Source organism: Pseudomonas sp. AB6 (assembly GCF_034314105.1).
Lineage (GTDB): Bacteria > Pseudomonadota > Gammaproteobacteria > Pseudomonadales > Pseudomonadaceae > Aquipseudomonas.
Window position 1 is genome coordinate 2,673,570 of the sequence record NZ_JAVIWJ010000001.1, and the last position, 114,567, is coordinate 2,788,136.

Genomic DNA, 114,567 nt, shown 5'->3' on the forward strand with positions numbered 1-114,567 from the left:
GTTTGCTGCCGGTTACTCTGCGTGCTTTATCGGCGCGTTGAAATTCGTCGCCGGCCAATCCAAAGCTTCAATCCCGGCAGACGCTTCGATCACTGCCCATGTTGGCATAGGTCAGATCCCCGGCGGTTTCGGTCTGGACATCGATCTACACATCAGCCTGCCCGGCCTTGAACAATCCGCTGCACAAACACTGGTTGATGCTGCGCATCTGGTTTGCCCTTACTCAAACGCCACACGTGGCAACGTTGACGTAAGGCTGCACGTAACCGTTTAACGCTTTGGTTTGCATGCAGAACGGCATGAAGAGCAAATAAAAAAACCCGACGCTAAGGTCGGGTTTTTTGCTTGCTACGGTAAAAGACTGCGCTTATTTAGCGCGACCTTTGTACGAACCGCCGTCACGGGTATCAATTTCGATCCTGTCACCGATGTTCACGAAGTCAGCAACGCTCAGCTCAGTGCCGTTTTTCAGCTTGGCTGGCTTCATTACTTTGCCCGACGTGTCGCCACGAGCTGAACCTTCGGTGTAGTCAACTTCTCGGATGATCGTAGTTGGCAACTCAACCGACACCAGGCGATCTTCAAAGAAAATGGCTTCGCAGACGTCAGTCATGCCTTCTTCGATGAACGGAAGAACGGCTTCCAGGTCTTCAGCGTTCAGCTCGTACATAGTGTAATCAGTGGTGTCCATGAACGTGTAGGTGTCACCGCTGATGAATGACAGAGACGCTTCCTTACGGTCCAGGATCACGTCTTCCAGTTTGTCGTCGGCGCTGTATACGATTTCGGTCTTGTAACCGGTCAACAGGTTCTTCAACTTGGTCTTCATGATTGCGCTGTTACGACCAGACTTGGTGAATTCAGCTTTCTGAACCAACCAAGGGTCATTTTCGAGCTTAATCACTGTGCCGGGCTTGAGTTCTTTACCAGTTTTCATTACGAATATCCGAATTTGGATGGATTTACAAAAATCTAGGCCGCGTATCATAGCCAATTTACATAAAACTGTACTAGCGCCGCAGTTAGATCGGCCTGGGAAGCCTGTTCCAGACACCAGTGCTCTGCGTGTTCAGTAACCTCAGGCCAGTGTAGTAGCAGTTCAGACCAGTGCGGCCCCATTTCATTAGCACTGTTCCAGGCCTGCCACACACTCTTTAACGCCTGGCTCGCGCTTGGCGACAGCCCTTTCAGGTAAAGCTCAAGAAAAGCATCAAGCTTGACCCAATGCGCGTCATCGTCCTGTTCATAGATGTGCCAAAGCAACGGTCGACCAGCCCACTGCGCACGGACGAATGAGTCTTCACCGCGCACGGCATTGAAATCGCAGCTCCATAGCAAGCGATCGTAATCGTCTTGTCCAACGAAAGGTAAAATCTGCACCGTTAGGGCGCCGCGCTGTGCCCGTGCCCCCGCGCGGAGGCCATCAACGTCGAGCCACCGTCCTATATCACCCACAATCCGCCCCTCTGGCACCAACAGGCAAGTTGGTCGAATATCTGTAGCCAATGCGTCCAACCAACTAGCCAACCCTGAGTTCTCGTACGCGAACAGCGAAATCAGCCGCGCATTGCTTACGGGTTCTACCCCCAGTCCTTGCAGAAAACCGTACCGCGCCGCTGCATCGAGCTGGAACGCGTCCCGCCGGTCTAGCAGGCCCGCCTCTCGCAATAAGCCCCCGGTGTCTGATCGAAAACCGGGAAAGAAGAAAATCTTACGCAAGCCATTGGGTTGCGGCGACGGCAATGCATGGCAACCGGAGACCCATTCCTCGGCGCTCAAATATTCCAGATTCAACCACAGCGGTGGTCGCGAGCGCTGAGGCATCGCGTCGAAGTAAGCCGGCGGCAGACGGCAGGCAAAGGCTTCAATCACCACGTCCGCTACTTCGGTCGGCTGCCAATCTTTACTCCAGTGACAGATGCTCACCCCATCCTGCCATTGTTGAACCGCCGCTGTATCCGCTCCGGGACACAGACGGGTAAAGGGTTGCAGATCGTCCACCCACAGCCGAACCGCGAAACCGTGCTCAGCCGCCAATTGCCGAGCCAAGCGCCATGTCACGCCGATGTCGCCGTAGTTATCCACAACGCTACAGAAAATATCCCAGGAGGCTCTCATGCCCAGCTCTCTAACCACTAAAGACTATGATTGTCTGCCATAACGGTCTGCAAGCTCCAGCTTCGGGTAGACGCCGTGCGACAATCGTTGGCATCGACCGTCCACGCCAGGAACTCGCAATGCTTACTCATCCGTTGAAACTGATTTTGTGCATCGCGCTGGGCGTTTGGCTCGGGTGTGTCGCTGTAGCGGCGACTGGTATGTTCGCTTACGACTCATTGATCGGCGGCAAGGTCACCGCCGTGAGCGCTGCCGTCAACCAGATTAAGCTCCACATTCCACACAAAGGGTCGGCAGCGTACGAGTCGACCTCCGAACCCGAGCAGGCGCCAGAGCTGGAGTCAAACAACTCGATGTTCGAGAAGTACAAACAGAACCTACAGGACACCCAGGCGCGGCAAGACGATGACCAAGTCCAAACAGCCAGGGAAAAACGCATTAGCGGCCCGAAATGCCAGTTCTGGCAGCAGCAGGACCAGACTGCTCCCAGCGAAAAAACCCGCGCCAACGTCAATCTGTTTTGTGGTTGAGCCCCGATGCCTGAGTCTTACGATAAATACACTGTCCTGCAATTGATCATTGCCAAGCTCAAGATCGATCTGGATGTGCTTCAACGGGCGGCACAGACCGCCTACGAGACGGCAACCCATGAAGAAAACATCGCCGAGAATAAATACGACACTCTGGGTCTAGAGGCGTCGTATTTGGCAACTGGCCAAGCCCGGCGCGTTGAAGAAATCCGTCACTCATTGGGAGCGCTTCAAAACCTCAAGCTGCGGCCGTTCGATAGGCTGCGCGGGATTCAGATCGGAGATTTGGTAAACCTAGAAGCCAACAGGGGCGGCCAGCAGCAGCTGTTCATCGGGCCTGGCGCCGCCGGTCTGAAAATACAGCAGGGCAATAAATCAATTACCGTTATCACCCCCCATGCTCCGTTGGGGAAAAACCTTATCGGCAGGGCACAAGGCGATATTGTGGAAATAGTTATCAACCACGAGCGACAATCGTTTGAAGTGAAAGAAGTACAGTAATCTATTCGTTTGGAGGGTTGATCACCTCAACTTATTCTGGGTAAGGTGACGCAGCATCGCCATCAGTGTCCCTGGACGGATATCTCTAACTGATATCTCCAGGTGCATGGACTCATTAAAAGGAGATTTTTCATGTCGAACGTCGTTAGTTTTCCAGACGCCCATGAACGTGATCGCCTCAAGTCCAATGATCATCCTGGGTTGTTATACCTGAGCAAAAAAGAGCGCCTGCTGATTGAGGAGCTTCGCGTGACCAGCCATGCCGGTCGGCAATACATTTACGAATACGCGCACATTATGCAGGCGTCCAAGCCATTGCATCCTGACTGAAGCACACGCCAGCGTGGGTGCTGCAAACTGACCCTAGAAGTGTTGGAAGGCAACGCCACGGCCCAGGCGGCTTATCGCAAGCTAGGTTTCGCAGGGTATGAACTGGACCCGGAGATGGGCAAGGCGATATTCTGGCAAAAAGTGCTTTAAAGCGCTCAAGGTGAGACGAGATCAAACTGGATCTGTTCGCTTTAGACCTATGCCTAGGCCCGCTCTTGCGGGCCTGAGAGCAATCAACTCTTGATCAAATAGCCACGCCCCTACTCCCCCGCCCGCGCCGCCGCCATCTGGTCGTTGAAGTTCTTGAAGAACTGCTCATAGCCACCATTCACCTCAGCAAAGCGCAATGGTTTGACCCGCTCCACCAGAATCTCATCGGCATCGGGCGAATGCTGGAATATCCCCATGACTTCATCGATAAAATCCTTCAGCGGCATGGCATGGGGATCGTTTGCCTGACGATCGCCCATCAATTCGGTCTGCACATAGGGCGGCACCAGTTCGTGAACGTTTACTGCCGTGTCCTTAAGCTGGTAACGCAGCGACTGGGTGTAGGAATGCACCGCCGCCTTGGTCGCACAATAGCTGGGTGTAAGCGCCAGTGGCACGAAGGCTAGGCCTGACGACACGGTGACAATTGCCGCGTGGGGCTGCTTGAGAAAGTGCGGCAACAGCAGCCCGTCCAGACGAATCGGCCCCAACAGATTAGTGGCGACCGTGGCCTCAAGCTCGGTAGCGCCAGCGCGCAGGGATTCACCGCGCATGATGCCTGCGCAGTGAATCACCGCGTTCAGCTTCGGATAGCTGGCAATCAGTTGCTCAGCGACTCGCTGGGTATCGGCAGAGTCGGTGGTGTCGAGCACTGCGTAGTGCAGGCCCGGATTAGCCTGAACAACTTGCTTGAGTACTGACTCACGGCGCCCGGCAATGATCACTTCATTGCCCAAGGCCAGAAAAGCTTCAGCCAGCGCACGACCAATTCCGCTGCCGCCACCGGTGACCAAAAGGGTATTACCTGTAGTTTGCATAGCTGTCTCCAGTCATGTCGCAAAGATGTTGCGCCCCGTATGGGGCGATTCGATCTACCATAGAGTCAACAGGCGCTGTCGGGAAGTAGGCGCCAAAAAGTGCCGTACTTACCTGCTGGAAACCATAGCCGATGAATGATCCATTGCAACCCGTTAATCGCCCCCCGCAATGGCCCCATGGCAGTGATGCGAGGGACCCGGAACTGGAAACACTGGTGCGGGAAATCATCGGTCGCATTGCTGACAAATGGACAATGTTAGTGATCGAGGCCCTCGCCGAACACGGTTGCCTGCGGTTCACGCAACTTGCAGCAAAGGTCGGGGATGTCAGCCAGAAAATGCTGACCAAAACCGTGCGCCAGATGGAAGCCGATGGGCTGCTCGTGCGAACGGTCTACCCGCAAGTGCCACCCAAGGTTGAATACCGACTGACTGAAATGGGCATGAGCCTGGGTGAGGCATTTTGCGGCGTATGGTTATGGGCTGAGCGGCATCGCCAGAGCATAGAGTCCTCACGAAGAGCCTACCAGGCACAGGTTGATTTACAGGCGGTGCTGAACGGCGCACCGGAGATTTGACCGGCGTTAATTATCAATCTTTCATGCGTGTGAAGTCTGCTCCCGCATCCACACAATCGCGTCTGCCCCGGCAGCCATTCGCATTGGCGAGGTTGGGTCGTTCGCCGCACGCCATACCGCCTCGGCCACGTCCTGAGCTTCAGTGACCAAGGTAGATTGCGACCATTCAGCAAAAACCTGCTGCGCCAGATCGTTGTAGGCCTCTGGAATAGTGCCTTGCATACGAGCCTGGGCATTTTTACCGAAGTCGGTGTCAGGAGCACGGCCCGGCAGCACCAGACGCACCCGAATATTGAACGGCTCAAGCTCCAACGCCAGTGACTCGGTGAACGCATTTACCGCAGCTTTGCTTGCGGTATACACGCTTAGCAACGGCAATGATTTCACCGTTACGGTTGAGGTGACGTTGATAACAACTCCAGTTTTGCGTTGGCGAAACTGCGGGAGCACCGCTTGAGTCACCGCCATGGTTCCAAAGGTGTTGGTTTCAAAGATGTCACGGATCGCTTGCATCGAGCTGCCTTCGAGGGCGCCCAAAAAACCGATACCGGCGTTATTGACCAATACATCGATTGGCCCTGCGGCCTCTATCGCCTGTTGAATACTGTTCGGATCGGTCACGTCCAGAGCAAGCACGCGCAGATGCTCGGATGGCGCAAAGACGCTCGCGTCTGGAGTGCGCATTGTCGCGATGACCTTCCAGTTTCGCTCAAGAAAATATCGGGCGGTGGACAGACCAAAGCCTGAAGAGCATCCAGTAATCAGCACAGTTTGCATGGGTTGTATCCATTGGGTCATTGGAGGAACTATAAAGATAGGCTGTCGTACCCGGATTTTAAATAATCAGCAGTCCGCCTATCTTTCGCAGGAGTCCGAGATGCTAGATCCGCTCGCCGAGGTGGTCACCCTGTTGCAACCAAGCGCCACCATGTCCAAGGTCGTCAGCGGCGCGGGTGCCTGGCGCGTGCGCCGCACAGACACTGGCCAACCCTTTTACTGTGCGATTCTCGCGGGCGGATGCCGGCTGTCAGTGTCAGGACAGTCGCCGATAACCTTGCAGACCAATGACTTTGTGCTGATCCCGGCCGCCTACGATTTCAGCATGACGAGTCTGGAACCGATGACTGACGAAGACGCCGATACCGTGCCTGTTGAAGTGCGCCCACGGGACATTCGTGTCGGTACGCCGGACTCTCCGGCCGATGTTCAATTGCTGATAGGCCACTGTGCATTTGGTTCACCGGATGCTGCGCTGCTGGTGTCACTTCTACCGCAACTGGTGCACATACGCAGTGAGCGCCGACTGGCAATGCTGGTTGAGCTGGTGACCGATGAGGCGCGCGCACAACGACCGGCACGAGACGTGATCCTGGCACATCTGTTGGAGGTGATGTTTATCGAAGCCCTGCGCTCAACCGCGAACGTAGGCACATCGCCCGGCCTGCTGCGTGGCCTCGGCGACGAGCGCCTGGCCGTGGCAATACGTCAAATGCACGAATATCCAAACCGGCCCTGGACGGTGGTGCAACTTGCCAAGGAAGCAGCCCTTTCTCGCTCGACTTTTTTCGAACGCTTCACCCAAGCGTTGGGCATGGCTCCCATGGCTTACCTGCTCGGGTGGCGTATGGCGTTGGCGAAAAACCTGTTGCGTCGTAAAGACGGCAGTATCAACGAGATAGCCCAGCGTGTCGGATACAGTTCAGCGAGTGCTTTCAGCGTTGCGTTTAGCCGCTACACGGGGCTGGCACCTGCACGCTATTCGCGAGAAGCCATCGTAGTTTGAATGGGCAAAGGGCTAACTAATGTATTGCGAGATATCTATATGCACAGCACCGGAACGCTGTCGGGTCTGCCAGCTTGATGCCGTCAAAGTATTCGTGCGTCCAACAGATGCACGCCTACACCGATAAAAATAACGCCGCAAATGCGCTTGATCCGTCCAGCCCAGCGGGCCGCGCGCAGGCGTTTACTGAAGTAATGCGCGGCTGTGCAATAAAGCGAATGCACCACTGTTACCGTACTTGCCATGGTAACGATCATGATCAGAAAAGGACGAGTCATAGCCTGCCCTTTTTCGATGAATTGCGGCAGGAACACACAAAGAAACATCAGCGTATTTGGATTACTCCCTGAGACTAAAAAAGCTTGGCTCGCAATTCTCCATTTCGAGGTGGGGCCGTTTGCCGGAAGTTGGCCGATGGCCTCGGCTGCTGCCACTGGCGCAAACAATTGGCGCACGCCCAGGTAAATAAGCGCCCCGGCTCCTAATACCTTGATCGCCATAAAGGGCATCGGCACCGTCGTCAATATTGTTCCCACCCCCAGTGTCACCGCGCTGGTGAGCAGCATTTGCGCTGTCAGGTTGCCAGCAAGCGTCGCCGCCATCGCGGCAGCCCCGTAACGCAGGGTGTTGCCAACGCTGAGCATAATGTTCGGTCCCGGCGACAGGGTAGTCGCAAGGTAGGTGAGAAAAACATAACCCAATGATGCAGTGCCACGGCTGCCCCACGTTATGCAAGTCTGCGTTGAGAGCGTAGCAGCAGGTGGGACGTCTGTTTTGATGGAGTAATCGACGTACGCCGAACCGGAGTTAGAGGACTGCGCACAGAGGTTGACGGTGCCCGGTCAACGCGACGAAGCAATAAACGGAGCGTATCCCGCGCGTGCAGACCGGATAATCCAGATCCACTCACGGAGCAAGAATTCATGAATACTGCGCACGTTGGCGCCGAATCTCACATTCTTTGTTTAGGAGCTCACGTTTGGGTGGACTGCCTGGGCCAAGGTCTGATCAGCGCATCCGGGATAGCTTCGTGTCCGTTTAAATTTTGGACTCTAAGACAATGACTGACCGTCAAACCATCGTTCCAGACAGTATGAGAATGCTTTGCGATCGTGCTGGTTACGCGCCAGCTGTAAAGGTAGGAAAAACTGTCTACTGCGCTGGTCAAGTAGGCCGGACGCCGGAATTATTAGTTATCGAAGACCCTGAGCAGCAGTTTTTGGCGGCGTGGGACAATCTTCGGCTTGTCTTTTGGCAGCCGGGGGCTGCGAATTTGAAGATGTCGTCGGGATGACGACTTATCACGTGGATATGCACCGCCACATGCCCGTCTTCAGACGCGTGAAGGATGAAGTCTTTCCTAGAAGCACTTGTGCATGGACATGCATAGGCGTCAGTGAGTTGGCTCATCCGGGCCTCCTCGTAGAGATCAAATGCATCGCCGTGCAGCGGTAATTTCTCAAGACCCTTGGCTACGTTAAATTGCCAGGCTTGCTTGAGCCTTTCGAGGTCCAAAAAATTGCGCAGGCATTAATCCGTGAAACAGAGACAGTTGCTCACCAACGTGACGTTCCGGACCTACGTACCCAAAGGACGTGAAACAACGCAATGGGTTTGCCTGCCGTCTGCAAGGTTGATTAATTAATTAGACCAAGCGTTGTCGCTGTCCCACGCTATCTGCATTTCACGCTCTACGCTCGCGGGATTCGCAAACAGGGTTGCAAACAATGCTTTTGAATATTCGTCGGCACACACGTGGGCGGCACCATCCTCAATGCCCTCCAAAAGCCTGTTTGCGACTTCGCTTGGGGCTACTTTCTCAGCGCTGACCTCAGCAGCCATATCAGTATCAATAAACCCGGCGTATACACCGGTGACGACTGTACCCTTGCTACGTAACTGTATACGCATGCCATCGGCAAGTGCCAGTGCCGCGTGCTTGGAAGCGCAATAGGTGGCGTTGAATGGATACGCATACCAACTTACGACCGATAGCATATTGGCAATTGCACCGCCGCCATTGCGGGCAACGGCATAGACTTTCTGCGCACCGGCGCGAAGGAGCGCTTCGGTAATCTCACGGCCCAAGCCGCGGTTAGCGCCTGTGACCAATGCAATGCAACCATCCAGTTTCATTGTAATTTCCTCTGGGTAAAACGACGCTCTCCACAACGCACAGATTCGGTCGATTGCAGCCTTGCATGAGGGGCTGCAATCGATTCAGAGACATTTATTGAAACGTCTGAATAACTTTCCTAATCGATTAGTTACCAGATCACTTTGCATCCCAATCAGGCGCAAACGGAGGCTGGACAAAGCGCTGATCTTTAGCGAGAGATGCGATCGCCTGCCGATCCTCATCGTCCAGTTTCACCGCAAGGGCTTCCAAGTTCGCTTTTTGACTTTCGGCGCGCTGCGCTTTCGGAATTGCGATCACACCGTCTTGATCAAGTAGCCACGCGATGGCGACCTGAGCTGCCGAGACGTCATGCTTAGCGCCTATTTGCATCAACGTCGGATCACTCGCTGCTCTACCCTGAGCCAGAGGCGCGTACGCGACCAATGGAATATTTCTCTCCCTGAGGAAGGTTAAAAGACGAGTCTGATCAAGGAATGGATGGTATTCGACCTGAACCGCTGCAACGGATGCACCCAACTCATCGATCGCTGTACGAAGCATCGGCATATTGAAATTACAAACCCCCAGTTCCCGAATTCGTCCGCTATCACGCAAAGAACCAAGTGTCTTCATCAGGGCAGCCATGTCCATGGATGCCGAAGGCCAATGAACCATGTAAAGATCGACGTATTCCAACCCAAGCTTTGACAGGCTCGTATCGAACGATTTCAACAAAGCGGTTGGCTCGAGCTGGTCGTGCCACACTTTTGTCGTAACAAACAGTTCGCTGCGCGCTATACCTGATGCGGCTAGTGCACGACCTACCGACGCCTCATTGTCGTACATAGCCGCAGTATCAATATGCCGATAACCGACTTCGATAGCACTTTCGACTACCGCTTGGCAGCCGTCACCGGGCATACGGAACGTACCAAAACCTAAACGGGGAATAGTCAAACTTTTAGAGATCAAGCTTTTCATCAAATCACCTTTAATCTATATAATTTAGTGATGAAGACCGTAGCGAATTAATCAATAAGACCAATTTTTTCAAGTTTCCGTAAGTTCAGCCAGACTGCAAAAGCGTTGCCTTCGATATTAGCTTCCGGCACAAATCCCCAATAGCGGCTATCGGCGCTATTGTCGCGGTTATCACCCATTCCGAAGTAGTAGCCTGCGGGAACCTGACAGCTGACCTCTGATGCCCCATAAACGCAGTTTTCTATATGAGGAAATTTCCAGATTGGATAAAAGTTATGGTCGCCTCTTGGATTGACGTAAATATCATGGGTGTGAATAGCCAACGTTTCACTGTATCTGTTGGCGGATAGACCCGCTGGCGTGTCCAGCCGGCCAGGCACCAAGTCGACGGCATTCTTTACGCCATTTACAAAAAGCTGGTTATCCCTATACGCGACGGTGTCACCCGGCAGACCCACGATGCGTTTTATATAGTGTGTACGGGGATCCTGTGGGTAGCGGAAAACAATGACGTCGCCCCGCTCAGGAATGCCATAACTCAATATTTTTGTTCCCATGACAGGGACGCGAAGTCCATAAGCAAACTTGTTCACCAGGATGAAGTCGCCCGATTCCAAGGTCGGCAGCATCGAGTCAGACGGAATCCTGAACGGCTCCACGATGAACGACCGGATAATGAAGACCACCAGGATGACTGCAAACAGACTGAATAAAAATCGCACACCGTACACTGCCCAACTTAACACACGGCCGACCCCGTTATTAGCCGCATCTGATATGACGGCCAGCGCCTCAATACTGGGCATTTTACTAATGACTGCGAACTCAAGAATCTTCGCAATGCCGGTCACCGTCAGCACAGCGCAGAGTACCAACGAAAAATCCAAATCCATCTGACTTCTACCCAATTCGTTAGCCGCGCCGTGCCCGATGAAAGGCAAGCCACGTGAGCTTATTTCGACTGAAAAAGAAGACCTTTAAGAACCGTTTCAAGCGTGGTTTTCCCTTTCATCCGAACATCAGCGCTGCGCTCGAATTCAATCCACCCTTCATTGAAACCGTCTAGCATTTGCATCCTGGGCAACGGATTTAAGGCACCCTGAGCACGAAACATCGGCTCCCAGCTTTCGCGCGGGACTGCTTCAACGGAAATAGTTCTGCCCAGAATCTCACCGAAGACCTTCGCCATGTCGTTTGGCGAGATCCATTGGCCTTCCAGTTCGACTATTCGCGTACCCGTCCATTGCTCTTGAAGCAATCCAGCAGCGACTTCACCGACGTCAGCCGACGCGATCATCGGCACCTGTTTATCGAGCGGATGAAGAAAGCTATTGATCATGTCCTGCTCAAGAACGGATGCGATATCAAACGCCGCATTGTCCATGAACCAGCCCGGACGCAGGAATGTGACCGGCACCGGGAGGATGCTCAGCGCCTTTTCCATTAATGTACGCTGGGTTAGCAAATTGATTTGAGTCGCTTGGGCGCCAATCGTGGATATGCATACCACTTTATCTGGCCGGGCAGAGTCGATTGCCTGTGACACGGCATCAATGACAGAACGCGCCTCCGGAAATCCCGGTGCAGGATCGAACTCGGAGGGCGGAAGAATGAAAACACCACTCGCGCCCTCAAATGCGCGGGTAAGTGCCGGCGCATCATCCATATTGGCAATGACGACCTCACAACCCAGTGCTTCCCAATACGCGCCCTTTGCCGGGTCTCTTACTACCGCGCGAACGGCTTGACGATTATTGAGAAGCGCACGTGCCACTGCGCCGCCGACTTTTCCGGTGATACCTGTGATGACATACATAGTTGTGTTTCCTTTAGGTGTTAGGAGTACATCAAGCCTTATTCAAACCAGCGTAAAGCCCATGCTCGAACTGTCCATAAAGCTTTACTACTGCTGGGTCATAAAACGGCAGCGTCTGGGTAAATATCGCACCGGTCACCTGCTTGACCGGGTCTAGCCAGAAATAACAATTCAGCAACCCGGCCCAACTTCCGCTACCCGCACTTCGACCGTTGGGGCCCGGTTGGCTGTTGATGTCAAAGGACAGCCCCCATTTGTGCGGGGCATCAGGAAATTGATTAAAGCTTTCTGAATACGCAGGTTGTGCTGATTTCATCTCGACCACGTTCAGGTCGCCGATATGGTTGACGAACATCGTCGCGACAGTTTCTGGTTTCAAAAGGGTCGAACCGTTGAACACGCCACCGTGCAGATGCATTTGAAGAAACTTCAAATAGTCCCGAGGTGTGCTGAACAAACCGCCGCCTCCGCTGAAAAACTCAGGACGCTGGGGCATCTCGAACGGGCCCGTCTTCAACGATCCATCCTGCTGGCGCATATGAAGAGTGGGCACCCGATGCTTTTGAGCGCTACTGATAAGAAAGCCCGTATCGGTCATGCCCAGTGGTGAAAAAATGTTTTCCTTGAAGTAGATCTCCAATGACTGGCCACTCACCGCCTCGACCAGTTTCCCAACCCAATCCAGGCTGATGCCGTATTCCCAGCGGTCTCCCGGATCAAACTCCAGTGGCGCCGTGAAGGCGCCATTTTTGGACGTGGCGATATCAGGCATACCCGTAACTTTTTCATATTCGCCCAACGCTTCGCTCCATACGCTGTAGGTAAATCCAGAGGTATGGGTCAAGAGGTGTCGCACGGTGATGGGCCGAACAGCCGCGCGCAATCGAGGCTGTCCCGATGCATCAAACCCTTCAAGCACGTGAGGTGAAGCTAATTCCGGAAGAATTTCGCTTGCTGGTTGGTCAAGCGACATTTTCCCTTGCTCAATCAATTGCATGCACGCGGTTGCAGTGATTGCTTTAGTCATCGACAGCAACCAGAACACCGATTGTGATGAAATCGCCGTTCCCGACTCCAAATTACCGCTGCCGTACGCTTTTTCGTAAACCACACCTCGTTTCGTCGCACCGATCGCCACCACCCCAGCCTCTGTGCCATTTCGAACGGCTGCATCAAGGGCCTGGTCGATGGACGTGAATGAAGCATCCGGCTTGGGTGTAGACCAAGTCGGATGGGTTGATGCCTTGGCCTCGGGTAACCCCGCAAAGGCTGAAGCGACGAGAAGACCCGATGCACCTTTGAGCATGTTCCGGCGAGTGAGATCGTATGACATGAATAAGGACCTGAATTTGAATACAGGGCCAGAGTAGCGACGCTCGATCATTGACAGAATGCCCAATCAGTCACATCTTTAGTGACCTTTACGCACGAGTGGATAACGATATGAGTTTTGACGGTCGCCTGCTTTCCAACATCAGCGTTTTGGCCGCTATCGTCCACAGTGGCAGCTTCGCGCGGGCGGCTGAAGCATTGAGCATGTCGCCCTCTGGCATCAGCCGCGCTGTTGGACGCCTGGAGACAAGCATCGGCGTTCGACTGTTCGATAGAACGACACGGTCAGTGACGCTAACGGACGAAGGACGCATGCTCTACGGAGAGATCAGTCCGTTGTTGGCAGGGATAGGTGATGCGGTCAACTTGACCTCCGGCGCATCCACAGCAGTGCGGGGCCGACTGAGGGTTAACGTTGACACGTACTTTTCCCGCCGGATGATGGCGCCCCACCTGGCCAGGTTCTTGACGCTGTACCCAGAGATTTCCCTTGAACTCCTCGTCCGCGACCAGTTGGGTGATCTGGTCGGCGAAGGATTCGACATTGCGATCCGCTTCGGCCAACCACCGTCGTCTACCTTGATCGCACGCAAATTGCTGGAAACCAGTACGGTCACTGTCGCTTCGCCTGATTACTTGAGTAAACACGGGTCTCCTAAAACACCCTCTGATCTGATTCACCATTCCTGTATTCAGATGAAAAGCACCATGACCGGGTTGCCTATGGAGTGGGAATACACATTGGGCAATACGACGGTACCGATTAAGACCACCAGCAGATTATTGGTCAACGAATCAGGCACTTTGATAGGCGCGTGCCTGGCCGGCGTTGGCATTGCTCGTATCAAGGCCAGTGGAGTGAAAGACCTTATCGTCGATGGTCAGCTTGTTGAATTACTCCAAGGCTGGGCAGGTGAGAAATTTTCTCTATATGCCCTCTATCCTTCACGGCACTTACCGCCCGCCAAGGTCAGAGCGTTCATTGATTTCGTGAGTGAGTTTTTGCAAGAAGATGCGCCTCTTTCAAATTAACTCACTGCGATGACGATAATCGGGCGCCGTATCTGAGTCGGTACTTGTCTATCAGCAGTGTGCCCAAGCCAAGAACCAAAGGCAGAAACGCCAGGCCACAAATAACTTTCCATCCATACCGGTTCAACAGGCCACCCGACGCAAAAGAACCTAAAACCATTGCACCAAACACTACAAAATCGTTGAGCGCCTGAACGCGGCCCATGGCTACAAAAAAACGCTTCACAGTCTGGAGATTCTCTTGTGTGCTCATCGAAATTCCTCCATTTCCTTTACTCAGAAACGTGTCCGATTCAATCGGACACGTTGTAAGCCTGTTGATGAGGACGTCGTTTCGATGACTCAGCCGATATCGACTTTCATGGCGATGTCCCAGGTTCCGGCGCCATTTTTAGCCAATCCGATCATCATCAGACCGAGCCACTCGAGCGTCTGGGCCATCTGCAGGCCGCCGACATCTAACGGACGCAGCCCGAGACTCTCGAGAAAAACCGAGACGCGCGCCTTGGCGTCTGCGTCGTCCGCCGCGATGAACGCATCCAGGCTTTCATCTTTGGCAAGTACGTGGCCAAAGAGGGTATTGAACGCCTTGACGACATGCGCGCTGGCTGGGGCGCCCTTGGCGATCTCCTGCGCGCCGGAACTGCCGTGGGGGTAGCGAGGCCCAAGAGATCGGGAGCGACCGGGTTGGTGATATCGACGATCACCTTACCGTCGAGTGCTTTACCAAAGTCGGCCAGTACCGCCACCGCACTGGTGTAAGGCACGGCGAGAATGACGATGTCGCCCGCAGGAGTGGCGCCGTAAGTCCCTGTGATCGTTCCGGATGCGACCTTATTGGCAAGCGCTTGCGCGTTGGCGGGGTCGCGGCTGATCACCTCGACGGTGTGTCCGGCCTTGGCGATACGGCTGGAAATAGCCGCAGCCATGCCACCCGAGCTAATGATGCTGATCGTGCTCATGTGCAGTCTCCGTTTCTAAATCAGGTATTTCTGTTTTTTCTGGACGGGTTACCCGCCGCCGGGTGCACTGCGAGCCGGCGGGGTGCGTTGAGCTGATTAGTCGGCCGGGAAGTAGTGACCGTTATCAAGATCGGCGAAGAGCCCGGGCTGAGTCGGTTCCCAGCCAAGAAGCCGGCGCGTGATGGTGTTCGATGTCGGGGTGTCCAGCGTGACCAGATTCGCCAAGAACCCGAAGTGGCCAGGCAGCATCAGCACGTCCGCTGGAATTGGCACGGCCGGCAGATTCAACCGGCTAGCAATGGCTTCGGCGATCTGGCGGTACGGGACAGCCTCGTCGGCGATTGCATGCCAGCTTCTGCCCGGTGCGCCTTTCTCCAGCGCCAGGCGAAACACAGCGGCGATGTCCCGAGCATGTACGGCTCCCCAGCGGTTGGTACCTTCCCCAGGATAGCCGACGATCCCCTTTTCCTTAGCCAGCCCGATCAGCAGTGGAAGAAAGCCGGCGTTATCGGTGGAGCTGTGCATAATCTCGGGTATCCGCACGACTGAAGACCGAATGCCCTTTTCGGCAAGACCGATCACCGTGGTTTCCACGATGTTTCGAACCCGCAGGGTATTCTTGTACGGATCGCCGCCGGGTAGGGGCAGATCCTCTTCGGTGGCCGCCCGGCCAAGACCCTCCCACCAAGCGAGCCGACACTTCCAGACACGACCAACGGCTTTCCGCTTCCAGCCAGCGCTTCGCCATAGGCGAGCATGATCGCAAGCTCTGCGGCCGCAACGGCGTTTATCCCGCCAGTTGGAACCAGGTCCTGCCGGTGCGCGACGTGGATGACGCCGTCCGAAGCTGCGGCCGCCTCTTTGAGCCCGTCGAGATCTTCGAGATTGCCGCGACGTACCTTGGCGCCGAGCGCAGCAAACTGCGCCGCGGCCTTATCAGACCGAGCCAGGGCAGTAACCTCATGGCCGGCGGCGATAAGGTCAGAGATGATGTACGGACCGGAGTGACCGGTGCCGCCAGTAACAAAAACGTGCATGTTATTGGGCCTTCTAAGCAGTGTGATAAGAGAGGTAGTGAAGGGTGTGCGCGCAGCCTGGTCAGATGACGCGAACCGCCAAGATGACGATATCCCCGACTGGGGCGGCGCCGAACGTTCCTGTCGTCGCGCCGGCGCCGACCTGCTTGGCCAGTGCCCGCGCCTTGGCGGCGTCACGACTCATAACCTCGACGGTGTGTCCGGCCTTGGCGGCAAGGCCGCCGATCGCTGCGGCCATGCCACCTGAGCCGATGATGCTGATAGTGCTCATGTGCAGTTCCCTTACAGATATGGGGCTGATCATTCATGGGCTGCCGTTGCTATTCGGCGACCACGCTCAACGTAAGCCCATGCTGGCCGACTCACTTGCAAAAAAGAAAGCGATGCACATAAATTTACTTGCGCTATGCAAGCGATGTTAAGATCTAGCCATGAAAACACCATCTAAAGAAGACGTTCGGTCCCATTGCGCAGTGAACTATGGCGTGGAGATTTTCGGCGACCGGTGGTCGCTCTTGATCATTCGCGACATCGTTTTTGTTGGTAAGAAGACGTATGGCCAGTTCCTGAAATCGGAAGAGGGGATCGCGACCAATGTCCTTGCTTCCCGCCTTGCCTTTCTTGAGGAACAAGGAATTCTCTCGAAGGCCCCCAGCCCTGACGACAGGCGCAAGGATTTCTACACGCTGACAGAGAAGGGCCTGGACCTTATTCCCATCGTGCTCAACATCGTCCTTTGGAGCGCGAAGCACGATTCGAAGTCGTACGTACGGGACCTCGAGGAGTTCGTCACTCGCTTAAATCAATGCCCCACGCAGGTCAGCGAAGAGGTGAAGGTGCTGGTCCGCAATGGCGGATGTATGTTTCCCGAGATCAAGGACTGAACCGGACGGTAAGCAAAAAGCAAAAACGAGGTCAGGAACCTCGCAACCGAAATGGTCTTGTCCGAGCCACCCGGTCGACTGGGACTGATAGAAATCAAAACCAGTTGAATAGCGTCTTGCTCGGCGTCCTCGCAGCTGTGCGTGCGCCTTCCAGAGCTCAATGGGGGGGCCAGAACGCTACTACCTTTCCCCAAAGCGGTCGTTGGCGAGGTAGTAACGGGGCGAAAGCGGTCAGCGATGAGTGGCTCCTATCGGCCGATTCTGTTGAAAAAGTCGAAATTTCAGACTGGAACACGTTGAGGTTGGCTGTCTCTTCAGAACCTATTCGCCACGTTGAATGGCTTTTCGGTTCTGCGTTGGCCGTTGCAGCTTGGTTAGTGGGTTGATTTGAGGTTTTTTGCTTACTTCGGGCGCACCTATCCCGTCGTTGGCGGCCCTTGAGAGGTAAGTTTGGCCAGTTTCCGGAGATTCTGTACTGCTGCCGCCATCGTGAATTCATCGTTCGCACCGGTCATGCCGCGTAGTCGCAATCGATCCAGTTTCAGGATTCGTTTGAGGTGAGCGAACAACATCTCGACCTTCTTGCGTTCGTGGCGAGAGCACACGTATTGAGGTGTCTTTGCGATGCGCCGCGCCACATCGCGCGCCGCTTCATGGACGCTGCGTGCGATTTTTCTAAACGAAGTGCTCGGGCAGCAGCGCTCTTTCATTGAGCATTTAGCACAGTCGGTTTGCCGGGATCGAAAGATGATGGTGTCGGCTTTCGTGACATGCGAGCGCTGGTTCTTGAAGGCTCGCCACTCGCTACGCAACGCGTGTCCGGTGGGGCAATGATATTCCTGCGCCTCTTCATTCCATTGAAAGTCGCTGATCGAGAGGCTGTCGTTCTTGCGCTCGGTTTTGTCCCAAACCGGCACATGTGGCTCGATATCTTTTTCGTCGACCATCCAGGCCAGCATCGGTGCGGTTCCATAAGCGGTGTCGCCGATGAGCCGATTCGGCTTGATATCGAACTGTTCTTCGACCCGCTCAATCATGGTCTTGGTGCTCTCGACCTCGGCGGTGCGATGAGCTGGTGTCGGCTCCACATCCATGATCACGCCATGCTCTACATCAATCAGGTAGTTCGTCGAATAAGCAAAGAACGCCGGACCTCCTGGCGCTGCGGTCCAACGTGCAAGTGGATCGGTCAGCGACAGGCGCTTGGGCAGTGCTTCAGCCAAAGCTTCTTCATCCAGCGCTTCCAGGTACTCACGGACGGCGCGGGTACTGAGTGACGGATCGCTCCAGTTGACCTCTTCGTTGCCGGGTACGCCTCTTTGCCGACTGGCATCCGCCTTGATGACGCTGGCGTCCACAGCAAAACCTTCTCCCTTGACCAGACCCGCGTCCATGCAGCGACGTAGCACCTCGTTGAACAGCCATCGGAAAAGCGAGCTGTCGCGAAAACGGCCGTGCCGATTCTTCGAAAAGGTAGAGTGATTGGGGACCTCATCTTCAAGGCTCAACCGACAAAACCAGCGATACGCCAAGTTCAAATGGGTCTCTTCGCACAAGCGCCGCTCCGAGCGAATGCCGTAGCAATAGCCCACAACCAGCATACGAATCATCAGTTCAGGATCAATCGAAGGACGCCCGATTGGGCTGTAGAAATCGGCGAGGTAATGGCGCAGGTCGCTAAGATCGAGACACCGATCAATGTTGCGCAGGAGGTGATTTGGTGGGATGTGATCTTCAATGTTGAACGAGTAAAACAGCCGTTCCTGTCCACTCGATAATTGTCCCATCATGCTGCGAATCCTCCCGCCGACCGATGTCCATATTTTGCCGCAGGCCGAGTTGAAGGTCTACTTTTTCAACAGAATCGGCCACAAGCGGGCGTTCAGTCCAGGTCTTATTTTCGGTCAGTAGTGGACGGCCAACGACTCTGATAAATTGCTACCAATTCACTATATGTTCGAGAACCACGATCAATGAGAGTTATTCGTAGCAAGGATTTCACCGCCACTCGCGCTTGGGGTGCTGACGACATAGCTAACATGGACGGAACCACCGTCCGCCTCCACTGGACCGACCAGCCATACAAGTGGCATATCAATGATGGTGAAGAGGTATTCGCAGTCCTAGACGGCGCGGTAGATATGCATTATCGCGAGTCAGGCATCGAACGCGTCGTGACATTGGTGGTTGGCGACGTGTTTTTCGCAGGGGTTGGATGTGAGCATGTTGCGCATCCTCGTGGAGAAGCGCGGATTCTGGTGATCGAACGTGAGGGCAGCGTTTGAGTTGCTTAGGCTTTCGCTAATCGTTACCAGTGCTCCGACAGATCGTTCAGGATCGATAGCGGCATCGGAGGCAGGCCGCTTTTTCCGATTTCTGCTGGTCGCCAGCGGCAGCTTTGGGTCGAGAGCTGCCGGTAGTGACCGGCTGCACTCGGCCAGAAGCAGCCTGCCTCCGATGATCGCATTCGAGGCTTCTGACGTTCATGGAGAACTGGTTCTGGTTAGAAGCCTCCGGCAGCTATCTGAACCCTTCCACTCTGGCACTAACGACGGCCACTGCCTATAGATCCCTACAGAGGGCCTTCAATGGCTCGTGGCCACAACCGCGATTTCGGGCTCATCTTGATCACGCTAGCTTTCGTCGCCACAAAATTCGCGTATTTGCCATGAACACCACGTGATCCATTTCTGTGAAAAATGTGTATTGTCTATGGACATCGAAGACCTAATTTAAACCCTCACAAATATTCATCCAAATCGATGTCCATGGGTTGACATCTTTCCTTTACATCGATGAATTCTTCGGGTTCTATTTCGTTTCACTTCTGGATACTGCCGAGATTTTCAGTCTCTGAAAGGCTTATTAATCAACCGCATGCTGTCAAACTGGACTGTGTTCAGGCCATGTACAGGGACAATATTCGGCGAACATATCGTGGCTGCTAATGGTCACCTATAGTAATGCAGGGGCCATGAGAGCCCTCTCGTATTCAACCGAACATCAGGAAGTTGTCATGAACCCCGTCACGTCCGAGAATTCTGCAGTCCAACCCGGTACGCCGAAAGAATTGCCAGTGGATCATTTGCGCTTCCATAAGGCTCATGCTCACTTGGCAGCTACATTTGGCAATGACGCCTTTGCGCTAAAGGCTGAGGCATTTGCGCGATTCTTTGGCACACCTACCTTTCTGAGCGCACAAACCCTAATCGTGATTTTGTGGATCGGCGCCAATATCGCCGGGCTGACCCATTTTGATATTTACCCGTTCATTTTGCTCAACCTAGCGTTCAGCTTGCAGGCCGCCTACGCCGCACCCCTGATTTTGCTGGCACAAACCCGCCAAGCTGCACGTGACAAAGCCAATGCGGATGCAGATGCACAACATCGCGAGGCATTGGCCGTCGCCAATGAACAACGGCTGGCCAGCGCAGCGCAAAACTCGGCGTTGCTGCTTGAGCTGCTGGAGCAAAACACGCGCATGACTGAGCTGACAAAAACCCTGACTGAGCGCATCGAAACCCTGACGCTCGATATGCACCAGCATTTTGTTAAAAAACCAGCAGCGCAGTGATTCATTCGAAACCATCTGTAAAAAACCGAAAGCAGGTCTAAGCCGCGGGCGATCTGATTACAGGCCCAGCGCAACTGCCAGCAGAGCATATAGCCCTGCTAAAATTTATATTGCGAGCGTAATAAAATGTATGGATTATATCTGTCATCCCATCAGCCGATGATGCAATGACCGGAGTACCTCTCCATGCAAATCCTCTCTCGCGAAGAAAAAACCGCCCAATGGCTGGCAGAGGAGCACGCCTCCAGGACTCGTCTTGCTAACCCCGGCACCACCAGCCTGGCCGATGTCAGCGCACTGACTCCAGCCGAATTTTTCAACGGTATCGGCAACGGTGAGCTGCCCTGCCCGCCGTTTGGCGAGCTGGTCGATTTCATCCCAATAGAATGGTCGCTCGGGCGTTTTGTTTTTCAAGGCACGCCGAGTGTGCGTCACTACAACCCGCTGGGCACAGTGCATGGCGGGTATGCCGCGACGTTGCTGGACTCGTGCATGGGCTGTGCGATCCATACCCAGTTGAAAAAGGGTCAGGGCTATACCACGCTTGATTTACGCGTGAGTTTTGTTCGTGCAATGGGCAGCCATACCGGCCCGGTTCGAGCTGAAGGCAAAGTCATTCATCTGGGTCGTTCTACCGCGCTAGCCGAAGGGCGTCTGTACGATGTGGATGACAGGTTGTACGCCACCGGCACCACTACCTGCATGATTTTCGACATGACCCAATAACTTTTTGGGTTGCAGATGCCAACAGTTTTAAAGCCAGCTTGTTGACGAGGCGATTTACGGACCACCCGGTAAGGCTTCTCACCGACAAGCTGCGTCTACGGGATTTGTGCGGGGTTAGTCCTGCGCGCCCACTGCACGCAATGCGGCGGCGGCTTGTAGGTTGCCCTGTTGTTCGACGATAGCCAGCGCGCTATTGCCCTTCATATCAAGGTGGTCAGGGTTTGCTCCGATGGCTACTAAACGGGCAATTATGTCCAGCCGCCCGAACAGTGCTGCAAATGACAAAGCCGTCTGACCGCTGTTGTTTACTTGGTCCACCGGGCAAAGCGCCAGCAACTGACTCGCAACCCGCTCCTCGCCTTTGAACAGCGCGCCCATTAACGCGGTATTGCCATTGTGGTCGGCCAAACAAGGATCAGCACCTGCCTGTAAAAGCATAGAGACTTCACCTGACTGGCCATGGTAAGTCGCCAGTATCAGCGCGGTATAGCCCGAGTTACCTTGCAGGTTAACGGGGTAACCGGCGTGCAACAGAGCCTGACTGATGTCCTGACGCCCTGCCCGTGCCGCATCAAACCATTCGGTGTCGTAAGTATGGGGATCAACACGTTTGATGCCTGGCCTGACCTGAAATTGATCGGCGCTTTTCGGTAGCCAAGCATTGGGATATATCACGTGGGCAACGCGGTAGCTGACAATTGCTAGTAGACATAAAACGACGCCTGCCACCGTAAACCAAATGCGCAGCCTGAAATTCATGGGAGATCCTCGTTAAAGAATTCCCCCTGTAAGAGCAAGTTACCTAGGCTGCGATTGTCCTTCAACGCAATGAGCCTTCGGACCTACTAGCCTTCGGTAGCTCTTACAGGGGGTATTTGCTGCCGTCAGTCCTTCAATAAGCCTGCTGCGGTTTTAACCCGACTAACTTCACTGTGGGTGGCTTTGGCCAACCGGGTGCCGTAATCGGCATCGGCCTTGTAGAAATAAGAGAGCATTGCGTACTTATTGCTGTCGTTAGTGACCTTGCTCAAGTCACCGCCCAGTGCGTCGATCAAGTAGCCTTTGTCAGCGTCGGACAGCCCACGGTAGTACTCCCCCGCTTGCGCGAAGTTGTTTGGTTTGTGAATTGCCAATTGTTGTGTGGCACCGCTGAGCGGCGTCGCCGAGTATTTGTATTTAGGGTCTTGAGCAAGCTCATGCACGCCCGATGGTTCAAAGTTGATGTTGCCCTTGCGACCGCTGGCGTTCATTGCGCCATCTTGGCTGTTGTTATTCACAGGGGTCAGCGGACGATTGATCGGCAGTTGCTGATAGTTGGCGCCCAAACGATACATCTGAGTGTCTGCATACGCGAATAAACGGCCTTGCAGCATCCGGTCTTCCGAAGCTTCAATGCCGGGAACCAGGCGCGACGGAGCGAACGCTGATTCTTCTACGGATTCGAAGTAGTTATCAGGCATGCGGTTCAGCGTCATGGTGCCGATTTTCTTTTCGGGTACACCGGTCCAGACCTTAGTGTCATCCAGCGCATCGAAGTTGAATTTACCCAGCTCGCCTGGCGTAAGCACCTGGACGTAAAGATCCCACTTTGGAAAATCGCCTTTATTGATAGCGGCGTATAAGTCGTTGGACATCATGTTCCAGTCGTTGCCTAACGATTTGGCGATGTCATCCGGCTTTAAACCGTGCACGCCTTGCTGGCTTCTCCACGCAAACTTCACGTAGTGCACTTTGCCGTCGGCGTTGACAAACTTAAAGGCATGAACCGCCGATCCGTTCATATGACGATAGGAGTCAGGCATGCCTTCAACCGTGTAAAGACGGGTCAGCATGTGAGTGGCTTCTGGAGTGTGGGCAAAGAAATCAAACGCTAGATCCGGGTCTTGTACTCCGGTCACAGCACTTGGCTTGTTCGCATGAACGAAGTCGGGAAACTTGATCGCATCACGAATAAAGAAGATCGGCCAGTTGATGCCAACCATGTCCCAGTTGCCTTGATCGGTATAGAACTTGACCGCAAAACCCCGAGGGTCGCGGGCCTGCTCAGGCGAGCCGCGATAGCCCATGACAGTACTGAAACGCACAAACACCGGGGTCTTGGTGCCCGGTTTAAATACGTCGGCGACGGTCAGGTCATGAATATCGGTAGACGGCACGAACTCACCGAACGCACCAGTACCACGGGCATGCACCACGCGCTCCGGGATACGTTCGCGGTCAAAGCGCTGAAGCTTTTCGATGAGGGACGCGTCTTGAAGAAGCACCGGGCCCGCAGGGCCTGCGGTTTGTGAATTCTCGTTATCGCCAACTGGCGCACCGGAATCACGGGTCAGTTGCTCAGCTTGAGCAGCGAATGCCTGGCCGCTGACCAAAGTGGCCAATACGGTCAGGCGCAATATTATAGTTTTAGTGGACATCAGGAACTCCAATGGGCAGAAACGTGCTCAAAGGATGGTCACTGTTGCAGGGATGAAACAGCTTCTAGAACTAATCAGTTCGATAGTGAATTTTTATGGCGTCGTATTTTTGGCTAAAACCTATCGGCTCAAATGCGCGTAGCGGCCGATAAAACGCTTACTCAACGGGTAGGCCAAATCACCCTGTTTCGACGTGCCCAAACCCAGCTCAACCAATGACTCTGACAGTTTCACGGCAGCGCTGACGCCCTCGACGACCGGTATTCCAATCGCTTCGCTCAGCACGTGGCGCAGATCTGCCATGCCGCCACATCCCAGCACAATCGCGCCGGCACCGTCTTCATCCCTTAATCGACGCCCCTCGGCAGCAATTCGCTCGATCAGAGCGTCGTTGCAGCTTTCCAACGCTAGCACGGGGATTTCAAGGCAACTGACCGACGTACAAAGGTCGTGCATGCCATACCGTTGCAGCAAATGCTCAGCAATAATCCGCGTCCGGCCCAGGGTGGTGATCACGGCGAAACGCGTAGCGACCAGACTGGCAACATGAAATGCCGCCTCGGCAATGCCGATCACAGGACCAATGGCCAACTCCCGAGCAGCCAATAAGCCGGGGTCGCCGAAACAGGCAATTATATGCGCGTCATAACCTTGAGCCACACCCTTCTGGATTTCTTCGAGCATGCCCACGGCAGCAATCGCCTCATCGAAGTGACCTTCGATCGACTCAGGACCATCTTCGGGGCAGCAAGCAAAAATCTCTGTCCCGGCGCGAGCCACTGCTTGCGCCGCAATGCCAATCTTGTGAGTCATGGCCTGGCTAGTATTGGGGTTAATTACTTGAATACGCATCAACACACCTCATTTTTTGCGCAATTTATTTAATAATTGTATACAACTATAAATCAGCGGTTAAACAGCAATCCAGCGCTAATTGTCCATACCTGGAAAATCCGTTGAAGCTGCACCGCATCTGCGCGGGCGCACCGCGATTGGGCATGGCGCTCACATTCGGATATCTCGCAAAAAAAAACTCCAGTTACCTCCTTGCTGCAGCCCACTGCATGAAAGGCTCAAAAGCTCTTGATCAATGCATTTGGCACATATTGTGCGTACATAATCGTATACAACAATGCCAAGTCTCGTACGCGATGTCAGTGCAGGCAGGCCTACAAGGAGCAACGTGTCATGAGCGAGCAACGTCCGATGGGTTACAGCCCACGCCTCTATAACAAAGATCTCGGTCCAATGCCGCAAACGTGGAATTGGTACAACATATTCGCTTTCTGGATGAGCGATGTGCATAGCGTCGGCGGCTATGTGTTTGCGTCTAGCTTGTTTGCTTTAGGTTTGGCGAGTTGGGAAGTGTTGATCGCGTTGCTGGTGGGCATCTGCATCATTCAGGTCATCGCTAATTTGGTGGCTAAACCTAGCCAGCAAGCGGCAGTACCCTATCCTGTTATCTGCCGAATGGCGTTCGGCGTATTTGGTGCAAACATCCCGGCGGTGATTCGCGGCTTAATTGCTGTGGCTTGGTATGGGATCCAAACCTACCTCGCATCCAGCGCACTGATCATAGTGGTACTGCGATTCTTCCCGCAATTGGCGGCTTACCAGCAGGTGACGTTCGCAGGACTTTCTTACTTGGGATGGTTCGGTTTTCTGACGTTATGGGTTTTGCAGGCGGTAGTGTTCTGGACGGGCATGGATTCGATCCGACGCTTTATCGATTGGGCCGGCCCTGCGGTGTATGCGGTGATGTTATTGCTGGCTGCTTGGATTGTTTGGCGCGCCGGTTGGAGCAACATCAGTTTTGCCTTGGCTGAAAAGCAACTGTCGGGCTGGGAAGCTTTTGGCCAAACAGTGATGGCAACGGCCCTGGTGGTGTCTTACTTCTCAGGCCCGACGCTGAATTTCGGCGACTTCAGCCGTTATGCACGGAGCATGGCGGACGTACGTCGCGGCAACTTCTGGGGTTTGCCGGTTAACTTTTTGGCCTTCTCACTGGTCACTGTGGTGATTGTGTCCGGGACGTTGCCAATCTTTGGGGAAATGATCCACGACCCTATCGCGACCGTCGCCCGCATCGATAACACCACCGCCGTATTGTTAGGCGCCTTCGCCTTTGTCACCGCGACCATTGGCATCAACATCGTCGCCAACTTCGTCTCGCCGGCGTTCGATTTCGCCAACCTGGCACCGAGCAAAATCAGCTGGCGCCTGGGCGGCATGATCGCCGCCGTGCTCTCGGTATTTATCACGCCTTGGAATCTGTTCAATAACCCTGCAGTGATCCACTACACCCTAGACGTGCTGGCTGCCTGCATCGGCCCCTTGTTTGGCATCTTGTTAGTGGACTATTACTTGGTGAAACGTCAGCAGATCGATGTCGACGCGTTGTTCGATGACACACCCGCTGGCCGTTATTGGTACAGAAACGGCTTCAACTGGACAGCTATCAAAGCGCTAGTGGCAGCGGGCCTCATCGGTCTGTGCTTCAGCTTCGTGCCGTGGTTCCAGCCAATCGCCAACTTTGCCTGGTTCACCGGCTGCATACTCGGCGGTGGGTTTTATTACCTACTGGAACAGCGCTCGCCAGCGGTGTTTGCAGCGACGGGTAGCAGAGAGGCAGCGTAGATCGCTGCGCGTCCTTAAGTTCTGTTGACTATCGGGCAACACTCATTTGATCTGACCGACGGCAGGTCGAACCGCAAATGAGTGCTGCCGGGGTATGTGGATCCATGACAAAATTATAGTCAGCATTTTATAGAGCCACGCTCGGGAGCTCCGGCAATGCGTTATTCGGAAGACCATAAAGCTCAAACCCACCAACGAATTATCAACGAGGCGTCAGCGCGCTTTCGCCGCGATGGCATTGGCGCTACCGGTCTACAACCGCTGATGAAGTCCCTGGGGCTGACCCACGGCGGTTTTTATGCACACTTCAAATCCAAAGATGAGCTGGTAGAAAAATCGTTACGTCAGGCAGCCGACAGCCTGTCCGCTCATTGCAATGCATTGTTCGAAAAAGCCGACAACCCGCTGGCGGCTTTTGTTGATCATTACCTGTCAGCGGCACATCGCGCATCTCCCGCAGAAGGTTGCCCGCTACCAACCATGTCGGCTGAGCTAGGCCAGCGCGGTCAAGCCAGCATGATCACCGACGAGGTGATCAGAAACCGCTTGAAATCCATCCAGCGTGGTCTATCCGTCGCTCACACGAATGCGCCAGAACTGAGCACCGTCATGTTATCGGCACTTGTAGGTGCACTGGTGCTGTCGCGCAGCGCACTGGACCCCGAGTTGTCCGACCGGATTCTTGAAGACACTCGTGAGTGGTTGAAGCAGCAGACGAAAAGCTAGAACAATAGGAATGACGCGGCGCGTCTGACGCACAGCTTCCCGAATAGCTTCGGGAAGCTATATCTGCCGCCAATCAATCCTGATAGCGCTTGAACAACACGCTGGCATTGACCCCGCCAAAACCGAACCCGTTAGATAAAGCGTATTCGATCTTCATCGGCCGAGCAGTACCATGGACGATATCCAGTCCCTGCGCCGCTTCGTCGGGGTTTTCAAAGTTAAGAGTGGCAGGCGCGATTTGGTCTCTAATCGCCAGCACCGTGAAGATTGCTTCAATTCCGCCGGCCGCTCCGAGCAAGTGCCCGGTGGCTGATTTGGTCGAACTCACTGCGATTGATTTTTGATCTCCAAACAGCGACTTGATCGCCGCCATCTCGCCTTTATCACCCACGGGCGTGGACGTAGCGTGCGCATTGAGGTGCTGGATCTGGAACGGCTGAATGCCAGCCTGACTTAGGGCTGCTTGCATGGAACGTCGCGCCCCGCTGCCGTCTTCCGGACCCGCAGTGAGGTGATAAGCGTCGGCGCTGGTGCCGTAACCTACCAATTCAACAATAGGTTTTGCCCCGCGTGCCAACGCGTGTTCAAGTGATTCAATCACCAAAATACCCGCGCCCTCCCCCATGACAAATCCATCACGATCACGGTCAAACGGACGCGAAGCCTTTTGCGGTGTGTCATTGAATGCACTGGACAAGGCCCTGGCCGCTGCGAAGCCGCCAAGACTGACTTTATCGATGGCAGCTTCGGCCCCTCCACAGATAGCGATGTCCGCTTCGCCGCAACGAATCAACCGCGCGGCATCGCCAATCGCCTGCACCCCCACAGCGCAGGCAGTTACCGGGGCACCCAACGGACCTTTGAAGCCGTGTTGAATCGACACATGTCCCGCCGCCAGATTTACTAAAAACGACGGGATCGTAAACGGCGACAAACGCCGCGGACCGCGAGCGTCAGTAGTACGTACAGCATCGGCAATAGCACCAAACCCACCGATGCCCGATCCAATAATGGTCGCCGTTCGCTCTTGAGCGTCCGCGGTGTTGGCGACCCAACCGGCTTGAGCCACTGCTTCCTTGGCTGCAACCAGCGCGTACATGATAAAACGGTCCATCTTTTTCTGTTCTTTAGGCGCAACAGCGGTATCTGGATCGAACCCGGCCTCAACATCATCGGCCAATAGCGGAACAACTCCACCGACCTTGCCCGGCAAATCGCCTACAACGTCTTCAGACAACCGAATTAATCCAGATCGACCCGCCAATAAACGCTTCCACACAGCTTCCACGCCGGTGCCCAATGGCGAGACCAGGCCCATACCTGTAACAACAACCCGGCGTTTACTCATGTAATAAACCTCCACGTAAAAGATCTCAAGCCTTGAAACGAGACGCTGCGCTGCTTAAGGACATATTAGGTGTCAGCGCAGCTCGGGCGGTCATAAAGGCATCCCAATCGGCTGCGTTCGGCAACGACGGGATAGTCGCTAATTCACCCTGATCAAAACCGGCCAATGCGGCGTCGACCATTTCACCAACGTCCATCACCCACTCGGCTGGAAACTGGCTCAAATCCATACCGCTGCGATCAAAAATTTCGGTGCGTGTAGCGCCTGGCATGACCGCCTGCACGCGCACGCCCGATTCTTTGAGCTCAGCATTCAATGATTGTGTCAGGCTCAATACATAGGCCTTGGTCGCGGTATAGGTGGCGTTAAACATCTCCGGTGCAAGCGGCACAACCGATGCAATATTGATGATCGAACCACGCCCGGCTCTGGAAAAACCGTCCGCTGCGGCTGACGCCAAGTGGGTCAGCGCGACCACGTTGAGTTGGATCATTCGATCCAGACCACTCAGGTCGGACTCCGCCAGCGTTCCGACCGAGGCCACACCGGCATTGTTAAGCAACAGCGAAATCGACGTATCGGTGCGCAGGCGCTGTTCAACTTTTTGCAGATCAGCTCTGTCGATCAAGTCGGCTTTGAGCACTTCGACCGTTACACCGGTTTCCTCACGCAACCGGATGGCCATGGTCTCCAGGCGCTCCTGATCGCGAGCAACCAATAACAAATCGAAACCGCGCTTGGCCAAACGATCAGCATAAGTGAAGCCAATGCCGGAAGAGGCGCCTGTGATGAGGGCGGTGCCTTTAGGGTTGGAGGTGGTCATAGTGAAGACTCCTGCGGGAAATTAGACGATTTATATTACGATCATAATCAAGCCAGATAATATGATGGCCGCCATGAAGCGTGTCAAGAAGCCCGAGCTGAACGGATATTCGACATAGAAGCATAGACCGTCTGAGCAGCGTCACCAGTGCAGAGCAAATGCGTTATGACAGACAAAAAAATGGCCGGTCGCGATGACCAGCCATTGTGTGAACCTTGATATTTAATTGATGCCCAGCTGCTCACGGTTTTTGTCCAGAATCGCTTTACCGATGCCTTTCACCTCTAGCAGCTCATCGACTGAGGCGAACTCGCCGTTCGCTTCACGGTAAGCGACAATCGCGTTGGCCTTCGCACTGCCGATTCCACTGAGCTCCTTTTGTAGGGTTTCTGCATCTGCGGTGTTGAGATTGATTTTGGCGGAAGGCTCGGCCTGCGTGGCAACGGCATTGACCGACGTCGGCGGCATCGGCGCCGGTTGTGCAACCGGCGCCGCACTGACAGCCACTGAGGCGGTAGTGAAGAATGCAAACAGAATGGATGAGAGAAAAGCACTGCGCATAGGTGACGCTCCATACAGTTAAAGTGAGAAACAGCATTCCGAGGCTGCTTTTCAAAGGTAGTCGAGGGGAGCGGAACGTCAAAAGGGGATGGGTTACCAAATATTAAACAGCCTTGAAATAATTATTCGCTTAGCCGTTTTTGAATATATAACTTGAACTACTGAATTTTAAGGCTAAATTTACGCAGAGCATTACCGTGCGCGATGCCTTATATCTGCGCGAAATCGACCAGAGCGGTAGGGAATTTCTGGAGTCACTATGCTGAATTTTTTTCTGTGGTGGGGCATTATTTCAGTAATAGGAACATTTATTGCGTTAAGCCTGATCCAAAGTGGAAAACGTAATAGTCGTAAAGCGGATGCGGATGCGGATGCCCAGCGCGCCCATGCCGATGCTCAGACGGCACCGATTAAATAGCTGATGGCGATGGTTGTTCCATTCAGCTAGGCATTAGCTGTCATTCGACAATCATCCGTAACAGTATTAAACCTTCGGTATCTTTCTTTGCCTACTGACTCGTGAACTGAACGCCATCAACTCAAGTGGCAATCGATCTATTGGTTAACCGCACGCCAGAAAGAACAGATCATAATTGCCGCTGACCTGCGTAGTCTCGCTGATGGAGAAGATACCCATGCCTCGCTTGCTGTTGACCGGCGCTAACGGCTTCGTTGGTAAGTTTTTAATAGACCGAGCGCGAAGGGCCGGCCACCAGGTTATCGCCCTCACCGGTCACTCACCGCTTGCTGAGATCGCCGCCGATGAGCAGATCACCGCTGACATACGAGATCCCCAAGACCTCGCACGAGCCGTTGCCCAAGCTCAACCTACTCATATCGTACATTTGGCAGCGATTTCCCATGTGCCTACCAGCTTCCGCGAGCCGTTGCGGACTTGGCAGACCAATGTGATGGGCAGCATGAATTTGCTCGAAGCCATCCGATTGCATGTGCCCGACGCGTTCGTCCTATTCGCGAGTTCCTCGGAAGTCTACGGCGCGGCCTTCAAGTCGGGCCAGCCAGTTGACGAACAAACTCGCTGCGAACCACTAAATCCTTACGCGGCGAGTAAGTTGGCCGCAGAAAGCGCATTCCAAGAGTATTTTCGTCAAGGCATCAAAGGCGTAATCGCCCGCCCGTTCAATCACATTGGTGCGCAACAATCGCCAGACTTCGTCACTGCATCCTTTGCTCGACAGATCGCCTTGATCGAATCAGGCCAGCAAGTACCAGTGCTTAAGGTGGGTAATCTCGAAGCAAGCCGAGACTTTCTCGACGTTCAGGATGTCTGTAGCGCCTATCTCGCCGTATTGACGTTAGCCGGCAGCCGCGACTACCCACGCTGCATGAATATAGCCAGTGGACAGCCGCATAAAATTAGCGATGTGTTGGGTTTGTTGCTCTCTTTAAGCACTGCGAAAATCAGGGTTGAAGTTGATTCAGAAAAGCTGCGCCCATCGGACATTCAGATAGCTGCAGGCGACAACCAGCGTCTCAGAGAAGCTACTGGATGGAAACCCGTGATTGCGCTGGAGCAAACCCTGCACGACTTATTGGATTACTGGCGCTTACAGGTAAGTTCGACAACGAACCGTCAGCCCAGAATTAATGCCCGTTAACGCTTTCATTACATTAAAACAACTTGCCGCTTTTAACCCGCTCAATATCCCTTGCTACCATCAATTGACAAAGTGTTTCCAGGCTTGTCGTTGACTTCCAACCCAGAACATCACGGGCTTTCTTCGCTGAACCGACCAATAGTTCGACTTCAGTGGGGCGACGGAACTGAGGGTTAACCCGGACAATAGTCTTGCCGGTAGCGACGTCAATACCGTATTCATTTTCTTGAACACCCTTCCACTCCAAGGTGATATCCACCGCTTTGAACGCAATATTGACGAACTCCCGAACCGTTTCGCTGCGGTTAGTCGCCAACACAAACGAGTCTGCAACGTCAGCTTGAAGCATCCGCCACATGCCTTCGACATACTCCTTGGCAAAACCCCAGTCGCGCTTCGCGTCAAGATTGCCCAGCTCCAGACAGTCGAGCAAGCCTGAAGCTTAGCTTCTATCCCAGCTATATACGGGATAGCTTACCGGTACACATTAAGGTCGCGGTAGGGACGGCAGTTGCCTGCCGCCCCCCGCCCAGATCCGTACGTGCGGAACTACCGCATACGGCTCCTGCCTTGGGTACGTGACGCGAAGCGATCCTCAGGATAAGGATGTGCATTTCTGGGTTTTGGTATGTAGAGGTCGGCAAGGCGTCCGTAGCGTGACCATTGAAGCCGATGACGCTGGCTGCGACGTTTGAGGGCTTGCCGCCATAGACGGCAAACCGCCGAACGAAAACCACCAAGACGTATCAGGTTTCCCGGCACCGCGTGGTAATTGAAGTAGCCCCTGACCACCCGGGTAAGCCACTGACCCACGACTTGAACAGATTCGTGGCGTCGGCGTTTCAGCTCATCCCGAATTGCCAGCAGCGTCGCACGCATTCGCTTCTTGACCGTCAGTCGCAGTATTTGAAAACCACCGCTTCTGTTGGTACTGCAACAGTGCGTGAAGCCCAGGAAGTCAAAGGACTCCGGTTTACCTAACCCTCTCTTTCTGCGATTTCTCTCCGCAAAACGACCAAACTCAATCAGTCGTGTCTTCGAGGCATTGAGAGATAAACCGAAACGGGCCAAGCGTTCCTGCAACTGCACCAGAAACTGATGAGCCTGCCATTGCGTCCTGAAACCCACCACGCTGTCGTCCGCGTAGCGCACAACGATCACATCGCCACGGGCGTGGCGTTGGCGCCACTGCCTTGCCCACAGATCCAGCACGTAGTGAAGATAGATATTCGCCAACAACGGCGATATCACTGCGCCTTGGGGAGTCCCCTTGGTCGCAGCCACCCTACGGCCGTCGTCCATTACGCCTGCCTGAAGCCATTTGCAGATCAGTCCGAGCAGGCGCCGGTCTGCAACCCGGTGTCCCAGAAACATCAGCATCCATTCATGGTCGATCTCATCAAAGAACGACGTAATATCTGCATCCAATATCCAGTTCACCTTCTGGCCTTTCAGCGCGACCGTCAATGCATCCAGCGCATCGTGCTGGCTCCGCCCCGGCCGAAACCCATACGAGAATCCTAGAAAGTCCTCTTCATAGATCGCATTCAGAACGGTAACAACCGCCTGCTGAACGATCTTGTCCTCCAGAGAGGCAATGCCCAATGGGCGCAGTCTACCGTCGGCTTTGGGTATGAAAACCCGCCGCGACGGCGTTGCCCGATAGGCTCCAGTGTGGAGCCTTGCGTGCAAATTGGTCACACGCTGGAGAAGACCTTCCTCATATTCTCGCCACGACATGCCGTCCACGCCCACCGCAGCATCGCGGCGCAGTGCATAGAAGCTCTGCGCCAATAACTGCGGTGTGATGTGGTGCAGCAATGCCGTGAACTGCATGCCCTTTTCCCTTCGGGCTGCTTCACGTACACCTTCAAGTCCCATCGACGCGCAACTAATCCGACTCTGTGTTCGGGGCGCGGGGGACGTGTCGGTGTTTCCCTTGGCTACGTCCCTTTCCTCCACCATCTCCGCAGGGCTCGGCCCTTTGTTCGACGGCTTCTCAGGTACTACGGACGTATCCGACTTCTCAGCGACGTAGACAGCAGGGTTACGGCTTTTGGCCTTTCCTACTCCGCCCGGTGCTTGCGCACCGGGCATCGCTGAGATCTCCCAGTTTCTGTGCGAAGGACTTCCCGACGTGCACAGGGTCTCCGACCGCGCGGGATCAGAGCATGACTGGCGTATAACGCCATGCTCCGTGTTGCCTTCTGCTTCGCTTAACAGCATCGGCATCCCGGACTTGTGATTTCGCGGCTCAATGGCTGGCCCATCGGTTTCCCCTGTCAACGCTTCACCCTGCACCTCACGGTGCAACATGCATGACTCGGGGTCTGGTTGATTCGCCATTTCTTACCAGTATCGAACTTTCATCGACTATCCTCCGCCAGCTTTAACTGGCGCACTAACCGCTCCATAAACCCCACCTAACAAGGGTGGGCTGGATGGGTTACCGTGAAATCGCTGGTGTGCAATTCCATGGCAACAGCGCTTCGAAGTCTTCTACCGTCTGGGCCTGTGGCAACCGCTCAAGTGCGTGGCGCAGCCAGGCATAGGGTTCCTGGCCGTTGGCTTTAGCCGTTTCGACCAGACTGTACAGTTGAGCACTTGCCGTCGCGCCTTTGGGCGTGTCACTGAACAGCCAGTTCTTGCGACCAATCACAAAAGGCCTGATGGCACGCTCTGCTGGGTTATTGTCTATCGGCAAATATCCGGCTTCGGTATAGCGCACCAATTTATGCCAGTTGCTGGCCAGATAGCTGATCGCTTTCCCCAGCGCGTTTTGCGCGGTCACTTGGCGCTTTGTTTTCTCTAGCCATGCGTGTAGCTGCGTCAGCACAGGAAGACTTTGTTCCTGTCGGCTTTTGTAGCGAAGTTCATCGCCGACGTCTTTTAAGTCGCGCTCGATACCGTACAGCTTATTAATCCAGTTCAGTGCCATATCGGCACGACCCGTCTTACCCTTCGGTTGTACTTTTTGTGCTTCCACGAACTTACGCCGGGCATGGGCCCAGCACCCAAGTCGTTCAACTCCAGCTCGCGCACCTAATGCGTTGTAACCGGCATAATCATCGGTCATCAAATAACCCTGATAGCCTTCAAGCAGGCGCGACGGCACCTCTTGCGCACGGCTGGTCGAGTAGTCAAACAGGATGACAGGCTTGTCCGGCGGTCCTCCTGTTTGTACCCACATCCAAGATTGACTGGTCGGCTCCCGACCAGGCTCTTTCATCACCTGTACCCGCGTTTCATCGCAATGAATGACGCGGCTTTCCAACAGCCGGTCGCGCATCAAATTGAGCAGCGGTTGCAGATGTGTGCCGCATTGGATGACCCAGCGGGCCAAAGTCTGACGTGGGATATCAATACCGTGACGACCCAGAACTTTCTCGAAACGATGAAGTGGCAGACCATCAACATACTTAGTGGTCAGCAACATCGCGAGGATACTTGGACTGGCCATACTTTTTTCAATCAGCTGCGCCGGCTTATCAGCCGTCACTGGCGCCGCTTCGCACCCTCGGCAGCCGTACACTTTACGGATGTGTTTGATCACGCGGATTTGCATCGGCACGATCTCCAGCTGCTCGCTGGTCTCTTCACCGATGGCGTGCTTGCGGCAACCGCAAGCACAGGTCAGTTCGTGCTCAGGAAGCTCGTGAATAACTTCGATACGTGGCAGATCAGCGGGAAGAGCCTTGCGCTTTCCACGGCGCTTGATCGGCGCTACGACTTCTTCCTCTGATTCTTCTGCCGCAGGTTCGGCAGCACTTTCAGCCTCATTAAAAAGCGCCAATTGTGGTGTCAGGGCATCAACCGTTTGTTCTGATTTACGTCCGAACAGGCGCTGGCGAAGCAGCGCATTTTCTTCTTCAAGATGAACGACCTTAGACTGCAGCTGAGCAAGCAATTGCTTGAGCACAGTCGGGTCTTCTGGAAGGCTGTTGGGCATGGTAATGTCGGGTAGCCCCAGATCATTACTGATCCGGGGCCCCCTTAGAACCGTACGTGCGAGTTTCCCCGCATACGGCTCAAGCTTACGAAAGCCAGTCTATTACTGGCCGGTCACGCGGAAGGTGGTTTTTGCAAACCGCTATGCTTAAGTGGCTCCTTGAATCCCTGCTTGTGGCACTGTAAGTGGCAGTCGGGATGGAGCAGTACACGGTTATTTAGTTTATCCGGGCCGCCATCCACCCGCCTGACAACGTGGTGATCGTGCCAGCCGGTATCCTTGCTGATGGCATGCCCGCATAAAGCACATTTACCCTGTTGCCGCCTGAAAAGACTCAGTACCTGCCGCCGATACCGGAGCTTATGTAGCATCCGTTGAACCCTTAATGCTTCCCACTTGAACTCCTGTTCTGCATCGTACGGCTGATACGCACCCGGCAAGCGCTTGTGACGAACGATTACGGTATCCGCCAGCATGTATAGCTGGCGAAACTTTACTGTCCCGTCGATCCCCTTTACTGGGTATACAAATGCCCGGTGAATTCCGGAACAGTAATATCGTCGTTTAAGCCAACCAACAGACTTCCTCGGATGCCGACGCTTTGCCCACCTCAAGATCCGCCAGAAGATAAGGTCCAGCTTGTTAAAGGTGGCTTTCGCCACAACCGGGGAGTGATATTGCGCCCACCCTCGCAGCACTGGGTTCAGTCGCCCCATCAGTGCGCCCTGAGTAAGGGTTCCGCTGTTTTTTATAATATCTCGCACTTTCCGATAGAACGTTGAAACATTCTTCTTCGCAGGCTTGATAAACAGCTTTGCCTTTCTGTGCGGCGACTTCGGGACGTACTTCCTAAAATTCCACCCAAGAAAATCAAAGCCTTGATGGATGTGTGCGATGCGCGTTTTTTCTTGCGATAATGCAACCCCTCGTACAGACAGAAATTGCTCTATCCAAGGCTTGATTTCGTTTTCAAGCAACTCTTTCGAGTTTGCCAAAACCACAAAGTCATCTGCATAGCGCACAACCTGAACCTTGGTTTTCTTCGCTTCTATGGTGCCAAAGCGTTTTTTCAAGTGATCTTTCAGCAAAAGCTCCAAACCATTCAAGGTGGCGTTTGCCAGACAGGGAGAGATGATACCGCCCTGTGGCGTGCCTGCCTCCGTAGCAACAAATTGCCCCCGGTCAACAACCCCGGTTTTCAGCCATTTGCGCAGTATCGTCTTATCCATTGGGATATTTTGACAAAGCCAATCATGGCTGATGTTATCGAAAAAACCTTTGATGTCCCCTTCCAGAATCCAGACAGGGGCTACTTGGGCGGCCAGCAAATGAAACAGCTCTACCATTGCGTCGGCCGTCGAGCGATCCGGTCGGAAGCCGTAGCTTCGGGGGTCGCTCTGGCTCTCTACAACAGGTTCAATTGCCAGCAGATGAAGCGCTTGCATGGCCCGATCCAACATCGTGGGAATTCCGAGTGGGCGTTTCTCCTGTTTACCAGGTTTCGGTATCCATACCCGCCTCAACGGTTTAGAACAGTAACCCCGCTTGATCGATAGACACATCACCCCTCGAAGTTTGGCTTGGGGCGTCTCCCACGTTTCGCCATCGCCCCCCCGGCGTCCTGCGACCCCGGTCCTCCGTGACTCGCCGCACAGCTAAGCATCGCCCATGAAACGAGTGAGTCAGCATGCGTTGCAGGCGCTTCACCTTTCGCCAGTCGGCCTTCCTTGTTGCCTGCGCAATTTTCAACTGTGTTTTCCGAACGGAGGTTTGAATTCTGGCCCAATCAAGACCGTACCAATTCATGGCCCCATCCAAGGACGCAGACGTAACCGAAGTCGGTGGTTGCGTATTCATACAGTCCTGCTCGAAGTTAGAAACTGTTTGCACAGGATCTCTTAGCGTGTACCCGTGCCAACTTCATAGTTCGACGGAATCAACAGTTGTATTTGCGCTCGTAAACCAGATGCACGTCAGCCAGGGTTTCCCCTGCCGGTAATGTTGAAACCGGTATGCCATCCGTTACAGACGGTCCTTTGCTTTTTGCATCCTCCTATTCCCCACACTCATCAACGTCCCTTGCGGAAAGTCTGCCGCCGATGTGGCTGGTAAGGCGAGTGGTCGGGATTGCCACGTTCCCTGAATCGCATCAATTCCCCGTTTAGGCTTCGTCTATCCCCCGGCAGCGCTTCTAGTACCGCATCCCATTACATGACAGGAATGGCTGGCTACAATGCCATTTTGGCTGGGGCCGATAATTGCCGTAGGCCCGTCAATCCTTACGAGGGTTCTGTCGACGATTCACATATGTTAGCCATGCGGGTTGGGTCACTAGTCCCCGTACTACCGTGCAATTCGGTTGTGCTGCGCATCCCGTTACCGGGTTGCACTCTCTTGCGGGAGGGACATTGTTGATCGGGCTTCACACCCCAAGATTGGCTCCTGACGCATGCCGATCTAGTGAACTGACGGATACACGTCAGGCTCGTTACTCCAGAAAGCGGAGTTGAGCAATGAGATCCAGAGCTTACGACTCGTGTTTGACTGCTAACCTATTGAAGTTAAACAGTTGAACACGCGATCTCGTGTCGCACCATGCCGTGGATTATACCAACTAAGCGACATATCGCGGCGTCAAAACTTGATGGGGGCGGTTGCGCCAGAGGTCAAAACCATCCAGTAACCAGTTCAATTCCTGGACGGTCAACACAATGGCTTCGTCCGTGATATCGGGCGACGTTTTGAAGCGTTCTGACTCCAGCCGCTTGAGCCAAAGGCAAAAGCCGTTGCGCTCCCAATACAATATCTTTACCCGATTACGGGATTTATTAAGGAACACGAAAAGTACGGGATCGAATACCGCGACTTTGATATCCAGTTCGACTAGAGCCGACAGGCCATCGATGGATTTTCGGAAGTCTACAGGTTTGGGGTACAGGTACACTTTTTCTACTTTGGCGTCGGGACGCATCATGATTGGCTGGCTCCAAAAAATCGGGAGTGCAGCATCGCGCCTCAACGGCGCGCTTTGAAGGTGGGGCAGTTACAACATTTCCATGCTGATCACCCTATGTTCTCCTGCTCAAAAAGTGAGCAGAAGCAGTTGAACACCTGGGGATGCGGCGGAAATCTTGGACTACCTGGAGGTAGTTCATGTATTCATACGAAGACCGTATCCGAGCGGTCAAGCTCTACATCAAACTGGGCAAGCGAACCGGGGCAACTATTCGTCAGTTGGGCTACCCGACGAAGAACTCTTTGAAGAGCTGGCACGCAGAGTATGAGCGATGCCTCGACCTGCCGCGTGGCTACGAGAACTCGAAGTCGAAGTACTCACTGGCCCAAAGGGAAAAGGCTGTCGGGCACTATCTCGAATACGGTCGCAACATCGCCGCTACCATCAAGGCGTTGGGCTACCCCGCGCGGGATTCGTTGCGTGCCTGGATTTACGAAATGCACCCCGAGTTGCATACGCGTGTTGTCGGTCGATCAGACGGGTTAGCCCGGCCGCCAGCGGTGAAGCAGGCAGCGGTCATCGCGCTGTGCACGCGAAAAGAAAGTGCGAAAGCCCTGGCTCAAAAGCTGGGCGTGTGCAGGCCGACCTTGTACAACTGGAAAAACCAGCTACTCGGCCCAGAGGTATCCCCATCAATGAAGTGTCGACTTGAACCCTCATCGTCACCGGAACGAGAGGAGTTGCAGCGGCAACTCGAATCTCTCCAGCTCGATGTTCGCCGTTTGCAGCTTGAACATGACCTGTTGATGAGGGCGAATGAACTCATAAAAAAAGAGACGGGCATCAACCGGCAAGTCCTGACCAATCGGGAGAAGACATTGCTGGCTGATGCCCTTAGGCAGAGGTACTCCTTGCTAGAGCTGCTTGACGCGTTGGGCTTGGCCCGAAGTTCCTATTTCTATCATCGAGCACGAATGCAGGTCGCGGAAAAGTACACCGAAGTGCGTCGTGCCATGGCGGACATATTCGAGCGCAATCATCGTTGCTATGGCTACCGTCGGATGCGAGCTTCGTTGAGCAGGCAGCGTGTGCGCCTTTCAGAGAAGGTGGTGCAGCGCTTGATGAAGCAGGAGTGCCTAGTCGTCGCTAAGCCGAAACGGCGTCGATACGGTTCCTACCTCGGGGAGATCAGTCCGGCGCCGGAAAACCTCCTCAACCGCGACTTCACGGCCCTAGCTCCGAATGAGAAATGGCTGACCGACATCTCGGAGTTCCAGATCCCGGCAGGCAAGGTGTACCTGTCCCCCATGATCGACTGCTTCGATGGGAAGGTAATCAGTTGGTCGATCGGCACGCGTCCCGACGCCGAGCTTGTGAACACGATGCTGGATGCCGCTATCGAAACGGTGGCCAGCAACGATAAACGGCCTGTTGTTCACTCCGATCGTGGCGCTCACTACCGCTGGCCCGGCTGGTTATCGCGCATCGCTGATGCGAAGCTGATTCGTTCGATGTCGCGCAAAGGCTGCTCACCAGACAACGCGGCTTGTGAAGGTTTCTTCGGCCGACTGAAAACGGAACTGTTCTATCCTCGCAACTGGCAGTCAACGAGCATCGAGCAGTTCATTCAGGCCTTGGATTCATACATTCGCTGGTACAACGAAAAACGTATAAAGATTTCCCTCGGCGCGCTCAGTCCCATTGAGTATCGTGAAAGCCTGGGCTTCGCGGCATAACCAGTCCAAGTTTTTGTCCGCATCCCCACTGGGTCAGTTTTCGGTCAGCGACAACACCATGCACGACGCAAGTTTGTCGAAGCCCAAAAAGTGCAGCCCAAGGGCAAGACCGGACGTGCCGATATGGCGCTGGCGATGATTAATAAGCTGTACAGAATCGAGCGCGACCTAAAAGACGTCAGCGATGATCTGCGATTTAGCGGCCGCCAGGAAAAGAGTCTCCCGATACCGGTGCAGTTGAAAAGCTGGCTGGATAAAACACAACCCCATATCACGCCGCAGAGCGTGTTGGGTCGTGCGGTTAATTATCTGGCCAGCAACTGGAGCCGGTTGGAACGTTACATAGAGGCAGGCTTTTTACCTATCGATAACAACGCGGCTGAAAGAGCCATAAAGCCGTTTGTTATTGGCCGAAAAAATTGGATGTTCAGCGACACACCTAACGGGGCAAACGCGAGTGCTCAGATCTACAGTCTGGTCGAAACCGCCAAGGCTAACGGCCAGGAACCCTATACGTGGCTGCGCCACGTACTTGAACGCTTGCCACAGGCAGCTTCGGTAGAAGACTACGAAGCACTGCTGCCGTGGAACTGCGCACCCAAATTGCCAGGGTAAACGAGCCGGCAATCTTGCGGTATGTGGGGTTCATGGATCGCATATCATTGATTGCCTTCCGCGATGGAGTTCGTCACTAAATTGCCATCCAGGCTGTAAACACCATGCAATTCTCCCTCAACAAATGAAGTATGTCATTGCCAGGCGTAAAATCAATATCTGGAATTAAAGCTCTGATTGACACTGCTGATATTTCCAGTCAACGATTTCACCATCAGGAGTGTAACCACTTACCGTTTCTCTTAACAACTGACGGACCCTAGTATAATCGTCGTTCTCCACGGACTCTAAAAGTTGGGAAAGTTTTTCTTTAAGCAGATCCCATGTTAAGTAGTCTTCATTTGAACTCATGATCATCGGGTGGCTTGTAGGGAAAACTTTGTCACCAATCAGCAGTTCTTCATATAACTTCTCGCCAGGGCGCAAACCACTGAACTCTATGGCAATATCACCATGAGGATTCTTTTCAGATCGAATACTAAGGCCAGACAAGTGAATCATTTTTTCAGCCAGCTCAACTATCCTAACCGGCTCACCCATATCTAAAACAAACACATCGCCACCTTTCCCCATTGACCCAGCCTGAATCACTAACTGTGCGGCCTCAGGAATAGTCATAAAGTAGCGAGTAATTTTGGGATGAGTAACCGTAATAGGTCCACCACATTTAATTTGTTTATCAAATAGTGGAATCACTGATCCCGATGACCCCAAAACATTACCGAACCGAACCATGGTGTAACGAGTTTTGTTGACTCTCGATATGTTGGATTTATCGCCAAACATTATTGGTGCAAGCTCGCGACTCAAAGCCTGCAAAGTAAGTTCCGCTAAGCGCTTGGTACTTCCCATAACACTTGTCGGCCGAACAGCCTTATCTGTGGAAATTAAAACATAATTAGAAACCCCTGCCTGCAGTGCAGCCTGAGCGGTGTTTAACGTTCCAATGACGTTATTCAGAATACCTTCAGCAATATTGTGCTCCACCATAGGTACATGCTTATAAGCCGCCGCATGATAAACAGTAGTGACATTCCACGTCTTCAACACATCTAAAATCTTAGCCGGATTACGCACCGAACCAAGTATTGGCAAAAGTTTTACTGACAAGGATTCACGGGCAGCATATTGCTCAAGCTCTGAAAGAATGCTGTAGAGATTAAATTCACTATGATCGAATAATAAAAGCAACGTCGGTGACAACGCCAAAATTTGCCGACATAATTCAGACCCTATGGAACCACCCGCCCCGGTGACTAGTACCGACTGCCCTTTTATACACTGCTCCAAAAGGTTATTTTGGGCCGGCACGGCATCGCGCCCTAAAAGATCCGCGATATCGACCTCCTGAATGTCATCGACCCTAACCCTGCCGCTGGCTAGATCCATAAAACCAGGCACACTTCGAACATGTAGTGGAAAGCCTTCCAAATATCCTAAAATCTCTCGGCGCCGGCCCCGACTAGATGAAGGTACAGCCAAGAGGATTTCCTGCGCGCCTGTCACTTCAATCATTCTTTTAATATGTCGAGGTTTATATACCTTTAAACCTGAAATAATATGATTTGAAATACTTTCGTCATCATCTATAAAAGCAACGGGTCGCATTAGTCGCCCCATGCGTAGAGCAGCTACAAGTTGATTGCCCGCTGCACCCGCTCCATAAACAGCAATTTTCAGAAGACCATCGCTCTTGGCTGCAAAGGGTACATGCTGAGAAGCAGTAAACCAATCTCCGAGGAAATATTGGCGCATTGCCAAGCGCACCCCTCCGATCATGACCATACTTAACCACCAATAGTTAAATATGATTGAACGCGGAACAACGGGTTTGTGATCACTGTACAAATATACAACGATCCCGAGAATCAAGGATGAAAGGCTAACAGCTTTGATAATAGTGATTAATGCATCGTTTCCAAAATAACGCATAACAGCGCGATACATACCGAACTTCACAAAAAGAGGTATCGAAACTAATGGCGCACTAACAAATAACCAGCGATGATCTGTGAGGGGATTCACCAAATCATCAACCCCTAGCCGAACTAAGAATGCTAGCCACAACGCAAACCACACTAAAACAATGTCTGTCGAGACCTGAATTAACCTTTTCTTGCGTCGCGTCAAGCTCAACAGTGACGCCCGTATGCTATCCATAATACCATCGTTCACTTCGGACGCTCCTAAACTGATTCTTCCATTTTACGGGCCTGAGGATATCTGACGCAATAAATTTAACAGTTATCCTTCATTGTAACGTCAGTTCGGTTTTTTTTCGCGCTCCCCAGCATGAAATTTCAGCGCAAGAGCCACCAGGGGGAGATATGCGATCATCGTTGCCTTTAGGCCGTCAACGTCATAAATGGCGGTATAGATAGCAATCGGCAAAAGCCAAAAAATATTAATAAACAAAACAGCTAATGTTACAAAAGAATGACGACTGTAAATCCTAGAAGCGAATTGGTAAGCATGACTACGATGCGCTTCGTAAACCCTTTCGCCTCGAATACATCGCCGAAGCAGCGTAAGCGTTGCATCCACGATGAATACTCCCAACAGTATTACCCAGGCCCAAAATAATTTTGGAGAGACCCACGCAGCCTGAATTGAAAGTAAGCCGAGCGTCATACCAAGGAAACCACTGCCTGCGTCTCCCATAAATATACGCGCAGGGGGAAAATTCCAGTACAAAAAACCAAAAACCGCCAGCGACAACAACAACGAGGGCCAAATTAACGAAACGTAGCCACACAGCCAATATATCAAACAAGCGCCAAGACAAGCGAAAATGGCCTCAACGCTAGCAATCCCATCTATTCCATCCATAAAATTGTAAAGATTCAGCATCCATACTAAATAAATAATACCAAAGGCAAAACTCAACCATCCAAAATCAATTGATCGACCAAAGATATAAATGCAAGGAAAGCCACCAATCCAAGAAAGCGCCCATATTGCGGCACAAAAATGACCCGCCAGTCGCCATCTTGCAGCGATATGTCCATGGTCATCAAGAAAGCCCAATATAGCGACTGAGCCTCCAGAGCCAAGTAACGCCCAAGTATCTCCCCATGAAATAAGATGGATAGACGCTAATATCGGTAACGAAAAAAGAAAGCAAACAACTATAGCAAGCCCCCCACCTCTAGGGGTGGGTGTAGTATGTGAGCTACGCGCATTCGGAGTATCTATTAAGTTACGCGATAATGCATAGCGCCTAAGCAACCCAGTGAACATTAATGAAACTACAAGTACAGCTAACAGAAGCAACCACAGCATGAAGCACCTCAATAATCTAGAATGAAAACATCCGCGTAGCATGCCAACGTCCAAAATATGTAACCAATCATGGTGTAATTTTTTATATTCCTCCGCGACGGATAATTACCCCATCTGAAAAACGGCACTTTCTACCGGTAAAGTAGTCGAATTATAATTTAACTATTTATAACTCCTATACTATCCTAGGCGACGCTAACTAAATAAATAAATCTGGGGCACACGCAGTCATTCTATACACACTTCAGCTAAAATAATCCAACATCCGAGCCAATACCGCCATTACCTTGGAGGCTTGTCTGGGTCAGATTTATTTTTGATCTCCAAAAAGATTTCATCCATCCAGCCCTTCAAGCTATACTTATGATAGATTTCACAATCGAGTTCTACATAAGTGCTTTCCAAAAATGTCCTAGGTACTGTAGGTATTTCTCGATCTATAACACATATATTATTTTCATTAAAAAAGTCGTATTCCTTAATACTTATATTTGTGGTTATTAACTTCTTTCTAGCGCCGAGAGTCTCTAGTGTCCTCATAGTTAAACCGGTTTGTTTTGGATGCTCGATATCGAGAATCGTTTTTGAAGATTTAAATGCCGCTTGTACGGACCCCTTTTCTAGTGGCTCAAACTTAAAATCCGAAGCCTTAGTATTTCGATAGGATGACTTAATCAAAAAATATAACCAATATACCCACTTAGCCTGGAGAAATAAATACCAAAACGGTCTAACGCTGGGATCGAATGTCTTTGCTATCTTTGATATCACAGCAAATCGATCACTGTGAACGGTTCCTATAAAGCTAACATCCCACTCGTGGGCTACTTCTTGTTGTCCATGAAACCCAGATGAAAAAAACAAAGGTCGAAAATATATATTGTATTTTTCAGAGTCATTTCTGTCAAAAGAAAATTTATGATCAAAAAAATGTAAGTTATCAACTATCCAACGACGATTACTAAAAGAGTCCCACATATATAGAACAAATATCGCTTTTCTATAACGATTGCGCCAGCGAGTCAATGTTAGGTCAGATAGTGTCTGACCACTGATTACAAAAACAAAATCATAATCACGATCGACTAATACGCGTGTTTTTTTTTCATAATATCTATTTGCTGCGCCAATCACCCAACCTCTGCGAATTCGAGTTAGTGCCTTTAAAAATGGGCTCTTAAATGGCCTATCTAAAAGAAAGTCAACATGCGCGCCTCGACGAATAAGCTCATCGCGAATCTCATCCTCATAGCCAAAAAAACGGGGAGCTATGTACAATACACTTTTATCCTGCAAGGTATTTTCCACTCTATACATCTCGTTTTTTAATAATTCTGGCCGGCACACCACCGACAACAACATTACTAGGAACAGATTCTAATAAAACAGCGTTGGCTGCAACTATTACATTATCCCCCAGATGCACGCCCCCCAGAATCTTTGCACCGGCGCCTATTATCACATTATCCCCTAAACAGGGTCTGTGTAACTTGTCGAATGTAAAATCCAAGTCCTTCGCACCAAGAGTTACTCCCTGATATATAACAGCATTTTTTCCGATGCTCACAGCCCCTATGACCGTCCCCTGAGTATGAGGGAAAAATAATCCTGGCCCAATCTCGCACAACGATGCGATTTCAATCCCAAAAATCATGAAATTTAGCATTGAAAAAAAACGAGAAAACAAACGAAAATCTTGGACCTGACATTTATAAGAGAGCCTAAAAAGTAACACAGGTGCAAATCGTGGAGAAACCATGCTAAGCCATGGTCGCACTCCGCGCAAAGGAGAAAAGTCTCCAAACAACTCTCTCTGACGCACTATGTCCGCCAGTAAAAGCTTATTCAAACTACATTCACTCTTCCGAGACATAACTTCTACCTAATTCATCAGCTTTCGATCACGGAGTTCCTGGTTCGCTTGCTCGAGCCGATCCTCAGGGAGCGGTTGCTCTTGAACCCAATCAGCGAATCGTCGGAGCCCCTCTTTCAGTGATACTTTAGGTACTAATCCTAAAAGATCTTTCATTCGAGAAATATCTGCATAGTTATGCCTAATATCACCAATCCGAAATTCGCCGGTTACCACAACATTCGGCGTCTTCCCAAAAGACCTTGACAGCTCCTCTGCCACTTCTCTGACGGAGGTGGGAACTCCACTGCCCACATTAACTACCGAATTTATGGGATTCTCTGTAGTTAATCCGCGGAGCAATGCATCAGTAACATCATCTACATGGATAAAGTCTCTACTTTCTTCTCCGTCTTCAAATAAAGGAAGTTCAGAATCCATACGTATTTTAGTAGAGAAGATTGACAGTATCCCAGTATATGGATTACTTAATGATTGGCGCTCACCATATACATTCTGCAATCGAAATATACAGTACCCGATCCCCATTGACCCACAACCAATTCGGACCAAATCCTCCTGTGCATATTTTGTGGCTGCATAAATAGATGACGGTGCAATTTGGTCACTTTCAATTGTCGGCACCAGTCTAAGGACCGCCCCTGTAAGCTCGCATACGGGTTCCCATAGCCCTTGTGCCAGAGCATTCCCCGACCTAGCAACCGGAGTAACTCGATGACCGTTCGAACTATTAATGTACGCACCCTCCCCGTATACTGACCTGCTTGAGGTCAAAATAACCCTTTTTACCCTGTGGGTGGAGGATTTGCCCAATACATCGAGCATTAATGCAGTCCCTTGGGAATTAACTTCATTATAGCGTGCAACTTCATACATAGATTGGCCGGTCCCCGTCTCCGCCGCCAAATGCACAATTGCTGCAACGCCCTTAAGAGCCCCGGTCCAAGTATCTCGGTCAACTACGTTACCCAAAATAAACTCAACATCATCACCGTATAAAAAATCTAGACCTACAGGTGAATCTCCATGAATCTGCGACGATAACGAATCCAAGACTCTCACCTTGAAGCCGGAAGATAACAGCTTGGGTATCAGATGAGACCCGATGAAACCAGCACCACCTGTTACCAGGACCAGATCTTTCATCTTACTCTCCTAACTGATTCACTTAAGTTTTTAACTTTGAACAACAATGCAAATGCAAAAAGAAACCCTAGGCCACCACTAAACAGCACCGCTGACAATGAGTGAAAGCATACGTAATATACAGAAATAGCCAGACACGCCATGAGCGCACGATTTTTAGAGAGCACACACACCCGAACTATATAAGCAAACAACATCGAATATATAAGTACACCAAGATATCCAAAATTTAGGTATGCATCGACATAGTAAACTGTATTTGCAGAACCCGTTCCAGTATCATTCTGGCCCCACTCAAACGAAAAAACCTCTTGTTCCAAATTAATCTTTTCCTCACCCAGCAACCAAGCTAACGCAGCTATTGATTTACCCGATATTGTTTCATCTTTTAGTATTTCCTTTTTATAACTTAACCAATCTATAGCCGTGACGTAGGGGATGTACCATACCCGATTAACAATATAGTAAAATTGAGATGTCTCCCCCACAAATAGATTGTACTCGTCAGGAACCCCAGCCATCGGCCCTGGATCATTGGACTGTTCATCAGACGTTAACGCGCCACGCGCAACAACGCTTACCAACGCGATCATGGCAGCCAAACAAAAAATTATTCCATATGCCTTTTTACGATTACCTGAATTCACAAACAAAACAACGAGCGGAAGCATCGCCACAAGCGCTCTTCCTTTTTCTAAAGTAAGCGCTAACGATAGTAAAAACAAACCTAAAATAAGAAATTTAAACTTTGATTTCTTCAAAAACATCTGGGCTATAACCAAAGGAACTAGGGAGGATATACCTATTGCATATATATACAAAAGAATACGTTCCCAACCTTCCCTGGTCCGTAAAAACTCCTCCCGAAGGCCTGACAACTCAGAAAGGGTACCGCCCTTAATGGCGGCAACTAACGCGATCTGCGGGGCGGTAAAGCAAGCATAAACAACAACTGAAAAATATATAATCAGAATCAACCAGGTAAATATTCCCGTTTCTACTTTTATCTTCGGAGTCGAATTATATAATGAGGAAAACCAAAAACCACTAAGTATCTTATAAAACAGGAGGTACGTAACGACGCTTGCCGACGATAGCTCTAGAAGTTGGGCAGCCAAAGGCCTTTTGCCATATAAAACCCCCAAAAAAGAAGGAATAATATAAAAAGTAACGATGGCTAATACTGGTAATAAATAAATATTTTTAAACATGAGAATGCGCAACATATTAACCAACCATTCTTTTAAGAAAAAATTTTGTTTTTTTTGCCATATAACTGATCATTGGGCTCACAATCGGAAATATCGAATTCATCCACACAAAAAAATACAATATTTTATATTTAACTGAATGATCATATTTCAGTAGTCGTTGCGACAACGTATGCGCGTGTGATCCGTTTGACGCTAATTGACGAAATGTTTCCCCAGCCAAATAACGCGCTTTCGCTTTATCAAAAATAGTTATTTTACTTTCAAGATATGGGTGCTTTAGAAGCAGAATATCCAAAGCGTAAAGAGATTCTTCCAAAAGAGAATAGCTATTTTGACTAGCGCCGCCCATGTGCTTTCGGTAGCGAGCGAGGACTTCATTTATTTTTACTACCTTCCCCATCAAAGATATTTCCAGAAAGAAAAGCCAATCACTAACAGTTTTCAGACGTGAATCATAACCGCCTAAAGGAATTGCGCTCCTCCTAACCATGATTGAACAGCCACCGGGAATTCCGCCCTTTAGCAGCATATCTTCGAAATTAAGGACGTCTTCGCGTGAGGTTTGATTGGTCACAAATAAGATTTCGTTTGTTTCCGAGTCAAATATTTCCACAGGATGATAACAAAGAGAAATTTCGAGATCATTTTCCAGTACCGCTACCTGTTTGGCAATTTTGCCTGGTAGCATTAAGTCGTCACCGGCGAAAAGCGAAATAAACTCTCCGTCGCAGTGCATGAGTGCTAGATTACAATTCGCTGTAACGCCAAGATTTTTTTTATTTAATATAGCTTTTATTTTTTCTGGATATCTTTCAGCATAGTCAGCAATAATTGCGGCCGTTTTATCTTGAGAGGCATCATCACAAACAACTATTTGGATATTAGTATAGTTTTGATTCAAGATAGACGTTAATGCTTCAGCTATAAATAGCTCAGCATTATACGCTGGCATCATAACACTTACTTTATTCATTACATATTCCTAATGTATAGTCTGGCGACAACGACAGTAAAGATTAAATATATTGAGTAATTAATAATAAACGCATACATCGCGCCTATCAAACCGAACATCCCAGTCATGATCCATACCCAGCCTAGATACATTCCGCTAAACATCAACTCGGATAAAAAGAAGGTTTTCGTCATGGCTTTAGCGAGCATAATATATGATAAAACAAAGGACGCAATTTTAAGGACGTCTCCAATTAATTGAGGTGCGTACAAATATAACGCACCCGAGAAATCGGCAGAGAATAAAATCCAAGTTATCAATTCTTTTAACATAAAAATTAGCAGTGCTGAAATAATAACCACCGGCATAAGATATAGATAACCCAACTTTATCTCATTCTTGAATTCGTTTCGTTCATTTATTGCCGAAAGTTTAGGTAAGTAGTAAACACTAATGGCCATTGTAATGAACATTAGATATGCTTCCGACACTTTGCTTACTGCTTGCCAGTATCCCACTTGCTCCCACGAAAATCTATCTGCCAGTATATTCCTTACCAGTATTTGGACAACCGGAAATAATAGCGCCGATGTTAACGTCATCAACGAATACTTAGAAAGCTTCTTAAAAACCATCTTATCTATAGCCGGGCGTAAGTAACTCCAGCTAAAATAATGACTGCGCTTGTAACAAAAAAAACTAACAACCACTAACAGAGCCTGAGCAAGGAGGAATGCAAGCAGCACTCCATATAACTTAAAATAATAACCTAATATAATCGGCGCCATCACTCCTACAACCGCGCCACAAACATGGATAAGGGCTAATCTTTTAACATCCATCATGCCATTAACTATAGCGAGAATCAGATTATTGAAAGCAATGAAAAACTGAGCAAACGCTAAAACTACTACAAGACTACTATATTGGACATCCCCTAGTAGCCAAACCGTGATATTCTTGTTAAATATTAGCACCCCAACACACATAGCTAGAGATGCAATAATAGTAAAGCAAACCGCTGCATTCAGGAGTCGTTTTAACTGCTCATCATTATCCTTTAACTCCGCGATGTACTTTACGACACCTGGCCCTACGCCTCCTCCCGCAAAAACAACCAGCAGTGCGGTCAAGCTCATAAACTGCCCTAACTGAGCAACTCCCTCGGGACCTGCAAATAGCGCAACAAGTTTCATCACTAAAAAACCAGAGAGTAATCTAGCAAACGTCGCAATCGCCGTTAACCCCCCCGTCTTTAACAGATTCAAAGAGTACGTATTCCGACTGTCGGAAGCAGTCTTACTTGGCATTCAAAAATGATGTCATTCACACTTTGCGACTCCATGACAACTAACTTAAGGTCTAAACTCTAAAACCGTTCAAAATCTCTACTACTTTCAAGAGTTCATTCAAACTCAAAACAGGGCTCATGGGTATACTAAGCACCTCTTTATGAATTTGTTCTGTAATAGAAAACTTTGCTGGGAAAAAATTTGCGTATGCTTTCTGCCTATTAGGTGGAATTGGATAATGAATTAACGTCTCAATACCGTTATCATATAGAAATTCTTTTAGCACATCGCGCTTTTCACAACGGACAACAAAAAGATGCCATACATGGGCATTGATATTTTTTACTATTGGAGTTTTTATAAGTGGATTAACTATATTTGAAAGATAAAAGTCTGCAACCGCCCGACGAGATGCAATTTCGCAATTTAAATGGCGAACTTTTACTCTTAGCATAGCGGCTTGGATTTCGTCTAGGCGACTGTTTACACCACGATAGGCATTTTCATATTTTTTAAAACTTCCGTAATTGCCTAACGCCCTGATTACGGTCGCCAGCTCTTCATCGTTCGTAGTGACAGCTCCAGCATCTCCAAGTGCACCAAGGTTTTTACCTGGATAAAAGCTGAATCCGGACGCGTCGCCCCAACTTCCAGCTGCGCGCCCCTCCAAGCTTGCACCATGGGCTTGAGCTGAATCCTCAAGAACTAATAAATCATGAGTCTTTGCCTGTAATAGTATAGAAGGCATTTCTGCCAACTGACCGTAAAGATGTACCGCCAATATAGCCTTTGTTTTCTTAGTTATTGCTTTCTCAACGCCCGCGGCTGACAGATTAAATGACTCTTCATCAGGTTCGACTAATACAGGTACCAGACGGTTTTCTGTAATTGCCAAGATACTTGCAATATAGGTGTTCGCAGGAACGATGATCTCATCACCATCCGTTAACTTGCCTAACTCCTTCCATGCTCGAATGGTCAAGCTGAGGGCATCCAGTCCATTTGCAACTCCAACGCAGTGCATTACGCCGCAATAATCCGCGAATTCACGCTCAAATGAAGCAACCTCTTGCCCTCCAATATACCACCCAGAATCGATGACTCGAGCACATGCTTCCTTAAGTTCTGAGGCATACACCTGATTGATTTTTTTCAAATCAAGGAAATTAATCATCAAAATTAATCTCATAGAAATCTATGCACATGCCTCTGGCACCGAAAGTTTCTTTCTGGCTAATTAAGCCCGCGTTCAAAACCTTACCCGCCTGCTCCGTAGAAATACCAAAGTTAAAATACTGATAATTATCCTGTAGGTTTTCTTGTATGCTTTCTTCAATGATCATGTCTAAGGCTCCGAGATCTTTCCCTAAATCGTTACTCGCCAAATATTGCGTATGGACCACGTTAGAAAACTTAAAAAATAACGCCGCTGCAATCATATCACCGCCCTGAAAGACAGCGTTCAAAACGATGTTTTTAGGAAATCGCTTTGCAAGTAACTGAAGATCAGCCACCGAGTGGACTGGAATAGTGTCATGTTTTACAAGCACTGAGCTAAGCAACCGATGAAAATCGACCCAATTATCAGAAACGATTACCTTTAGCTCATTCTTTTTTGCTCGCGCCACTAACCATTTTCGACCTTTGGAAAGCTTCATCCTATCTTGCAAGTAAATTACACTTGACAAATCCCGCCGGATTAGTTTAGCTCCAAGTAAGTTATGGAGGAAATAAAGGTCTTCCTGTGAAGGTTGGATTTGAAATATATAGGGGATTGCTTTATATATAATTTTTACGATACCGAAACTTATCGCCCAGTCCCGCAGTGCCTCCAAAACCTCAACTAAAAGTTCCGTTTTTATTTTAAGAGATAGTAGCAATCCGCCATAAGTAACACCGCCATGGCTATTTAAAACATTGTTATGTAACGTGGCTGGCAGTACGGCGACTAATACGTCTTTCTCATAAAACATTAAAGATGCATCAATAAAGCAGTCTGAATGGTATTCTAAAAACCCTCTATTAAAAAAGAACAGAGGGGTTTTACAAGACGCTATAAAATCATCCCAAACTTGACTATGAACACTTTCATATTTTATACACGTTACCATTCGATTAGTTCCGCCAGCCCAAAACCTTGCTTACCGTATTCATTTCCATTGTAAAACAAATACGTTTTTTCATTAACTTTGAGAACGCTAGGGTACGCCATCATTTCAGAATCCCACCCAGAGTCTGATAATGGCAAGCCAAGCTCATCATCTATCCGGTTCCAGCTCTTCATATCTGAAGATTTAGCACACCCGAGTTTATAAGGAGCATTTTCGGTACTAAAACCGTAGAAAAGATATGACTCGAATGGAGATTTTTCAAAAATGAAGGGCCTTCCTATTCGATACTCATCACCTTCAGTTTCCAAGAGAATCTCCCCTGCGTTAGGAAAACTGAATGGTGTCTTAGATTCAACATAACGGACGTTATATATAGGTAATGTTTTATGTTTTCCTTGCGTAAACTGGCTGCCTCCCCCATACCACGCCCGCCAAGTGTTTCCATCTTTTATGACGCTGTGGGGAACTCTAAAAAGCGTTTCGTCATCGTTACGTTCAAATACCGGTGTTTTTTTACAGCGCTCAAATGACAATCCATAGTCTTTGCTTATCGCTAATCCACCAAGGACAGAAAACCTTACTTTCGTGCCTAACTGGTATCCAGCAAAATACATATAAATTAACCCATCGGCTTCAACTATCGCCGAGGGGACTACTCCGCTCTCGTCAAAACAACCGGGCTCCCCAATGTCCAGAATGGGTTCCTTTGAAAAACCCAATATTTTCGTTGGTTCTTGTTTGTCTAGATCTACAAAACCCACACGACTTACACCCTCTTGATCTCTGGCACCCAAAAAGATTCGTATACGATCATCCATCAATAAGGGTGTTGGTTGGAGTGCCGTATGATCAGCCCAACTAAATACCTTTGGATCAAATATCAACCCTAGTTTTTTCCACTTCATGATATTTTCCTAGAGTTTTACGCTAAATGAACTTTTTCTTGGCATTTCTTTTGCGGGTGCTCCGTAATACACTCGCGCTGGTTCCTTCAAGTTTTTTGATACAAGAGAACCCGAGGCGATAATGCAATCACGCGCCACAGTTACATGATCATTAAATGTTGAGTTTACGCCAAGGAAACATGATTCTCCGATCCGACAATATCCCGACACCACTACATGGGAGGACAAGAAACAATTATCTTCTATAACAGTACGGTGGCCAATATGGTTGCCACTCCATAAAATAACGTTATTGCCAATCTCCACAAAAGGCTGGACAGTGTTATTCTCAAAGATGAAGCAGTTCTCACCAATTTTCGCATTACGCCAGACAAATGCATGAGAACTTATATACGTCGCACAGGTATAACCCATCTCCTTCACGGCCAGATACAACCTCGTTCGTAGTCTGTTCAACTGAGAAGCAGGTATTGCCACAAACACCTCAAAGGAGCCGGGAGGGTAGGCCTGTCGAACATTTTCAAAAGGAACAATAGGTAAATCGTACAATGTCTCGCTTTCTATATACTCACGTTCAACGGCGAAGGCAACGACTTCGTAAGTCGAATCATATGTAAAGTATTCGTAGGCAATCATTGCCAATTCACCCGCCCCCACGAGCACGATCTTCTTAAGCTTTTCCATCGCTCACCTCCTTAATGAATTGATCGTAATTCCGAATATAGTCCGACTCATCATAATGCTCACTGGCGAATACTACCAACACACATCCCTGACTAAAATTGTGCATTTCACGCCATATCATGTTACGAATAATCAAAGCTTTACTTGACGAGTCTAACCAGACTTCTTTTCTGGTTACCCCGTCATCGATGACCATCTTACAGCGACCAGAAACACAAATAGCCATTTGTTCTAATCGACGGTGAGCGTGGAAACCTCGATTCACATCTGAACGAGTGTCAAAAATATAATAGGCACGTTTAATCGCAAAGGGAATGTTTTGCCCTTGTTCAAGTGCAATTAGACTTCCGCGATCATCACCAATCACCTTTAAATCGACTAACTCGATGGTCCCCTCGAGAAACTCGAAATAAGGCTCAGCGTATTTCATTAGTGGTGCAATCGCGTCCTTATCGGCGATGACATAATCCTGAACAGGCCAATCGATACCTAGTTCCGGATCATTCCATCGGATGCTTCGGGCCGCGTCCTTATTATACGCATTTGTCGTTTTGCATAAGAAGTGCGTGTCATCCTCTAACGCGACAAAGCCATGGGCAAACCCCTCAGGAATCCACAGCGTCCTGTGATTAGTTTCATTCAACTCTACGGCCACCCAGTGCCCAAACGTCGACGAGCTCCGCCGAATATCGACTACTACGTTATACGCTGATCCTTGTGTCACCCTGACCAACTTGCCATGGCCGTAGAGTGCTCGCTGATAATGCAGACCGCGTAACACACCTTTTCTGCAGCAAAAATGATAATCGTGAATGAATGCTGGTGGAATTGGCAGTCCGTTCTCTTTTAGCGCCCCATGAAAACGAGGTTCATTGAAACTTTCCATGAACCATCCGCCCACATCTTCATGAACGGCGGGTTCAATGACTACGATGCCACGCAGTGACGTCTGAACAATTTTCACCGCAACATCCTTTCGCCTTTTGACTCCCATGAATACCGGCTACAGCTCACTAATCCACGGTAGAGAATTGTCAGGCACCGGCCAGCGCCAAGGGTGCCGGTTCCAAGGCTGATACCATCCCGAAAATTCTTCATTTCCATCTACTAAAGTTCAATGATTTACCATCCGAATACAAGCTTAGGGCAATCGTCAACACAAGTTACGGTAAAATCAAAAAACCTTCTACCCGAGCTAGGAACCTCTGAGCCTCTGAGCCTTAAATCGTCGGCAGTGCATTGTACTGGCAGCTAACGGGAAATTCTCCCCTACTAAATCCATTTTGCCAAATCACCATGGCCAGCCTTTTCTCAGAAATTTCGTAGTAGCTATATGACGCATTTCTACTCAGACCATTCACTCATGAAGCGGACTCATTTACACCAGCGAGAGGATTGACTTGAGGCGACTGGCGCTACGTTTCGCACAATTCGTCTGAGTACCCAAATGACTACTATAGAACTCGAACGCTAAGATTGAGCCACCACTCATAAACGACCCAAGGTGATGATCCAAATCTTTTTTACGAATTGCCCCTTTCTGCTCTATGACTTTCTATCAATGAAACAAGCTTGTTCCTTTGAATATCAAATCTAAGTCCAGCGAGGACCTTTAGTATAGCCCCGACTCGGGCGTCTCCCTCAACTACCCGGTATCACGGCCTCGACGCTACGTTTCGCTAGCAGATAATTCCTTGGCAAAACATTTTTGAGGACCTTCTTCGGCTGAGCTTCGCCATGGACGAGCCGCACCTCTGCAGGCCAGTAGTTCATGCCGGTTACAAATCCACCAGCCCTTGCTGATCGGCATGAGCGATGTATCAACCTATAGTGGTGACGCCTGCATGGATAGAAAATTGCTCCAGGTCAAGCTCGACATATCCGGACTTTGGTCCATGAGTTTGAATCGCTGCGCTTGGCGTACCTTTAGCTTGGTAGCCAACGAAGACGACATTATGTCTGGCGTCACCAAGCATTGCCACTACACAGTATCGGCCCCTTGAACCCGGCCGCAATCATGGCAGATATACGCTCGACATGGTCTGCATGCACATCGGTGACAATTAACGCCCTGACCGTATCAATCGAAAAGCTTAGGGCCCCACCGTCACCGCAACTGTCCGCTTCCGCACCCTGAAATAAACCGCAGTTGATCAATACGCTAATTGTTGCTGTCAGCTGCAACTGGTGACATAAGCCCGTGACACCCTCAATGGCTGCTCGATGGATAACTTCTGGATGTTGCATGAGAGTCCCTATCGGCTTTGCTGCATAGAGGCGATACCCGCCCAAAAAAGCGGACTAGCATAGCCGGAATCTGCGAGTCATTCAGCCTCTAACGTTTTACAAATATTGTCTGTATAGCGAACTCCAGCTTACCGATGGGCTGTAATGTTCAATACGGTCGCCAATTTAACGACTTTTTCTACACGACAAATAATCAAAACCTACTTAGACAACAGGTCCGATGTTTTCTTTATTTTCCTAATTAGAAAAAAATGCCGAATCGACGCAGCCAGCAGACCCAACACTACACCCAAGGCTACTCCCAAAGTGATAATCAAACCTTTCTTAGGTTTTATTGGGCGATCAGGCTGTTCGACGGTGCCATCTATTAAATATACAGATACATGGTCGGGACGGATTTGCAAATCTTTGTAAAAGCTTTGTTTTATCTGCAATGCGCGAAGTGAATCAATAAACGGGTCATTTGATTTCCGCTCTTCAAGATTTTTTATCTCAGCTTCCAGGGCTTTAGTTCCACGCATGTAGGTTAGCTGACCATTCATCGTCGCCGACACTTCGGCAGAGACGCTCCCGGAAATAATCGGAGGCTCCGTCAGATGGATTGCCTGTGCTACCTTGAGGGCCTCGCGCAATTGCGTGACGGAGTCCTCACGAACTTTGTCTGCAGTCTCCTGCAATATAGCGATTTGCTGGCCCAAATTACGGGCACGAACCTCGGCCTCACGTGCGACGTTTTTCAACATTTCACTTTCCGCCGCGTCGCCCGCTCTGGCCGCAAAAGCCTTTACCCAATCGGCAGCCTGGACAGGATCCCGGCTCTGCACACTGACTGAGTAACGATCAGGCTGCTCCTTGGTAGGGAGACCGATAGTCAATTCACTTAAATAATCCGAATACAATGCGTCTTGTGACCCCGACCGCTTCGACTCCGACAACGAAGGGACATAAATCTCGCTGAAAAACGCTCGCCGCAACGATTCACTTTGAAGATTGCGCACAAATACGTCGTACACATCTTTTATGGAGAACGGGGTTAGCTCGGCATCTCGCGTGCGTCCATAATTAAAATCGGCAATACCATTAAGGGTTGGCGCTCGCAAATATATACGGGCCTCATAGATCGGCTTGCTAAGAAACGCATAAATGGCGGCAGTTAATACTGATAATACGACGATAGTAATTATTATTGTCTTTTGCTTCCATAAAGCTCGTATCAAATCAAATAGATCAATTTCATCCGCGTCCTGCGGGGTCGTTGTAGAACTCGTCATATCACCTAAAACCTCGTCAATTGGTGTTGATATTCAAAACACCTTCATATGTTTTTGTTCAAAAACTTTTCATAAAACCAATACCCTGGTGATGCTTTACAATCATCCGCAACAGCATCAAAGCGCCATCAGTGGCGCCATGATAAGGCCAAACACTCATTGGGTTTTCTCAATCAATGAGATCGAATACGAATATACTGGCTAATTGATGACAAGTACAATCTTTAACTTTGCTTTGGGTACAACGGCACCTTAAGACAAGCGGGCTCCATCTATCTTAAGGCCTGAACAGTTTTCTTCGGATAGAATATATCGACGAAGCAACACGGCGACCAAGGTTTTTATACGTGCTTTATTGAGAAAGCGACGTACCTTGTCGACTGGAGGGGAAATCCTGCGTTAAGTTCTTCTATTTTTCTTCAGGCTGAGGGAGCTTCTGGAACGCTCATACCTCCACTCACTGATGTCAGCGAGAAGTGGCCAACAGTATAAAAGTATGAATTCGAGCAGAATGCTAAATGAATCTAATCTCTCTGCCCACTATGAGTTGAGAGGGCAGAGGAACACGTGAGGATCGCGAATTATCCAATCTGATTCCAAATTTATTGACCCGAGTTTAAATAATTTGTCTGACCGCTGAGGGCCTTTTGGAGGCCAACCCGATCCGCATCACTCCGCGCCTACCTCACGCCGATCGAGATGCTTTCCGGATCTTTCTAACGCGCAATCCCCAACCCAATACCGGCCCAATCACCATCCCAACCAGCAACGCCAAAATAACTGGTACTGCCACCGACATCTGCGGACCTGTCCAACCCAAAAACGCCAACGCAATGGGCTGTTGGTTTTCTAACAGAAACACTACCGTTGCCAAAGCAATCAGCAGAATAACTGTGACCAATATAATGCGCATTAAGTTCCGCATCTGCACCTCCTGCCATCAAGGGTATTCATAGCCCTCTTCCTCTTCTTCGTTGACCCTGTCACGCAGTTCTTTACCCGGTTTGAAGTGAGGGACGAATTTGCCGTCCAGACTGACTGACTGACCGGTCTTTGGGTTGCGTCCGACGCGTGGTGAGCGGTAGTGGAGCGAGAAGCTGCCAAAGCCACGTATCTCGATGCGATCACCAGTGGCAAGGCATTGGGACATTTGCTCAAGCATTGTCTTGATGGCCAGCTCTACATCCTTGGATGACAGCAGCCCTTGATGGGTGACAATTCGTTCGATCAACTCCGACTTCGTCATATTTTTCCCTTCTTTTTCAAGCAGCTAGGTAAAGCGCTTAAAAGGTTTTAGCATGACTTGAGGGATTTGAACAGTCTAAGCATTGACTTATGTGAATTGATGAGTCGGAGCAGGTATTTGATTTGCGGCGTCAATGCTGAGTACAGGCTGGCACGATTACCTGCAGATGATCAGCATGCGACGACTAAAGTAGCCCGCAGGATTCCAGCCAAACGGATAGTCTTCGGGATCTTCTTTCACATCGCTAGACTTGGCGACGACTTTGAACGTGCCTGGACGACATTCGTGGGCAGCCCTTGTGTAGCAACGATCCCAGTTTGAAAACATTCCCGAACACTCAATCCGCAAGCCGCTCTGGCCTCGTATTGCTTTAGTTTTGTGGGCCGTAGAACAGCCTGCAAGGGCGATGATGATCAATACGACTATTACTTGGCGCATGTATTCCCTTATGCGAGCGTGAGCCCAGCGACTGCCCGGAGACAGCCAGAGTCTAGCCGCGTATGGGCCGCGTTGTCTGCATCGGAAATTTCAGCGTGTAGATGAGGATAGGTCTGACAGACAGAATTGCAAGGCATCCATCTGGGTTACCACAGGAATTGCAGGCACAAAAAAGGGCGACCGAAGTCACCCTTTTTCTAATGGTTAATCAGAACTTAGTTCTGTTTTTCCATTTGTGCGCGAAGCAGGTCACCGATAGTGGTAGGACCTGTGCTTTCCGCAGCTTCTGGCTTAGTGCGCAGGCTTTGGATTGCTTCCTTCTCGTCTTCAACGTCTTTCGACTTGATGGACAATTGGATTACGCGGCTCTTGCGATCAACGCTGATGATCTTGGCTTCAACTTCTTCGCCTTCTTTCAGAACGTTACGCGCGTCTTCAACGCGGTCACGGCTGATTTCGGAGGCTTTCAGAGTAGCTTCGATGTCGTCGGCCAAAGTGATGATGGCGCCTTTGGCGTCTACTTCTTTAACGATACCGCGAACGATAGCGCCTTTGTCGTTGACCATCACGTACTCAGAGAACGGATCGCTTTCCAACTGCTTGATACCGAGCGAGATGCGTTCGCGCTCTGGATCAACAGACAGGATGACGGTGTCGAGCTCGTCGCCCTTCTTGAAGCGACGCACGGCTTCTTCGCCCACTTCGTTCCACGAGATGTCGGACAGGTGAACCAGGCCGTCGATGCCGCCGTCCAGACCAATGAAGATACCGAAATCGGTGATCGACTTGATGGTGCCGGAGATTTTATCGCCCTTGTTGAACTGGCCAGAGAAATCTTCCCATGGGTTAGATTTGCACTGCTTGATGCCGAGGGAGATACGACGACGCTCTTCGTCGATGTCCAGAACCATAACTTCCACTTCGTCGCCAACTTGTACGACTTTTGAAGGGTGGATGTTTTTGTTGGTCCAGTCCATTTCGGAAACGTGTACCAAGCCTTCAACGCCTTCTTCCAGCTCAGCGAAGCAGCCGTAGTCGGTCAGGTTGGTAACACGAGCGGTAACGCGAGTGCCTTCTGGGTAACGAGCTTTGATAGCGACCCATGGATCTTCGCCCAACTGCTTCAGACCCAAGGAAACACGATTGCGTTCGCGATCGTACTTCAGGACTTTTACATCGATCTCATCGCCAACATTGACGATTTCCGATGGATGCTTGATACGCTTCCAAGCCATGTCGGTAATGTGCAGCAGGCCATCGACGCCACCCAGATCGACGAATGCGCCGTAATCGGTGAGGTTTTTGACGATACCTTTGACTTGTTGGCCTTCCTGCAAGGATTCCAGCAGAGCTTCACGCTCAGCGCTGTTCTCAGCTTCAAGGACGCTACGGCGAGAAACAACAACGTTGTTGCGTTTCTGGTCGAGTTTGATGACCTTGAATTCGAGTTCTTTACCTTCCAGGTGAGTCGTGTCACGCACTGGGCGGACGTCAACCAGAGAACCAGGCAGGAACGCACGGATGCCGTTAACGTCGACAGTAAAGCCGCCTTTAACCTTACCGTTGATAACGCCCTTGACCACTTCTTCAGCTGCGAAAGCCGCTTCCAGAACGATCCAGCACTCAGCACGCTTGGCTTTTTCGCGGGACAGCTTGGTTTCGCCAAAGCCATCTTCGACCGCGTCCAGTGCAACGTGCACTTCGTCGCCGATCTTGATGGTCAGCTCGCCAGCATCGTTGTGGAACTGCTCTAGCGGGATGAGGCCTTCAGATTTGAGACCGGCGTGAACCGTAACCCAACCTGCTTGGTAATCGATATCAACGATGATCGCGGTGATAATCGAGCCAGCCTGAAGGTTCAGGGTCTTTAGGCTTTCTTCAAAAAGTTCTGCAAAGCTTTCGCTCATTTTAATTCCTGTTGATCAAGGGCGAAGAATACGCCCATCTGCCACATTCCAGACAACGTGGGTTTCGTTCAAGTAAAAGAAGCCTGTGGGACTATGACTGGTCTCCCACACGCTTCTTCTCGTCATCCGGCGATATCGCGAATCGCGACTTCACTCAAGATGCGTTCCAACACCTGCTCAATCGATAATTCGGTGGAATCCAGCTGAATGGCGTCGTGCGCCGGCTTTAGCGGGGCTACCGCTCGCTGGGTGTCACGCTTATCGCGTGCACATATCTCATCTAGCAGACTCGACAGACTAACATCATCACCCTTGGCCTTCAACTGCAAGTAACGGCGGCGTGCACGCTCTTCGGGCGTAGCAGTCAGAAAAATCTTCAGCGGCGCATCAGGAAAAACTACCGTACCCATGTCGCGACCGTCTGCGACAAGGCCCGGCATTTCAAGGAAGGCACGCTGACGCTGGAGCAAAGCGTCGCGCACCGCCGGCAGTGAAGCGACTTGCGAGGCCCCATTGCCGATCGTTTCGTTGCGAATGGCGTGGGTAACGTCCTCACCTTCAAGGGTAATGCGCTGCCCGTGATCGTCGTTACCCGCGTTGAATTGCACATCCAGATGAGCGGCCAGAAGTTTCAACGCTTCTTCGTTGGTCAGGTCGACCCCATGGTTGCGCGCTGCGAAAGCCAAAAGACGATAAAGCGCCCCGGAATCGAGCAGACACCAGCCCAAATGCTTGGCTAACCTGCCCGCGACGGTGCCTTTGCCAGACCCACTAGGCCCGTCGATGGTAATAACTGGCGGCTGAACCTTCACGACTGTGCCTCTTGTGCTACACGCATGCCGACTTGGGCGCACAGTGCAAGAAAGTTGGGGAAAGATGTGGCAACGTTGGCGCAATCATGAATACGGATGGGCGCCGATGCGCGCAAAGAAGCAACGCTGAAGGCCATGGCAATCCGGTGATCACCGTGACCGTTCACTTCACCGCCGCTGAACGCTTCAGCACCGAAACCGGCGCCATCAATGATAATGCCATCCGTTGTCGGTTCGGCTTTAACGCCCAACGCGAGTAAGCCATCGGCCATTACTTGAATGCGGTCCGACTCTTTGACGCGTAATTCTTCCGCGCCACGCAATACGGTCCTTCCGTCGGCACAGGCTGCGGCAACGAACAGCACCGGAAATTCGTCGATTGCCAAGGGCACCAGCTCTTCCGGAATGTCGATACCTTTAAGCTTGGCCGAGCGCACGCGCAGGTCAGCCACAGGCTCGCCGCCGACTTCACGCTGATTTTCAAGCGTGATGTCAGCACCCATCAAACGAAGGATGTCTATGACGCCAGTACGGGTCGGATTGATGCCGACGTGTTCCAGCAGCAAGTCCGAGCCCTGCGCAATAGATGCCGCGACCAGAAAGAACGCAGCCGACGAAATATCTGCGGGCACTTCGATGTGGGTAGCGGTCAGCGTATGGCCGGACTCTACCGAAGCAGTGCTGCCCTGGGTGCTGACGGGATAGCCGAAACCACGCAACATGCGTTCGGTATGATCGCGGGTCGGGGCAGGCTCGGTCACACGAGTCTCGCCGTCGGCATACAAACCTGCCAGCAACAGGCAAGATTTAACCTGCGCACTGGCCATAGGCATGCTGTACGTCAGCCCCGTCAAACGCTGGCCACCACGAATAGTCATCGGTGGACGACCTTCGGCGGCGGTCTCGATTACTGCGCACATTTCCCGCAAAGGATTGGCCACGCGATTCATCGGACGTTTGGACAGTGACGCGTCGCCGGTCAGGGTGCTGTCGAAGCTTTGAGCTGAGAGCAAACCAGAGAGCAGGCGCATCGAGGTGCCGGAGTTGCCCAGATAGATGGGGCCCGGGGCTGCTTTCAGGCCGTGCAAGCCAACACCGTGAATAGTCACGCGGCCATGGTTCGGGCCTTCGATAACCACGCCCATGTCTCGGAATGCTTGCAGGGTTGCCAGCGCGTCTTCGCCTTCGAGGAAGCCTTCGACTTCGGTCGTGCCTTCAGCCAGTGAGCCGAGCATGATCGAGCGGTGGGAAATTGATTTATCGCCTGGAACTCGGATACGTCCGCAAACGCGTCCACCAGGGTTAGCCAGGAAAATCAGGTCGTTGGTGTTCATAGCGTCCACATAGGCCCGACGGGCCAGGATTTTACTGAAATGCTCGCGAGCAACACGGGCGCGGGTGAAAACGCCCAACAATTGATGCCCATCCCCTGCATCGACCGCGTCGCGCAAGGCGTCGAGGTCGCTGCGAAATGTATCTAATGTGCGTAACACCGCTTCGCGATTGGCGAGAAAGATGTCGTGCCACATCACCGGGTCACTGCCCGCGATCCTTGTGAAATCGCGGAAACCTCCCGCAGCGTATCGAAAGATGTCTAGATTCTCGTTGCGCTTGGCCAGCGAATCCACTAAACCAAACGCCAGCAAATGCGGCAAATGACTGGTGGCGGCCAACACTTCGTCGTGGCGCTCGACCTGCATGTGCTCGACATCTGCCCCCAGCTCGGACCATAACCGGTCGATAAGGGCCACTGCCACTGGGTCAGTATCGACCAGCGGTGTCAAAATCACTTTATGCCGACGGAATAACTGCGCGTTGGACGCCTCCACTCCACTCTGCTCAGATCCCGCAATCGGATGCCCCGGCACAAAGCGCGCAGGACAATCACCAAACGCCAGCTGCGCGGCCCGAACTACATTGCCCTTGGCACTGCCTACATCAGTCAACACCGCATCACCCAAGTCGAAGGTGGCCAATAACGTCAGCAGTTTTTCCATCGCCAGAATAGGCACAGCGAGCATTATCACGTCAGCGCCGCGACAAGCGGCAGCAATGTCTTCCTCGCAGCGATCCACAATGCCCAGCTCAACGGCCATTAAACGAGAGCGAGGGTCCAGATCAACGCCGACGACTTCACCGCACAGCCCGCTTTCACGCAGACCTTTGGCAAACGAACCGCCGATCAAACCGAGGCCGATTACCACCAGGCGCCCGATCATAGGACGGACTGATTGCAGGGACGTGACATCAACCACGCGCGAGAACCTTCGCCAACGCGTCGAGAAAACGCAGGTTTTCGCTCGGCAACCCAATGCTTACCCGCAAGTGGTTGGGCATGCCATAACCGCCGATCGGACGCACGATCACACCTTCATTAAGCAGCCCCTGATAAACTGATGCGCTTTCACGACCCAGATCAATGGCCAGGAAGTTGGCTTTCGACGCAATCCAGCTCAAGCCCAGCTCGCGCAACCCTTGTTCTAAAAGATTCATGCCCACTTCGTTGAGGCGGCGACTTTCGGCCACGTATTCGACATCGTCCAGCGCGGCACAAGCGGCAGCCAGCGCAAGGCTGTTTACATTGAACGGCTGGCGGACGCGATTGAGTACGTCCGCCACCGCTGGCGACGAAAGGCCATAGCCGACACGCAACGACGCCAAGCCGTAGGCTTTGGAGAATGTCCGCGAGACCAGCAAATTGGGATACTGCGCCAAATAATCCAGGCCGTTTGGCAAATCTGTGCCGGCGGCGTACTCGATGTAGGCCTCATCCAGCACCACCAACACGTTTGCCGGAACATCGGCGAGGAAATCAGCCAAGGCGCTCGGACCGAACCAGGTGCCGGTGGGGTTATTTGGGTTAGCGATAAATACGACACGGGTGTTGCTATCAATAGCAGCCAGCATGGTAGGCAGGTCGTGACCCCAGTCTCTGGCGGGCGCGACGTGGGCGTCAGCACCTACCGCTTGGGTGACGATGGGATAAATGGCGAACGCGTGTTCACTGAACACTGCGTTTAGTCCCGGCGCCAAGTAAGCGCGGGCGACCAATTCAAGAATGTCGTTAGAGCCATTGCCCAACGTCACCTGATTTGCCTGCACCCCACAGCGCTCAGACAGCCGAGCCTTAAGGTTGAAACCATTGCCATCCGGGTAGCGCGTCAGGCCTGTCAATTCGCGTTGAATCGCCGCCAGTGCCTTGGGGCTAGCACCTAACGGGTTTTCGTTGCTGGCCAGCTTGATGATGCTGGCCGGGTCTATATTCAGCTCACGCGCCAGTTCGTCCACAGGCTTTCCCGGGACGTAGGGTGAAAGTTTTTGCACGCCCGGCTGTGCCAGGGCAAGGAAGTCGCCGCTCATATCACTACCCTTTAAAGAACCGCTTTCGGGTATGAACCGAGCACTTTGAGTGCCACTGCTTCCTGACTGATCTGCTCTAGCACGGCTTTGATCAGTGGGTCGCGGTGATGACCGACGAAGTCGATAAAGAACACGTAGGTCCATTTACCGCTGCGTGAAGGCCGAGTCTCGATGCGCGTCAGGTCAATGCCGTTCTGATGGAACGGCACCAACAACTCATGCAACGCGCCAGGTTTGTTGCTCATCGAAACAATGATCGAGGTTTTATCGTCGCCCGTAGGCGGCACTTCTTGGCTGCCAATGATCAGGAAACGCGTAGCATTGTCTGGACGATCTTCGATTTTTTCGGCGATACGCGTCAGACCATACAGTCCAGCGGCCATATCACCGGCAATCGCGGCTGAACTCCACTCACCCTTCACCCGCTTGGCGGCTTCGGCGTTACTGGCAACCGCAATGCGCTCGACATTCGGGTAGTGCGCGTCCAGCCACTTGCGGCACTGAGCCAGCGACTGAGCGTGGGAGTAGATGCGGCTAATGCTGTCGGTCTTGGTGTTTTCACCGATCAGCAAATGATGGTGAATACGCAGCTCGACTTCGCCACAGATCACCATGTCGTGTTCAAGAAAGCTGTCGAGGGTGTGATTGACCGCACCTTCGGTGGAGTTTTCTACCGGCACCACGCCAAAATTCACGGCACCCGCCGCGACCTCACGGAACACTTCGTCGATGGCCGCCATCGGCAAGCTAATCACCGCATGACCAAAATGCTTCATAGCCGCCGCTTGGGTAAAAGTGCCTTCCGGACCGAGGTACGACACTTTCAATGGCTGCTCAAGCGCCAGACAGGAAGACATGATTTCGCGGAACAAACGCGCCATTTCTTCGTTGCCCAACGGCCCTTTGTTGCGCTCCATGACGCGCTTGAGTACTTGTGCTTCGCGCTCTGGACGATAGAAGACCGGCACTTCGCCTTCCGCCAGCGAGGCCATTTTCACCCGCGCAACTTCTTGCGCGCAGCGGGCACGCTCACTGATCAGCTCCAGGACTTTTTCATCCAGGCTGTCGATGCGTATCCGCAGCGCCTTGAGTTCTTCCTCAGACATTAGCCGTGTTCCTTCTCGAACTCTGCCATGTAAGCCACCAAGGCATTAACCCCGTGGATATCAACGGCGTTATAGATGGAGGCACGCATGCCGCCTACCGATCGATGGCCCTTGAGGTTGAGCAGGCTGCGCGCTTCTGCGCCTGCAAGAAACGGCTTGTCCAAACGGTCGTCGGCCAGGCGAAAAGGCACGTTCATCCACGAGCGGTCGGTTTTGTTGATTGGGTTGCTGTACAGCCCGCTAGCGTCGATGAAGTCGTACAGCGTGCGCTGTTTGAGGTCATTGCGCATACCCATGGCCTCGACACCGCCTTGTTCCTTGAGCCACTCAAATACCAAACCCGACAGGTACCAGGACAAGGTAGGAGGCGTGTTGTACATCGACGCGTTATCGGCAGCGACTTTGTAATTGAGCATCGTCGGGCAGATTGAACGGGCGCGCCCGAGCAAGTCTTCACGAATGATCACGACGACGATACCGCTAGGCCCGATGTTCTTTTGTGCACCGGCGTAAATCATGCCGAACTTGGAGACGTCCACCGGGCGCGACAGGATATCCGAGGACATATCAGCTACTAGCGGTACATCGCCAGTCTCGGGGATCCAATTAAATTCCAGACCGCCGATGGTTTCGTTGGGTGCGTAGTGAACGTAGGCGGCGTCTGTGGACAGCTTCCACTCGTTCTGACCCGGAATTGCGAAATAGTCATAAGGCTTCGCGCTGGCAGCGACGTTGACGTTGCCAAAGCGCGAAGCTTCTTCGATTGCTTTCTGCGACCAGATACCGGTGTCGATATAATCGGCGGTGGCGTCTTCAGGCAGCAGGTTAAGCGGAATTTGTGCAAATTGCTGGCTTGCGCCGCCTTGCAGGAACAACACTTTATAGTTTGAGGGAACATTCAACAGGTCGCGCAGATCTTGCTCGGCCTTATTGGCAATGGAGACGAATTCATCGCTGCGATGACTCATTTCCATGACGGACAGGCCTTTACCATGCCAGTCCAACAGTTCCGCCTGGGCGCGCAGCAGAACAGCTTCAGGGAGCGCGGCAGGGCCTGCGCAGAAGTTAAAAGCTCGCTTGCTCATATCCACTCTCGTCAAAGGCTTGGGCCTGTATCGAACCATTCGCAGGCAAGCCTGCTCCCACAGGGTCATGTGGGGCAGGAGATCACATTTCAATTGTAGGAGCGGGCTTGCTCGCGATCTACAGGTTTCAATCTTCTTCTGGGGTGTCGGCTTGCAGGGTATCGGAGGCTTCGTCAGCATCCAGGACGATCAAATCATCGTCGCCTTCCAGCACTTCGCCGTCGAACTCTTCACCTTCGAGCTCTTCGCCTTCAACTTCTGAAGGCTCCTGAACACGCTCAAGGCCAACCAGCTTCTCATCATTGGCCAGCTTGATAAGGGTCACGCCCTGGGTGTTACGCCCCAGACTTGAAACTTCATCGACACGGGTGCGAACCAAGGTGCCCTGGTCGGAAATCAGCATGATTTCTTCGCCATCGAGCACTTGTACCGCGCCGACCAGACGGCCGTTACGCTCGTTGCTGACCATGGCGATCACGCCCTGCCCGCCACGCTTGTACTCAGGGAACTCGGTAATCGCGGTACGCTTGCCGAAACCACGTTCGGATGCGGTCAGGATCTGGCTACCCTCTTCTGGGATCAACATCGAGATCAGTTTCTGCCCCTCTGGCAGACGCATGCCGCGCACACCGCGAGCAGTGCGACCCATGGCGCGAACGTCGGATTCTTTAAAACGCGTGACCTTGCCGCCGTCGGAGAACAGCATGACTTCGCGCTCGCCGTCGGTGATGGCGGCAGAAATCAAAATGTCGCCTTCGTCTAGCTCAAGGGCGATCAGGCCAACACTGCGTTGACGGCTGAACTGCACCAGCGGGGTTTTCTTTACCGTACCGTTGGCGGTCGACATAAAGATGAACGGTGCTTTCTTCCGGTCTTCGGCTTTGATGCGTACTTTGCGTTCTTCTTCGGTTTCGCCGGTCGCGGTTTCATCCGATTCCACGGTGATAACGTCTTCACCGCCTTCTTCTTCGGACTTCTTGCGCATGGCTTCCATGTCTACCGGCAGCATGGTGGTGATGTATTCACCCTCACTCAACGGCAGCAGGTTGACCAGCGGACGACCACGGGCAGCGCGGGACGCTTCCGGAATCTCGTAAGTCTTGAGCCAGTAAACCTTGCCCTTGCTGGAGAACATCAACAGCGTGGTGTGGCTGTTGGCGACCAGCAGGTGCGCGATGTAGTCCTCGTCCTTGACGCCAGTAGCCGACTTGCCTTTGCCGCCACGGCGCTGTGCCTGATAGACGGCCAATGGCTGGGTTTTGGCGTAACCACCGTGAGAGATGGTGACAACCCGCTCCTCTTCGGTGATCAAGTCGCCCAAGGTCAGGTCCAGACGGGCATCGAGAATCTCGGTGCGACGCACATCGCCGTATTCTGCGCGGATCAGCTCAAGCTCTTCGCGGATGATTTCCATCAAACGCTCTGCGCTGTTGAGGATGCGCAGCAGCTCGCCGATCTGGCTCAGGATTTCCTGATATTCGGTCAGCAGTTTTTCGTGTTCGAGACCGGTCAAACGGTGCAGACGCAGTTCCAGAATCGCTTGAGCCTGCTCTGGCGACAGGAAATACTTTCCATCGCGCAGGCCGTATTGCGGATCAAGGTTATCCGGGCGGCAAGAATCAGCGCCGGCACGTTCAACCATTTCGACCACAGCGCTGGATTCCCACGGGGTCGCGATCAACGCCACTTTGGCTTCGGCAGGTGTCGGCGAGGCCTTGATCAGCGCGATAACCGGGTCGATGTTCGACAAGGCAACGGCCTGACCTTCCAGCAAATGCCCCCGTTCACGGGCCTTACGCAGCTCGAAAACGGTACGACGGGTAACCACTTCACGGCGGTGACGAACGAAGGCTTCCAGCAAATCCTTGAGGTTCAGGATCCGTGGACGGCCATCGATCAACGCAACAATGTTGATACCGAAAACGCTTTGCAGCTGGGTTTGGGCGTAGAGGTTGTTAAGTACAACCTCAGGCACCTCGCCACGACGTAGCTCGATGACGACGCGCATGCCGTCTTTATCAGACTCGTCGCGCAGCTCGGTAATACCTTCGAGCTTCTTCTCTTTGACCAGCTCGGCGATCTTCTCGATCAGACGCGCCTTGTTCAACTGGTACGGCAATTCAGTAATAACGATTTGCTGACGGCCGCCGACCTTGTCGATGTCTTCGATCATCGAGCGCGCACGCATATAAATGCGCCCACGGCCGGTGCGATAGGCTTCGACGATACCGGCGCGACCGTTGATGATCGCGGCCGTCGGGAAGTCAGGACCAGGGATGAACTGCATCAACTCATCGATGGTGATGTCAGCGTTATCGATCAACGCCAGGCAACCGTCGATGATTTCACCAAGGTTGTGCGGCGGAATGTTGGTCGCCATGCCCACGGCGATGCCGCTGGAGCCGTTGACCAGCAGGTTGGGAATACGGGTCGGCATGACCGCAGGGATCATTTCGGTGCCGTCGTAGTTCGGCACCCAATCCACGGTTTCTTTATGCAGGTCGGCCAGCAGTTCGTGGGCCAATTTTGTCATGCGCACTTCGGTGTATCGCATGGCCGCAGCGTTATCGCCATCGACCGAACCGAAGTTGCCTTGACCGTCTACCAGCAAGTAGCGCAGGGAAAATGGCTGCGCCATCCGTACGATCGTGTCGTAAACGGCAGTGTCGCCATGCGGGTGATACTTACCGATAACGTCGCCGACCACACGAGCAGATTTCTTGTACGGCTTGTTCCAATCGTTACCCAATTCGCTCATTGCGAACAGTACACGCCGATGCACAGGCTTCAAGCCGTCGCGCGCATCCGGCAATGCTCGACCGACGATGACGCTCATCGCGTAGTCGAGGTAGGACTGTTTCAGCTCGTCTTCGATATTGACCGGGAGGATTTCTTTGGCCAGTTCGCCCATGAGAAGCCTGATTCCTTTTTCTGGTGAAACTTCGTCATCCATGCGGGAAGAACGAAGCTAGCCGCTGCAGGCGTTTGCCATGCAGCGACTTACGGCAAATTAACGAGTTGTGCCATGGATCTGCGCATTAAAGGCAGGCGCATCGCGCGACCTTGGGAACCGCCGGATATTATCACAATGGCGATCAGGGACCTATCCCTTGAAAACCTGCCCAACCACTAATCGATGAGTGATCGGCCTTTATAGCGCCTCTGAGGGGCTTGGAGCCTATCAATGAAGGGCTTAACCTCTGCAGCGCCCACTTGTTGTCGACAGGCCTGCCTCCACACGGCTTCAAAAGCTCACCACCCGCTGGCTCCTGGGGCGCACTCAATGCAGCCGCTTGCGGCACATAAGTAGCGCCATTTTTGCAGTATCGGGCCGCTCGACGATGCCTTTTTCGGTAACGATGGCGTCAATCAAATCGGCCGGGGTGACATCGAAGACCGGGTTGAAAGCGTCAACATCAGCCCCTACACGCTGGCCACCAACTTCCAGCAGTTCTCGACCGTCACGCTCTTCGATAGGAATGTCATCGCCGCTTTCGAGGGTCATGTCGATGGTTGAACTTGGCGCGACTACCATAAAACGCACCCCATGGTGCATCGCTGCGACGGCCAGTTGATAGGTGCCGATTTTGTTTGCCACGTCGCCATTGGCGGTGATGCGGTCGGCACCGACGATGACCCAGGTAATCCCTTTGGTTTTCATCAGATGCGCAGCCGCCGAGTCGGCGTTGACGGTGACCGGAATCCCTTCGTTAGCCAATTCCCAAGCGGTCAATCGCGAACCTTGCAACCACGGCCGGGTTTCATCGGCATAGACGCGTTCGATCATGCCTTCAAGGTGCGCTGCTCGAATCACGCCCAGCGCAGTGCCAAAACCACCCGTGGCCAGCGCGCCAGTATTGCAGTGAGTCAACACGGTTTGTAGGTTGCCCTGATGCTTGCGAATCAGATCGGCACCGAGCTGAGCCATGGTCAAGTTGGCTTCGCGGTCGCTGAGGTGGATGGCCACTGCTTCGGCTTCCAAAGCAGCCAGCGCCGATTCATTGCCCTTGAGTCGCGCCAAGCGATCGCGCATACGGTTGAGCGCCCAGAAAAGATTGACCGCCGTGGGGCGTGAATTGGCGAGTACCGTAAAATCTGCTACCAATGCCATGGCCCAGTCGCCGCCTTCGGCTATCCGCTGCCGTGCCGCCAACACAATGCCGTACGCCGCACAGATACCAATCGCTGGCGCGCCGCGTACGACCATTGAGCGAATCGCCTCTGCGACTCCAGCTGCCGTTGTGTAGGCGTGCCAGGTTTCCTCAAACGGAAGCACACGCTGATCAAGCAAATGCAGGGCGTCGTCCTGCCAATCGATGGCTTTCACTTTCTCTGCAGCCAATAGTCGATCGCGCATCTCTCACCCCATACTCAAGAAACAAAAAACAAAAAACTAGAAGTCAAAAACCGCCGATTATAGCGAGCCGTCCGTCAAGACGCTCGGGTATACTTTGCCGCTTGTGTGTCTACCCCGCTATATAAAGAAAACCAAGCCACGGATGCCCGCCATGCCCAACGCTGCCACCCCCCTCGACCTGCTGCTCTTGCCCACTTGGCTGGTGCCGGTCGAACCTGCTGGCGTGGTGCTTAAAGAACATGGGCTGGGCATTCGCGATGGCCTTATCGTCTACATTGGCCCGCGAGCTGAAGCGCTTAAACAAAACGTTCTCGAGGTCCGTGAACTGCCGGGAATGCTGCTCAGCCCCGGCCTGATCAATGCTCATGGGCATGCCGCAATGACCCTGTTTCGCGGCTTGGCTGACGACTTGCCGCTGATGACTTGGCTGGAAAACCATATTTGGCCCGCCGAAGCCAAATGGGTCGATGAGGCGTTTGTCCGTGACGGCACCGACCTGGCAATCGCCGAGCAACTTAAAGGCGGCATCACGTGCTTTTCTGACATGTACTTTTACCCGCACGTGGCCAGCGAGCGTGTGCACAATAGTGGTATCCGCGCTCAAATTACTGTGCCGATACTGGATTTCCCTATTCCTGGCGCACGTACCACGGATGAAGCGCTGCACAAAGGCGTCGAGCTGTTCAACGATCTAAAACTCCATCCGCGGATCAAAATCGCTTTTGGCCCCCACGCGCCGTACACCATCTGCGATGACAATCTGGAAAAAATTCGCGTCCTCGCTGACGAACTCGATGCGATGATTCATATGCACATGCATGAGACCGCCTTTGAAGTAGAACAATCCGTTGAGCAACTTGATGAGCGGCCGCTCGCGCGCCTGAACCGACTTGGCCTCTTGGGTCCACGCTTTCAAGCGGTGCACATGACCCAAGTCAGCGACGAAGACCTCGCCTTGCTGGTAGAAAGTAATTCCAGCGTGATTCATTGCCCCGAATCGAACCTGAAACTGGCTAGCGGCTTTTGTCCGGTAGAACGGCTGTGGCAGGCGGGCATCAATGTCGCCATCGGTACGGACGGCGCTGCCAGCAACAATGATTTGGACTTGCTGGGCGAAACACGCACTGCGGCCTTGCTGGCCAAAGCAGTCGCCGGCTCGGCGACCGCACTGGATGCCCACCGGGCCTTGCGCATGGCGACGCTCAATGGCGCACGGGCCATGGGCATTCAGTCTGAGACAGGCTCATTGGAAATCGGCAAAGCCGCCGATATCGTCGCGTTCGACCTATCTGGGCTAGCCCAACAACCGGTATATGATCCGGTGTCGCAGCTCATCTATGCTACCGGCCGCGATTGTGTGACCCATGTGTGGGTTGCCGGCAGACAGTTGCTTGATGACAAACGCCTGACACGCATGGATGAACAGGCTCTGTGTGAAACCGCTAAGGCTTGGGGCCAGCGAATATCGGGGCATCAAAGCCAGATCGAACAATGACCGTGCGGGTCTAATTGCCCGGACAGGACGAAAGAATCGAGTTTTTGAGGATTACCCATGAGCAACGTCGACCACGCAGAAATCGCCAAATTCGAAGCATTGGCCCATCGCTGGTGGGACCGCAACAGCGAATTCAAACCGCTGCATGACATCAATCCGCTGCGGGTCAACTGGATCGACGAACGCGTTAATCTGGCTGGCAAAACCGTGTTGGATGTCGGTTGCGGCGGCGGTATCCTCAGCGAAGCCATGGCCCAGCGCGGCGCCATAGTGATGGGGATAGACATGGGTGAAGCACCCCTGGCCGTGGCGCGCTTGCACCAGTTGGAGTCGGGAGTGACCGTAGATTACCGCCAGATCACCGCCGAAGATCTCGCCGACGAAATGCCCGAACAGTTTGATGTCGTGACGTGCCTGGAAATGCTGGAACACGTACCTGACCCGTCATCAGTCATTCGTGCCTGCTTTCGTATGGTCAAGCCCGGCGGCCAAGTGTTCTTCTCCACCCTGAACCGCAATCCCAAGGCGTTCCTGTTTGCCATTGTTGGCGCCGAATACATTATGGGCTTGTTGCCGCGCGGCACTCACGACTTCAAGAAATTTATCCGCCCGTCGGAACTGGGCGCCTGGAGTCGCGAGGCGGGTTTGCAGGTCAAGGACATCATTGGCCTGACCTACAACCCTCTGACCAAGCATTACAAGCTGGCGTCCAACGTCGACGTCAACTACATGATCCAGACCCTCCGAGAGGCATAACTCCATGCGTTTGAGAGCGGTTTTATTCGACATGGACGGCACCCTGCTCGATACCGCGCCGGATTTCATCGCGATCTGCCAGAGCATGTTAGCTGACCGAGGTTTTGCGCCGGTGGCGGACAAGCTGATTCGTGATGAAATCTCCGGTGGCGCCAGGGCAATGGTTGCAGCCACTTTCGCGCTTTCCCCGACCGCACCTGAATTCGAAGCATTGCGTCTGGAGTTTCTCGAACGCTATCAAATTGACTGCGCTGTAAATAGCAAACTGTTCGATGGCATGGCCGAACTGTTGGCTGACATCGAAAAAGCCAATCTGATCTGGGGCGTGGTGACCAACAAACCTTTGCGATTTGCTCGACCTATCATGGAGCAACTGGGCTTGGCTGACCGTTCGGCCATCCTCATTTGTCCCGACCATGTCACTTATAGCAAGCCTCACCCAGAGCCGCTGATACTTGCTTGCCAGATGCTCGACCTGGACCCTGCCAGCGTCCTGTTTGTCGGCGACGACCTGCGCGATATCGAATCGGGCCGCGACGCTGGAACCAAGACGGCGGCAGTCCGCTATGGCTACATTCATCCGCACGACAATCCAAATCATTGGGGCGCCGACATCGTGGTCGACCACCCTTTGGATCTGCGCAAAGTGCTCGACAACGCCCTATGTAGCTGCTGACCCCGTCGCGTATGAAGGCAACCCGGTCTATCTGGATTTGTATATTTTCCACTGAGGTTTTTCATGTTTGATTATTCTGCACGCCCTGCACTGCTCAAGGACCGGGTAATCCTGGTAACCGGCGCAGGTCGGGGCATAGGGGCCGCTGCCGCCAAAACGTATGCGGCACATGGCGCCACTGTTCTGTTGCTGGGCACGACCGAAGCCAATCTGACCCAGGTCTACGACGAAATCGAAGCGGCGGGCCATCCTCAGCCAGCGGTTATCCCCTTTAACCTCGAAACGGCCCTGCCGCATCAATACGATGAGTTGGCTGCGATGATCGAAACTGAGTTCGGTCATTTGGACGGCTTGTTGCACAACGCATCGATCATTGGCCCGCGAACGCCTATAGAGCAGCTGTCTGGCGAAAATTTCATGCGTGTTATGCACGTCAACGTCAATGCCATGTTCATGCTTACCAGTACGCTGCTGCCACTGCTTAAGTTATCCGCCGACGGGTCAGTCATCTTCACGTCAAGCAGCGTCGGACGCAAAGGACGCGCTTACTGGGGCGGCTACGGCGTATCCAAGTTTGCCACCGAAGGTCTGATGCAAACCTTGGCTGATGAGCTTGAAAACGTCGCGCCAGTTCGGTCCAACAGCATCAACCCCGGTGCCACGCGTACCAGCATGCGGGCCCACGCTTATCCGGGTGAAAACCCCAACGATAATCCCGCCCCCGAAGCCATCATGCCGGTGTATCTGTATTTGATGGGTCCAGACAGTAGAGGCATCAACGGTCAGGCCTTCGACGCTCAGTAAGCTGAGGTGCGTTAACCGCAAACGCTGCCCGCCCACCGACGGATTTATGTCTCTAGCCGGGCAGCTGTATTAAAGGGTGGATTCTTAAGTCAAATTAACGTCGTGTTTCACCGGACGCGTCTCATCATGGGACGTTAAGTCACTGTATTCTATTCGTTTTATTTAAGTGAACTGATTGGCACGACTTTCGCTCTAAGAAAGACCATTAAACACGGCCTTATCTGTTTTAGGAGTGTAAAGATGAGCTTAGCCACCCAGCCCCGCGCAATCGATTTTGACCATGCTAAATTGCAACGTCTGGGCTTTTGTCAGTTGCAGAGTGCAGCGCTGCCCCCTATTGACGTTACTGAACTACGCCAACAATTAGGTCTTCAACTGCAAACGAGTCTAGATGCAGAAAAAATTCTGACGATTTTTTTTCGCGGTATTAAACGCTTGATTGCCCTCGATGGTCTGACCTATGGGCATCGTTCATCTGACCTGCATCTGAAAATGGGTGAACGTGCCCATCATTTTGCGAGTTACACATTGAGCAGCGAAGGTGAACACCTAGGTGAACTGGTGTTTCAACGCAGCCACCGTTTCTTGGAACTCGAACTGACGCAAATAGAATCATTGCTTCCCAGTTTGCTGTTCCCCCTGCGCAACGCCCTGCTTTATCGCTCAGCGACCCAAAGTGCCCTGCGCGACCCGCTTACAAATACGGGTAATCGCGTCGCCATGGATCAGACCTTAGCTAGAGAGATCGAACTGGCGATTCGGCATAAAGGTTCGCTGTCGGTGCTGATGCTCGACATTGATCACTTCAAGCGGGTAAACGACATGCATGGGCACGCCGTTGGCGATGAGGTCCTTAAAGCCGTAGCAGGTTCAATCAAAAGTCAGTTACGCAATGTCGATAGGGTATTCAGGTTTGGCGGGGAAGAGTTTTTTATCGTGCTCTCTAACACGGACCGCGAAGCCGCAGCGATGGTAGGCGAACGGCTACGCCAGGCAGCGCAGCAACTGACGTGTTCGACACCCGATCATCCGATCAAATTGACGGTCAGCCTCGGAGGTGCAGCCTTGTTACCAGCTGAATCGGCCACCAGCCTTCAGCTCAGAGCTGACAGTGCTTTGTACGTGGCCAAGCGCGAAGGGCGTAATCGCCTGGAGATGGCAGGTTAAGCACCGGTTGCCCCGCGCGCTTAACCTGCTAGCCGTTGGATGTGCCTCCAGCGATGCAAATGCCTAATCGGTTTCAACCAATGCCATATTCTCGCGCAGCTGTGGCGTCATTTCCTGCTGCATGCAGCTCTCTAGAAACAGGAACATGTACTCGTAGCTTTTGGTGACGGCTTGGCGCAGCTCTGTCTGCAGCTGAACAGTTGGGTTATTGCCGGCCAGCGTGCAAATAATTTCCAACGCCTCCCACGGGTGTGCATCGTCATACTGCGCGTGCATGTTCAGCCACTTCATTGCGCGCTTGCGCTGGTCTTCCGGGAAACCCGCAGCATAGGCATCGCTGGAACAAACGATCGCTGACCACTCGCCAGTGGCACCTTCGATGGCGTAGTTGGTGGCGGCAACCGCAACAATCAACGAATCCGATGCGCTGGTGTGCCAGCACCAATGGCTGAGTGCATGCAACTGCGGCGACACATGCTGAGCCTGCAAATCTCCCAAACTAACGCCATGCGCGAGACTCCAGTTCACCCAATAATCAGCATGATTGAGCTCCACCCGAATATTACGCATCAACCAGCGACGCGCCATGTCTTCACCGGGGTGACGGGCGAAACGGGTTTTGGCCAGATTTTGTGCCATATAGACGGCAAACTGCTCGACCACTGGCCAGCCGCCAATCAAATATTGGCGCATGGTTTGAGGACTAAGACAGCCGTCACGCATCCGTTGATAAAGCACATGTTCTACCACCCGGCGCTTGGCATCACTGCAATTTTTAATCAATTGCTGTGCCCAGCCTGGGTAGCTGGTTGCTTCCATGAGAGGACCGGTTCGGTTAAAGGTATCGATCACAGTTAGGGCTCCTTTTTTATGTGGGGTAGTCCCACCAGCACTATGTTTAGCGAAAAATCCCGGGCGCCCGAAACATCAAAGGAGCAGGCCTGACTGGCCTAGAATGCAGACTTTCACACGTAAACAATTGCGGGCGTTGAATAATGTAGCCTTGTGCAAAATCAACGCCAATCTCAAGCAGTGCCTGCTCGATCTGCGGCGTCTCAACAAATTCGGCAATTGTCCTTTTCCCCATAACATGACCAATATGGTTGATCACTTCAACCATGGCTCGATTAATCGGGTCATCAAGCATGTCTTTAACAAAGCTGCCGTCTATCTTAAGAAAGTCTACAGGCAAATGTTTAAGGTACGCGAACGACGACATCCCAGCACAAAAGTCATCAAGCGAAAACAGGCAACCTAAACCTTTTAATTCATTAATAAATCGGATGGCGCTGCCCAAATCAGAGATTGCACTGGTTTCGGTAATTTCAAAACAAATCAGATCGGGGGGTATTTGATAAGTGTCAAATTGCGCCTTCAGATATCCAAGAAAGGCATCGTCTCCGATGCTGGTCCCTGACAGGTTGATGGCACACATAGCCATGGGGCCGCTGTGTTTATTCTCGTGCAAGCACTGGGAAATGATCTTAAACACGTTTCGAACCACCCAGCGGTCCAACGTTGTCATAAGACCATAACGCTCCGCCGCTGGTATAAAACTATCTGGCAGCACCATGCGCCCGGTTTCATCGTGCAATCGCAGAAGAATTTCAATATGTCCACCTGCGTGCTCGGTAACACCCCCTAAGTTTGCAATTTCTTGGGAATACAAACAGAACCGGTTCTCTTCCAGCGCCATGTGTAACCTTTGAATCCAGGCCATCTCACCGACACGTAAAGACAGTTCAGAGTCATCCGCATGATAAACCTGCACCCGGTTGCGACCTTTTTCCTTGGCCATATAACACGCCATGTCAGCCGCACGTAATGAGCCTTCTAGCGTAGCGGGGCTTTGAGCAATATTGACTAAACCGATACTGACCGTCGTCACAAAAGGTCGGCCCTTCCAAACAAAATGCAGACTTTGTACTGTCTGACGCAGGGACTCGGCAATTTTTTCAGCTACATCAGAGGGGCAATTCTTTAGAAGAATACCGAACTCATCGCCACCCAACCGCGCCAACGTGTCACCTTCACGCAGCCCCTGTTGCAGCAGTGCACAAATATGTCTAAGCAACTCGTCCCCGGCTGCGTGTCCGCTGGTGTCATTTACCAGTTTGAATTGATCAAGATCGAGGAACATCAGCGTGTGACGTCCGGACTGGCGCGAAAGATTATTGAGGGTCTGTTCTAGTCGAAACTCAAATTCACGCCGGTTAACCAGTCCGGTCAATGCATCGTGAGTTGCCTGCCAAGACAAATTAGCAATGTACTGCCGCTCCTGCGTCATATCATGCAGTACTAGTACAGTGCCGCTAGTCTTGCCTTCCGTTTGAATCGATGAACCGACCAGCGCCACCGACACCGTGCTGCCATCCAACCGTTGAATCAGTCGAGAATGCTCACTGCCGCCACTTAGCGTGCCACTGAGGATGTGCTCGATGAGTGTGAAACTGTCTTTCTGATCGTTTTCGTCCAACACGTTGAACAGTGCGGCCAACGGCAAACCTTGAGCCTGATCACTCTTCCAATGTGTCAATTGCTCGGCAGCCGGATTCATATAAGCTATTGAGCCTTCTACATCGGTAGTAATGACCCCATCGCCAATCGATTCGAGCGTGACTTGAGCGCGTTCTTTTTCCTGCTGTAAAGCGCTGGCAAACGCTTGTCGCTGCGCCAACAGTTTGTGGGCCCGCAGTAGAGCCAGCAGAATCAACACCACGGCGGTGGCTAAGTTTGTGATCAACAGCAATCGCAGAATAAACCGCGACCCCTCCCCTAGAGCATCGCTAAACGCTTTAGCCGCTGGCGTTACCTCTTCGTTGATGGCGTTAATTTGCGACTTCCAACCAGAAACGGCAGCGGCGCTGGCATTACTTTGCGTAAGGCTGCTATGCATCTGCTGGGCAATAGCATCCAATTGCACCAGATACCCATCACCGACCTTCCATAGCTCGATGGCTTTTTCAAGGTAGCTGAAATGGCGAAAATTCAAATAAAGCCAAATGATGCTCATTGCATCATCGGGATGATTTCCCCCTTGCAGTAGGCCGGCACGGGCAGCCGCCAGGTCTGGAATCGGTCGTTCAAGTGCCACGCGCAAGTCATGACCACCCTGAGGAATAGCAATCGCCTCTTTGTATCTAAGGTAGCTTTGCTCATCCCCGCCGCTGGCATACAAATTCAAGTAATAAATGGCGTCCTTTTGCCCTTTGGACCAAAGGCTTTCGCCCGCAACATAGCCCCGGACGGCCGATAACGTGTACAAGCTCACGCACCCTAGAAGCGCCTGAAAAAGCACAACAGCAATAAAGGGCCAAACAATGCCCAATAATCGAGGCTCAAGAATCAGCTTTTGCTTCATGGATTCCCTTAATAAGCGTTCCTGACTACCCACCATGCAACAGCAAAAAACTAAGTGAGCTTAGGTTAAAAAGAGACAACACCAAGGGTGTTTTTATCTCAAATTTGACACACGCTACCGCCGCATCAAGAGTGATCAGCCTAAAGGTAAGAATATAAGAAGTTTGAAAAAGTTCGGTATATCAATGCTTTCATAAAAACGACGTCGGGATGCGTGATTTCCGGTATCAGATTTGCTGTAGATGCCCGTAAAGTTTTGCATACAACCCGCCGTCAGCGATCAACTGTTGATGGTCGCCCTCCTCAACGATTCGCCCTCCATCAAAAACCAATACGCGGTCCGCCTGTTTAACCGCGGACAAGCGATGCGCAATGATTAATGTTGTGCGTCCGTTAAGAAAGCGGGACAGGGCTTGATGCAAATTGTATTCGGTAGCGGCATCGAGGGCCGAAGTAGCCTCATCAAGGATCACCACTTTGGGGTCGGCCAATACCATCCGGGCAATGGCCAGTCGTTGCCGCTGACCACCGGATAAACGCACCCCTGAGCGGCCCAGAACGCTATCCAGCCCTTGGGGCAAGCCCTGGATAGTTACATCGAGCTGCGCGATTTCCAACGCCCGCCAACAGGCGTCATCCGTGCGCTCGCGGCCCATAGTCAAGTTGGCGCGTACGCTGTCATTGAACAGCGCAGGATGTTGCAAGACCACCGACACATGCTCGCGCACCGTTTCGAAACCGATTTCCTGCTGAGTCAAGCCACCGAAACGGATACTGCCTGATTGCGCGGTGTACAGCCCCAGCAACAGTTGCACCAAGGTACTTTTACCACCACCGCTGGCACCGACGATTGCTACTTTTTCTCCCGGTGCAATGGACAGCTTCAACTGATTCAGCACCGGCTCTTCGCCGTAACCGAATGTCAGGTTGCGCACCTCGATGCCAACCGTTTCGCGCCCTGTGAACGGATCACCGCCACCGGGGTATTGAGGTTCATCAGCACGCGCAAGCAGCTCATTGATCCGCGTCAGCGCCCCTCCTGCAGCGTAGTAGGCATACTGCAGATTGAGCAGCTGTTCAACCGGTCCAATCATGAACCATAGATAACTGAACACCGCCAACATCTGGCCAATTGAAAGATCAGAGAACAGCACTGTGAGCATCGCTGCCGCGCGAAAAATATCGATTCCGAACTGAAATAACAGGCCGCTCGCTCGATTGGAGGCATCGCTTTTCCATTGTGAGGCAACAGCGTAATCGCGCACTTCCTTCGCCCGCATACCCAGCCTGCCGAGAAAATAACCTTGGCGGTTGCCAGCCCGAATCTCCTGAATGGCATCCAGGGTTTCAGTCAACGCCTGGGTGAAACGCGAAGTGCTATCGTTTTCCTGTTTTTTCAGGTGCTTAACGCGCTTGCCCAGCTGGACTGTGGCGTAGATTACCAGTGGATTGAAAAGCAAAATCAGCAACGCCAATTGCCAATGCATCCATAACAGAATGCCTGCCGTGCCTACCAGCGTCAGCATGGCCACTAGAAAGCGGCTCAAGGTTTCGCCGACAAACTTATCCAAGGTGTCAAGGTCGGTCACTAAGTGCGTGGTCACCGTGCCACTGCCCAGACTTTCATATTCGCCGAGAGAGATGCGCTTGAGGCGTTCGATCAGACGAATGCGAATCCGATAGACAATATCTTTGGCTAGTCGGGCAAATAGCCTCGCCTGCACAACGTTGAATACCAGCGAACCCAGACGCAAAGTAAACGTGACCAACAACATCAGGCCGATGTAACCAATCGCTTGTTGAAGCCCCTCCGGCAGCACGTGATTCATGAACTTGAGGGCTGAGTCGCCGTGCCCGAGCAGTACTTCATCGACCAACAACGGCAACAGCAACGGAATCGGCACGCTGCATAACGTTGCCAGCACAGCTACGCCATTGGCAATCCACAGCGCTTTGCGGTGATGCAGTGCCAGTCGACGAATTTCGGCCCAGCTTAATCGATCGGTACGCGGTGAGGATTGGGGGTGAACCGACTGCTCAGGCACAGGCTGCACGCTCCAACCAACGACCCAATAGCGGAGCCAATGCCTCAAGAGGCTGATAGCCATTGGTCAACAACGCCAACTGACCATTATGCTCGGCAAGCAAGGTCGGAAAGCCCGCAATACCCAAGTCTTGTACCCACGTGAAATCCGCAGCGGTGGCGGTGAGTTGTTCGACGCTATCAAACGCCTCAGCGAACACGATGCGCGGCAAACCGGCCTGATCGGCTAATTCCACCAGAACCGAAGCCTGAGTGACGTCGCGGCCCTGGGTATAAAAGGCCTGCTGAATTAATTTAGCCAAAATCCAGGCACAGTGTGGATCTAGGCTTCGTGCTGCCACTACGGCGCGGCACGCCGGCTCGGTGTCATAAACAAACCCTGTAGGCAACGCGCCTTCGAAACGAAACGGCTGACCGGTGGTGTCTGCCACAGCTTGCCAGTGTTCAAGAATGTAGCGCCGCGCGGTCGGCTCCAGCGCTGCGCCACTACCTGTGCGTAAACCACCCACCACCAGGTGCAGCTCCACGCCCGCCGTTTGTGCTTGCTGCATCAGGGCTTGTGCTACCGGGGCGAAGCCCCAGCACCAGGAACACATTGGATCCATGACATAAAGCAGCCGCGCTTGCATGGCTTAAGCCTCGGTTGGAAGACGGTAATTGCGACCAATGGGATGTGGCTCGTTTCGCGCTTTGGCCAGTTCGATCTGCTTCTGACGATCAATAGCGCTGCGTCGGGTTTTCTCGCTTAAGTTATCCCAACAGTGCGGGCAACTAATACCCGGCAAATAGTGTTCACTGTTGCGTTCATCAATGCTGATCGGCGTCCGACAAGCGTGACATTGGTCGTAATCACCTTCAGTCAGGTCGTGGCGCACGGTAACGCGATTGTCGAAAACAAAGCAGTCACCGCGCCACTGGCTTTCTTCTTGCGGGACTTTTTCCAGATATTTAAGGATGCCACCCTTGAGGTGATAGACCTCATCAAAGCCTTGGCTGAGCATGTAGCTCGAAGCTTTTTCACAGCGAATGCCGCCGGTGCAGAACATCGCGACTTTCTTGTGTTTGGCCGGATTGAAGTGAGCTTTGATGTAAGCCGGGAATTCACGAAAGCTAGTAGTCTTCGGGTCAATGGCGCCTTCAAAGGTGCCAATCGATACTTCATAGTCGTTGCGGGTATCGATCAGCAGAACTTCAGGGTCGCTGATTAGCGCATTCCAGTTTTCAGGGTCGACGTAGGTTCCGACCTGTTTGTTCGGGTCAACACCCTCAACACCGAGCGTGACGATTTCTTTCTTGAGCTTGACCTTGGTCCGGTAGAACGGCTGATCGTCGCAATAAGATTCTTTGTGATCGATATCGTCCATGCGCGGATCATTTTTCAGCCAGGCCATCAAGCCGTCGATGCCTTCACGGCTACCGGAAATGGTGCCATTGATGCCTTCTTCGGCGATGAGCAAGGTGCCCTTGATGCCGTTGTCGACCATTGCTTGCTGCAAGGGCTCGCGCAGGTCAACGTAATCAGTGAGCGTGACGAATTTATACAGTGCCGCCACGACAATTTTTTGAGTCATGTTGCGTCTCCAGGTGGGTGCTCTCGCAAAGAGCCGACCCGATATAAAAAAAGCGCCGACTAAGCGGCGCGATCAAGATTCTAACAAAGTTTCTGCACTCCCTTCACCCTGAGTGCCCTCCACCGGCACAGGTGGGTGAATCGGGTGCGGCACCGATCTTTGCCCATTCTTCAGGCGTATAGGTGTGCAACGCCAACGCATGGAACTCGCCCATCAAATCGCCCAGCGCGGCATAGACCCTCTGGTGGCGTTTGACCGCATTCAAGCCAGTGAACTGATCGCTGACCAGCACTGCCTTGAAATGAGTCTGCAAGCCACGACTGTGCATGTGGCTTTCATCAAGCACTTTCAAGTGCTGCGGCTGAAAGGCGGCCAGCGTGGCTTCTATTCGCTGCTGCATGGTCATGTCGTCAGGCTTCGCTTAAGGCTTTTTGGCGGGTGCAGGAGGAGCAACGGCGTTCTTGCTCGGGTCCAGCTCATTGGTCATGTCGGCTAGCAGCTTATTGACAACAGGCACGGCGGCTTCCAGCTTGCCTTGAGTCAACTGAGCCGATTGCTGAGTCAGCTCAGGCATTTTAGTCAGCACTTTCTTGCCCAACGGGGACTGATAAAACGCAACCAGCTCCTTCAATTCGCCTTCAGTAAAGTTAGCGGTGTAAAGCTTGACCATATCAGGCTTGAGCTTGTCCCAACCGATGGACTGATCCAATGCAGCATTGGCCTTGGCCTGGTAAGTCTCAAGCAGAGCCTTTTTCGCCGCTGGGGCTTTGGATTCATCAAAGCGCTGCTGGAACATCTGCTGAACTTGCATGTACACCGGGGTGCCAAGCTTGTCGGCATGAGCCAGCTTGAGGAAAGTTTCGGCACTGGCGTTGTGGCTAGCGGTATCGGCAAAAACCTGGCCGCTGGCGCATACCAGAGCAACCGCAGTACAGATGGCACGAAGACGGGTCATCGAGTGTCCTTTATCATCTAGCAGGCGAGGCATAACCCCAAGGCCGGACATTCTGCGCTCATGTCAGCGTGTGGCTCAACCCCTGACTGCCTGAGTGGTTAGTTGGGGGGCTAAAAAGGCCATCAAGGGAACCCATGAGGATTAACTAAGCCTAAACTGCGCAAACAGCCTAGAGGAGCAAGCCCGATGAGCCGTATCGAAACCGACAGCATTGGTCAGATCGACGTCCCCGATGATGCTTACTGGGGCGCCCAGACTCAACGCTCGTTGATCAACTTCGCTATTGGCGACCAGCGCATGCCGCTCGCGGTGTTGCACTCGTTGGCCCTGATCAAGAAAGCGGCCGCACGGGTCAATGACCGCAACGGTAGCCTGCCTGCTGACATTGCTCGCCTGATCGAACAGTCCGCTGACGAAGTGCTAGATGGCCAGCTAGATGAACAATTCCCGTTAGTGGTCTGGCAAACCGGCAGCGGCACCCAAAGCAATATGAACGTCAATGAAGTTATTGCCGGACGCGCTAACGAGCTGGCCGGCAACGGCCGTGGCGGTAAAGTGCCGGTACACCCGAACGATCATGTAAACCGCTCGCAAAGCTCCAACGACTGCTTCCCGACGGCGATGCACATTGCCGCAGCGCAAGCAGTAAATGAGCATCTGCTGCCCGCTATTGTTCAATTGTCCGATGGATTAGCCGAGCAATCAGCGCGGCACATGAAGCTGGTCAAGACTGGCCGCACTCATATGATGGACGCGACGCCGATCACCTTTGGCCAAGAAGTTTCGGCTTATGTGGCTCAGCTCGATTATTCAGCGAAAGCCATTCGTCATACCTTGCCCGCCGTCTATGAATTGGCGCAAGGCGGCACCGCCGTAGGAACCGGTCTAAACGCGCCGCACGGATTTTCCGAGGCGGTTGCTGCCGAACTGGCCGCCCTTTCCGGTTTACCGTTTGTCACAGCACCGAACAAGTTCGCCGCCCTCGCAGGACATGAACCTCTGACCGCATTGTCGGGCGCGCTTAAAACCTTGGCGGTGACACTCATGAAAATCGCCAACGATCTGCGTTTGCTGGGTTCTGGCCCAAGAGCCGGGCTTGCCGAGGTCAAGTTGCCAGCTAACGAGCCTGGCAGTTCGATCATGCCGGGCAAGGTCAACCCGACCCAATGTGAAGCGCTGTCTATGCTCGCCTGCCAAGTGCTGGGCAATGACGTCACGATTGGTTTCGCTGCCAGTCAGGGCCATTTACAGTTAAACGTATTCAAGCCAGTAATCATCCACAACCTCCTGCAGTCGATTCGCTTGTTAGCCGATGGCTGCAATAACTTTCAGGAACATTGCGTCTCAGGCATGGAGCCTGATGCGGCGAAGATGGCTGAACACTTAGAACGCGGTTTGATGCTGGTGACAGCCCTTAATCCGCACATTGGCTACGACAAATCAGCGCAAATCGCTAAAAAAGCCTACAGCGAGGGTTTAACCTTGCGCCAAGCGTCGTTAGCGTTAGGGTATCTGACGCAAGCAGAGTTCGATGCGTGGGTACGCCCCGAAAAAATGCTGGGAGCGGGTAATGACTGAAGTTATGCGGCGTACCCTCTGTGAGAGAGGGCACGTCTCATTTTTTTAGCTTTAAGCCTCAGCCAACCTCGCCCGTCGTGCCCGCAGGCCCGCGATCAAGGAAGGGCCTAGGGCGGTGAGTGCCGAGCCAAGCACTACCAATACTGCTCCGCTGTAACCCAATCCGTTCAGGTCTTCGGCCTGCACATAATCGGGCCATAACCAAGCCGCAGTTGCCACTGAAGCGAGGGTGACCAGAGGCGTCAGCGCCAGCGTGGCGCTGACTCGCGATGCCTCCCAATGCGCCAACGCTTCGGCAAATGCGCCATATGCCACCAACGTATTGAGGCAGCACGCTAGCAATAACCAACCCTGTAACCGGCTAAGCTGCAAGGCTTCGGACGGGTGTGCCCAAGGCGTGATTAACAGCGCACAAAACAGGTAAATGATCATCATCACTTGCAGTGAATTCCAGACGGTGAGCAACTGCTTCTGACTTAATCCATAAAACGTCCAGACAGCTGACGCCAGTAATACCGTGAGTATTCCCGCCGTGTAATCACTTAACGAGGTCAACAGTTCCTCCAAGCGCTGGTTGAAGAACAGACCAAACCCCATCAACAACACCAGCAACCCGATCCCCTGGCCAATACCGAAACGTTCCTTGAACAGAAAAATGCTGCTGATGAGCAATAAGATCGGCCCTACTTGAATAACCAACTGCGTAGTACCAGGGCTGAGCATTCTTAAACCGATCAGATAAAGCACATAGTTGCCAACCAATCCAAAAACAGACAATGCCAACAAAATCTTGCCCTTGCGGCCAAGGAGTTTGAAGCTGGGCAAACGCCTCACCGATGCTAGCCAGATGAATAACAGCGACCCTGAGACTAAAAGCCGGAACCACGTCACCGTGATGGGGTCCATCGCTTGGAGTACCTGCTTGAGTTTCACCGGCAGAACGCCCCACAGCACCGCTGTTACAAGAGCCAAAGACAAGCCATATAACCATCGGCCAGATGAAACATGCATGAGCGTGCTCTCTGTAAAGGCAAAAACGGAAAATGCAGCAGTGATCGCCATTCTAGGCGCGGATGAACGAACGACACAGTGACAGTTGAGAGGGGAGATTCCCGAAAACTGTGTTCCGTTCTCTGTGACGTGCGGCCGCTTGACGCTTTTGTGCCACTAATGGCCAGTTTCGAGTTACTGTTTTAGCCACTAGACTTATCACTAAGGTCCAGACTCAGGATATCGACCATGTTCGGAAAGCGCTTGCAAGACCCAATCCCTACCGTTCATTACCGCAGTGATCGTGTTTCGTTGGTTAATGGGAAGTACTTTTTCAGCACCCGGGAAAATACCCTGGAAGGCCCTTACTTCACTCGTATTGATGCTGAACGCGAGACGGAGGCATATATCAACCGGATGATCGAATCCAAGGCCGCCCGCCAGTCATCACTGAACGGCTGAAGCTATAGGTGGTGGCGCTGATAAGTATCTTCGCCCATTGCTGCAATTTGACCGTCGATCAACGCATCGAAGGGCCGTAAGAGCAGCGTGAATGTCTTGGGCGACTCTAGCGTATTGAGGGCCTGCGCGATGGCTTCTATGGTCGATAACGCACTTGGATCTGGCGCTTTGCGCAGCCGATAGCGCGAGGCAACGGCTTGCCCGATCGTAACCCTTGGTAGCGCTGCTAACGCAGGATTCATATGCAGTAACTTACGCGCTTTGCGCCACGTGCCATCCGGTACGACCAATAGCAGTGGATGATCATCTTTATATTCTGCGACATTCTGATAAGCGACCAATGCCTGCGCACCCTCCCCTGGAAACAGTAGCCGCGCGTGGTAACCCGGCCGATCTAACAATATCGGCAAATCATCGAATACCTCGCCTACAACCAACTCGGCATTGATGAGTCCCAACGCCGCTAGACGGGCAGTATTGAGGGCGTGGCCTACTTCGCTGGGATGCTGGAGAATCAGCACTCTAGTATGACTGTCGAGCTGCGGAATCAATGTACACAGGCAGTGAGTCTCGGGACGCAGACAACGAGCGCATTGGGTACGGGACATAGTATTTCTCAGCTCTGCTGTTGATTGAGCTGCGTTTTCAGCAGATCACGGAAAGTCTGGATCAACGGCTCACGGCTGCGGCCACGGCGCACAATCATCGAAAACGGCGCCTGATAGCCAAAGGTCGCGGGCAACAGCACCCGTAGATGACCTGAGTCGGCCCACGCTTGCGCATAGTGCTCGGGCAAATAACCAATGTATGCGCCTGACAGCACCAATATTAGCTGGGCCTCCATACTTTCCACTGTAGCTGCGCTGTGTTTGAAACCGTGTCGCGCCAGCTCCGCTTGGCTCCAGTAACCCCGACCAACCATACGCTGCTGTGCGATGACCGGCTCGGGAACACGTCGCTCGCTAAACAAGGGATGGCGGTTGCTGCAATAAAGCCAGTGTTGCTCGCGATAGAGCGGCTGATAAACCAGTCCACTCATTCGCGTAGAGAACGCGCCTATCGCCAGGTCGAGTCGATTGTCCTGGACACCGAGTTGCAACTCATACGGACTCATAACCGACAGGTGTAAATGCACGGCCGGGTGTTCTTGACTGTAGGCGCCAATAGCTTCGGCGAAGGGCAACGCTCGATCACTCACGGTGGAATCAATCACGCCCAGATTAAGCGTTCCGCGCAGCTCGCCCTTGAGGGACGCCGCGTACTGCTCGAAACCTTCAAGCTCACCCAGCAGGCGCAAGGTTTCCTGATGAAACAACTCGCCCTTGCTGGTCAAACTGAATCCGCCACGCCCTCGATGGCAAAGTATCAGACCCAAGGCCGTCTCTAGCTGGCTCATGTACGTACTAATGGCCGAAGTAGAGAGGTTAAGTTCTTGCTGGGCGCTGGAAAACCCCTGGTGACGCACCACGCTGGCGAAGATACGCAGGAGTTTCAGGTCGGGTAACGTGCTGGCCATTAAAAATCCGTAGGCGTGATCAAATGAGTACCAGACTCCTACAGAAGAGAGTGGAATCTAAGGTGAGGAGGCCAAAAAACAGACTTAGTTTAGCGTTAGTTCCGATTTCTCTGAACTAAGTATTTTGCGTCAGCGATTCTTTCCACAGGCCAGCCTTTGCACAATCAACCTACACGACAATAACGATGAGGCAATCCTGTGGAAAAGATTTTGCACCAACCACTGGGCGGGAATGAAATGCCGCGTTTCGCCGGTATCGCCACCATGATGCGTTTACCTCACTTGCAGTCGGCGGCTGGCTTGGATGCCGCTTTCATCGGCGTCCCGCTTGACATCGGTACGTCGCTGCGCCCCGGCACTCGCTTCGGGCCACGTGAAATTCGTGCCGAGTCCGTGATGATTCGCCCCTACAACATGGCTACTGGCGCTGCTCCGTTCGATTCGCTTTCCGTGGCCGATATCGGCGATGTGGCGATCAATACCTTCAATTTGCTGGACGCCGTACGCATCATCGAGGAATCCTATGACCAGATCCTCGAACACAATGTCATCCCGCTGACCCTGGGCGGCGATCACACCATCACATTGCCCATCTTGCGGGCGATGCATAAAAAGCACGGCAAAGTCGGGTTGGTGCATATCGACGCCCATGCTGACGTCAATGACCATATGTTCGGCGAGAAAATTGCTCACGGCACGACGTTCCGCCGCGCGGTAGAAGAAGGCCTGCTCGATTGTCAGCGGGTTGTTCAGATCGGTTTGCGAGCTCAGGGATATACCGCTGAAGACTTCAACTGGAGTCGCAAACAAGGCTTCCGCGTGGTCCAGGCCGAAGAGTGCTGGCACAAATCTCTGTCCCAACTGATGGAAGAAGTCCGCGAAAAAGTCGGGGGCGGCCCGGTTTATCTCAGCTTCGATATCGACGGTATCGATCCGGCCTGGGCGCCAGGTACTGGCACTCCTGAAATCGGTGGTTTGACTACAATTCAGGCCATTGAAATCATCCGGGGCTGCCAAGGTCTTGAATTGGTCGGATGCGATCTGGTAGAAATCTCGCCGCCTTATGACACCACCGGTAATACCTCATTGCTGGGCGCCAACTTGCTTTACGAAATGCTTTGCGTGTTGCCTGGCGTAGCGCACCGCTGAAACATCACAGCCTGATTCCGCTACACGATCGACTGGGCTTCCTCGAATGCAAGCAATTTGCCGGCGGGGGCGTCTGAATGAAGACTGCGCTCGACAGTCGACGAACCACTATAAAAATAATGATTGGAGACACCCTGCCATGGCTTTAGATATTTTCGTTGTCCTCATATATGCCGCCGGCATGTTGGTGCTCGGCTGGTACGGTATGCGCAAAGCAAAAACTCACGAAGACTACTTGGTCGCAGGACGCAACCTCGGCCCCACTTTGTATATGGGCACGATGGCCGCCACAGTACTCGGTGGCGCGTCAACGGTTGGCACCGTTCGCCTGGGTTACGTCCACGGGATTTCCGGTTTTTGGCTATGCGCAGCCTTGGGCCTGGGCATTATCGCGCTCAACTTGTTTCTTGCTAAACCGCTACTTAAATTACGCATTTTTACCGTCACTCAAGTGTTGGAAAAACGCTACAACGCGACGGCCCGCCAGGCCAGTGCAGTGATCATGCTCGCCTATGCACTGATGATCGGCGTGACCTCGATTCTGGCCATAGGCACAGTGATGCAAGTGTTATTCGGGTTGCCATTTTGGGTGTCGGTATTACTCGGCGGTGGCGTGGTGGTGGTGTATTCGGCGATTGGTGGCATGTGGTCACTGACTCTGACCGATATTGTCCAGTTCGTGATCAAGACCGTCGGCCTGATGTTCATCCTATTACCCATCTGCCTGTACCGCGTTGGCGGTTGGGACCAGTTGGTGGCCAAGCTTCCAGCGTCGAGTTTCAGCTGGACGACTATTGGCTGGGACACGATCATCACTTACTTCTTGATTTACTTTTTCGGAATCCTGATCGGCCAGGACATCTGGCAGCGCGTGTTCACTGCGCGCACGGACAAAATCGCCAAATACGCAGGGACCGTCGCAGGTGTGTACTGCATTTTTTATGGCTTGGCCTGCGCGCTGATCGGCATGGCTGCCCACGTTTTACTGCCCAATCTGGACAATGTTAACAACGCTTTTGCGGCCATTGTTAAAGTCTCACTGCCCGATGGCGTGCGTGGTTTGGTGATCGCTGCTGCGTTGGCGGCCATGATGTCCACCGCCAGTGCTGGCCTGCTTGCAGCATCGACCACTCTGACCGAAGACCTGCTGCCACGCTTGCGTGGCGGCAGACAATCGAGCCTGGGCGTCAACCGGCTGTTCACTGCGTTGACAGGCTTGGCAGTACTCGCTATTGCGCTGGTAGTTCATGACGTGATAAGCGCGCTGACTCTAGCCTACAACCTGTTGGTAGGCGGCATGCTGGTTCCATTGATTGGTGCGATTTACTGGAAACGGGCGACCACCGCAGGCGCGATAACCAGCATGGTCCTCGGGTTTTTGACGGCGTTGGCTTTTATGCTCAAGGACGGATTCGATGCCAACACACCGATTTACTACAGCTTATCGGTGGGCCTGATCAGTTTCGTAGTGGTCAGCCTGTTGTCACCGCGACCGGCAGCCGTCGCGCAGCCTATTTAAGGCGCAAAGCCCCTGGAGTTACCCTGTGGTTGCTGCGCCTCGGCCAACAATCACAGAGTGAGCTAGCCTTACTGACGAGGGCCTTGGGCAGGAAAGTACGAGGCTCATTTCTGTCAGTGACGGAAGCGGAATTGTCATGGAGCGACTAGATATTCAGCAACACCTCTACAACACGCTGGGCGTGATGCTAATTGACAAGCAAGAAATTCACGAAAACGCAACGCTCAAAGACTTGGCGTTGGAACACCCCGAGATCGAGGATCTGCTCGATCGACTGGAATCCGAGTTTGATATCGTCTTTCCCACCCGAATCAAAGTCCGAATCCACAAGGCGCCTGAATACCTAACGCTGCAAATTCTAGTGGATGTGATTCTGGTACTCACCGGAACCGATTGAATGCCGAGCAGCTATCGACGAGGGCGCCGACGCTCTTCATCCGTACGAACCGGGATAGGCTGTAGCTTTGGCCGCTCGATCAGGCCAAGGGCAACGCCGAAATCATGGAGCCATTCTTGCAATTTACTGTTCATAACGCCCCCCTTCAGGGAAATGCTCCGCGACTGACATACGCCTTGCCGCGTCTTACTAATCATAGTGCGATGTCGTACTTTACGCCTGCTTCCGAATGTCGCGGGAAGAATTTGTGACATAACGTCTCAACGACTAAGCCACTCGTCGACTAGTACAGCCGCAATTCAGCAATTTTCATTTCACTCCGGCAACTGCCGTCCACCGTCTTCGTCGGTCATGGCTTTTTCCAGCAAATCAGCGGGAAGGTTTTTACTGGCGCGCGCGCCGAGCAACTTCAATTGCTCGCTGCGGCTGACCAGATTACCCCGGCCATCAGTCAGCTTGTTACGAGCTGCACCGTAGGCTTTATCGAGTTGCTGCAAGCGATTGCCCACTTCGTCCAGGTCCTGGATAAACAACACAAACTTGTCGTAGAGCCAGCCCGCACGCTCTGCAATTTCGCGGGCGTTCTGGCTTTGCCGCTCTTGCTTCCATAAGCTGTCAATCACGCGCAGTGTCGCAAGCAAGGTAGTCGGACTGACAATAACGATATTACGGTCGAACGCTTCTTGAAACAGGTTCGGCTCCGCTTGCAGCGCAGCAGAAAAGGCCGCCTCGATGGGCACAAACAGCAGGACGAAATCTAGGCTGTGCAGACCTTCGAGACGCTTGTAATCCTTGCCTGAGAGGCCTTTGACATGGTTACGCAAGGACAGCACGTGTTGTTTCAGCGCAGCTTGGCCTATCTCCTCATCATCGGCTGATACGTATTGCTGATACGCAGTCAAGCTGACCTTGGCGTCTACCACTACTTGCTTATCGCCAGGCAGCATAATCAAAACATCCGGCTGAAAACGCTCGCCGTCCGGCCCTTTAAGGCTGACCTGAGTTTGATATTCACGGCCTTTTTCCAAACCAGCGTGTTCCAAAACTCGCTCAAGAATCAGCTCGCCCCAGTTACCTTGAGTTTTTTGCCCTTTGAGCGCGCGCGTGAGGTTGGTAGCTTCATCGCTTAGACGCTGATTCAGCTGCTGGAGACGCTCCAGCTCCTTACCAAGCGAAAACCGCTCACGCGCTTCCTGCTGATAACTTTCCTCAACGCGTTTTTCAAACAACTGAATGCGTTCTTTTAACGGATTGAGCAACTGCCCAAGTTGTTGCTGACTCGTTTCAGCAAAACGCTGCTCCCGTTCGTCGAATATCTTGCTGGCCAATTCGGCAAATTGCGCACGCAATTCATCCCTTGATCCTTGAAGATCGCTTAAGCGCTGCTGATGGCTTTCCTGTTGCTCGCGTAACTCGGCGTCCAGCGATGCACACCGCGCACCCAGATGTCGAAGCTCAGACTCTTTACTCGCTTTCTCCAGATTCCAGTTTTGGGCAACGTCGCGCGCAAAGGCACGGTCCTGCTGCAATAGCTCAACCTCGCGACGCGTAGCTGCAAGGTCTGCTTGCTTTGCGGCGTTAGCGTGGCTCAAGTCACTGATTTCGTCGCGAGAAGCGTCAAGTTGAGCATTGAGGCCGGCCTGCGCCATTTGCGCGGTAATCAAGCGCTCGTCAAGCAAGGCAGCCTCGACGAGCTGTCGAGCTAGCCGCCGCTGCAGTTGCCACGCAAGCGCCAATAATGGCAACGCCGCCACACCCAGGCCTAGCCATACGCTGGTCAGCTCCAAAGCCATAAGAACTCCAAAACACCATCATCGAACGGGCCAGGCAAGGATACCCGCCGTTTTTGGTCACGGCGGTTCATATCCGCCGCGGGCGTGAATAAAAGCGCGCGACTGTACGCTATTTTCCAACGGAGTAAAGTCCACAACCAAATTCACCAGCACAGTGCGACATTGGTAATCATCCCAAAGAGTTAATAGCGAAAATTTATACCTGTCTCCCTCTTAAAAAATGATTCCGATTTATATAATGCCGATTTGTAAAAAAACACGTGGCACCCCCGAGCTAGAGCAAGCGCTTGGGACAATCCACAGAAGCTGTGGATAACTCAGTGGACAACCCGCCTTAAACCCTCGCTAACGCAGGTGATACGGGGCCTGCGTTTAAACTGACGATTTTTTCACCAGTAAAAAAAGACGATATTTTTCATTGACTTAATTATTTGTACAATAAAACAAACCTTGGTCGTCTCGCTAAATAACGTCATTACAGAAATGAAGGGCCATGTGTGCAAATCGATTACCGGAAGTTATAACAAGGTCGATTTACCGGCAAAGGCTTGTCCGCAAGCGGTACGACGCCACAGCACTGTCGGGGGATCGAGAAGATCATTTGCATTATTTATAAGGAGGCTCTTCCCTTAATTGAATCGATCCGTTAGAATCCGCGCCGTTAGTACCAAGCTGAAAGTCAATTCTGGTCGAACAAATCCCTCGGCAAAAGCGTTTAGAACGTGAAAATATTGCTGAACAAAGGGATCGACCACCTCGATGGTTTCCAGGCGTGAACTCGATACACTGCCTTCCTCAATAACAGGAAGGGTGTTGGCAGCTCTGATGACCTGACAAAACCAGCCTGCAAATTGATCAGGATCTCCACCTCTGGCGTCGAACCTTTGCCATTGTTGTGCCGCCTGCCCTCCTAAGTACCTACCGGTCAGTCCGAGCGCCATACGATTAAGCGCGCTTCAGCTGTCTGCTTTGTTCCAGTCAGGTTAATTCGCCTTACCACGTGTATTTGTATGCACGGGCCCGCGTTTACTGGAACCTTTTATTTTTGCACGGTTCTATGCTGTGTCGCTTGTTAGGAAACACCCAACCATGACTACTCATACCCAGACCCAGGACGCCATTCGCACCCTGACTAACGCTTTTGCTCCGATGAACTGCCTTATCATGGCCGCTCGCAAAGGCTGTTTCAGTTTCACCATCGTCAATGAACACGGTATCGCTCGTCACAGCGAACGCCTGTATCCCGATCAGTATTCCAGCGCAGAGCCGCTGCAAGCCGTGATCGAACGCACCCGCCAGGCCCTGGTTGCCTGATGCAGTGACGCCTTGGCTGCTTGAAGCAGCCATCCACGAAGCCTCGCCCTTCAAAGCGGGGCTTTTTATTGGCAGCGATTTGACACGTCGCGCGAATTTCTACCCTTTCACTTTACGCACACCTTGGCATTAGCTAAGCACCAAGAGATATATGAAGGATATTTGGCGGCGGTAAATGTTTTAAAAACAGTCTTTTACGGGCGCAATTTGACACTACACTTCAACTTAAGCGGCTAATAGCTGCTTCCGGCGGGTTCTATCCGATCCACTGCTGCCAAGCACCAGAGCCACGCCGGCCACTACGCAGTCCAAAGATGCCAAGAGGGCTTTATGGGAATCGCTGCCAGTGAGTTGAGTCAACATGTCATCCGTCCCACGTTGATCTATCTCGGTTGCCATAGCCTCTGTGCTGAGTCCTTACTGCTCGGAGTTGCTGCCAGCCAATCGGCGCTGGGTGACGCGCTCGATAGCCGTCGAGGTCATGGGCTCTACCGCATCACCGAATCACGTCATCAGCAGCTTTGGGACAACTATCTGGCGCTAGACCCGGATAGAGCTAGCCTGGTTCGCGGTCTCGCCAGTCAGCACGCTTTTCTAAAAGGCCCTCACCTAGAACTCACGGTCAATATGCGTTATGCCACCGCCATTGCTTGGTTGCTCATCGAGGCACAAGGGTCACCCTTACCTGCGACTTGCGATGTGTTGAGCATGGCCAGAATCTGGCGTCAGACGTTCCAACCTCAAGGTCGTTTGCGCGACTTCGCGATGGCTTGGCAAAATTGTGTAACTTCACGTCAGCAACTTGCTTGAAATTTCCGTCGACTGGACGGATTCACTGCGAATCAACGCAGTTTGGGCAAATTGTCCTACAAAAAGGCTCTATCTCGGGCAATTCAGACTATAGCGCTAAGGCGAAAATCTTGGTAATTTCCGCCCGGTGATCAACAAGGAGTTCTAATAATGAAAAAAGTAATGCTCAAGACCACACTTAGCCTCGCTGTAGGCCTTATCTCCACCCAGCTCTTTGCAAGCGGCTTCGCCCTCAACGAACAAAGCGTTAGTGGAATGGGAACCGGTTTTGCTGGACGCTCCTCCGCCGCTGAAGATGCGAGCACTATTGTCGGTAACCCGGCCGGCATGTCGAAGATCAAGCGCGAACAAGTCAGCTTGGGAGCGGCTGCTATCGATGCCAGCACCGACCTCAAACACACCAGCGGCCAACCTGGCAGCACCAACAATGGCGACATGGTTCCGTTTACCGTTGTGCCTTTTGGTTACTACGTTAAACCGATCGACGAGCACTGGGCCTTTGGTTTGGGCATCTATGCACCGTTCGGCCTCGTGACCGACTACGAAAAAAGCTTCCAGGGTCGCTATTACGGTGACAAGAGCAAGGTCTCGGTTATCACGGTTCAACCCACCGTCAGCTATGCATTCAACGACTACGTATCGATCGGTATCGGTCCGACCTTCAACCACATCAAAGGTGAGTTGACCTCGGCCATACAATTGAATCCTGCCGGCACCAACGATGGCAAAGCGCGCATCAATGGTGAAGACAACGCCTGGGGTTACAACGTCGGTATCCTCGTCACGCCGACTGCGACCACCAACTTAGGCTTGACCTACCACTCCAAGGTTAGCTACGGCCTGGAAGGTAACACCAAGTACTCTGGCGCGAATTTCGGCCCTAACGGCCTTAAGTTCGACGGCGGCCTGGATCTGACCACGCCAGAATCGGTTGACTTCTCGATCACCCAGAAGCTCAACCAAGACTGGACTGTGTACGCTGGCAGCACCTGGACACGTTGGAGCCGCCTCAAAGACATCACCGTCAACAACGAAGGTGTTCCAGCGCAGCTGGGCGGTAACGCGGGTCCTCTTGGAACGATTAGCGAGCCGGAAAACTGGCACAACACCTGGGCTCACGCCATCGGTGCTTCTTACCAGTTGAACAAAGAGATCGTGCTGCGTGCCGGTTTCTCGGTTGACCAATCGCCTACCAACAACGTTAATCGTTCGGTACGGATTCCAACAGGCGACCGCCGCATATTCAGCTTGGGCGCTGGCTGGAGCCCAACCGATAACATCACCATCGACGTTGCTTATTCTTACTTGAAAGAAGAAAGCGTGTCGGTCAATGACACCGGTAAGGGCGCGCCCTATAACGCCACGTACCACAACAGCGCCAACGGCTTCGGTTCGTCTGTGACTTACCGCTTCTGATGCTCCCATTCGCGGTAGGCTGAAAAGCCTAACAGGCGAATACGAGAAAGCCCTACCGCCAGTCATGGCGGTAGGGCTTTTTCATGGCTGCGTTTTAACCGGCTCAAGGCTTGGACGCGATAGCCTTCTCGACAGCAGCAATCATCGCGGGATCATCCGGCTTGGTTAGGCTGGAAAAATTCGCGATCACATTGCCCTGCCGGTCGATGACGTATTTATAGAAATTCCAACGCGGCGCGCTGCTTTGTTCAGCTAGCACTTTGAATAGATGCGTTGCGTCAGGCCCCTTGACCGTTTGCGGATCGGTCATGGTGAAGGTCACACCATAATTCACATAACAAACCTTGGCGGTTTCGGCGCCATCTTTTGACTCCTGCTTGAAGTCGTTTGATGGCACGCCAATCACTTCAAGACCCTCCGATTTGTAGCGTTGGTTCAAGGCCTCAAGACTTTTAAACTGAGGTGCGAATCCACAAAAGCTCGCGGTGTTAACCACCACAAGGGGCTTGCCCTCAAAACGCTTGCATAGGTCGATATTTTCTTTAGCGCGCAATTTCGGTAGCTCACCCTGCAATAGCGGGGGGCATTCGGCGGCCATTGCCGTTCCGCTAATCGCGAACAGCAATACCGGAAGTGAAAACCAATGAATTGTCATGACAGCATCCCTTGCATCGTAGAGGTCAATGTGCCTGAAAAATAAAATACTCCTTGCCACTTAACCTGCCTAGCACAGGCTCATCCCCAGCTGCAGCGCGCCCAAGCCGACACGCTGCCAGCCCCACCACACCAACGCCAGCAGCACAACCCCAAGGGTCATGCTAGCGATCCAAGGCCAGAGCCTGTTCACGCGGGGCTGCCTATAGCCTGCAACCGCGCCACAGGCCGCTCGCGCACCGGCCAGTTCAGGGCGGCGGCCAGTACACTGAGCAAAATCGAAACCTGCCAGATCAAATCGTAGCTCCCAGTGCGGTCATACACGACACCACCCAACCAACCACCCAGGAAGGCGCCCAACTGGTGGAATAAGAAAACGATACCGCCGAGCATCGACAAATTACGCACCCCGAACAATGTCGCGACGGTACCGTTTGTCAGCGGCACGGTAGACAGCCACAGTAGCCCCATGGTGACACCGAACAGGTAGGCGGTAGTTTCAGTCACCGGCACCCACACAAACACGGTAATTACTACTGCGCGCAACAGGTACAAACTGGTCAGCAAACGCGGCTTGGATATACGTCCGCCGAGCCAACCGGCGGTGTAAGTGCCAAATACATTAAACAAACCGATCAGCGCTAGCACGGTTGTGCCAACTTTGGCAGGCAGGTGTTGGTCAACCAGGTAAGAAGGCAGATGCACGCCAATAAACACCACTTGGAAACCGCAGACAAAAAATCCCAAGGCCAGGAGCCAAAAACCCGAATGGGTGCATGCTTCGTGCAACGCTTCACGCAGTGTCTGCTCGCCACCGGTCTTGGGCAATGGCACATCCTTGAGCATGGTTACTAACGGCAGGATCAAGGCCACGAGCAAGCCCAGCGCCAACAATGCGGCGGACCAGGCGAGCCAACCAATCAGGCCAAGAGTACCGGGGAGCATGGCGAATTGGCCAAACGAGCCTGCCGCGCTGGCAACGCCCATGCCCATGCTGCGTTTCTCGGCAGGCAGTGCCCGACCTACCACCCCGAGGATCACCGAGAATGAGGTACCTGACAGGCCGATACCGATCAGTAAACCTGCGCTCAGTGATAACGACAGCGGCGAATCGGCCATGCCCATGCAGGCCAACCCCAGCGCATAAAGCACGCCTCCGACAAACACCACCTTCGAGGCACCAAATCGGTCTGCAAGCGCGCCGGCAAAAGGTTGGGCCAAGCCCCATATCAAGTTTTGAAATGCGATGGCGAACGCAAAAACCTCACGACCCCAGCCGAACTGCGCACTCATCGGCGCCAGAAACAAACCAAAACCGTGCCGCACGCCCAAGGACAACGCAAGAATTAGCGCACTCCCCAGTAAAACCCATCCACTGGCACGCAAAGCCGATGTCATTTTCCATTCTCCGACCTAATTAGGCTTATATGCCCGCAAGACAAGTGCAAGAAATTACCGGTGGATGGAGGGGGGTGTCAATAATTCCTGTAGGAGATGCCACCCGTCATCGACGCCGCGATGTCGCGCAACAAACCCAGACCACGTAGGTAGCTGCCGAAGGCTGCGATAAGGTTCGAAGTATTGGCTCCGGTTCAGATATTTAAACCAACGCCAGAACCACCAGAACCGCCATTTCCAGCAACTCCAACAGCGCGCCCGCCGTGTCGCCGGTGCTGCCACCGAGCCGACGCAGCATCAGATGCCGCAGCCAGAAGAAGCAGACGCCTGCCGTCAGCAGTGCAATTAGGCCACTGAACCCCGCCACCAACAGGCAGCCCATCGCACTGATCAACAGCACCTGCCTTCCCAGAGTGCGGGGAAGGTGATCAGCCAATGCCTGCCCTAACCCGCCCGCACGTACGTAAGGCGTGCCAAGGAACAAACCGAGCATGGCGCTACGGCCAATGACCGGGGCCAATAACAGGCCTACGCTGCGATGGCTTTCGATTAACGCCAACAGCGCACAGAATTTCAGCAGTAGCACCATCACCAAGGTAATCACCGCAATCGGTCCGCTGCGGGGATCTTTCATGATGCTCAGCGTACGCTCGCGGTCTCCGAAGCCCCCCAGCCAAGCATCAGCGCTGTCAGCCAGGCCGTCGAGGTGCAATCCGCCGCTGAGCAAAACCCAAGCGGTCAATAACAGCGCGGCGTGCAACATCAATGGCGCACCGGCCAAGAGGCTGTCGAGGACCATCAACAGCAAGCCAAACACAACGCCTACCAACGGATAGAACAACAATGAGCGGCCCAACTCTTCAGATTTCGGCATGTCGGGCAAACGAATTGGCAAGCTGCTGAGAAATTGTAGGGCAATCCACATTGGCAACAGATTCATTCGCTCAATACGCCTTGGGCATTGACTTCAACCGAGAGTAGCGCGCCGTGACCGACTTCGACTTGCAATAACTGCTCACGTGGCAACCCCCGCGCTTGAGCCAATAACAAGCGCATTACCCCGCCATGGGTGACCAGCAATATCCGCTCGGTGGCGTATGTCAAGTGCAGACGTTCGACCACCGACACTACTCGAGCAGAGAACGCCAGCAACGGTTCACCGCCCGGCGGTGTGAAAGCATACGGATTGGCCCAAAACAGCCCCAAATCTTGCGCGTGGGTTTCCATCAACTGCGCTGCGCTGCGCCCTTCCCACTCACCAAAATGCAGCTCTTGCAGACCCGATTCCATGTGCAGCGGCACTCTCAGCGTCTCGGCCAGTTCTTCGGCGAAGCGCGCACAACGTTGCAAGGGCGAGCTCACTATGCGATCCCATGGTCCGCCCTCAGTCACCGCCGCACGCATTTGCGCCCAGCCAATATCCGTCAGCGCGTCATCCAGGCTGCCGCGCAAGCCGCCGCCCAACTCGGTTTCGCCGTGGCGCAACATGTCCAGGCGCACTGTCACGCCGGGCGGTCCGCTACCGCAGCTTCAGCGAACGTCGCCATGCCGTTATGCAGTTCGCAGGCCAAGCGCAGCAACGGCACCGCCAACGCCGCACCACTACCTTCGCCCAAGCGCAAGCCAAGGTCGAGGAGCGGTTCAGCCTGCAACACTTCCAACACATGGCGGTGACCGGGTTCGGCGCCACGGTGAGCAAATAGTAGCCAATCGCGGCACGACGGGTTCAAGCGCACAGCGACCAAGGCCGCGACACTGCAAATAAAACCGTCAACCAACACCGCGACGCCTTCTTGAGCACACGCTATATAAGCGCCGACCAAGGCGGCAATTTCATAGCCGCCCACACAAAACATACCGTGCAGCGGGTCACCCGCGTGATCGGCGTGCAGGGCCAACGCACGCTCAATCACCAATGATTTATGAGTAACGCCCGCCGCGTTTAAACCGGTGCCGGGACCGACCAAGAGACTGGCCGGGCGATCCAACAGCAGGCACGCCAACGCACTGGCTGCCGTGGTGTTGCCGATGCCCATCTCGCCCCCGATAAACAATTCAGCGCCGGACGCCACAGCTCGGCGCACGCTATCGCGCCCTGCGTCCATCGCAAGCAAGCCTTGGGCCTTAGTCATGGCCGGACCTTCAACGAAGTTCGCGGTGCCCGCGCCCAAATTCAAATGGCGGACGCCTGGCAGGTTCATCGGCGCAATCGTACCCAAATCCACCACGTCCAACTGTGCTGACAGTTGTTTGGCCAGCACGCTGATTGCTGCGCCTCCGGTTACGAAGTTGTGCAGCATCTGCCCAGTGACTTCTTGGGGAAACGCAGAAACGCCTTCAGCAACGACGCCATGATCGCCGGCAAAAATGGCGATCCACAGGTTATCGACCGCAGGCTTGGTCCGCCCTTGCAGGCCGGCCAGTTGCACCGCGATCCGCTCCAGTTGCCCGAGCGAGCCGGCCGGTTTGGTCAGTTGCTGCTGACGTGCCAAAGCGCTTTCGCGCGTTGGGACGCTGATTGCTTTTGCCGGTTTAAGCCACCAGGAATTAGTCATAATGCGGGTCCTTTCAACGTCAGGGGCAAGCCAGCAACCGTTAACACCACGCGTTGACAACGTTCGGCCAAGGCTTGATGCAGCCATCCGGCTTCGTCGACATAGCGGCGGGTCAGTTCACCGAGGGGCACAACGCCGAGCCCGGTTTCGTTACTGACAAAAATGATTTCGCCCGGAAGTTCAGCAAGGCAGCTCAACAGCGCCTCGCGCTCAACAACCAAGCGTTCGCGATCTTCAAGCATCAACAGGTTGGTCAACCACAGGGTTAAACAATCCACCAACAACAAGCGGTCGGTGTTTGCGTTTTCTCGCAAGACCCGCGCCAGTTCGATTGGCTCTTCAATCAGTCGCCACTGCTCAGGGCGGCGCTGACGATGGAGGGCGATGCGCTGATTCATCTCGCCGTCCAGCGATTGGCTAGTGGCGATGTACGTAACCTCAAGGCAGCTTTTGCCCGCCAAGCCCTCCGCCAAGCAGCTTTTACCAGAACGCGCGCCACCGAGGATTAATTGCAGCATGTCAGCCGACCTCCACCGGAGAATGGGCCAGACCACATAATTCAAGTAACAGCCTGCCATCCAAGTGACTTTCCACCAGATCCGCCAATCGTTCGATATCCCGCTCGCGCATGGCGTGATAATCGACCGCTTGCACATTCTCCAACCCCGCCCAGCGCAACAAGGCGCTACAGGCAGCAGGGGCCTCGAACAGGCCGTGCAAGTAAGTGCCGAGAATTTGCCCGTCTGCGCTTTGCGCGCCATCGCGCCGACCATCATCCAGTTGCACCACCGGGTGTTCCATCGCCTCACCACAAGTCACTCCGGCATGAATTTCATAACCGCTGACCGGCGCGTCCTCCAAAGCAAGCCGACCTTGCACGTTGCGCAGTTGTTTCTCTTGTTCTAATACCGTGCTGATGTCCAGCAGGGCCAAACCGGCACTAGATCCCGCAGCACCTTCGAGACCTAGAGGATCGTGGACCTGCTGACCCAGCATTTGCAGCCCACCACAAATACCGATCACTTTGCCGCCATAACGCAGATGACGAACAATGGCGGTGTCCCAACCCTGACTGCGTAAATAAGCCAGATCGCTGCGCACACTTTTTGAGCCCGGCAAGATGATCAAGTCGGCGGCGGGGATGCTCTGACCGGGACCGATAAATTGCAAATTGACCTGTGGGTGCAAGCGCAACGGGTCGAAATCAGTGTGGTTGCTAATGCGCGGCAATACCGGCACCAGCACATTCAGGACTTGTTCGACTTTCTGGGTTTGGCGCTGATCAAGGCCGTCCTCGGCCTCAAGGTGCAGGTCCATAACGTAAGGCAAAACGCCCACTACCGGTTTTCCAGTGCGGGCTTCGAGCCAGTCAAGACCGGGTTGCAGCAGCGCAATGTCGCCGCGAAAGCGGTTGATGACGAAGCCTTTTACCCGTGCTTGTTCGCTGGGAGACAGCAACTCCAGAGTCCCAACCAAATGGGCAAACACGCCGCCGCGATTAATATCAGCGATCAACAAAACCGGGCAATCCACCGCTTCGGCAAAGCCCATGTTGGCGATGTCTCCCGCACGCAAATTAATTTCCGCAGGCGACCCCGCGCCTTCGACCATGACCACGGGGTAAGCCGCACTCAAACGTTGATGGGAGGCCAGCACCGCTTGCATCGCAATCTGTTTATAGCCGTGATACGCCACCGCGTTCATGGTGGTGACCACACGGCCGTGGATGATCACCTGGGCGCCGGTGTCGCTGTTAGGTTTGAGCAGCACCGGATTCATGTCAGTGTGCGGCTCAAGGCCTGCCGCTTGCGCTTGCACTGCCTGTGCTCGGCCAATCTCACCGCCGTCTGCGGTCACTGCGCTGTTGAGTGCCATGTTTTGCGGTTTGAATGGCACGACACTGACACCCTGGCGGGTCAGCCAACGGCACAACGCCGTTACCAGCGTGCTTTTGCCGGCATCAGACGTTGTGCCTTGCACCATCAGCGTGGTCATTGTGCTTCCTTGTTGTAGTCACTGAGCACCTGCTCAAGTCGTTGCCACTGCGCTTCTTGCGCCGGCAGGCCGAACCTTAAACTGCTGTGTTGCGGAGTTTGTGTGTTCATAAATAATCGCAACAGGACGCCACGGCTCCCGCAGAACTCATGCACAGAAATCGCCGATGGGGTAATAAGCCATTGAAACAGCGCACAACCGCCATCCGGCATCAGGCCGTATTGCGTCATCAGCGCAGCCAGTCGTTCGCTGGCCTGCTGCGTGCGTAAACGCTGCTGCCTGTGACCTTCGACATCGCTGAGACACGCCTGCCCAAGCACCCGCGTTGGTCCACTGATGGCCCAAGGGCCGATGTGGCGTTCCAGCACTTTAAGAAACTGCGGTTCGGCAATCACAAACCCTAGACGCGCACCCGCCAGACCGAAGAACTTACCGAACGAACGCAATACGATTAGCCCGACGCGCCAAGTCTCGGCGCTCAAACTTAACTGCGGCGTATTGTCCATAAATGCTTCATCAACTACCAGCCAGCCCCCACGCTCGGCCAACCGCGCATGCCACTCCAAGAGGCGCTCGGGCGCGATGTTTAAGCCAGTGGGGTTGTTGGGATTAACGACGACCAGCACATTAATGCTGTCGAGAAAATAATCCACTTCGTGTTCGAGCATTTCGCGGACTAGAAAACCGCTGCTGCGCCAAGCTTCAGCGTGTTCGGCGTAACAGGGGGACAACACACCGACTTTACCTGACCGACGCAAACGCGGCAGCGCTTGGATCGCACATTGGGAACCAGGCACCGGCAACACATGTTTGGCACCGTAATAAACACAGGCGGCCGCTTCCAGACCGTCCCCAGTTTCCGGTAAGCGTGCCCATGCACGTGTCGGGATCTCGGGAATTGGCCACGGCCACGGCGCAATGCCACTGGACAAGTCCAGCCAATGCTCTTCGGCGATGCCATAGCGCACAGCCGCCTCTTTCAAGCGGCCCCCGTGTTCAAGCATAAAACTCAGCTCCCACGCACACGATCAACAACCATAACCAGACTCCGCGCTGGACCAGTTGCCAGCCACGATCAATCGATTGGGCATCGGCCGTAGCGCCTTCGCCTAGCTGTGGACGCTGATGCAGCTCGCCGTGATAAATCGCCGCCCCGCCTAGCTCCACATTCAATGCTCCAGCGCCAGCGGCCATTACCGGGCCGGCATTGGGACTGTCCCAGAGTGGCGCTTGATCACGCCAGCAGCGTAACGCCAGCCGAGTGTTGCCCAACACGGCGTAGGTCAACGCCACCAACCGTGCCGGAAGGTAATTTAAAAGATCATCGATTTTCGCCGCCGCCCAGCCAAAACGCTCGAAACGTTCGTTGCGATACCCCCACATTGCATCCAGAGTATTGCTCAGGCGGTACAACACTACGCCCGGCACACCGGCAATCAAAAACCAGAACAATGCAGCGAACACTGCATCGCTGCCATTTTCCAACACCGATTCAGTCGCGGCGCGGGCCACTTCAGTTGAGTCCAGCTCCGCCGTCTGTCGGCTGACCAAGTACGATACCCGGCGCCGCGCTTCATTCAAATCATCGCCACGCAACGCCTTGGCCACCGGCTCTACATGCTCGCCAAGGCTGCGCAAACCCAGCGCGCAATACAGCGCTGTCACGTCTACCAGCCAACCGACATAGGGCAACCAACTTAACGCCGTCGCCAGCAACGTCAACGGCACAACCGCAATGAACCAGGCGGTAACGCCATGGCTGCGCCATCCACGTCCAGCCGCATTGAAGCGCTGCTCAATTCGATCGGCAAAGCGCCCGAAGGCCACCAACGGGTGTGCGCGTTTCGGCTCGCCCAGCAGCGCATCCAACGCGACCCCGGCGACGCTCAATAACGCAACACTCATCGGGTCACACCCCACTGGTTCTCATACAGCAACTCGCTCAATGGCCGTATCTGCGCCCAACCTTCCAAGGCCAGCATCGGCGCCGGATAGAATTCGGCCACCGGTCCCAGGCATAGAACTGCCAGTGGTTTGGCCCCGGCTGGCATGCCCAGTAAGTCAGCCAATGCCTGGGGCTCGAACAACGACACCCAACCCATGCCCAATCCTTCGGCGCGAGAGGCTAGCCACAGATTTTGAATCGCACAAGACAAGGACGCCATGTCCATTTCCGGCAAGGTACGGCGACCAAAAATATGCCGTTCGCGGTCGTCCATCAACGCGGCGACCAAGACTTCCGCGCATTCATTGATGCCTTCGACTTTGAGCTTCATGAAGTCGTCCGCGCGCTCGCCCAGGGCTTGAGCGGTACGAATTCGCTCTTCCTCGACTTGCGCTTGAATACGCGCGCGCAACTGCGGGTCGCTGATTCGAATAAAGCGCCACGGCTGCATCAAGCCCACGCTGGGCGCCTGATGGGCCGCTTCCAAAAGACGCGCCAACAATTGGGGGGCCACTTCGCCGCCGATGAAGTGCCGCATGTCTCGGCGTTCGGCAATTGCACGGTACACCGCTGCACGTTCGTCAGGGCTGAAAGCCAGATCATTCATGGTTTGAAAAGCGCCGCAACCGCGTGGGGGTTGGAAGGAAAATAGAAGTGGACATAAGACGCAGTCATCCGACCGTCACGGTAAACCGCCTCGGCACCGCGCCCACCGTTGGGGCTCAGGCCACGGGCGATGGGTTGCAACTCGGTGCTGGTCAGCGAATGGTGATACGTGTGCCCGCGCAAGACGCCTTCGGGCAATTCGACAGCTTGTAAGGCTAACGCGGCTAAACGCTTCTGCATCACCGCTTCGCCGGTCAATAGACCCACCAATTCGGCACGTTGGCCGTCGACGTCGGTCAATGCGTCGAGCAGATAAAGCATGCCGCCGCACTCCGCCAACAACGGCTTGCCAGCCACATGGTGCGCACGTATGGCCGCCAGCATGGGCCGGTTTTGTCCCAGTGTTACGTGGTGCAACTCCGGGTAACCGCCGGGTAGATACAGGCTGTCAGCAGCGGGAATCCGAGTGTCACGGATAGGCGAGAAAAACGACAGCTCGGCACCCATAGCCCGCAGTAAATCGAGGTTAGCGCCGTAGAGAAAGGCAAACGCCTCGTCATGGGCGACAGCAATCGTGATGCCTGCCAGCGACGGTTCAGTCTCGACAACTTTGGGGGCTGCGAACTCGACCGGCGGTGGCAAGGCTAGCTCACAGGTGCTGGCTAATGCAGCTGCGGCTGCATCAAGGCGGGCGTCCAGATCATTCAGTTCGCTGGCCTGGACCAAGCCCAAATGACGGCTCGGCAATTCGATCCCGGTTTCCCGCGATAAAGCGCCATACCAACGCAATCCTTCGGTGAGGCTGCCTTCCAGCAATTGCGCATGCCGCACAGTGCCAACCCTATTGGCCAACACCCCAGCAAACGGCAGGTCCGGTTGATAAAGCGCCAGACCCAAGGCTAATGCACCAAAGGTTTGGGCCATCGCCGTGCCGTCGATCACCGCCAACACCGGCACCCCGAAGTGGCGCGCCAGGTCGGCACTTGAGGGTGTGCCGTCGAACAGTCCCATGACGCCCTCAATCAGAATCAGGTCAGCTTCGCCCGCAGCCTCCCACAACAGACGGCGACTTTCATCGGCACCGACCATCCATAAATCCAGCTGATAAACCGGCGCGCCACTGGCCCGCTCAAGGATCATCGGGTCGAGAAAGTCCGGGCCGCATTTGAATACGCGCACGGTGCGCCCTTGATTGCGGTGCAGACGCGCTAAGGCAGCGGTGACCGTGGTTTTACCCTGACCAGAGGCAGGCGCGGCGATTAACACCGCCGGGCAATGACGCGGCGCTCTCATAAAAGGTTACTCACAACTCAATGCCTTTCTGTGCGCGGATTCCGGCCTGAAAAGCGTGCTTGACGACGCTAATGTCAGAAACAGTGTCGGCCAAGTCGATCATTTCAGGTTTGGCACCGCGACCGGTTACCAGCACGTGCTGCATGGGCGGGCGGCCTTGCAGATCGCTGAGTACTTTTTCCAGATCCAGGTAACCATGTTTGAGGGCGATGTTCAGCTCATCGAGCACGATCAGACCGATGGTCGGGTCACGGAGCATTTCTTGTGACACTGCCCAAGCGGCTTCTGCGGCGGTGATGTCGCGCTGGCGATCCTGTGTTTCCCAAGTAAAGCCTTCGCCCATGACGTGATACCGAACCTGCTCAGGGAAACGTCGGAAAAACAACTCTTCCCCCGTGCTGTTGCGGCCTTTGATGAACTGCACAACGCCGCATTGCATACCGTGCCCCATGGCCCGGGCGAGCATGCCAAATGCAGAGCTGCTTTTACCTTTGCCATTACCGGTCAATACCAGCAACAGACCGCACTCGTCAGGTGAACTGGCGATGCGTTCGTCGATCACGGCTTTTTTGCGCTGCATGCGCGCCAAATGGCGTTCGTCACGTTCGGGGGATTCGTTCATCTCAGCTCTCCGCTTGAGCAGGGCACGCGATAGCAAACGGAAGGCACAGAAATTGACTGCCAGCACGGCCAATGAAAAGCCCTGCGCAGAGCATCGCCCGCCGTGATGCTGTTGGATGGATCAGGCCGGTCTCCGGGCTCATGAGTGGGAACGCCCCGCTATGCGCCTTCCCATGTCTTTTTCGGACACAGTGGCTGAGTGCATAGCTTCGACTCATTTACCGTTGCGGGGGCAGCGCCGGGATCGACCGCTTGACGCGTCCTCACCGGCTTCCCTGTTTCACTTCGCCAATCGTAGATTGCGAAGCACCTGAAACATGTCGCGAAGGGTAGAGGGTTGGGGGTATAGCGTCAATCAACGCGCCATGTGCTTTGTTCACCCAGCGGTCAAAACCAGGCAGCAAGCCGTTGTTGGCTAATTTGATATCAAAAGGCCATACTTCTGATAGCATCCAAAAAACAAGGTAGGCGCCATGCGCGGCTTGATCATCAGCAACCCGAGACTGGAATTCCTTCGTCCCGCCTTAGAATGCTGGTTCGATTGCATCGACCGTTACAGTCAGGTCATGGGAGAAGGTGAATGCACGCATTGGTTTGACGAACGCACCAACCTCGGCATGCTCTCCAGCGCCGCGTGGATGGCCCGGATGGTCACGCTAGAACATGCCCCCAGTAAGAAACAACAGGACGATGGTAATCGAAGCGCCCGAACTGGCCTGTTTGTTGCGACATCGGATGACAGCGCATATATCCAAGCCACTCAACGCTGGCCATATTTTGGCGAAATAAACCTGACCTCCGCGCTGCTGGATATCGTCGGTGATGCCAAAAAAACCAGTTATGCAAACCACCTCAAACTCGGCGGTCTCTTCGTTACACCACGTAAAATCATGCAGAGCGTCACAGTCGAAGAGCTGGAAGATTTCGTCGAAGATTTGCAAAAACAACACGCCTGCGCCGTCGTGTGGTATTTCCCTTATGGTTACCGCAACCTGCACAACGAAGAGGGCCAATACTTCCCCGGCCTCGCACTGTTATTAAGAGCAGCCTGATCAGCGCTTTTCTTGCTTGATGACAAATGGATCGGAGCTCTGCGATCCATGGCTTAAACGCCGACCCACCTCTCACTCAGCCAATCCCGCGAGAAAGGTTGAACCTCGACGGTTTAATTGCCTCTATCTCCTTACGCGCCCCTTCGCCTTTATGGAGTTCAATATGCCCCTGCTCAGACCCCAGATAGTTGTTTTTTTGCTAATGGCCCTTGGCATTACTGCATGCGGTGAAACGTCCCAACTTAAAGTAGCCGATGGCATGGGTCCGACGCCGATGTTGCCAGAGCCCAACAAAACACTGATTCCGACGGTCAATATTGCCCCCGCCGTGGGCTGGGCCAAGGGCGCGAAACCGGTCGCGGCAGCAGGCACCCAGGTATCTGCGTTTGCCGAAGACTTGGACCATCCACGCTGGCTATACGTCCTGCCTAACGGCGACGTACTGGTCGCCGAAACCAATTCGCCCGCCAAACCCGATGATTCTCCGGGTATTCGCGGTTGGATCATGAGAAAAGTCATGGGCCGTGCAGGTGCAGGCGTACCTAGCGCTAACCGGATCACCCTGCTGCGAGACAGCAACCATAGTGGCGTGGCTGACACGCGCACGGTTTTTTTGCAGGGCCTTAATTCGCCGTTCGGTATGACGCTGGTGGGTAACGATTTTTATGTCGCCGACACTGACAAATTGCTGCGTTATCACTATGAAAACGGCCAGACCGCTATCCGTGGTGAACCGACAACCGTGACCGATCTGCCGGCAGGTACGATCAATCACCACTGGACCAAAAATGTCATTGCCAGCAAGGACGGCAAGAAGCTCTACGTCACCGTGGGTTCTAACAGTAACGTCGGGGAAAACGGCCTCGACAAAGAGCTAGGTCGAGCGTCGATCTGGGAAGTTGATGCCGCCACCGGAGCCCACAGAATCTTCGCCTCCGGCCTGCGCAACCCTAATGGCATGGATTGGGAGCCGCAGACCGGGAAATTATGGACTGCGGTTAATGAGCGCGATGAGATTGGCAGCGATCTGGTGCCTGACTATGTGACCTCGGTCAAAGACGGCGCCTTTTATGGCTGGCCATTCAGTTACTACGGCCAACATGTCGACATCCGCGTTAAACCACAGAACCCGCAACTGGTGGCCACGGCCATTTCGCCCGATTATGCGGTGGGCCCGCACACTGCATCATTGGGCATGACTTTCGCTGACGGAAAATCTTTACCAGCACCCTTCAACCAAGGGATGTTCATCGGCCAACACGGCTCCTGGAACCGCAATCCGCACAGCGGTTATAAAGTACTGTTCGTTCCGTTCGCCAATGGCAAACCATCTGGAACGCCGGTGGACCTCTTGAGCGGCTTTTTAAACAATGACGACAACGCCCAAGGCCGCCCGGTTGGGGTTGTCAATGATCAACATGGCGGAGTATTGGTAGCGGACGATGTGGGTAACAAAGTTTGGCGGGTGACGGCGGCCAAAACACAACAAGCAGTCGCTACGCCTTAATAGTTTGACTATCGCTGGGCCGGCTAGCTCAATGGACCGATCTTGAGCAAGCCCGCCCTTTGGTCACTGCGCAACTGCATGCGACGACGGAGCGGCAGAAGTCGTTGCTAAGGATTACGCGCCAAGTGCTCTGGATGGATCACCCGCTTGGCGTTGAGGTAGGCTTTTTGCCAATAAGGTTTGGACAAACTATCTAGCCGCACCGTGCCGCCTGTAGCGGGTGCGTGCACGAAACGCCCTTCTCCGACGTAGATTCCGGCGTGGCTCACGGTTGAGCCGCCGCCGGTGGCGAAGAACAGCAGATCACCCGACTGCAAAGCATCGCGGTCTACATTGGGCGCATGCATGCTGAGCATTTCGTGGGTCGAACGCGGTAGCGCAATGCCAGCCGCGTCACGGTAGACGTAACCAATCAAACCACTGCAATCAAATCCTGAATCGGGAGTGTTACCGCCCCAATGATAGGGCGTGCCGACCAATCCCAGTGCACGAAAGAGCACATCTTCGGCAGCCGGAGAAGAGTATTCGGAAGGGGCATAAGCCACGGACTGGATCACCCGTGGAGTTTGAGGCGACGGAGCATGGCCAGCGCACGCGCTAAGCAATGCCACCAAAACACCTAATGAGCCAAGACGTAACCTATTCGACATAAACACAACAACCTGATCTGGATGCGGCTTACTGTGCCAAGAGCCGAAAGCGCGCATAGTAAGCCGGTAGCGGCTTACCCGCCCCGGCCATTTACTGGTGTCGGGTCTGAATTGTAGTCGGAGCCATGGCTAACGCACGTTTGGCTTCGATAAATGTCTTTTTCCAGTAACTGTCATCCAGGCTATCTACCCGAACACCGCCGCTGCGCGTGCTGCTGGAATGAATGAATTGGTCATCACCCAAGTAAATACCTGCATGACTGACGCGACCACGGCCTTTGGTACTGAAGAACAGGAGGTCGCCCGGCTTGAGGTCGTTACGCGCTACCAAAGGCGCTTTTACGTTGATCATTTCGCGCGTGGAACGCGGTAGAGTCATGCCCGCTTGTTCGCGGAACAGGTACCCGATGAAACCGCTGCAATCGAAACCGGACTCCGAGCTGCCGCCTGCACGGTATCGCGTACCAATCAGCGACATCCCGCGCTCAAGAATGCTGTCCGCTAGAACGGGCATCCGATAAGGCTTACTGCTTGCGAATTCGGCCAGTTCTTTTTCGGTAATTAGCTCATCCGAGAACAAGGCGCCAGCATTATCAGACCCATCGGCGATCTGCGAAATATGTGCAGACTGCGCGGTCATTGAACCCTGAGAGTGCTGCTGTTGTTGCTGTTGCGAGACGGGCATCTGTGCCGCGCAACCAAAAAGGAATGTAACCAGTGCGAGGGGCACGAGGGGTGCGAACCGAGTTAGCATGTGCACGACCGTGGTTGATATGTAAAGAAGCCGAGACTATGCCCTCTATCGACCTCATTTGCAAATTCAATCGATCTAGATGTGACTTATCAGCGACTCCATAACCTCTAAGGCTCTACAGCCCAGAAACACATCCATTGCGGCGCTGTGATCGGTGCGCTGTGGATTTATCTCTGCGGTAAAGCCTCCGGCAACCCTTGCGCGCAATACCGGCTCGTGGATGTAAGGAAAGCTGGCTGTGGTGCCGATCGTCAATACGGCATCAAATCCCTTGCCCATCTCTTCGTACAACGTCTCTAGCGCCCGCTCGGGTAGCATTTCCTGAAACAGCACCACTGGCGGACGCAGTACCCCCTGGCACTTTTTGCACAGCGGCGGTAACGGTCGTTGCAGGTGCTCACTCAATTCGGAATCGACTTCGCCGCAGGATTGGCAAAACAACGGGGACAGCTGGCCGTGGATTTCAATCAAGCGCTCAGACGGACTGCCCGCCGCCCGATGATAGCCATCGACATTTTGCGTCAACACCCAGCATTCAGGCTTGAGTCGCTGCAACTGAGCGATAGCGTAATGTGCGGCATTGGGTTTTGCGCCGAGACAGGCTCCTCCCAGCTCCGCGATGTATTTCCAGCACAAGGCGGGATCGCGGTGCAGCATCGGCCCGGACAGCGCCATTTCGATAGGCAGACCGTCCGCCGTCGTGCCGTTATAAAGACCGCCTAAACCGCGGTAGGTAGGCAAACCAGAATCAGCCGACAAGCCAGCTCCAGTTATCACCAATATGCGCTGAGCGTGCCGAAGCGCCGCCGCCGTTTGCAACAGCAGATCGCGTGCTACTACCACAGGTTTACCAACCCAGCGTCTCTTTCAAAAAAGGAATGGTCAGCTTGCGCTGTGCCTGCAACGACGCCTGATCCAGGCGCTCCAACAGCTCGAACAATGCGCTCATGCTGCGAGTGCCACGGGTCAGAATGAAATGACCGACTTCATCAGTCAGGTGCAAGCCACGGCGTGAGGCACGAAGCTGAAGGGCGCGCAGCTTGTCTTCGTCAGACAACCCGCGCATCTGGAAAACCAGGGCCATGGTCAGACGTGATTTCAGATCCAGCAGCTTGATCGGTAACTCCCGGGGCGATTGAGACGCCGCAATTAGCAAACGGCGGCCGCTATCGCGCAGGCGATTGAACAGGTGAAATAACGCCTCTTCCCATTCTGGCTTGCCAACCACCGCTTGCAGATCATCCAGACACACCAGCTCGTACCGCTCAAGGCTATCGAGGAGCTTGACCCCTTCACCGATTAGGTCCGCCAATGGCAAATAAACTGCCTGCTCGCCCAGTTGCTCGAATCGCAGGCAAGCGGCTTGCAGCAGATGAGTACGGCCGACGCCGTCTTTGCCCCATAAATAAATCAGGCTTTCGGTCCAGCCGGCATCGGCTTCGCAAAGTCGCTCGACATAGCCGAGTGCTGCGGCATTAGCGCCGGGATAATAATTGATGAAAGTGGCGTCATCACGCAGACGCACACCCAAGGGCAGCTGAATCGGTTTCATGCTGGCTGAACGGTTCAGGCGAACCGTTGGGGGCCTCTGTGTAAAGTGCGCAAAGTTTATACCGGTGACGCTGGGCACACAATGCGGTAGCAAAATCAAAGGTTTGCCAAGCCTGTCGTAACGGCGCTCATCTGTAAAAAGTGCCGAAGGCTGCGATAAGGGCGGCACCACCTTCAGTGGCGTCGCTAAAACCGACAGTGCCGT

The 114,567-nt window shown here is 53.0% G+C and carries 110 protein-coding genes, 7 pseudogenes and 1 riboswitch (1 of these 118 cut by a window edge); of the genes and pseudogenes, 34 read left to right on the forward strand and 83 right to left on the reverse strand.

Annotated elements, in window-relative coordinates:
* Positions 1-274, forward strand: partial view of an organic hydroperoxide resistance protein gene (locus tag RGW60_RS12595; RefSeq protein WP_322204914.1) — the 3' portion only. 146 nt of this gene lie to the left of the window's left edge; the window shows 274 of its 420 coding nt (coding positions 147-420); the start codon falls outside the window, past its left edge; its stop codon occupies positions 272-274.
* A 93-nt stretch (positions 275-367) separates the two neighbouring features.
* On the opposite strand, the gene RGW60_RS12600 is transcribed toward RGW60_RS12595, so the two are convergent.
* Positions 368-937 carry an elongation factor P gene (locus tag RGW60_RS12600; protein ID WP_322204915.1) on the reverse strand — a complete coding sequence of 190 codons (570 nt, stop codon included), beginning with the start codon at positions 935-937 and terminating at the stop codon, positions 368-370.
* 47 nt (positions 938-984) lie between these two features.
* Positions 985-2,118 carry an elongation factor P maturation arginine rhamnosyltransferase EarP gene (gene earP, locus RGW60_RS12605; RefSeq protein WP_322204916.1) on the reverse strand — a complete coding sequence of 378 codons (1,134 nt, stop codon included), beginning with the start codon at positions 2,116-2,118 and terminating at the stop codon, positions 985-987.
* A 119-nt stretch (positions 2,119-2,237) separates the two neighbouring features.
* Here earP and RGW60_RS12610 point away from each other — a divergent pair, with 119 nt between their 5' ends.
* The 4 genes and pseudogenes from RGW60_RS12610 to RGW60_RS12625 form a co-directional block, all read left to right on the forward strand.
* Positions 2,238-2,648: a hypothetical protein gene (locus RGW60_RS12610; protein ID WP_322204917.1), complete on the forward strand. Its 411-nt coding sequence runs from the start codon at positions 2,238-2,240 to the stop codon at positions 2,646-2,648.
* A gap of 6 nt (positions 2,649-2,654) precedes the next feature.
* Complete coding sequence (locus RGW60_RS12615; protein WP_322204918.1) at positions 2,655-3,149, forward strand: transcription elongation factor GreAB; 495 nt, start codon at positions 2,655-2,657, stop codon at positions 3,147-3,149.
* 132 nt (positions 3,150-3,281) lie between these two features.
* A complete protein-coding gene (locus RGW60_RS12620; protein ID WP_299827741.1) occupies positions 3,282-3,479 on the forward strand; it encodes a hypothetical protein in 198 nt (65 codons plus the stop codon).
* Positions 3,480-3,485: 6 nt separating this feature from the next.
* Positions 3,486-3,629 (forward strand): annotated as a pseudogene (locus RGW60_RS12625) (GNAT family N-acetyltransferase); the annotation flags it as partial.
* Between the two features lie 110 nt (positions 3,630-3,739).
* Here the strand turns inward: RGW60_RS12625 and RGW60_RS12630 are convergent.
* The gene (locus RGW60_RS12630; protein ID WP_322204919.1) at positions 3,740-4,507 is read right to left on the reverse strand and encodes an SDR family oxidoreductase; all 768 of its coding nucleotides are present in this window, start codon (positions 4,505-4,507) and stop codon (positions 3,740-3,742) included.
* Positions 4,508-4,638: 131 nt separating this feature from the next.
* On the opposite strand from RGW60_RS12630, the gene RGW60_RS12635 reads away from it, so the two are divergent.
* Positions 4,639-5,085, forward strand: coding sequence for a helix-turn-helix domain-containing protein (locus RGW60_RS12635; protein ID WP_322204920.1), 447 nt, complete (start codon positions 4,639-4,641; stop codon positions 5,083-5,085).
* Positions 5,086-5,106: 21 nt separating this feature from the next.
* Here RGW60_RS12635 and RGW60_RS12640 read toward each other — a convergent pair whose 3' ends face one another.
* The gene (locus RGW60_RS12640; RefSeq protein WP_322204921.1) at positions 5,107-5,862 is read right to left on the reverse strand and encodes an SDR family oxidoreductase; all 756 of its coding nucleotides are present in this window, start codon (positions 5,860-5,862) and stop codon (positions 5,107-5,109) included.
* A gap of 100 nt (positions 5,863-5,962) precedes the next feature.
* On the opposite strand from RGW60_RS12640, the gene RGW60_RS12645 reads away from it, so the two are divergent.
* The gene (locus tag RGW60_RS12645; protein WP_322204922.1) at positions 5,963-6,868 is read left to right on the forward strand and encodes an AraC family transcriptional regulator; all 906 of its coding nucleotides are present in this window, start codon (positions 5,963-5,965) and stop codon (positions 6,866-6,868) included.
* An 83-nt stretch (positions 6,869-6,951) separates the two neighbouring features.
* On the opposite strand, the gene RGW60_RS12650 is transcribed toward RGW60_RS12645, so the two are convergent.
* Positions 6,952-7,512 carry a LysE family translocator gene (locus tag RGW60_RS12650; RefSeq protein WP_322204923.1) on the reverse strand — a complete coding sequence of 187 codons (561 nt, stop codon included), beginning with the start codon at positions 7,510-7,512 and terminating at the stop codon, positions 6,952-6,954.
* 416 nt (positions 7,513-7,928) lie between these two features.
* Here RGW60_RS12650 and RGW60_RS12655 point away from each other — a divergent pair.
* Positions 7,929-8,323: pseudogene (locus RGW60_RS12655) on the forward strand (RidA family protein).
* Between the two features lie 186 nt (positions 8,324-8,509).
* On the opposite strand, the gene RGW60_RS12660 reads toward RGW60_RS12655, so the two are convergent.
* The 5 genes from RGW60_RS12660 to RGW60_RS12680 all read right to left on the reverse strand — a co-directional run bounded on the left by RGW60_RS12660 (position 8,510) and on the right by RGW60_RS12680 (position 13,168).
* Complete coding sequence (locus tag RGW60_RS12660) at positions 8,510-9,004, reverse strand: SDR family NAD(P)-dependent oxidoreductase (protein ID WP_322204924.1); 495 nt, start codon at positions 9,002-9,004, stop codon at positions 8,510-8,512.
* A 139-nt stretch (positions 9,005-9,143) separates the two neighbouring features.
* Positions 9,144-9,968: an aldo/keto reductase gene (locus RGW60_RS12665; protein ID WP_322204925.1), complete on the reverse strand. Its 825-nt coding sequence runs from the start codon at positions 9,966-9,968 to the stop codon at positions 9,144-9,146.
* A 47-nt stretch (positions 9,969-10,015) separates the two neighbouring features.
* On the reverse strand, positions 10,016-10,861 hold the full coding sequence (gene lepB, locus RGW60_RS12670) for a signal peptidase I (protein WP_322204926.1): 846 nt from the start codon (positions 10,859-10,861) through the stop codon (positions 10,016-10,018).
* Positions 10,862-10,920: 59 nt separating this feature from the next.
* Positions 10,921-11,784, reverse strand: a complete 864-nt coding sequence (locus RGW60_RS12675; RefSeq protein WP_322204927.1) for an NmrA family NAD(P)-binding protein — start codon at positions 11,782-11,784, stop codon at positions 10,921-10,923.
* 31 nt (positions 11,785-11,815) lie between these two features.
* Entirely contained in the window at positions 11,816-13,168 is a 1,353-nt protein-coding gene (locus RGW60_RS12680) for a serine hydrolase domain-containing protein (protein WP_322204928.1), read from the reverse strand.
* Positions 13,169-13,227: 59 nt separating this feature from the next.
* Here RGW60_RS12680 and RGW60_RS12685 point away from each other — a divergent pair, with 59 nt between their 5' ends.
* The gene (locus RGW60_RS12685; protein WP_322204929.1) at positions 13,228-14,148 is read left to right on the forward strand and encodes a LysR family transcriptional regulator; all 921 of its coding nucleotides are present in this window, start codon (positions 13,228-13,230) and stop codon (positions 14,146-14,148) included.
* A gap of 1 nt (position 14,149) precedes the next feature.
* Here the strand turns inward: RGW60_RS12685 and RGW60_RS12690 are convergent, their stop codons facing one another.
* The 5 genes from RGW60_RS12690 to RGW60_RS12710 form a co-directional block, all read right to left on the reverse strand.
* Positions 14,150-14,401, reverse strand: a complete 252-nt coding sequence (locus RGW60_RS12690) for a hypothetical protein (protein WP_322204930.1) — start codon at positions 14,399-14,401, stop codon at positions 14,150-14,152.
* 205 nt (positions 14,402-14,606) lie between these two features.
* Positions 14,607-15,110, reverse strand: a complete 504-nt coding sequence (locus RGW60_RS12695; RefSeq protein WP_322204931.1) for an NADPH-dependent F420 reductase — start codon at positions 15,108-15,110, stop codon at positions 14,607-14,609.
* A 96-nt stretch (positions 15,111-15,206) separates the two neighbouring features.
* Positions 15,207-15,704: a hypothetical protein gene (locus RGW60_RS12700; protein ID WP_322204932.1), complete on the reverse strand. Its 498-nt coding sequence runs from the start codon at positions 15,702-15,704 to the stop codon at positions 15,207-15,209.
* Positions 15,689-16,147: an NAD(P)H-binding protein gene (locus RGW60_RS12705; protein WP_322204933.1), complete on the reverse strand. Its 459-nt coding sequence runs from the start codon at positions 16,145-16,147 to the stop codon at positions 15,689-15,691. The genes RGW60_RS12700 and RGW60_RS12705 overlap by 16 nt, the downstream gene beginning before the upstream one ends.
* Positions 16,148-16,208: 61 nt before the next feature.
* Entirely contained in the window at positions 16,209-16,451 is a 243-nt protein-coding gene (locus RGW60_RS12710) for an NAD(P)-binding domain-containing protein (RefSeq protein WP_322204934.1), read from the reverse strand.
* A gap of 127 nt (positions 16,452-16,578) precedes the next feature.
* On the opposite strand from RGW60_RS12710, the gene RGW60_RS12715 reads away from it, so the two are divergent.
* Entirely contained in the window at positions 16,579-17,031 is a 453-nt protein-coding gene (locus RGW60_RS12715) for a helix-turn-helix domain-containing protein (RefSeq protein ID WP_322204935.1), read from the forward strand.
* Positions 17,032-17,447: 416 nt separating this feature from the next.
* Here RGW60_RS12715 and RGW60_RS12720 read toward each other — a convergent pair whose 3' ends face one another.
* Complete coding sequence (locus RGW60_RS12720; protein ID WP_322202575.1) at positions 17,448-18,821, reverse strand: IS1182 family transposase; 1,374 nt, start codon at positions 18,819-18,821, stop codon at positions 17,448-17,450.
* Between the two features lie 183 nt (positions 18,822-19,004).
* Between RGW60_RS12720 and RGW60_RS12725 the strand changes: the two genes are divergently transcribed.
* From RGW60_RS12725 to RGW60_RS12735, 3 genes are all read left to right on the forward strand, one after another.
* The gene (locus RGW60_RS12725) at positions 19,005-19,316 is read left to right on the forward strand and encodes a cupin (RefSeq protein WP_322204936.1); all 312 of its coding nucleotides are present in this window, start codon (positions 19,005-19,007) and stop codon (positions 19,314-19,316) included.
* A gap of 731 nt (positions 19,317-20,047) precedes the next feature.
* The gene (locus RGW60_RS12730; protein WP_322204937.1) at positions 20,048-20,605 is read left to right on the forward strand and encodes a DUF1003 domain-containing protein; all 558 of its coding nucleotides are present in this window, start codon (positions 20,048-20,050) and stop codon (positions 20,603-20,605) included.
* Between the two features lie 186 nt (positions 20,606-20,791).
* Positions 20,792-21,331: a PaaI family thioesterase gene (locus RGW60_RS12735; protein ID WP_322204938.1), complete on the forward strand. Its 540-nt coding sequence runs from the start codon at positions 20,792-20,794 to the stop codon at positions 21,329-21,331.
* A gap of 114 nt (positions 21,332-21,445) precedes the next feature.
* On the opposite strand, the gene RGW60_RS12740 is transcribed toward RGW60_RS12735, so the two are convergent.
* From RGW60_RS12740 to RGW60_RS12750, 3 genes are all read right to left on the reverse strand, one after another.
* Positions 21,446-22,090, reverse strand: a complete 645-nt coding sequence (locus tag RGW60_RS12740; RefSeq protein ID WP_322204939.1) for an ankyrin repeat domain-containing protein — start codon at positions 22,088-22,090, stop codon at positions 21,446-21,448.
* Between the two features lie 125 nt (positions 22,091-22,215).
* Positions 22,216-23,748, reverse strand: a complete 1,533-nt coding sequence (locus RGW60_RS12745) for a catalase (protein WP_322204940.1) — start codon at positions 23,746-23,748, stop codon at positions 22,216-22,218.
* Positions 23,749-23,868: 120 nt separating this feature from the next.
* Positions 23,869-24,600 carry an aspartate/glutamate racemase family protein gene (locus RGW60_RS12750; protein ID WP_322204941.1) on the reverse strand — a complete coding sequence of 244 codons (732 nt, stop codon included), beginning with the start codon at positions 24,598-24,600 and terminating at the stop codon, positions 23,869-23,871.
* A 336-nt stretch (positions 24,601-24,936) separates the two neighbouring features.
* Between RGW60_RS12750 and RGW60_RS12755 the strand changes: the two genes are divergently transcribed.
* On the forward strand, positions 24,937-26,385 hold the full coding sequence (locus RGW60_RS12755; protein WP_322204942.1) for an NCS1 family nucleobase:cation symporter-1: 1,449 nt from the start codon (positions 24,937-24,939) through the stop codon (positions 26,383-26,385).
* 156 nt (positions 26,386-26,541) lie between these two features.
* Positions 26,542-27,111: a TetR/AcrR family transcriptional regulator gene (locus tag RGW60_RS12760; protein WP_322204943.1), complete on the forward strand. Its 570-nt coding sequence runs from the start codon at positions 26,542-26,544 to the stop codon at positions 27,109-27,111.
* Between the two features lie 73 nt (positions 27,112-27,184).
* On the opposite strand, the gene fabF is transcribed toward RGW60_RS12760, so the two are convergent.
* The 3 genes from fabF to RGW60_RS12775 all read right to left on the reverse strand — a co-directional run bounded on the left by fabF (position 27,185) and on the right by RGW60_RS12775 (position 29,843).
* Positions 27,185-28,459, reverse strand: coding sequence for a beta-ketoacyl-ACP synthase II (fabF, locus tag RGW60_RS12765; RefSeq protein WP_322204944.1), 1,275 nt, complete (start codon positions 28,457-28,459; stop codon positions 27,185-27,187).
* A 25-nt stretch (positions 28,460-28,484) separates the two neighbouring features.
* Positions 28,485-29,282 carry an SDR family oxidoreductase gene (locus RGW60_RS12770; protein ID WP_322204945.1) on the reverse strand — a complete coding sequence of 266 codons (798 nt, stop codon included), beginning with the start codon at positions 29,280-29,282 and terminating at the stop codon, positions 28,485-28,487.
* 222 nt (positions 29,283-29,504) lie between these two features.
* Positions 29,505-29,843, reverse strand: coding sequence for a helix-hairpin-helix domain-containing protein (locus tag RGW60_RS12775; RefSeq protein ID WP_322204946.1), 339 nt, complete (start codon positions 29,841-29,843; stop codon positions 29,505-29,507).
* Positions 29,844-30,102: 259 nt separating this feature from the next.
* Between RGW60_RS12775 and RGW60_RS12780 the strand changes: the two genes are divergently transcribed.
* Both RGW60_RS12780 and RGW60_RS12785 read left to right on the forward strand, forming a co-directional pair.
* Positions 30,103-30,261, forward strand: a complete 159-nt coding sequence (locus tag RGW60_RS12780; protein ID WP_322204947.1) for a hypothetical protein — start codon at positions 30,103-30,105, stop codon at positions 30,259-30,261.
* Positions 30,262-30,478: 217 nt separating this feature from the next.
* On the forward strand, positions 30,479-31,462 hold the full coding sequence (locus RGW60_RS12785) for a GDP-mannose 4,6-dehydratase (protein ID WP_322204948.1): 984 nt from the start codon (positions 30,479-30,481) through the stop codon (positions 31,460-31,462).
* A gap of 13 nt (positions 31,463-31,475) precedes the next feature.
* Here the strand turns inward: RGW60_RS12785 and RGW60_RS12790 are convergent.
* The 5 genes and pseudogenes from RGW60_RS12790 to tnpB form a co-directional block, all read right to left on the reverse strand.
* A pseudogene (locus RGW60_RS12790) lies at positions 31,476-31,898 on the reverse strand (GDP-mannose 4,6-dehydratase); the annotation flags it as partial.
* Positions 31,899-32,011: 113 nt separating this feature from the next.
* Positions 32,012-33,298 (reverse strand): group II intron reverse transcriptase/maturase, encoded by a 1,287-nt coding sequence (gene ltrA / locus RGW60_RS12795; protein WP_369124896.1) that lies wholly within the window; start codon positions 33,296-33,298, stop codon positions 32,012-32,014.
* A 610-nt stretch (positions 33,299-33,908) separates the two neighbouring features.
* On the reverse strand, positions 33,909-35,411 hold the full coding sequence (tnpC, locus tag RGW60_RS12800) for an IS66 family transposase (protein WP_322204949.1): 1,503 nt from the start codon (positions 35,409-35,411) through the stop codon (positions 33,909-33,911).
* Between the two features lie 113 nt (positions 35,412-35,524).
* Positions 35,525-37,268: pseudogene (gene ltrA / locus RGW60_RS12805) on the reverse strand (group II intron reverse transcriptase/maturase).
* 757 nt (positions 37,269-38,025) lie between these two features.
* The gene (tnpB, locus tag RGW60_RS12810; RefSeq protein ID WP_322204950.1) at positions 38,026-38,385 is read right to left on the reverse strand and encodes an IS66 family insertion sequence element accessory protein TnpB; all 360 of its coding nucleotides are present in this window, start codon (positions 38,383-38,385) and stop codon (positions 38,026-38,028) included.
* Between the two features lie 179 nt (positions 38,386-38,564).
* Here tnpB and RGW60_RS12815 point away from each other — a divergent pair, with 179 nt between their 5' ends.
* Both RGW60_RS12815 and tnpC (RGW60_RS23820) read left to right on the forward strand, forming a co-directional pair.
* Entirely contained in the window at positions 38,565-40,103 is a 1,539-nt protein-coding gene (locus RGW60_RS12815) for an IS3 family transposase (RefSeq protein ID WP_017849241.1), read from the forward strand.
* A gap of 57 nt (positions 40,104-40,160) precedes the next feature.
* Positions 40,161-40,718: pseudogene (tnpC, locus tag RGW60_RS23820) on the forward strand (IS66 family transposase); the annotation flags it as partial.
* A gap of 165 nt (positions 40,719-40,883) precedes the next feature.
* Here the strand turns inward: tnpC (RGW60_RS23820) and RGW60_RS12820 are convergent.
* The 27 genes and pseudogenes from RGW60_RS12820 to mtnA form a co-directional block, all read right to left on the reverse strand.
* Positions 40,884-42,878: a nucleoside-diphosphate sugar epimerase/dehydratase gene (locus RGW60_RS12820; protein WP_322206907.1), complete on the reverse strand. Its 1,995-nt coding sequence runs from the start codon at positions 42,876-42,878 to the stop codon at positions 40,884-40,886.
* A 102-nt stretch (positions 42,879-42,980) separates the two neighbouring features.
* Complete coding sequence (locus RGW60_RS12825) at positions 42,981-44,000, reverse strand: glycosyltransferase family 4 protein (protein ID WP_322204951.1); 1,020 nt, start codon at positions 43,998-44,000, stop codon at positions 42,981-42,983.
* 282 nt (positions 44,001-44,282) lie between these two features.
* A complete protein-coding gene (locus tag RGW60_RS12830) occupies positions 44,283-45,308 on the reverse strand; it encodes a hypothetical protein (RefSeq protein WP_322204952.1) in 1,026 nt (341 codons plus the stop codon).
* A gap of 1 nt (position 45,309) precedes the next feature.
* Positions 45,310-45,849, reverse strand: coding sequence for a serine O-acetyltransferase (locus RGW60_RS12835; RefSeq protein WP_322204953.1), 540 nt, complete (start codon positions 45,847-45,849; stop codon positions 45,310-45,312).
* A 33-nt stretch (positions 45,850-45,882) separates the two neighbouring features.
* The gene (locus RGW60_RS12840) at positions 45,883-47,019 is read right to left on the reverse strand and encodes an NAD-dependent epimerase/dehydratase family protein (protein ID WP_322204954.1); all 1,137 of its coding nucleotides are present in this window, start codon (positions 47,017-47,019) and stop codon (positions 45,883-45,885) included.
* On the reverse strand, positions 47,016-48,245 hold the full coding sequence (locus tag RGW60_RS12845; RefSeq protein ID WP_322204955.1) for a hypothetical protein: 1,230 nt from the start codon (positions 48,243-48,245) through the stop codon (positions 47,016-47,018). Before RGW60_RS12845 ends, RGW60_RS12840 begins: the two co-directional genes overlap by 4 nt.
* Before the next feature lies 1 nt (position 48,246).
* Positions 48,247-49,206 (reverse strand): glycosyltransferase, encoded by a 960-nt coding sequence (locus RGW60_RS12850; RefSeq protein WP_322204956.1) that lies wholly within the window; start codon positions 49,204-49,206, stop codon positions 48,247-48,249.
* Positions 49,206-50,456, reverse strand: a complete 1,251-nt coding sequence (locus RGW60_RS12855) for an O-antigen translocase (protein ID WP_322204957.1) — start codon at positions 50,454-50,456, stop codon at positions 49,206-49,208. The genes RGW60_RS12850 and RGW60_RS12855 overlap by 1 nt, the downstream gene beginning before the upstream one ends.
* A 94-nt stretch (positions 50,457-50,550) precedes the next feature.
* Positions 50,551-51,654 (reverse strand): DegT/DnrJ/EryC1/StrS family aminotransferase, encoded by a 1,104-nt coding sequence (locus RGW60_RS12860; protein ID WP_322204958.1) that lies wholly within the window; start codon positions 51,652-51,654, stop codon positions 50,551-50,553.
* The gene (locus RGW60_RS12865) at positions 51,647-52,591 is read right to left on the reverse strand and encodes a GNAT family N-acetyltransferase (protein WP_322204959.1); all 945 of its coding nucleotides are present in this window, start codon (positions 52,589-52,591) and stop codon (positions 51,647-51,649) included. Before RGW60_RS12865 ends, RGW60_RS12860 begins: the two co-directional genes overlap by 8 nt.
* Positions 52,585-53,496, reverse strand: coding sequence for a hypothetical protein (locus tag RGW60_RS12870; protein ID WP_322204960.1), 912 nt, complete (start codon positions 53,494-53,496; stop codon positions 52,585-52,587). Before RGW60_RS12870 ends, RGW60_RS12865 begins: the two co-directional genes overlap by 7 nt.
* A gap of 9 nt (positions 53,497-53,505) precedes the next feature.
* Positions 53,506-54,180 carry an acetyltransferase gene (locus RGW60_RS12875; RefSeq protein ID WP_322204961.1) on the reverse strand — a complete coding sequence of 225 codons (675 nt, stop codon included), beginning with the start codon at positions 54,178-54,180 and terminating at the stop codon, positions 53,506-53,508.
* On the reverse strand, positions 54,167-54,610 hold the full coding sequence (locus RGW60_RS12880) for an FdtA/QdtA family cupin domain-containing protein (protein WP_322206908.1): 444 nt from the start codon (positions 54,608-54,610) through the stop codon (positions 54,167-54,169). Before RGW60_RS12880 ends, RGW60_RS12875 begins: the two co-directional genes overlap by 14 nt.
* Positions 54,590-55,144, reverse strand: a pseudogene (rfbC, locus tag RGW60_RS12885) (dTDP-4-dehydrorhamnose 3,5-epimerase); the annotation flags it as partial. The pseudogene rfbC and the gene RGW60_RS12880, both read right to left, overlap by 21 nt.
* Before the next feature lie 677 nt (positions 55,145-55,821).
* Positions 55,822-56,159, reverse strand: a pseudogene (locus tag RGW60_RS12890) (MBL fold metallo-hydrolase RNA specificity domain-containing protein); the annotation flags it as partial.
* 468 nt (positions 56,160-56,627) lie between these two features.
* Positions 56,628-57,698: an LPS O-antigen chain length determinant protein WzzB gene (locus tag RGW60_RS12895; RefSeq protein WP_322204962.1), complete on the reverse strand. Its 1,071-nt coding sequence runs from the start codon at positions 57,696-57,698 to the stop codon at positions 56,628-56,630.
* 685 nt (positions 57,699-58,383) lie between these two features.
* Positions 58,384-58,623, reverse strand: coding sequence for a lipopolysaccharide assembly protein LapA domain-containing protein (locus tag RGW60_RS12900; RefSeq protein WP_322204963.1), 240 nt, complete (start codon positions 58,621-58,623; stop codon positions 58,384-58,386).
* 15 nt (positions 58,624-58,638) lie between these two features.
* Positions 58,639-58,944, reverse strand: coding sequence for an integration host factor subunit beta (gene ihfB, locus RGW60_RS12905; protein WP_322204964.1), 306 nt, complete (start codon positions 58,942-58,944; stop codon positions 58,639-58,641).
* A gap of 156 nt (positions 58,945-59,100) precedes the next feature.
* Positions 59,101-59,382, reverse strand: a complete 282-nt coding sequence (locus RGW60_RS12910; RefSeq protein ID WP_322204965.1) for a hypothetical protein — start codon at positions 59,380-59,382, stop codon at positions 59,101-59,103.
* Positions 59,383-59,597: 215 nt separating this feature from the next.
* Positions 59,598-61,289 (reverse strand): 30S ribosomal protein S1, encoded by a 1,692-nt coding sequence (gene rpsA / locus RGW60_RS12915; RefSeq protein WP_322165580.1) that lies wholly within the window; start codon positions 61,287-61,289, stop codon positions 59,598-59,600.
* 122 nt (positions 61,290-61,411) lie between these two features.
* A complete protein-coding gene (cmk, locus tag RGW60_RS12920; protein ID WP_322204966.1) occupies positions 61,412-62,101 on the reverse strand; it encodes a (d)CMP kinase in 690 nt (229 codons plus the stop codon).
* Entirely contained in the window at positions 62,098-64,320 is a 2,223-nt protein-coding gene (locus RGW60_RS12925) for a bifunctional prephenate dehydrogenase/3-phosphoshikimate 1-carboxyvinyltransferase (protein WP_322206909.1), read from the reverse strand. Before RGW60_RS12925 ends, cmk begins: the two co-directional genes overlap by 4 nt.
* 28 nt (positions 64,321-64,348) lie before the next feature.
* Entirely contained in the window at positions 64,349-65,461 is a 1,113-nt protein-coding gene (gene hisC / locus RGW60_RS12930; RefSeq protein ID WP_322204967.1) for a histidinol-phosphate transaminase, read from the reverse strand.
* Positions 65,462-65,472: 11 nt separating this feature from the next.
* A complete protein-coding gene (gene pheA / locus RGW60_RS12935) occupies positions 65,473-66,567 on the reverse strand; it encodes a prephenate dehydratase (RefSeq protein WP_322204968.1) in 1,095 nt (364 codons plus the stop codon).
* Positions 66,567-67,652 (reverse strand): 3-phosphoserine/phosphohydroxythreonine transaminase, encoded by a 1,086-nt coding sequence (serC, locus tag RGW60_RS12940; protein ID WP_322204969.1) that lies wholly within the window; start codon positions 67,650-67,652, stop codon positions 66,567-66,569. Before serC ends, pheA begins: the two co-directional genes overlap by 1 nt.
* Positions 67,653-67,779: 127 nt before the next feature.
* Positions 67,780-70,563: a DNA gyrase subunit A gene (gene gyrA / locus RGW60_RS12945; RefSeq protein ID WP_322204970.1), complete on the reverse strand. Its 2,784-nt coding sequence runs from the start codon at positions 70,561-70,563 to the stop codon at positions 67,780-67,782.
* A 369-nt stretch (positions 70,564-70,932) separates the two neighbouring features.
* Entirely contained in the window at positions 70,933-72,009 is a 1,077-nt protein-coding gene (gene mtnA, locus RGW60_RS12950) for an S-methyl-5-thioribose-1-phosphate isomerase (protein WP_322204971.1), read from the reverse strand.
* A 151-nt stretch (positions 72,010-72,160) separates the two neighbouring features.
* Between mtnA and RGW60_RS12955 the strand changes: the two genes are divergently transcribed.
* The 5 genes from RGW60_RS12955 to RGW60_RS12975 all read left to right on the forward strand — a co-directional run bounded on the left by RGW60_RS12955 (position 72,161) and on the right by RGW60_RS12975 (position 76,907).
* A complete protein-coding gene (locus RGW60_RS12955; protein WP_322204972.1) occupies positions 72,161-73,504 on the forward strand; it encodes a TRZ/ATZ family hydrolase in 1,344 nt (447 codons plus the stop codon).
* Positions 73,505-73,561: 57 nt separating this feature from the next.
* Entirely contained in the window at positions 73,562-74,260 is a 699-nt protein-coding gene (gene ubiG, locus RGW60_RS12960; protein WP_322204973.1) for a bifunctional 2-polyprenyl-6-hydroxyphenol methylase/3-demethylubiquinol 3-O-methyltransferase UbiG, read from the forward strand.
* A gap of 4 nt (positions 74,261-74,264) precedes the next feature.
* The gene (mupP, locus tag RGW60_RS12965) at positions 74,265-74,936 is read left to right on the forward strand and encodes an N-acetylmuramic acid 6-phosphate phosphatase MupP (protein ID WP_322204974.1); all 672 of its coding nucleotides are present in this window, start codon (positions 74,265-74,267) and stop codon (positions 74,934-74,936) included.
* A 63-nt stretch (positions 74,937-74,999) separates the two neighbouring features.
* A complete protein-coding gene (locus tag RGW60_RS12970; RefSeq protein ID WP_322204975.1) occupies positions 75,000-75,740 on the forward strand; it encodes a YciK family oxidoreductase in 741 nt (246 codons plus the stop codon).
* Positions 75,741-75,980: 240 nt separating this feature from the next.
* Complete coding sequence (locus RGW60_RS12975) at positions 75,981-76,907, forward strand: GGDEF domain-containing protein (protein ID WP_322204976.1); 927 nt, start codon at positions 75,981-75,983, stop codon at positions 76,905-76,907.
* A gap of 63 nt (positions 76,908-76,970) precedes the next feature.
* Here the strand turns inward: RGW60_RS12975 and RGW60_RS12980 are convergent, their stop codons facing one another.
* The 7 genes from RGW60_RS12980 to RGW60_RS13010 all read right to left on the reverse strand — a co-directional run bounded on the left by RGW60_RS12980 (position 76,971) and on the right by RGW60_RS13010 (position 84,837).
* Positions 76,971-77,759: a TenA family transcriptional regulator gene (locus RGW60_RS12980; RefSeq protein ID WP_322204977.1), complete on the reverse strand. Its 789-nt coding sequence runs from the start codon at positions 77,757-77,759 to the stop codon at positions 76,971-76,973.
* Between the two features lie 46 nt (positions 77,760-77,805).
* Positions 77,806-80,268: an EAL domain-containing protein gene (locus tag RGW60_RS12985; RefSeq protein WP_322204978.1), complete on the reverse strand. Its 2,463-nt coding sequence runs from the start codon at positions 80,266-80,268 to the stop codon at positions 77,806-77,808.
* A gap of 226 nt (positions 80,269-80,494) precedes the next feature.
* Positions 80,495-82,375, reverse strand: coding sequence for an ABC transporter ATP-binding protein (locus tag RGW60_RS12990; RefSeq protein ID WP_407074050.1), 1,881 nt, complete (start codon positions 82,373-82,375; stop codon positions 80,495-80,497).
* Complete coding sequence (locus tag RGW60_RS12995) at positions 82,305-82,940, reverse strand: DsbA family protein (RefSeq protein ID WP_322204980.1); 636 nt, start codon at positions 82,938-82,940, stop codon at positions 82,305-82,307. The genes RGW60_RS12990 and RGW60_RS12995 overlap by 71 nt, the downstream gene beginning before the upstream one ends.
* 3 nt (positions 82,941-82,943) lie before the next feature.
* On the reverse strand, positions 82,944-83,882 hold the full coding sequence (locus RGW60_RS13000) for a rhodanese-related sulfurtransferase (RefSeq protein WP_322204981.1): 939 nt from the start codon (positions 83,880-83,882) through the stop codon (positions 82,944-82,946).
* A 103-nt stretch (positions 83,883-83,985) separates the two neighbouring features.
* Complete coding sequence (locus tag RGW60_RS13005; protein WP_322204982.1) at positions 83,986-84,288, reverse strand: BolA family protein; 303 nt, start codon at positions 84,286-84,288, stop codon at positions 83,986-83,988.
* 15 nt (positions 84,289-84,303) lie between these two features.
* Complete coding sequence (locus RGW60_RS13010) at positions 84,304-84,837, reverse strand: DUF2059 domain-containing protein (protein WP_322204983.1); 534 nt, start codon at positions 84,835-84,837, stop codon at positions 84,304-84,306.
* Positions 84,838-85,023: 186 nt separating this feature from the next.
* Here RGW60_RS13010 and RGW60_RS13015 point away from each other — a divergent pair, with 186 nt between their 5' ends.
* On the forward strand, positions 85,024-86,415 hold the full coding sequence (locus RGW60_RS13015; RefSeq protein ID WP_322204984.1) for a class II fumarate hydratase: 1,392 nt from the start codon (positions 85,024-85,026) through the stop codon (positions 86,413-86,415).
* Between the two features lie 51 nt (positions 86,416-86,466).
* Here RGW60_RS13015 and RGW60_RS13020 read toward each other — a convergent pair whose 3' ends face one another.
* Positions 86,467-87,426 carry a DMT family transporter gene (locus tag RGW60_RS13020; protein WP_322204985.1) on the reverse strand — a complete coding sequence of 320 codons (960 nt, stop codon included), beginning with the start codon at positions 87,424-87,426 and terminating at the stop codon, positions 86,467-86,469.
* A gap of 228 nt (positions 87,427-87,654) precedes the next feature.
* On the opposite strand from RGW60_RS13020, the gene RGW60_RS13025 reads away from it, so the two are divergent.
* Positions 87,655-87,867, forward strand: coding sequence for a DUF6316 family protein (locus RGW60_RS13025; protein ID WP_322204986.1), 213 nt, complete (start codon positions 87,655-87,657; stop codon positions 87,865-87,867).
* Between the two features lie 2 nt (positions 87,868-87,869).
* Here the strand turns inward: RGW60_RS13025 and RGW60_RS13030 are convergent, their stop codons facing one another.
* Together RGW60_RS13030 and RGW60_RS13035 are read right to left on the reverse strand one after the other, a co-directional pair.
* Positions 87,870-88,475 (reverse strand): tRNA-uridine aminocarboxypropyltransferase, encoded by a 606-nt coding sequence (locus RGW60_RS13030; RefSeq protein ID WP_322204987.1) that lies wholly within the window; start codon positions 88,473-88,475, stop codon positions 87,870-87,872.
* Positions 88,476-88,483: 8 nt separating this feature from the next.
* Positions 88,484-89,383: a LysR family transcriptional regulator gene (locus RGW60_RS13035; RefSeq protein WP_322204988.1), complete on the reverse strand. Its 900-nt coding sequence runs from the start codon at positions 89,381-89,383 to the stop codon at positions 88,484-88,486.
* A 198-nt stretch (positions 89,384-89,581) separates the two neighbouring features.
* Between RGW60_RS13035 and speB the strand changes: the two genes are divergently transcribed.
* The 3 genes from speB (at position 89,582) to RGW60_RS13050 (ending at position 92,448) form a co-directional block, all read left to right on the forward strand.
* Positions 89,582-90,532, forward strand: a complete 951-nt coding sequence (gene speB, locus RGW60_RS13040) for an agmatinase (protein ID WP_322204989.1) — start codon at positions 89,582-89,584, stop codon at positions 90,530-90,532.
* 139 nt (positions 90,533-90,671) lie between these two features.
* Positions 90,672-92,051, forward strand: coding sequence for a sodium:solute symporter (locus tag RGW60_RS13045; RefSeq protein WP_322204990.1), 1,380 nt, complete (start codon positions 90,672-90,674; stop codon positions 92,049-92,051).
* A 136-nt stretch (positions 92,052-92,187) separates the two neighbouring features.
* Entirely contained in the window at positions 92,188-92,448 is a 261-nt protein-coding gene (locus tag RGW60_RS13050; RefSeq protein WP_322204991.1) for a hypothetical protein, read from the forward strand.
* 11 nt (positions 92,449-92,459) lie between these two features.
* On the opposite strand, the gene RGW60_RS13055 is transcribed toward RGW60_RS13050, so the two are convergent.
* From RGW60_RS13055 to RGW60_RS13065, 3 genes are all read right to left on the reverse strand, one after another.
* Positions 92,460-92,582 carry a PA1414 family protein gene (locus RGW60_RS13055; RefSeq protein WP_322165608.1) on the reverse strand — a complete coding sequence of 41 codons (123 nt, stop codon included), beginning with the start codon at positions 92,580-92,582 and terminating at the stop codon, positions 92,460-92,462.
* Between the two features lie 180 nt (positions 92,583-92,762).
* Complete coding sequence (gene rmuC, locus RGW60_RS13060) at positions 92,763-94,241, reverse strand: DNA recombination protein RmuC (protein ID WP_407074051.1); 1,479 nt, start codon at positions 94,239-94,241, stop codon at positions 92,763-92,765.
* Between the two features lie 629 nt (positions 94,242-94,870).
* Positions 94,871-95,182 carry a hypothetical protein gene (locus tag RGW60_RS13065; protein WP_322204992.1) on the reverse strand — a complete coding sequence of 104 codons (312 nt, stop codon included), beginning with the start codon at positions 95,180-95,182 and terminating at the stop codon, positions 94,871-94,873.
* Positions 95,183-95,330: 148 nt separating this feature from the next.
* Here RGW60_RS13065 and RGW60_RS13070 point away from each other — a divergent pair, with 148 nt between their 5' ends.
* From RGW60_RS13070 to RGW60_RS13080, 3 genes are all read left to right on the forward strand, one after another.
* A complete protein-coding gene (locus RGW60_RS13070; protein WP_322204993.1) occupies positions 95,331-95,555 on the forward strand; it encodes a hypothetical protein in 225 nt (74 codons plus the stop codon).
* Between the two features lie 330 nt (positions 95,556-95,885).
* Positions 95,886-96,365, forward strand: a complete 480-nt coding sequence (locus RGW60_RS13075; protein ID WP_322204994.1) for a hypothetical protein — start codon at positions 95,886-95,888, stop codon at positions 96,363-96,365.
* A gap of 150 nt (positions 96,366-96,515) precedes the next feature.
* Positions 96,516-97,781 (forward strand): OmpP1/FadL family transporter, encoded by a 1,266-nt coding sequence (locus RGW60_RS13080; protein WP_322204995.1) that lies wholly within the window; start codon positions 96,516-96,518, stop codon positions 97,779-97,781.
* A 103-nt stretch (positions 97,782-97,884) separates the two neighbouring features.
* Here RGW60_RS13080 and RGW60_RS13085 read toward each other — a convergent pair whose 3' ends face one another.
* From RGW60_RS13085 to cobO, 12 genes are all read right to left on the reverse strand, one after another.
* The gene (locus tag RGW60_RS13085; protein WP_322206911.1) at positions 97,885-98,436 is read right to left on the reverse strand and encodes a glutathione peroxidase; all 552 of its coding nucleotides are present in this window, start codon (positions 98,434-98,436) and stop codon (positions 97,885-97,887) included.
* Between the two features lie 188 nt (positions 98,437-98,624).
* A complete protein-coding gene (locus RGW60_RS13090; protein WP_322204996.1) occupies positions 98,625-99,833 on the reverse strand; it encodes an MFS transporter in 1,209 nt (402 codons plus the stop codon).
* Positions 99,834-100,035: 202 nt separating this feature from the next.
* Entirely contained in the window at positions 100,036-100,767 is a 732-nt protein-coding gene (locus RGW60_RS13095; protein ID WP_322206912.1) for an adenosylcobinamide-GDP ribazoletransferase, read from the reverse strand.
* Positions 100,768-100,769: 2 nt separating this feature from the next.
* Positions 100,770-101,339, reverse strand: coding sequence for an alpha-ribazole phosphatase family protein (cobC, locus tag RGW60_RS13100; protein WP_322204997.1), 570 nt, complete (start codon positions 101,337-101,339; stop codon positions 100,770-100,772).
* Positions 101,336-102,388 carry a nicotinate-nucleotide--dimethylbenzimidazole phosphoribosyltransferase gene (cobT, locus tag RGW60_RS13105; RefSeq protein ID WP_322204998.1) on the reverse strand — a complete coding sequence of 351 codons (1,053 nt, stop codon included), beginning with the start codon at positions 102,386-102,388 and terminating at the stop codon, positions 101,336-101,338. Before cobT ends, cobC begins: the two co-directional genes overlap by 4 nt.
* Positions 102,385-102,906, reverse strand: a complete 522-nt coding sequence (cobU, locus tag RGW60_RS13110; protein WP_322204999.1) for a bifunctional adenosylcobinamide kinase/adenosylcobinamide-phosphate guanylyltransferase — start codon at positions 102,904-102,906, stop codon at positions 102,385-102,387. The genes cobT and cobU overlap by 4 nt, the downstream gene beginning before the upstream one ends.
* A gap of 1 nt (position 102,907) precedes the next feature.
* Positions 102,908-104,383, reverse strand: coding sequence for a cobyric acid synthase (locus tag RGW60_RS13115; RefSeq protein WP_322205000.1), 1,476 nt, complete (start codon positions 104,381-104,383; stop codon positions 102,908-102,910).
* The gene (gene cobD, locus RGW60_RS13120) at positions 104,380-105,387 is read right to left on the reverse strand and encodes a threonine-phosphate decarboxylase CobD (RefSeq protein ID WP_322205001.1); all 1,008 of its coding nucleotides are present in this window, start codon (positions 105,385-105,387) and stop codon (positions 104,380-104,382) included. Before cobD ends, RGW60_RS13115 begins: the two co-directional genes overlap by 4 nt.
* Complete coding sequence (cbiB, locus tag RGW60_RS13125) at positions 105,380-106,288, reverse strand: adenosylcobinamide-phosphate synthase CbiB (protein ID WP_322205002.1); 909 nt, start codon at positions 106,286-106,288, stop codon at positions 105,380-105,382. Before cbiB ends, cobD begins: the two co-directional genes overlap by 8 nt.
* Positions 106,285-106,935, reverse strand: coding sequence for a 5,6-dimethylbenzimidazole synthase (gene bluB, locus RGW60_RS13130; protein WP_322205003.1), 651 nt, complete (start codon positions 106,933-106,935; stop codon positions 106,285-106,287). Before bluB ends, cbiB begins: the two co-directional genes overlap by 4 nt.
* Positions 106,932-108,227: a cobyrinate a,c-diamide synthase gene (locus RGW60_RS13135; RefSeq protein ID WP_322205004.1), complete on the reverse strand. Its 1,296-nt coding sequence runs from the start codon at positions 108,225-108,227 to the stop codon at positions 106,932-106,934. The genes bluB and RGW60_RS13135 overlap by 4 nt, the downstream gene beginning before the upstream one ends.
* Before the next feature lie 10 nt (positions 108,228-108,237).
* Entirely contained in the window at positions 108,238-108,849 is a 612-nt protein-coding gene (gene cobO, locus RGW60_RS13140; protein WP_322205005.1) for a cob(I)yrinic acid a,c-diamide adenosyltransferase, read from the reverse strand.
* A 105-nt stretch (positions 108,850-108,954) separates the two neighbouring features.
* A riboswitch (cobalamin riboswitch) is annotated at positions 108,955-109,177 on the reverse strand.
* Between the two features lie 144 nt (positions 109,178-109,321).
* On the opposite strand from cobO, the gene RGW60_RS13145 reads away from it, so the two are divergent.
* Entirely contained in the window at positions 109,322-109,900 is a 579-nt protein-coding gene (locus RGW60_RS13145) for a hypothetical protein (RefSeq protein WP_322205006.1), read from the forward strand.
* 163 nt (positions 109,901-110,063) lie between these two features.
* Positions 110,064-111,407, forward strand: coding sequence for a sorbosone dehydrogenase family protein (locus RGW60_RS13150; RefSeq protein WP_322205007.1), 1,344 nt, complete (start codon positions 110,064-110,066; stop codon positions 111,405-111,407).
* A 107-nt stretch (positions 111,408-111,514) separates the two neighbouring features.
* Here the strand turns inward: RGW60_RS13150 and RGW60_RS13155 are convergent, their stop codons facing one another.
* The 4 genes from RGW60_RS13155 to hda form a co-directional block, all read right to left on the reverse strand.
* A complete protein-coding gene (locus tag RGW60_RS13155; RefSeq protein WP_322205008.1) occupies positions 111,515-112,057 on the reverse strand; it encodes a C40 family peptidase in 543 nt (180 codons plus the stop codon).
* Between the two features lie 91 nt (positions 112,058-112,148).
* Positions 112,149-112,811: a C40 family peptidase gene (locus RGW60_RS13160; protein ID WP_322205009.1), complete on the reverse strand. Its 663-nt coding sequence runs from the start codon at positions 112,809-112,811 to the stop codon at positions 112,149-112,151.
* 75 nt (positions 112,812-112,886) lie between these two features.
* Positions 112,887-113,654 (reverse strand): NAD-dependent deacylase, encoded by a 768-nt coding sequence (locus RGW60_RS13165; RefSeq protein WP_322205010.1) that lies wholly within the window; start codon positions 113,652-113,654, stop codon positions 112,887-112,889.
* A gap of 4 nt (positions 113,655-113,658) precedes the next feature.
* Positions 113,659-114,363 (reverse strand): DnaA regulatory inactivator Hda, encoded by a 705-nt coding sequence (gene hda / locus RGW60_RS13170; protein ID WP_322205011.1) that lies wholly within the window; start codon positions 114,361-114,363, stop codon positions 113,659-113,661.
* Positions 114,364-114,567 lie beyond the last annotated feature (204 nt).

Excerpts from the sequence above, each read along its gene's own strand:
- RGW60_RS12600 (WP_322204915.1), bottom strand. The coding sequence starts at position 937 with ATGAAAACTGGTAAAGAACTCAAGCCCGGCACAGTGATTAAGCTCGAA.
- earP (WP_322204916.1), bottom strand. The coding sequence starts at position 2,118 with ATGAGAGCCTCCTGGGATATTTTCTGTAGCGTTGTGGATAACTACGGC.
- RGW60_RS12610 (WP_322204917.1), top strand. The coding sequence starts at position 2,238 with ATGCTTACTCATCCGTTGAAACTGATTTTGTGCATCGCGCTGGGCGTT.
- RGW60_RS12615 (WP_322204918.1), top strand. The coding sequence starts at position 2,655 with ATGCCTGAGTCTTACGATAAATACACTGTCCTGCAATTGATCATTGCC.
- RGW60_RS12620 (WP_299827741.1), top strand. The coding sequence starts at position 3,282 with ATGTCGAACGTCGTTAGTTTTCCAGACGCCCATGAACGTGATCGCCTC.
- RGW60_RS12630 (WP_322204919.1), bottom strand. The coding sequence starts at position 4,507 with ATGCAAACTACAGGTAATACCCTTTTGGTCACCGGTGGCGGCAGCGGA.
- RGW60_RS12635 (WP_322204920.1), top strand. The coding sequence starts at position 4,639 with ATGAATGATCCATTGCAACCCGTTAATCGCCCCCCGCAATGGCCCCAT.
- RGW60_RS12640 (WP_322204921.1), bottom strand. The coding sequence starts at position 5,862 with ATGCAAACTGTGCTGATTACTGGATGCTCTTCAGGCTTTGGTCTGTCC.
- RGW60_RS12645 (WP_322204922.1), top strand. The coding sequence starts at position 5,963 with ATGCTAGATCCGCTCGCCGAGGTGGTCACCCTGTTGCAACCAAGCGCC.
- RGW60_RS12650 (WP_322204923.1), bottom strand. The coding sequence starts at position 7,512 with ATGCTCAGCGTTGGCAACACCCTGCGTTACGGGGCTGCCGCGATGGCG.
- RGW60_RS12660 (WP_322204924.1), bottom strand. The coding sequence starts at position 9,004 with ATGAAACTGGATGGTTGCATTGCATTGGTCACAGGCGCTAACCGCGGC.
- RGW60_RS12665 (WP_322204925.1), bottom strand. The coding sequence starts at position 9,968 with ATGAAAAGCTTGATCTCTAAAAGTTTGACTATTCCCCGTTTAGGTTTT.
- lepB (WP_322204926.1), bottom strand. The coding sequence starts at position 10,861 with ATGGATTTGGATTTTTCGTTGGTACTCTGCGCTGTGCTGACGGTGACC.
- RGW60_RS12675 (WP_322204927.1), bottom strand. The coding sequence starts at position 11,784 with ATGTATGTCATCACAGGTATCACCGGAAAAGTCGGCGGCGCAGTGGCA.
- RGW60_RS12680 (WP_322204928.1), bottom strand. The coding sequence starts at position 13,168 with ATGATCGAGCGTCGCTACTCTGGCCCTGTATTCAAATTCAGGTCCTTA.
- RGW60_RS12685 (WP_322204929.1), top strand. The coding sequence starts at position 13,228 with ATGAGTTTTGACGGTCGCCTGCTTTCCAACATCAGCGTTTTGGCCGCT.
- RGW60_RS12690 (WP_322204930.1), bottom strand. The coding sequence starts at position 14,401 with ATGAGCACACAAGAGAATCTCCAGACTGTGAAGCGTTTTTTTGTAGCC.
- RGW60_RS12695 (WP_322204931.1), bottom strand. The coding sequence starts at position 15,110 with ATGAGCACGATCAGCATCATTAGCTCGGGTGGCATGGCTGCGGCTATT.
- RGW60_RS12705 (WP_322204933.1), bottom strand. The coding sequence starts at position 16,147 with ATGCACGTTTTTGTTACTGGCGGCACCGGTCACTCCGGTCCGTACATC.
- RGW60_RS12710 (WP_322204934.1), bottom strand. The coding sequence starts at position 16,451 with ATGATCAGCCCCATATCTGTAAGGGAACTGCACATGAGCACTATCAGC.
- RGW60_RS12715 (WP_322204935.1), top strand. The coding sequence starts at position 16,579 with ATGAAAACACCATCTAAAGAAGACGTTCGGTCCCATTGCGCAGTGAAC.
- RGW60_RS12720 (WP_322202575.1), bottom strand. The coding sequence starts at position 18,821 with ATGATGGGACAATTATCGAGTGGACAGGAACGGCTGTTTTACTCGTTC.
- RGW60_RS12725 (WP_322204936.1), top strand. The coding sequence starts at position 19,005 with ATGAGAGTTATTCGTAGCAAGGATTTCACCGCCACTCGCGCTTGGGGT.
- RGW60_RS12730 (WP_322204937.1), top strand. The coding sequence starts at position 20,048 with ATGAACCCCGTCACGTCCGAGAATTCTGCAGTCCAACCCGGTACGCCG.
- RGW60_RS12735 (WP_322204938.1), top strand. The coding sequence starts at position 20,792 with ATGCAAATCCTCTCTCGCGAAGAAAAAACCGCCCAATGGCTGGCAGAG.
- RGW60_RS12740 (WP_322204939.1), bottom strand. The coding sequence starts at position 22,090 with ATGAATTTCAGGCTGCGCATTTGGTTTACGGTGGCAGGCGTCGTTTTA.
- RGW60_RS12745 (WP_322204940.1), bottom strand. The coding sequence starts at position 23,748 with ATGTCCACTAAAACTATAATATTGCGCCTGACCGTATTGGCCACTTTG.
- RGW60_RS12750 (WP_322204941.1), bottom strand. The coding sequence starts at position 24,600 with ATGCGTATTCAAGTAATTAACCCCAATACTAGCCAGGCCATGACTCAC.
- RGW60_RS12755 (WP_322204942.1), top strand. The coding sequence starts at position 24,937 with ATGAGCGAGCAACGTCCGATGGGTTACAGCCCACGCCTCTATAACAAA.
- RGW60_RS12760 (WP_322204943.1), top strand. The coding sequence starts at position 26,542 with ATGCGTTATTCGGAAGACCATAAAGCTCAAACCCACCAACGAATTATC.
- fabF (WP_322204944.1), bottom strand. The coding sequence starts at position 28,459 with ATGAGTAAACGCCGGGTTGTTGTTACAGGTATGGGCCTGGTCTCGCCA.
- RGW60_RS12770 (WP_322204945.1), bottom strand. The coding sequence starts at position 29,282 with ATGACCACCTCCAACCCTAAAGGCACCGCCCTCATCACAGGCGCCTCT.
- RGW60_RS12775 (WP_322204946.1), bottom strand. The coding sequence starts at position 29,843 with ATGCGCAGTGCTTTTCTCTCATCCATTCTGTTTGCATTCTTCACTACC.
- RGW60_RS12780 (WP_322204947.1), top strand. The coding sequence starts at position 30,103 with ATGCTGAATTTTTTTCTGTGGTGGGGCATTATTTCAGTAATAGGAACA.
- RGW60_RS12785 (WP_322204948.1), top strand. The coding sequence starts at position 30,479 with ATGCCTCGCTTGCTGTTGACCGGCGCTAACGGCTTCGTTGGTAAGTTT.
- ltrA (WP_369124896.1), bottom strand. The coding sequence starts at position 33,298 with ATGCAGTTCACGGCATTGCTGCACCACATCACACCGCAGTTATTGGCG.
- tnpC (WP_322204949.1), bottom strand. The coding sequence starts at position 35,411 with ATGCCCAACAGCCTTCCAGAAGACCCGACTGTGCTCAAGCAATTGCTT.
- tnpB (WP_322204950.1), bottom strand. The coding sequence starts at position 38,385 with ATGATGCGTCCCGACGCCAAAGTAGAAAAAGTGTACCTGTACCCCAAA.
- RGW60_RS12815 (WP_017849241.1), top strand. The coding sequence starts at position 38,565 with ATGTATTCATACGAAGACCGTATCCGAGCGGTCAAGCTCTACATCAAA.
- RGW60_RS12820 (WP_322206907.1), bottom strand. The coding sequence starts at position 42,878 with ATGGATAGCATACGGGCGTCACTGTTGAGCTTGACGCGACGCAAGAAA.
- RGW60_RS12825 (WP_322204951.1), bottom strand. The coding sequence starts at position 44,000 with ATGCTGTGGTTGCTTCTGTTAGCTGTACTTGTAGTTTCATTAATGTTC.
- RGW60_RS12840 (WP_322204954.1), bottom strand. The coding sequence starts at position 47,019 with ATGAAAGATCTGGTCCTGGTAACAGGTGGTGCTGGTTTCATCGGGTCT.
- RGW60_RS12845 (WP_322204955.1), bottom strand. The coding sequence starts at position 48,245 with ATGTTGCGCATTCTCATGTTTAAAAATATTTATTTATTACCAGTATTA.
- RGW60_RS12850 (WP_322204956.1), bottom strand. The coding sequence starts at position 49,206 with ATGAATAAAGTAAGTGTTATGATGCCAGCGTATAATGCTGAGCTATTT.
- RGW60_RS12860 (WP_322204958.1), bottom strand. The coding sequence starts at position 51,654 with ATGATTAATTTCCTTGATTTGAAAAAAATCAATCAGGTGTATGCCTCA.
- RGW60_RS12865 (WP_322204959.1), bottom strand. The coding sequence starts at position 52,591 with ATGGTAACGTGTATAAAATATGAAAGTGTTCATAGTCAAGTTTGGGAT.
- RGW60_RS12870 (WP_322204960.1), bottom strand. The coding sequence starts at position 53,496 with ATGAAGTGGAAAAAACTAGGGTTGATATTTGATCCAAAGGTATTTAGT.
- RGW60_RS12875 (WP_322204961.1), bottom strand. The coding sequence starts at position 54,180 with ATGGAAAAGCTTAAGAAGATCGTGCTCGTGGGGGCGGGTGAATTGGCA.
- RGW60_RS12880 (WP_322206908.1), bottom strand. The coding sequence starts at position 54,610 with ATGAAATACGCTGAGCCTTATTTCGAGTTTCTCGAGGGGACCATCGAG.
- RGW60_RS12895 (WP_322204962.1), bottom strand. The coding sequence starts at position 57,698 with ATGACGAGTTCTACAACGACCCCGCAGGACGCGGATGAAATTGATCTA.
- RGW60_RS12900 (WP_322204963.1), bottom strand. The coding sequence starts at position 58,623 with ATGCGGAACTTAATGCGCATTATATTGGTCACAGTTATTCTGCTGATT.
- ihfB (WP_322204964.1), bottom strand. The coding sequence starts at position 58,944 with ATGACGAAGTCGGAGTTGATCGAACGAATTGTCACCCATCAAGGGCTG.
- RGW60_RS12910 (WP_322204965.1), bottom strand. The coding sequence starts at position 59,382 with ATGCGCCAAGTAATAGTCGTATTGATCATCATCGCCCTTGCAGGCTGT.
- rpsA (WP_322165580.1), bottom strand. The coding sequence starts at position 61,289 with ATGAGCGAAAGCTTTGCAGAACTTTTTGAAGAAAGCCTAAAGACCCTG.
- RGW60_RS12925 (WP_322206909.1), bottom strand. The coding sequence starts at position 64,320 with ATGATCGGGCGCCTGGTGGTAATCGGCCTCGGTTTGATCGGCGGTTCG.
- hisC (WP_322204967.1), bottom strand. The coding sequence starts at position 65,461 with ATGAGCGGCGACTTCCTTGCCCTGGCACAGCCGGGCGTGCAAAAACTT.
- pheA (WP_322204968.1), bottom strand. The coding sequence starts at position 66,567 with ATGTCTGAGGAAGAACTCAAGGCGCTGCGGATACGCATCGACAGCCTG.
- serC (WP_322204969.1), bottom strand. The coding sequence starts at position 67,652 with ATGAGCAAGCGAGCTTTTAACTTCTGCGCAGGCCCTGCCGCGCTCCCT.
- gyrA (WP_322204970.1), bottom strand. The coding sequence starts at position 70,563 with ATGGGCGAACTGGCCAAAGAAATCCTCCCGGTCAATATCGAAGACGAG.
- mtnA (WP_322204971.1), bottom strand. The coding sequence starts at position 72,009 with ATGCGCGATCGACTATTGGCTGCAGAGAAAGTGAAAGCCATCGATTGG.
- RGW60_RS12955 (WP_322204972.1), top strand. The coding sequence starts at position 72,161 with ATGCCCAACGCTGCCACCCCCCTCGACCTGCTGCTCTTGCCCACTTGG.
- ubiG (WP_322204973.1), top strand. The coding sequence starts at position 73,562 with ATGAGCAACGTCGACCACGCAGAAATCGCCAAATTCGAAGCATTGGCC.
- mupP (WP_322204974.1), top strand. The coding sequence starts at position 74,265 with ATGCGTTTGAGAGCGGTTTTATTCGACATGGACGGCACCCTGCTCGAT.
- RGW60_RS12970 (WP_322204975.1), top strand. The coding sequence starts at position 75,000 with ATGTTTGATTATTCTGCACGCCCTGCACTGCTCAAGGACCGGGTAATC.
- RGW60_RS12975 (WP_322204976.1), top strand. The coding sequence starts at position 75,981 with ATGAGCTTAGCCACCCAGCCCCGCGCAATCGATTTTGACCATGCTAAA.
- RGW60_RS12985 (WP_322204978.1), bottom strand. The coding sequence starts at position 80,268 with ATGAAGCAAAAGCTGATTCTTGAGCCTCGATTATTGGGCATTGTTTGG.
- RGW60_RS12990 (WP_407074050.1), bottom strand. The coding sequence starts at position 82,375 with ATGGCTATCAGCCTCTTGAGGCATTGGCTCCGCTATTGGGTCGTTGGT.
- RGW60_RS12995 (WP_322204980.1), bottom strand. The coding sequence starts at position 82,940 with ATGCAAGCGCGGCTGCTTTATGTCATGGATCCAATGTGTTCCTGGTGC.
- RGW60_RS13000 (WP_322204981.1), bottom strand. The coding sequence starts at position 83,882 with ATGACTCAAAAAATTGTCGTGGCGGCACTGTATAAATTCGTCACGCTC.
- RGW60_RS13005 (WP_322204982.1), bottom strand. The coding sequence starts at position 84,288 with ATGACCATGCAGCAGCGAATAGAAGCCACGCTGGCCGCCTTTCAGCCG.
- RGW60_RS13010 (WP_322204983.1), bottom strand. The coding sequence starts at position 84,837 with ATGACCCGTCTTCGTGCCATCTGTACTGCGGTTGCTCTGGTATGCGCC.
- RGW60_RS13015 (WP_322204984.1), top strand. The coding sequence starts at position 85,024 with ATGAGCCGTATCGAAACCGACAGCATTGGTCAGATCGACGTCCCCGAT.
- RGW60_RS13020 (WP_322204985.1), bottom strand. The coding sequence starts at position 87,426 with ATGCATGTTTCATCTGGCCGATGGTTATATGGCTTGTCTTTGGCTCTT.
- RGW60_RS13025 (WP_322204986.1), top strand. The coding sequence starts at position 87,655 with ATGTTCGGAAAGCGCTTGCAAGACCCAATCCCTACCGTTCATTACCGC.
- RGW60_RS13030 (WP_322204987.1), bottom strand. The coding sequence starts at position 88,475 with ATGTCCCGTACCCAATGCGCTCGTTGTCTGCGTCCCGAGACTCACTGC.
- RGW60_RS13035 (WP_322204988.1), bottom strand. The coding sequence starts at position 89,383 with ATGGCCAGCACGTTACCCGACCTGAAACTCCTGCGTATCTTCGCCAGC.
- RGW60_RS13045 (WP_322204990.1), top strand. The coding sequence starts at position 90,672 with ATGGCTTTAGATATTTTCGTTGTCCTCATATATGCCGCCGGCATGTTG.
- RGW60_RS13050 (WP_322204991.1), top strand. The coding sequence starts at position 92,188 with ATGGAGCGACTAGATATTCAGCAACACCTCTACAACACGCTGGGCGTG.
- RGW60_RS13055 (WP_322165608.1), bottom strand. The coding sequence starts at position 92,582 with ATGAACAGTAAATTGCAAGAATGGCTCCATGATTTCGGCGTTGCCCTT.
- rmuC (WP_407074051.1), bottom strand. The coding sequence starts at position 94,241 with ATGGCTTTGGAGCTGACCAGCGTATGGCTAGGCCTGGGTGTGGCGGCG.
- RGW60_RS13065 (WP_322204992.1), bottom strand. The coding sequence starts at position 95,182 with ATGGCGCTCGGACTGACCGGTAGGTACTTAGGAGGGCAGGCGGCACAA.
- RGW60_RS13070 (WP_322204993.1), top strand. The coding sequence starts at position 95,331 with ATGACTACTCATACCCAGACCCAGGACGCCATTCGCACCCTGACTAAC.
- RGW60_RS13075 (WP_322204994.1), top strand. The coding sequence starts at position 95,886 with ATGGGAATCGCTGCCAGTGAGTTGAGTCAACATGTCATCCGTCCCACG.
- RGW60_RS13080 (WP_322204995.1), top strand. The coding sequence starts at position 96,516 with ATGAAAAAAGTAATGCTCAAGACCACACTTAGCCTCGCTGTAGGCCTT.
- RGW60_RS13085 (WP_322206911.1), bottom strand. The coding sequence starts at position 98,436 with ATGACAATTCATTGGTTTTCACTTCCGGTATTGCTGTTCGCGATTAGC.
- RGW60_RS13090 (WP_322204996.1), bottom strand. The coding sequence starts at position 99,833 with ATGACATCGGCTTTGCGTGCCAGTGGATGGGTTTTACTGGGGAGTGCG.
- cobT (WP_322204998.1), bottom strand. The coding sequence starts at position 102,388 with ATGACTAATTCCTGGTGGCTTAAACCGGCAAAAGCAATCAGCGTCCCA.
- cobU (WP_322204999.1), bottom strand. The coding sequence starts at position 102,906 with ATGCTGCAATTAATCCTCGGTGGCGCGCGTTCTGGTAAAAGCTGCTTG.
- RGW60_RS13115 (WP_322205000.1), bottom strand. The coding sequence starts at position 104,383 with ATGACCACGCTGATGGTGCAAGGCACAACGTCTGATGCCGGCAAAAGC.
- cobD (WP_322205001.1), bottom strand. The coding sequence starts at position 105,387 with ATGCTTGAACACGGGGGCCGCTTGAAAGAGGCGGCTGTGCGCTATGGC.
- cbiB (WP_322205002.1), bottom strand. The coding sequence starts at position 106,288 with ATGAGTGTTGCGTTATTGAGCGTCGCCGGGGTCGCGTTGGATGCGCTG.
- bluB (WP_322205003.1), bottom strand. The coding sequence starts at position 106,935 with ATGAATGATCTGGCTTTCAGCCCTGACGAACGTGCAGCGGTGTACCGT.
- RGW60_RS13135 (WP_322205004.1), bottom strand. The coding sequence starts at position 108,227 with ATGAGAGCGCCGCGTCATTGCCCGGCGGTGTTAATCGCCGCGCCTGCC.
- cobO (WP_322205005.1), bottom strand. The coding sequence starts at position 108,849 with ATGAACGAATCCCCCGAACGTGACGAACGCCATTTGGCGCGCATGCAG.
- RGW60_RS13145 (WP_322205006.1), top strand. The coding sequence starts at position 109,322 with ATGCGCGGCTTGATCATCAGCAACCCGAGACTGGAATTCCTTCGTCCC.
- RGW60_RS13150 (WP_322205007.1), top strand. The coding sequence starts at position 110,064 with ATGCCCCTGCTCAGACCCCAGATAGTTGTTTTTTTGCTAATGGCCCTT.
- RGW60_RS13155 (WP_322205008.1), bottom strand. The coding sequence starts at position 112,057 with ATGTCGAATAGGTTACGTCTTGGCTCATTAGGTGTTTTGGTGGCATTG.
- RGW60_RS13160 (WP_322205009.1), bottom strand. The coding sequence starts at position 112,811 with ATGCTAACTCGGTTCGCACCCCTCGTGCCCCTCGCACTGGTTACATTC.
- hda (WP_322205011.1), bottom strand. The coding sequence starts at position 114,363 with ATGAAACCGATTCAGCTGCCCTTGGGTGTGCGTCTGCGTGATGACGCC.